54 protein-coding genes and 6 pseudogenes (2 of these 60 cut by a window edge) are annotated in these 115343 nt (G+C 69.8%); 20 read left to right on the plus strand and 40 right to left on the minus strand.

The window, feature by feature from the left end; translation table 11 throughout:
* A protein-coding gene (locus AC5IG3_RS00270; protein WP_491896821.1) for a cyanophycin metabolism-associated ABC transporter crosses the window boundary here: on the minus strand, positions 1 to 1282 show its 5' portion. Its footprint begins 1019 nt before the window's first position; only the first 1282 of its 2301 coding nucleotides appear in the window; the start codon lies at positions 1280 to 1282; the stop codon falls past the left edge of the window.
* 218 nt (positions 1283 to 1500) lie between these two features.
* On the opposite strand from AC5IG3_RS00270, the gene AC5IG3_RS00275 reads away from it, so the two are divergent.
* Positions 1501 to 3684, plus strand: a complete 2184-nt coding sequence (locus tag AC5IG3_RS00275; protein ID WP_491896822.1) for a cyanophycin synthetase — start codon at positions 1501 to 1503, stop codon at positions 3682 to 3684.
* Positions 3685 to 3736: 52 nt separating this feature from the next.
* The gene (gene cphA / locus AC5IG3_RS00280; RefSeq protein ID WP_491896823.1) at positions 3737 to 6340 is read left to right on the plus strand and encodes a cyanophycin synthetase; all 2604 of its coding nucleotides are present in this window, start codon (positions 3737 to 3739) and stop codon (positions 6338 to 6340) included.
* Positions 6341 to 6371: 31 nt separating this feature from the next.
* Here cphA and AC5IG3_RS00285 read toward each other — a convergent pair whose 3' ends face one another.
* The 21 genes from AC5IG3_RS00285 to AC5IG3_RS00385 form a co-directional block, all read right to left on the minus strand.
* Positions 6372 to 8249 carry an efflux RND transporter periplasmic adaptor subunit gene (locus AC5IG3_RS00285; protein ID WP_491896824.1) on the minus strand — a complete coding sequence of 626 codons (1878 nt, stop codon included), beginning with the start codon at positions 8247 to 8249 and terminating at the stop codon, positions 6372 to 6374.
* Between the two features lie 14 nt (positions 8250 to 8263).
* Positions 8264 to 9160 (minus strand): efflux RND transporter periplasmic adaptor subunit, encoded by an 897-nt coding sequence (locus tag AC5IG3_RS00290; protein ID WP_491896825.1) that lies wholly within the window; start codon positions 9158 to 9160, stop codon positions 8264 to 8266.
* Between the two features lie 43 nt (positions 9161 to 9203).
* On the minus strand, positions 9204 to 11204 hold the full coding sequence (locus AC5IG3_RS00295; protein WP_491896826.1) for a preprotein translocase subunit SecA: 2001 nt from the start codon (positions 11202 to 11204) through the stop codon (positions 9204 to 9206).
* The gene (locus AC5IG3_RS00300) at positions 11201 to 13348 is read right to left on the minus strand and encodes a site-2 protease family protein (RefSeq protein WP_491896827.1); all 2148 of its coding nucleotides are present in this window, start codon (positions 13346 to 13348) and stop codon (positions 11201 to 11203) included. Before AC5IG3_RS00300 ends, AC5IG3_RS00295 begins: the two co-directional genes overlap by 4 nt.
* Positions 13345 to 14958 (minus strand): TolC family protein, encoded by a 1614-nt coding sequence (locus tag AC5IG3_RS00305; protein WP_491896828.1) that lies wholly within the window; start codon positions 14956 to 14958, stop codon positions 13345 to 13347. The genes AC5IG3_RS00300 and AC5IG3_RS00305 overlap by 4 nt, the downstream gene beginning before the upstream one ends.
* The gene (locus AC5IG3_RS00310; protein ID WP_491896829.1) at positions 14948 to 16312 is read right to left on the minus strand and encodes an Lcl C-terminal domain-containing protein; all 1365 of its coding nucleotides are present in this window, start codon (positions 16310 to 16312) and stop codon (positions 14948 to 14950) included. The genes AC5IG3_RS00305 and AC5IG3_RS00310 overlap by 11 nt, the downstream gene beginning before the upstream one ends.
* A 19-nt stretch (positions 16313 to 16331) precedes the next feature.
* Positions 16332 to 57461, minus strand: a complete 41130-nt coding sequence (locus AC5IG3_RS00315; protein ID WP_491896830.1) for an LEPR-XLL domain-containing protein — start codon at positions 57459 to 57461, stop codon at positions 16332 to 16334.
* Between the two features lie 163 nt (positions 57462 to 57624).
* Positions 57625 to 58344, minus strand: coding sequence for a SapC family protein (locus tag AC5IG3_RS00320; RefSeq protein ID WP_491896831.1), 720 nt, complete (start codon positions 58342 to 58344; stop codon positions 57625 to 57627).
* Between the two features lie 400 nt (positions 58345 to 58744).
* On the minus strand, positions 58745 to 59914 hold the full coding sequence (locus AC5IG3_RS00325; protein WP_491896832.1) for an MFS transporter: 1170 nt from the start codon (positions 59912 to 59914) through the stop codon (positions 58745 to 58747).
* Positions 59911 to 62364: a glycoside hydrolase family 3 C-terminal domain-containing protein gene (locus AC5IG3_RS00330; protein ID WP_491896833.1), complete on the minus strand. Its 2454-nt coding sequence runs from the start codon at positions 62362 to 62364 to the stop codon at positions 59911 to 59913. Before AC5IG3_RS00330 ends, AC5IG3_RS00325 begins: the two co-directional genes overlap by 4 nt.
* Before the next feature lie 35 nt (positions 62365 to 62399).
* On the minus strand, positions 62400 to 63590 hold the full coding sequence (locus tag AC5IG3_RS00335; protein WP_491896834.1) for a Gfo/Idh/MocA family protein: 1191 nt from the start codon (positions 63588 to 63590) through the stop codon (positions 62400 to 62402).
* Entirely contained in the window at positions 63587 to 64657 is a 1071-nt protein-coding gene (locus AC5IG3_RS00340; protein WP_491896835.1) for a sugar phosphate isomerase/epimerase family protein, read from the minus strand. Before AC5IG3_RS00340 ends, AC5IG3_RS00335 begins: the two co-directional genes overlap by 4 nt.
* A gap of 4 nt (positions 64658 to 64661) precedes the next feature.
* Positions 64662 to 65432 carry a sugar phosphate isomerase/epimerase family protein gene (locus AC5IG3_RS00345; RefSeq protein ID WP_491896836.1) on the minus strand — a complete coding sequence of 257 codons (771 nt, stop codon included), beginning with the start codon at positions 65430 to 65432 and terminating at the stop codon, positions 64662 to 64664.
* 23 nt (positions 65433 to 65455) lie between these two features.
* Complete coding sequence (locus AC5IG3_RS00350; protein WP_491896837.1) at positions 65456 to 66532, minus strand: Gfo/Idh/MocA family protein; 1077 nt, start codon at positions 66530 to 66532, stop codon at positions 65456 to 65458.
* A gap of 58 nt (positions 66533 to 66590) precedes the next feature.
* The gene (locus AC5IG3_RS00355; RefSeq protein ID WP_491896838.1) at positions 66591 to 67625 is read right to left on the minus strand and encodes a LacI family DNA-binding transcriptional regulator; all 1035 of its coding nucleotides are present in this window, start codon (positions 67623 to 67625) and stop codon (positions 66591 to 66593) included.
* 105 nt (positions 67626 to 67730) lie between these two features.
* Complete coding sequence (locus tag AC5IG3_RS00360) at positions 67731 to 68849, minus strand: ABC transporter ATP-binding protein (RefSeq protein WP_491896839.1); 1119 nt, start codon at positions 68847 to 68849, stop codon at positions 67731 to 67733.
* A 40-nt stretch (positions 68850 to 68889) separates the two neighbouring features.
* Positions 68890 to 69798 carry a carbohydrate ABC transporter permease gene (locus AC5IG3_RS00365; RefSeq protein WP_491896840.1) on the minus strand — a complete coding sequence of 303 codons (909 nt, stop codon included), beginning with the start codon at positions 69796 to 69798 and terminating at the stop codon, positions 68890 to 68892.
* 14 nt (positions 69799 to 69812) lie between these two features.
* A complete protein-coding gene (locus tag AC5IG3_RS00370) occupies positions 69813 to 70712 on the minus strand; it encodes a carbohydrate ABC transporter permease (protein ID WP_491896841.1) in 900 nt (299 codons plus the stop codon).
* 141 nt (positions 70713 to 70853) lie between these two features.
* On the minus strand, positions 70854 to 72095 hold the full coding sequence (locus AC5IG3_RS00375) for an ABC transporter substrate-binding protein (RefSeq protein ID WP_491896842.1): 1242 nt from the start codon (positions 72093 to 72095) through the stop codon (positions 70854 to 70856).
* A 93-nt stretch (positions 72096 to 72188) separates the two neighbouring features.
* A complete protein-coding gene (locus AC5IG3_RS00380; RefSeq protein ID WP_491896843.1) occupies positions 72189 to 73580 on the minus strand; it encodes a GH1 family beta-glucosidase in 1392 nt (463 codons plus the stop codon).
* Positions 73581 to 73707: 127 nt separating this feature from the next.
* Complete coding sequence (locus AC5IG3_RS00385; protein WP_491896844.1) at positions 73708 to 74478, minus strand: IclR family transcriptional regulator; 771 nt, start codon at positions 74476 to 74478, stop codon at positions 73708 to 73710.
* A gap of 122 nt (positions 74479 to 74600) precedes the next feature.
* Here AC5IG3_RS00385 and AC5IG3_RS00390 point away from each other — a divergent pair.
* From AC5IG3_RS00390 to AC5IG3_RS00435, 10 genes and pseudogenes are all read left to right on the plus strand, one after another.
* A pseudogene (locus AC5IG3_RS00390) lies at positions 74601 to 75572 on the plus strand (MBL fold metallo-hydrolase).
* 28 nt (positions 75573 to 75600) lie between these two features.
* Positions 75601 to 76089: an FAD-dependent oxidoreductase gene (locus AC5IG3_RS00395; protein WP_491896845.1), complete on the plus strand. Its 489-nt coding sequence runs from the start codon at positions 75601 to 75603 to the stop codon at positions 76087 to 76089.
* 102 nt (positions 76090 to 76191) lie between these two features.
* The gene (locus AC5IG3_RS00400; protein ID WP_491905014.1) at positions 76192 to 77001 is read left to right on the plus strand and encodes an FAD-dependent monooxygenase; all 810 of its coding nucleotides are present in this window, start codon (positions 76192 to 76194) and stop codon (positions 76999 to 77001) included.
* A gap of 318 nt (positions 77002 to 77319) precedes the next feature.
* A pseudogene (locus AC5IG3_RS00405) lies at positions 77320 to 77391 on the plus strand (DUF2783 domain-containing protein); the annotation flags it as partial.
* Between the two features lie 139 nt (positions 77392 to 77530).
* Positions 77531 to 77698 (plus strand): annotated as a pseudogene (locus tag AC5IG3_RS00410) (homogentisate 1,2-dioxygenase); the annotation flags it as partial.
* Positions 77616 to 78209: pseudogene (locus AC5IG3_RS00415) on the plus strand (homogentisate 1,2-dioxygenase); the annotation flags it as partial. The pseudogenes AC5IG3_RS00410 and AC5IG3_RS00415, both read left to right, overlap by 83 nt.
* A pseudogene (locus AC5IG3_RS00420) lies at positions 78151 to 78831 on the plus strand (homogentisate 1,2-dioxygenase domain-containing protein); the annotation flags it as partial. The pseudogenes AC5IG3_RS00415 and AC5IG3_RS00420, both read left to right, overlap by 59 nt.
* A 2-nt stretch (positions 78832 to 78833) precedes the next feature.
* On the plus strand, positions 78834 to 80180 hold the full coding sequence (fahA, locus tag AC5IG3_RS00425; RefSeq protein ID WP_491896846.1) for a fumarylacetoacetase: 1347 nt from the start codon (positions 78834 to 78836) through the stop codon (positions 80178 to 80180).
* A gap of 114 nt (positions 80181 to 80294) precedes the next feature.
* Positions 80295 to 81278 (plus strand): annotated as a pseudogene (locus AC5IG3_RS00430) (TauD/TfdA dioxygenase family protein); the annotation flags it as partial.
* 53 nt (positions 81279 to 81331) lie between these two features.
* Positions 81332 to 82480 carry an MFS transporter gene (locus tag AC5IG3_RS00435; RefSeq protein ID WP_491896847.1) on the plus strand — a complete coding sequence of 383 codons (1149 nt, stop codon included), beginning with the start codon at positions 81332 to 81334 and terminating at the stop codon, positions 82478 to 82480.
* Between the two features lie 87 nt (positions 82481 to 82567).
* On the opposite strand, the gene AC5IG3_RS00440 is transcribed toward AC5IG3_RS00435, so the two are convergent.
* The 12 genes from AC5IG3_RS00440 to pqqA form a co-directional block, all read right to left on the minus strand.
* Positions 82568 to 83644, minus strand: a complete 1077-nt coding sequence (locus AC5IG3_RS00440; RefSeq protein WP_491896848.1) for an ABC transporter substrate-binding protein — start codon at positions 83642 to 83644, stop codon at positions 82568 to 82570.
* Positions 83645 to 83701: 57 nt separating this feature from the next.
* The gene (locus AC5IG3_RS00445; protein WP_491896849.1) at positions 83702 to 85093 is read right to left on the minus strand and encodes a porin; all 1392 of its coding nucleotides are present in this window, start codon (positions 85091 to 85093) and stop codon (positions 83702 to 83704) included.
* A gap of 46 nt (positions 85094 to 85139) precedes the next feature.
* Entirely contained in the window at positions 85140 to 86069 is a 930-nt protein-coding gene (locus AC5IG3_RS00450; RefSeq protein ID WP_491896850.1) for a TauD/TfdA dioxygenase family protein, read from the minus strand.
* A 33-nt stretch (positions 86070 to 86102) separates the two neighbouring features.
* Positions 86103 to 87455, minus strand: coding sequence for an LLM class flavin-dependent oxidoreductase (locus tag AC5IG3_RS00455; RefSeq protein ID WP_491896851.1), 1353 nt, complete (start codon positions 87453 to 87455; stop codon positions 86103 to 86105).
* A gap of 22 nt (positions 87456 to 87477) precedes the next feature.
* Positions 87478 to 88311, minus strand: coding sequence for an ABC transporter ATP-binding protein (locus tag AC5IG3_RS00460; RefSeq protein WP_491896852.1), 834 nt, complete (start codon positions 88309 to 88311; stop codon positions 87478 to 87480).
* A gap of 19 nt (positions 88312 to 88330) precedes the next feature.
* Complete coding sequence (locus AC5IG3_RS00465; protein ID WP_491896853.1) at positions 88331 to 89116, minus strand: ABC transporter permease; 786 nt, start codon at positions 89114 to 89116, stop codon at positions 88331 to 88333.
* Positions 89116 to 89913, minus strand: a complete 798-nt coding sequence (locus tag AC5IG3_RS00470) for an ABC transporter permease (protein ID WP_491905015.1) — start codon at positions 89911 to 89913, stop codon at positions 89116 to 89118. The genes AC5IG3_RS00465 and AC5IG3_RS00470 overlap by 1 nt, the downstream gene beginning before the upstream one ends.
* A 211-nt stretch (positions 89914 to 90124) precedes the next feature.
* On the minus strand, positions 90125 to 91282 hold the full coding sequence (gene pqqE, locus AC5IG3_RS00475) for a pyrroloquinoline quinone biosynthesis protein PqqE (RefSeq protein ID WP_491896854.1): 1158 nt from the start codon (positions 91280 to 91282) through the stop codon (positions 90125 to 90127).
* 11 nt (positions 91283 to 91293) lie between these two features.
* Complete coding sequence (gene pqqD, locus AC5IG3_RS00480) at positions 91294 to 91569, minus strand: pyrroloquinoline quinone biosynthesis peptide chaperone PqqD (RefSeq protein ID WP_491896855.1); 276 nt, start codon at positions 91567 to 91569, stop codon at positions 91294 to 91296.
* Complete coding sequence (gene pqqC / locus AC5IG3_RS00485) at positions 91566 to 92342, minus strand: pyrroloquinoline-quinone synthase PqqC (protein WP_491896856.1); 777 nt, start codon at positions 92340 to 92342, stop codon at positions 91566 to 91568. Before pqqC ends, pqqD begins: the two co-directional genes overlap by 4 nt.
* Positions 92343 to 92365: 23 nt before the next feature.
* Positions 92366 to 93280 carry a pyrroloquinoline quinone biosynthesis protein PqqB gene (pqqB, locus tag AC5IG3_RS00490; protein ID WP_491896857.1) on the minus strand — a complete coding sequence of 305 codons (915 nt, stop codon included), beginning with the start codon at positions 93278 to 93280 and terminating at the stop codon, positions 92366 to 92368.
* An 84-nt stretch (positions 93281 to 93364) separates the two neighbouring features.
* Positions 93365 to 93439, minus strand: a complete 75-nt coding sequence (pqqA, locus tag AC5IG3_RS00495; protein ID WP_491905016.1) for a pyrroloquinoline quinone precursor peptide PqqA — start codon at positions 93437 to 93439, stop codon at positions 93365 to 93367.
* A gap of 182 nt (positions 93440 to 93621) precedes the next feature.
* On the opposite strand from pqqA, the gene AC5IG3_RS00500 reads away from it, so the two are divergent.
* Together AC5IG3_RS00500 and AC5IG3_RS00505 are read left to right on the plus strand one after the other, a co-directional pair.
* Complete coding sequence (locus tag AC5IG3_RS00500; RefSeq protein ID WP_491896858.1) at positions 93622 to 95064, plus strand: ATP-binding protein; 1443 nt, start codon at positions 93622 to 93624, stop codon at positions 95062 to 95064.
* Positions 95061 to 95696, plus strand: a complete 636-nt coding sequence (locus tag AC5IG3_RS00505; protein WP_491896859.1) for a response regulator — start codon at positions 95061 to 95063, stop codon at positions 95694 to 95696. The genes AC5IG3_RS00500 and AC5IG3_RS00505 overlap by 4 nt, the downstream gene beginning before the upstream one ends.
* A 22-nt stretch (positions 95697 to 95718) precedes the next feature.
* Here AC5IG3_RS00505 and AC5IG3_RS00510 read toward each other — a convergent pair whose 3' ends face one another.
* Positions 95719 to 95901 carry a hypothetical protein gene (locus tag AC5IG3_RS00510; protein WP_491896860.1) on the minus strand — a complete coding sequence of 61 codons (183 nt, stop codon included), beginning with the start codon at positions 95899 to 95901 and terminating at the stop codon, positions 95719 to 95721.
* 87 nt (positions 95902 to 95988) lie between these two features.
* Between AC5IG3_RS00510 and AC5IG3_RS00515 the strand changes: the two genes are divergently transcribed.
* On the plus strand, positions 95989 to 97140 hold the full coding sequence (locus tag AC5IG3_RS00515; RefSeq protein ID WP_491896861.1) for a hypothetical protein: 1152 nt from the start codon (positions 95989 to 95991) through the stop codon (positions 97138 to 97140).
* Between the two features lie 90 nt (positions 97141 to 97230).
* Here AC5IG3_RS00515 and AC5IG3_RS00520 read toward each other — a convergent pair whose 3' ends face one another.
* Positions 97231 to 98916 (minus strand): MFS transporter, encoded by a 1686-nt coding sequence (locus AC5IG3_RS00520; RefSeq protein WP_491896862.1) that lies wholly within the window; start codon positions 98914 to 98916, stop codon positions 97231 to 97233.
* 191 nt (positions 98917 to 99107) lie between these two features.
* Positions 99108 to 99326 carry a DUF1289 domain-containing protein gene (locus AC5IG3_RS00525; RefSeq protein ID WP_491896863.1) on the minus strand — a complete coding sequence of 73 codons (219 nt, stop codon included), beginning with the start codon at positions 99324 to 99326 and terminating at the stop codon, positions 99108 to 99110.
* Positions 99327 to 99444: 118 nt separating this feature from the next.
* Between AC5IG3_RS00525 and AC5IG3_RS00530 the strand changes: the two genes are divergently transcribed.
* On the plus strand, positions 99445 to 99963 hold the full coding sequence (locus AC5IG3_RS00530) for a PIN domain-containing protein (protein WP_491896864.1): 519 nt from the start codon (positions 99445 to 99447) through the stop codon (positions 99961 to 99963).
* A gap of 1 nt (position 99964) precedes the next feature.
* On the opposite strand, the gene AC5IG3_RS00535 is transcribed toward AC5IG3_RS00530, so the two are convergent.
* On the minus strand, positions 99965 to 100966 hold the full coding sequence (locus tag AC5IG3_RS00535) for an AEC family transporter (RefSeq protein WP_491896865.1): 1002 nt from the start codon (positions 100964 to 100966) through the stop codon (positions 99965 to 99967).
* Positions 100967 to 100988: 22 nt separating this feature from the next.
* A complete protein-coding gene (locus AC5IG3_RS00540) occupies positions 100989 to 103625 on the minus strand; it encodes a DNA topoisomerase III (protein WP_491896866.1) in 2637 nt (878 codons plus the stop codon).
* A 139-nt stretch (positions 103626 to 103764) separates the two neighbouring features.
* Between AC5IG3_RS00540 and AC5IG3_RS00545 the strand changes: the two genes are divergently transcribed.
* From AC5IG3_RS00545 to AC5IG3_RS00560, 4 genes are all read left to right on the plus strand, one after another.
* Entirely contained in the window at positions 103765 to 104241 is a 477-nt protein-coding gene (locus AC5IG3_RS00545) for an SET domain-containing protein (protein WP_491896867.1), read from the plus strand.
* On the plus strand, positions 104238 to 105053 hold the full coding sequence (locus tag AC5IG3_RS00550) for a biotin--[acetyl-CoA-carboxylase] ligase (protein WP_491896868.1): 816 nt from the start codon (positions 104238 to 104240) through the stop codon (positions 105051 to 105053). The genes AC5IG3_RS00545 and AC5IG3_RS00550 overlap by 4 nt, the downstream gene beginning before the upstream one ends.
* On the plus strand, positions 105047 to 105715 hold the full coding sequence (locus AC5IG3_RS00555) for a hypothetical protein (RefSeq protein ID WP_491896869.1): 669 nt from the start codon (positions 105047 to 105049) through the stop codon (positions 105713 to 105715). Before AC5IG3_RS00550 ends, AC5IG3_RS00555 begins: the two co-directional genes overlap by 7 nt.
* 73 nt (positions 105716 to 105788) lie before the next feature.
* The gene (locus AC5IG3_RS00560; RefSeq protein ID WP_491896870.1) at positions 105789 to 106796 is read left to right on the plus strand and encodes a DNA/RNA non-specific endonuclease; all 1008 of its coding nucleotides are present in this window, start codon (positions 105789 to 105791) and stop codon (positions 106794 to 106796) included.
* A gap of 119 nt (positions 106797 to 106915) precedes the next feature.
* Here the strand turns inward: AC5IG3_RS00560 and AC5IG3_RS00565 are convergent, their stop codons facing one another.
* A protein-coding gene (locus AC5IG3_RS00565; protein WP_491896871.1) for a VCBS domain-containing protein crosses the window boundary here: on the minus strand, positions 106916 to 115343 show its 3' portion. 4886 nt of this gene lie beyond the right edge of the window; the window shows 8428 of its 13314 coding nt (coding positions 4887-13314); the start codon falls outside the window, past its right edge; it ends in the stop codon at positions 106916 to 106918.

Here is a 115343-nt window from a genome sequence, read left to right on the forward strand (position 1 = left end):
CCAGCAGGCCGATTTCGGTCAGCATCGACACCGTGGGCGAGAACACGCTCCAGGTCTTGTTGAGCTTGTCGTTGACCACCAGGTTGTGGCGGTTGGCGTCGCGGAAGCGTGTGGCCTCGCGGCCTTCCTGGGCGAAGGCCTTGACCACGCGGATGCCGGGAATGGTGTCGGCCAGCACGTTGGTGACCTCGCCCCAGACGCGGTCGATCTTCTCGAAGCCGGTGCGCAGCCGGTCGCGCACCAGGTGGATCATCCAGCCGATGAAGGGCAGCGGCACCAGCGTCACCAGCGCCAGCCAGGGGTTGATGCTGAAGAGGATGACGGCCGTCATCACGATCATCAGCACGTCGGTGGCGAAGTCGAGCGCGTGCAGCGACAGGAAGACGCAGATGCGGTCGGTCTCGCTGCCGATGCGCGACATCAGGTCACCGGTGCGCTTGCCGCCGAAGTAGTCGAGCGACAGGCCCAGCAGGTGGTCGAAGGTGGCGGTGCGCAGGTCGGCGCCGATGCGCTCGGACACCAGCGCCAGCAGGTAGGTGCGCGCCCAGCCCAGCGCCCAGGCCACCAGCGCCGCCCCCAGCAGGCCGCTCAGGTAGAGCACCACCTTCATCGGGTCGATGTGCTGGCCGTTCTGGAACGGGATCAGCACCTCGTCCATCAGCGGCATGGTCAGGTAGGGCGGCACCAGCGTGGCGGCGGTCGAGCCCAGCATCAGCAGGAAGCCCAGCAGCAGCTGGCCCTGATACGGCCGCGCAAAGCGCCACAGCCGCAGCAGCACCCAGGTCGACGGCGGCGTGGCCAGTTCGCGCTCGCAGACCGGGCAGGTGTCGCTGTCGTCGGGCAGCGGGGCCTGGCAGGTCGGGCACAGCGCGGTGTCTTCCGGCGTGGCGACGGCGGTGCCGGTGGCGCGGGCGTGGGCCTGGCGCTCGAACTGCTCGACCAGCCGCAGCGCCTGCACCTGGGCCGGCAGCGTGAAATGCCAGGACTCGATCCGCCGCGCTTCGTCATGCAGCGCCAGCGTGCCGACGCCGGCGTGGTCGGCCGGACGCAGCGTCAGGCCCGCGCGCAGCGGCCACGATTGCCAGGGCGCCCCGGCGTGCGGCTGCGCCAGCAGGCGGCGATCGGTCAGCACCAGCGTGCCGGCGACAAAGCGCAGCGAAGCGTCCAAGTCAACCTGAAGCGTGGCCAGGACGTTCTCGTCACTTGTCACAGGCGCTTGCGAGGCGATCCCACCGGGATCGGCAAGGCGCCTGGGAGCGTGACCTGAATGGGAATGGTGCATGTTGAAGTCTTGGGGCCAGCGGCGCATGAGCGATGCCGGCCAGGGGCAGAAAGACCGATTTTCGCCGAAGCCGGCGCCCCTGGGGGGTGTGTTTGCGGTCCTGTTGATCTGGCGGCTCAGTCAGCCGTCAAGTGCAAAGCGCACAATCGCGCCCCGGTTGAGGGCCTCTGATGGCTGTTCCAAACCCCGCCCGTCCGATTCCTACCGTATCGCCCCGCATGAACAAGAAAGACGACATCCAGCTCCTGCGCATCAACTACCTGCGCGGCCCCAACGTCTGGACCTACCGCCCCGCGCTGGAGGTCTGGCTCGATCTGGGTGAGCTCGAAGCCCATCCCTCGCACCTGCTGCCCGGCTTCAACCAGCGCCTGCTGGCGTGGTTGCCGGCGCTGGTCGAGCACCACTGCGGTGTGGGCGAGCGCGGCGGCTTCCTCGACCGCCTGGAAACCGGCACCTGGGCCGGCCACGTGCTGGAGCATGTGGTGATCGAGCTGCTCAACCTCGCCGGCATGCCCACGGGTTTCGGCCAGACGCGCAGCACCAGCCAGCCCGGCGTCTACCGCATGGTGTTCCGGGCGCGTGACGAGCAGGTTGCCCGCACCGCGCTGCACGCCGGCCACGCGCTGCTGATGGCGGCCATCAACCACCAGCCGGAAGACGCGCCCTTCGACGTCAAGGCCGCCGTGGCCCAGGTGCGTGACAGCATCGACGAGTCCTACCTCGGCCCCAGCACCGCCTGCATCGTGGCGGCGGCCACCGACCGGCGCATTCCGCACATCCGCCTCAATGATGGCAACTTGGTGCAGCTGGGCCACGGCTCGGCGCAGCGCCGCATCTGGACGGCCGAGACCGACCTGACCAGCGCCATTGCCGAGGGCATCGCCCGCGACAAGGACCTGACCAAGAGCCTGCTCAAGGCCGTCGGCGTGCCGGTGCCCGAAGGCGCCGTGGTGCACAGCCCGGCCGAGGCCTGGGAAGCGGCCGAGGACATCGGCCTGCCGGTGGTGGTCAAGCCCAGCGACGGCAACCATGGCCGCGGCGTGACGCTCGACCTGCGCCAGCAGGCCGACATCGAAGCCGCCTACAAGCTGGCCGAGCAGCACGGCAGCGAGGTGCTGGTCGAGCCCTACATCCGCGGCAACGAGCACCGCATGCTGGTGGTCGCCGGCCAGGTGGTCGCCGCCGCCCGTGGCGAAAGCGCCTGGGTCATGGGCGACGGCCACCTGAACGTGGTCGAGCTGATCAACGCCCAGATCAACAGCGACCCGCGCCGTGGCACGACCGAGGACTTCCCGCTCAACGTCATCAAGATCGATGACGACGAGGCCGTGCAGCTCGAACTGCAGCGCCAGGGCCTGACCGGTGCTTCGGTGCCCGACGCCGGCCGCAAGGTGCTGATCCAGCACAACGGCAACGTCTCGATCGACTGCACCGACCTGGTCCACCCCGAGGTCGCGCACGCCGTGGCGCTGGCCGCGCGCGTGGTCGGACTCGACATCGCCGGCATCGACCTGGTGGCCGAAGACATCTCGCGCCCGCTGCACGAGCAGGGCGGGGCCATCGTCGAGGTCAACGCCGGCCCCGGCCTGCTGATGCACCTGAAACCTGCCGAAGGCACGCCGCGCCCGGTCGGCCAGGCCATCGTCAACCACCTGTTTGCCGAAGACGCCAGCGGCCGTATCCCGATCGTCGGCATTGCCGGCGCGCAGGACAACGCCCGCATCGCCCGCCTGGTGGCGTGGCTGGTGCACCTGAGCGGCCGCCACATGGGCCTGGCCTGCAGCGACGGCCTGTTCCTGGGCAGTCGCCAGGTCGACAAGCGCGACAGCGCCCACTGGGAAGCCGGCCACCGCCTGCTGATCAACCGCGAGGTCGAGGTGGTGGTGCTGCAGAACGGCGCCGGCAGCATCCTCAACGACGGCCTGGCCTACGACCGCTGCCAGGTCGGCGTCATCACCGACCTGGGCGGCGCCGAGCACCTGGCCGCGCACGACATCCACAGCGACGATCAGCTGCTGCGCGTGCTGCGCACCCAGATCGACGTGGTGCTGTCCGATGGCGTGGGCGTGCTCAACGCCGCCGACCCGCGCATCGCCGACCTGGCCCCCCTGTGCGACGGCGAGGTGATCCTCTACGCCGCCGAGGCCGACAACGCTGCCGTGGCCGAACACCGCGCCACCGGGGGCCGGGCCGTGCTGATGCGCGAGGGCCGCGTGCTGCTCGCCACCGGCGCGTCCGAAGCCCTCTGCGCCGAGATCGGTGGCGGCCGGCGCCGCGCGCGCGGTGCTGCGGCGCTGCCGCCGGCCTCGCTGCTGGCAGCAGTGGCCGCCGCCTGGGCGCTGGGCATTGCCCCGGAGCTGATCGCGGCGGGCGTCGAGACCTTCGAGCCCGAGCTGGCCTGATTTCCCGTCGGAACCTCCGACCCTACTGAATACGCTGGAAGAAGCACCGCCGATGGACGTTTCTCGCATCCGGGCCCTGCGCGGGCCCAACCTCTGGAGCCGGCACACGGCGATCGAAGCCATCGTCGCCTGCACGGGCGCCGAATGCCGCATTCGCGAACTCGCCGGATTTGAAACCCGGCTGCGCGCGCTGTTTCCGGGCATTGGCGCGTTGCCAGCGTCGGCGGCCAAGGAGCCGCTGACGCTGGCGCATGTGCTCGAAGCCGTGACGCTGGCGCTGCAGACCCGCGCCGGCTGTCCGGTGACCTTCAGCCGCACGCAGGAGACGGTCGAGCGCGGCACCTTCCAGGTCGTGGTCGAGTACAGCGAAGAGCAGGTCGGCAAGCTGGCCGTCAGGCACGCGCAGGCGCTGATCCAGGCCGCGCTGGACGCCACCGCGTTCGACCTGGGCGCCGCGCTGGCCGAGCTGGGCGCGTTGAACGAAGACGTGCGCCTGGGGCCGAGCACCGGCTCCATCGTCGAGGCCGCCGCCGCGCGCGGCATTCCGCACCGCCGCCTGACCGAAGGCAGCCTGGTGCAGTTCGGCTGGGGTTCGCGCCAGCGCCGCATCTGGGCTGCCGAGGTCGACAGCACCAGCGCCGTGTCCGAATCCATCGCCCAGGACAAGGACCTGAGCAAGCGCCTGCTGCACGCCGCCGGCGTGCCCGTGCCCATCGGCCGCCCGGTCAAGGACCTGGACGACGCCTGGGCCGTGGCCCTGGAGATCGGCCTGCCGGTGGTCTGCAAGCCGCAGGACGGCAACCAGGGCAAGGGCGTCACGGTCAACGTGCTGACGCGCGAGCAGCTCGACGCCGCCTACAGGAGCGCCGCCGAGATCGGCGAGGTCATGGTCGAGAAATTCCTGCCCGGCAGCGACTACCGCCTGCTGGTGGTCGGCAAGACGCTGGTCGCCGCCGCCCGGCGCGACCCGCCCTTCGTCACCGGTGACGGCCGCCAGACCGTGCGCGCGCTGGTCGACCAGGTCAACGCCGACCCGCGCCGGGGCGAAGGCCACGCCACCTCGTTGACCAAGATCCGCTTCGACGAGATCGCCATCGCCCGGCTGGAAGCGCAGGGTCTGCAGCCTGAGTCGGTGCCGGCCAAGGGCCAGCGCGTCATCCTGCGCAACAACGCCAACCTGTCCACCGGCGGCACCGCCACCGACGTGACCGACGACGTGCACCCTGAAGTTGCCGCCCGTGCGGTGGCCGCGGCGCAGATGGTCGGGCTGGAGATCTGCGGCGTCGACGTGATCTGCGAGAGCGTGCAGCGCCCGCTCGAAGAGCAGAACGGCGGCATCGTCGAAGTCAACGCCGCGCCGGGCCTGCGCATGCACCTGTCGCCGTCGTTCGGCAAGGGCCGCAACGTCGGCGAGGCCATGATCAACCACCTCTTCGGCACGCCGGCCCAGGGCCGTGAAGGCCGCGACGGCCGCATTCCGGTGGTGGCCGTCACCGGCACCAACGGCAAGACCACCACCGCCCGGCTGGTGGCGCACCTGATCGCCACCAGCGGCCTGCGCGTGGGCATGACCAACACCGACGGCGTCTACGTCAACGGCCGCCAGACCGACAGCGGCGACTGCGCCGGCCCGCGCAGCGCCCGCAACGTGCTGATGCACCCGGACGTCGATGCGGCGGTGTTCGAGACCGCGCGCGGCGGCGTGCTGCGCGAAGGCCTCGGCTTCGACCGCTGCCAGGTCGCGGTCGTCACCAACCTCGGCGCGGGCGACCACCTCGGCCTGAACTACATCACCACGGTCGAAGACCTGGCGGTGCTCAAGCGCGTGATCGTGCAGAACGTCGCCCCCACCGGCTACGCCGTGCTCAACGCCAACGACCCGATCACCGCCGCCATGGCCGGCAACTGCCCGGGCCAGGTGATCTTCTTCGCCGCCGATCGCCATCACCCGGTCATGGCGACCCAGCGCGCCCAGGGCAAGCGCTGCGTCTACGTCGACGGCGACCAGCTCGTGGCCTCGCAAGGCGCCTGGCGCGAAAGCATTGCGCTGCGCGACGTGCCCATCACGCGCGGCGGGCTGATCGGCTTCCAGGTCGAGAATGTCATGGCCGCCGTGGCCGCCGCCTGGGGCGTGGGCCTGGACTGGGACGCGGTGCGACGCGGCCTGGCGAGCTTCGCCAACGACGCCGACAACGCGCCCGGCCGCTTCAACGTGCTCGACTACCGTGGTGCCACCGTGATCGCCGACTACGGCCACAACCCCGACGCCATGCGCGCGCTGGTCTCGGCGGTCGAAGCCATGCCGCTGGAGCCGGGTCGGCGCCGCTCGGTCGTCATCAGCGGCGCGGGCGACCGGCGCGACGAGGACATCCGCGAGCAGACCGCCATCCTCGGCAACGCCTTCGATGACGTGCTGCTCTACCAGGACGCCTGCCAGCGCGGCCGTGAAGACGGCGAAGTGCTGCGCCTGCTGCGCGAAGGCCTGGACGGCGCGCAGCGCACCCGCCGCGTCGACGAGATCCACGGCGAGTTCCTCGCCATCGACACCGCGCTGGAGCGCCTGCAGCCCGGCGACCTGTGCCTGGTGCTGGTCGATCAGGTCGAGGAAGCGCTGGCCCACCTGGCCCAGCGCTGCGGAGCGGCCAGCGGCGGCTGACCGACCCTGCGGGCCGTGACGGCCCGCGCGCTCACCACCACAGCGCCAGCCGCACGCGGTCGACCAGGTGGTGGGTCCAGATCCACAGGATGCGGCGCTCGCCGACCTCGATCTGCGCCAGCCCGGTCATGCCGGGACGCCACCAGGACTCGGCCGCGACGTCGAGCCGGGCCTTGAGCAGGAACTGGCCGCCCTGGCTGCCTTTGACGCGCGCGATCGGCACCAGGCGATCGACCGCGAAGCCGATCGGCCGGTCAGGCTGGCTGAGCAGGCGCAGCTGGCCGGTGGCGTTGGCGGGCAGGTCGTGCACGTCGCGCTCGGACACCTGGATCACGGCGTACAGGCCCTCGATGCGCGCCAGGCGGAACAGCTTGTCGCCCTGGCGCACCGGCACGCCGGCCAGCTCCTTGCGCTCGCCCTCGACCACCACGCCGGTGAACGGTGCGTTGACCTGCGCCTGGCCGAGCTGGAACAGCACCCGCTCCATGCGGGCCCGCGACTGCTGCATGCGCGCCACCGCGATCTGCATCTCGGCGATCTGGCCCAGCGCGCGGGCGCGGTCGGCCTCGGCCTCGTAGCGGCGCATTTCGGACTGCAGGTCGGCCGCCTGCAGCGTCAGCTCCCGCGTGTCGAGCCGGGCCAGCACGGCGCCGCTCTGCACCGTGTCGCCCAGGCTCACATGCACCTGGCTCATGTAGCCATCGAAGGGCGCGCTGATGAGCTGCACCGCGTCGGTCGCCAGCTCGCCGCTGGCGTCGATGCGGTAGGGCCAGGTGCCGAAACTCACGCCGATCAGCGCCAGCAGCGCGGCGGCGGCCAGCAGCTTGCGGCCCGGGCGCTTGGGGCTGAGCCAGTCGGCCGCACGGCGGCGCGTGCCGGCCCAGGCCCGTTCGCCCCACCAGCCCGAACGCTCGCGCAGGTTGGTGAACCAGGGCTGCAGCAGGTGCAACGCCACCGACACCTGCTGTAGCCGGGCGGGGTCGAAGCCGCCGTCGCGGCGCGCCAGCAGCAGCGTCAGTGGCAGCGGCCCGGGCGTCTCGCCCGGCGCCAGCAGCGTGGCCAGGTGGCCATAGCCCAGCATGCGCGCCAGCCGGTCGTGCGCCAGCATCACCGACCCGGCACCGGCGGGCGCGGGGTGGACCAGGTCGACCTGCTGGTCGTTGGCCTCCTCGATGGCCGCTTCCAGCAGCTGCACGTTCTCGGCCTTGCGCTCGAAGCGGTCGATGTGGCTGATCGCCAGCACCCGGGCGTAACCGTCCTCGCTGCTGGCCAGCACGACCTGGTCGCAGCCCAGGCTGGCGGCCAGCAGGTTGACCAGCGCGAGGCTGGCGGCGCCGAACTCGCCCTCGCCCATCACCCGGGCGACCAGGTCGAGCAGCTCGGCCAGGTCCTTGCCGCCCGGGGCGGTTGCGGCGCCCCCTGACGCTGCCGTGGCGCTGGCCGGCAGGTCGGCGATCAGTTGCACGCGCAGCAGCAGCTCGCCGATGGCCGAGCGCTCGCGGGCGCTGATCTCCAGCAGCGCCAGCGTGGTGCCGGCCGGATCGACCAGGCGCACCGCCGCGTTCAGCCAGCCCGCCGCGCCCGGCGCGTAGGCGTGGCCCTGGGCCAGCGCGCGCGGCGCCAGTTCCTGCAGCCGCGTGGCGACGTCCTCGGGCGCGGTCGTGTCGGCGGCACTGCTGGCCAGCAGCTGCCAGCCCGGGCCGTCCACCCTGCGCACGACCTGTGCCGAGCGCGCCCGGCACAGCGGCAGCAGGCACAGGCACAGGCGCTGCCAGTAGGCCGCGTCCTGCGCCATGCCACGCAACTCGCGCAGCGCCGTGATCAGCTGGGCTGCGTCGATCGGCGGGCTGGCGGCCGGTGCTGCTGCGGCTACGGCAGCCACCGCGGCCGTCGGACGCTCGTCGCTCACTCCGCCCGTGCCACTCACGACGATGCCCCCTCGATGCGCAGGCGCGCCTTCACGCCCGGGCGCACGCGCCGCTCGGCATTGGCGATCTGCACCCGGACCTCGACCAGCGAGCTGGCCGGGTCGAGCACCGGCGAGACAAAGCTGACTCGCCCGCTCAGTTCGCCCGGCAAGGCCGCATCGTCGACCTTGACGCCGACGCGCACGCCGGTGCTGAGCCGTCTGGCCGCTGCCTGGCTGACGTTGACGCGCAGCTCGCAGCTGCTGTCGTCGACCAGGCGCACGATGGCCTCGCCCGGTGCCGCCCATTCGCCCGCGCGCAGCTTGACCAGCGTGACCACGCCGGCCATCGGCGCCACCAGCGCCCGCATGTCCTGCTCGCGCTGGGCGAAACCGAGTTCGGCCTGCTCGCGCTTCTTGGCCTCGCGCAGCTGCTCCAGCCGTCCGCTCACCGTGACCAGTTCCAGGCGCAGCTTGAGCACCTCCTCGCGGCTGACGGTGCCGGCCTGCTGGAACAGGACGTCGGCGTTCTTCACCAGGTCTTCGATGATGCGGTGGCGCTCCTCAGTGCTCTGCAGCTCGGCCCGGTCCTGCCAGACGATGCGGCGACGCTCCACCTCGGCGGCCTGCAGCCGGGCGTCCTGCAGCAGCAGGGTCTGGCCGGCATTGACGCGCTGACCCACCTGCACCTGCACCTGCTCGACCACGCCCGGCACGTGCACGCTGAGCATCGCGTCGCGTACCGGGTAGATGATGCCGACGAAGTCCTGCGCCTGGGCCCGGCTCGGCGGTGAGGCCAGCACGGCGCCGGCCAGCAGCAGGCCGGCCAGCAGGCATCGTGACCCGGTGGCAAGCCCATGAGTGGCGCAGGCGGGTGTGCCGCGCAGGGTGCGCGGCAGCCAAGTCGTGTTCATCGTCATCGTCATCGTTCTGTTTGTTGTTTCGCTGCGGAAAGTCTCAGCTGCTCGCATCCGCGAACGAGAGCTGTTTCTTGAGTTCGCCCTCGCGCTGCTGCAGGTAGCGGCGCTGCTGGAAAGCGCGCCGGTGGGCCCGGCCCTGGGCCCAGCGTATCAGCGCCGGCATCAGCAGGCCGCGCAGCGTGGCGGTCCCGCCCAGCATCGCCATCAGCGGTCGCAACCAGCCCGGCAGGTGGCGCTGCAGCAGGTCGTCGTCGAGCGCGACATAGGCCTGGGCATGGCCGGGCTGGCCTTGCCGGCCGGCGCGGCCGAACAGCTGCCAGTCGACCCGCGCCGATTCGTGCGGCTCCAGCATCAGCACGTGCAGGCCGCCCATGTCGGCGACGCTGGCCTCGATGTGGATGTCGGTGCCGCGCCCGGCCATGTTGGTGGCCACCGTGATGTGGCCGGGCTGGCCGGCCTGGGCCACCACCTCGGCCTCCTGGGCCGACTGCTTGGCATTGAGCACCACGCAGGCCAGGCCGCGCGCGATGAGGCGCTGCTGCAGCGCCTCGCTGTCCGAGAGCCGGCGCGTGCCCACCAGCACCGGCACCTGGCGGCGGTGCAGACGCTCGACCTCGTCGACCAGCGCGTCCCACTTGGCCGTGGCGACGGCATGGTGGCGGTGCGGCGGCACGACCAGGCGGCTGGGCAGGCGGGTCGGCACGACCACGGTCAGCAGGCCGTAGGTCCACCACAGCTCGGCGCGGATGTCCTGCAGCGTGCCGCTGGCGCCGCCGACGTGGTGGTAGTGGCGGAAGAACTCCTGGAAGCTCATGCGCGCCATCGTCTTGGACGGGTCGGTGAGGGCCAGGCCCTGGCGGGCCTCGATGGCCTGGTGCAGGCCGTAGCTCCACGAGCGCCCGGCCATGACGCGGCCGGTGTTCTCGTCGAGGATCTCGACCTTGCCGTCCTGGATCACGTAGTGGCGGTCGAGCAGGAACAGGTCGCGCGCCGACAGCGCCTGGCGGATCAGGTCGTCGCGCCGCTCGGGGGCATGCCAGACCGCCGGCAGGCGCTGCACCATGGCCTCGATGCGGGCCTTGCCGGCGTCGGTGAGGCGGATGTCGCGGAAGGCCAGGTTGATCTCGTAGTCCTGGTCCGGCACCAGCTCGTCGGCGACGTCGCGCGCGGCCAGCACCGCCTGCACCAGCAGCGGGTTGGGCTGCGGCGCCGAGATGATCAGCGGCGTGTTGGCCTCGTCGACCAGCACGCTGTCGGCCTCGTCGACGATGGCCGCGTACAGGCCGCGCGAACGCACCGCGCCGGGTGCGGCGCGCAGCGCGTGGATGCGCCGGCGCGTCGGGTCGATCGCGCCGGCCAGCGCGATGTGGTCGCACAGGTGGTCGGCCAGCAACTGCTTGCTGGTGGCGTAGACCAGGTCGGCGCGGTAAGCCGCCTGCAGCGCCGGCGTGGGCATGCCGTGCACGACCGTGGTGGCGTGGACGCCGCAGCGCTGGTAGAGCGGCGCCATCAGCTGCACGTCGCGCTGGGCCAGGTAGTCGTTCGAGGTCACCACATGGCAGGGGCGGCCGCGCCAGCCGTGCAGCACGCCGGCCAGCGCCACCGCCAGGGTCTTGCCCTCGCCGGCGGCCATCTGCACCACCAGGCCCTGGTACATCGCCAGCGCGGCCAGCATCTGCACGCGGTAGGGGGTCTTGCCCAGGGTGCGCTGGGACGCCACGGCGATGCCGGCCATCGCTTCGACGCGGTCGCGGCGCGCCAGCGCAGCATCCGCCGCAGGCAGGCGCAGGCGCCGGCGCAGGTCGGCCAGGCGGGTGTCGAACGCCGCCTCGTCCAGCGCCTGCCAGGTCGCGGCCAGCGCTTCGGCGGCTGCGGCGTCGTGCTCCAGGCGGCGCCGGTCGGCGCCCAGGTGGAAGACGGCCCAGCGTCGCCAGTCCGACCAGCGCTCGCCGGTGGGGCGCAGCGGGTTGCGCGGGGCGCACCACTGCACGCCGGGCGGGCTGGCGGGCACGGGGCTCAATGGGTTCAGCGGGTTCACAGCGCGTAGCGCTTCTGCAGCAGTTGCTGCAGGGCGCGTTGGCCCTGTTCGAGCAGGGTGCGCGGCGGCAGCGGCACGCGCAGCCAGCCGGTCATGCCGTGCAGCGCGGTCAGGCGGCCGGCCTCGGCGTCGAACACCGCCTGCAGCTCGTAGAAGGAGTCGACGGTGTGCACGCCCTCGGGGTCGTCCGGGCGCACCGCGACGCTGCCGCCGGCGGTCCAGCCCAGCGCCGACGACGGCAGGCGCTCGCGCTGGTAGGGCAGCAGCACGATCTGGCGCGGCCGCACCACCTCGGCCATCTGGCCGGGCAGGCGCAGCTCGGCGCCGGCCAGCGTGCGGTCGAACAACTCGCGCGCCTGCTCCTGTGACACCACCGCCGAAAAGCGCAGCAGCGTCGGGTTGCTGACGTCGCCCAGCACGGCACCACGCGGCAACCAGTTGTGCAGTCGCTCGTGCAGGGTCTCGGCGGTCCAGGTGCCGGCGTGGCGGGCGCGCACCACCAGCTCGGCCTGGCGCGCCTGCAGGTGCACGAGCTTGTCGCGCGCCACCGTGACGCGCGCCTGCAGCGGCTCGACGTCGACCGGCGAGCGCTCGATCGCCTGGTTGCGCTGCACCTCGGCCTCGGCCAGCGCGGCCTGGGCCATCTGCAGCTCCCAGTCGAGCTCGGGGTTGCTCATGCGCACCAGCACCTGACCGGCCTCGACGTGCGCGCCGTGCGCGACCTCGATGGCATCGAGCCGGCCAGGCGCGGCGGTCGAGACCTGGGTGTAGGCCTGCGCCTCGACCATGCCCGGCGCGCGCAGCGCATCCGGCCAGGGCCAGGCCGCCAGCACGGCCAGCGGCAGGCCCAGCAGCAGCGCCGACACGGCCAGCGCGCGCTGGCGGTTGCGCAGCAAGGCCGGGCTGCGCAGGTGGCGCCACCATTTCACCAGCGGCATCAGCCCGCCCATCACCAGCACCGTGGCGCCGAACACCACGGCGACGGCCAGCCAGCGGTCGGCCAGCACCATCAGGATCGAGCCGAAGATCAGCAGCCGGTACATCAGGCTGAAGGCGCCGTAGCCGGTCAGCCACCACCATTCGCGTCGATCGCGCGCGGGCGACTCGCGCCCCGGCGTGCCGAGCAGGTAGTGGTCGGCCAGCCAGCGCCACTGCTGGCCCGAGCGCTGGTAGAGGTTGGGGATGTCGAGCACGTCCGACAGCACGTAGTAGGCGTCGAAGCGCAGCAGCGGGTTGCCGTTGAAGATCAGGCTGGAGACCGAGCCGATCACCATCACGTTGAAGGCCAGGCTGTTGACCAGGCCGGGGCCGGTCTGGGCCCAGACGATCGCGCCGACGGCCGCCAGCACCAGCTCGACGATGATGCCGGCCGAACCCACCAGCGCACGCGCCCAGCGGTCGCGGAAGGCCCAGCTGCCGGTTGCGTCGACATAGGGCAGCGGCATCAGCATCAGCAGCATCAGGCCGAAGGTGTGCACCTCGCCACCGAAGCGTTTCACGACATGGGCGTGGCCCAGCTCGTGCAGCGCCTTCATCAGCGCCATGCAGGCGTAGAGCCAGCCCAGGTTCTCGATCACGAACAGGCCTTCGGTCTGGCTCCACAGGCGCTCCGAATGGGTCCAGGCGCTGGCGCCGCCGAACAGCGCGATCAGCGCCAGCAGCAGGCCCACCGGCCAGCTCACCAGCGCGTGCGACAGGCCGCGCTGGGCGTCGAGCCAGCGGTTCGGGTCCCACAGCGGGAGGCGGATCGACAGGAAGCCGATCAGCTTGCCCTGCAGCTCGCGCCGGGCCTGCTCGCGGCGGCGCTCGAAGATCGTCAGGCTGTCCGACGGCGTGTCGTGGAACAGCAGGTTGGACTGGTGCAGCTGGCCGAGCAACTGCATCACCTCTTCCTGGCCGGGCGCCTGGCTGGGCATGTCGGCCAGGCAGCTCTGCCAGACCGCCTCCACCGTGCGCTCAGGTGCCAGCCGCGCCACGAAGGCATAGGCCTGCGGCGTGACCTTGAAGAAGCGCTGCGTGTAGGTGTCGCGCAGCACATACCAGTCCTGGCCGCGAAAGCGCTGCTTGTGCACGGCCACGGTGGGCAGCAGGCCGACGCGCGCTTCGGCGACGCGGTGCCAGGATTCACTGAAGGTACGGCTCATGCCCCGATCTTGACCCCATAGTGATCAAACAGATCGCCGGAAATGGCCTGCAGCGCGATCCAGGCCAGGCGCTCGCGCACTTCGGCATCGAGTTGGCGCAGCTGCGCGTCGTCGAGCCGGTCCTGCACCTCCATCAGCTGGCGCAGCCGGCTGCGACCGAGCTGGTACTGCTCGCGCTCGGCCCGCAGCAGGGCCTGGCGGCTGGCCACTTCCAGGCGCACCTGGCGCACCTCGCGGCGCACGGCGGCCAGCTGGCTGGCGCGCACCGCCCATTCGTTGCGTGCCACGCGGGCCTCGTTGTCGGCCTGCAGGCGCGCGGCATCGGCGCGGGCGGTCTGGGCGTCGCGTCGGGCGCGGGCGGCGTCGTTGCCGATCGGACGCTCCAGCACGATGCCGATCGACCAGCCCGGATGGTTGTTGCGGATCGAGACGTCGTAGGCCTTGTTCGGGCGGCTGGTCAGGCTGTTGAGGTTGTAGCCCAGCTCCAGGCTGAGGTCGGCCTGCTCCTGGTTGCGCGCCAGGCCCAGCCGCACGCCCTCCTGTTCCTGACGCAACCGGGCGATCCGGTAACCGGGCCAGCGCTCGATCAGTTGCAGCGGCAGCACCTGGGCCTCGTCGGCCTCGTACTCGGCCGGAAAGTCTTCGACATGGGCGCGGAACTCGGGCGGCGTCACGCCCCCTTCGCCAAACGCATCAAGGCTGAGCAGGTTGCGCACGCGCGCCTGCACCTCGACCACCTGCTGCTCGGCCCGGGCGGCTTCGGTGCGCCGACCGCCGATCAGGCTCTCGGCCTCGAACAGTTCCACGCGCGGCGCGAAACCGGCCGCCACGCGTCGCGCCACCTCGTCGCGCAAGGCCTCGGCGGCACGGACGGCCTCGTTGCGCTGCGCCTGGGTGCGGTAGGCGCGCTGCAGCTGCCAGTGGGTGCCGGCGGCCTCGCCGACCAGGTCGAGCGCCTGCTTGAGCAAGCGCTGCTGCTCGATCTGGCGTTCCTTGTCGGCCACGCGCAGGTCGGCCTCGACGGCGTCGCGGCCGTAGCCGCGCCACAGCGGTTGCTTGAAGTTGAGCGTGACGGTGCCGCGGTGCTCCCGCTCGTCGGTGCTGGCCAGCAGATTGCTCTGGCGCCGGCGCATGTCATGCGACAGCTCGACCGTGGCCCCGCTGGGCAGCTTGCCGCGCACACCGGCGCCGAGGCTGGCCAGGTATTCGATCGCGTCGGCCTGGTTGATGTTGGTCAGGCTGGTGGTGCGTTCCTCGTAGGTGCGCGGCCGGTTCAGGCCTTCGCGGCGCAGGCGCCCGTAGGCGATGGGGTCGTAGAGCGCCGCCTCGGCCTCGACCAGCGAGCCGGCGGCCTGCAGCTGCAACTGCGCCGACTTCAGCGTGGCGTTGCGCAGCAGCGTCAGCTGCACCAGCTCGGCCGCCTCCAGCGTGATCACGCCGCCAGCGAGCAGCGCATCGGCGGCGATGGCCGTGTCCGCCGCTTCAGGCAAAGGCTCATCCGTCGCCTGGCTGCGACCCGGCAACAGGCCCAGGGTGCAAGCCAGGGCCAGGCTCATGGCCGTCAGCGCCGGCCGGTGCGCCCGGTGGGCGCGGTTCGCGTCATTGGCCATTGAATGCACGATTTCTCACGTAGAGGGCCCGCGCCTGGCCGGTCCTGAGCAGCGGGCTGACATCGCCGAAAGCGAGGTCGATGCCCCAGACCAGCGTGGCACCGTCGCCCTGCGGCGAGGCCGTCCAGAAGGTCTGGGCAAAGTCGGCCGGCTGGTTGACCAGGGCCGGCAGGGCCGGGTCGACTGCCGGGTTGGCGAGGCCGCGCCGCACCAGGCTGTCGAGCTCGTTCCGGTTGGGCAGGCGCCAGTCGTCGAAGCCTCCCGCACGCTGACTGTTGTAGGCGGCCAGATCGGCCGTCACCGCCGACCCGCCGAGCAGTGGCAGGGCCTTGGGCAACAGCCAGTACAGGCTGCGGGCGTCGTCGAGCAGCACGCTGTGGCTGGCGGTCGACAGCGCCGTCTGCGTCTGCAGACGGTTGCTGGCCGGGTCGGCCAGCAGGGGCGCACCCGCAACCCAGCGCAGCTGCGCCGCACCACCCACGTACTTGCTGGCAAAGCCCTGCTCGCCAAAGTGCACCGCCCACGGGCTGTTCAAGCCGTCGCGATAGGTCTCGGACGAGATGTAGGGCTGGGCAGGCGTGGCCGGGAAGAAGCTCGCGTCGACGTTGGCCGTGACCGCGCTCGCCGGCAGGCCGCCGTGCACGATCGACAGCAGCTCATGCACCGTCGGCAGGCGCCAGCCGGTCTGGCCGCACGTGCCGTCAGCCGGTGCGGCGGGCAGCGACGGCGGGGCCACGTAGGTCTGGCTCGCCTTCAGCCAGACCAGGCCGGTGAGGTTGTCGCGGGTGCAGGTCCAGGCCTCGCCGGACGCCGCCGGCGTGGCCGTGGCGCAGCTGGCGCCCGGCGTGCTCAGCACCGCGCCCGAGGTGCACAGCGCGCTGAAGTCGAAGCCCAGCGCGCCTGCACCGGTCTTGGTCAGGCGCGCCGCCTCGGCGTCGCGACCGGCCGGGCCGTCGTCGCTGCCGGTGTCGTTGAGGACCTCGGCATAGCACTCGATCCTGGTCTGGTTGCCGCTCAAGTCGAACACGCCGCTGGTGCCGGCCGCCACCACGCAGCGCTGGCCCAGCGGGTGGCGCGTGATGCTCACGGCGTAGCTGGCGCCGGGCTCGAAGCCGTTGCCCAGCACGATGCTCTTGAGCACGGCAAAGCCCGTGTCCTGCGTCACGTCCAGCGTCACGCCGCCCGCCGCCAGGCCCAGCGTCGCACCGGCCTTGAGGCCCTCGACCGTGCCGCTCAGCGTGGCCTTGGGCGTCGGGCTGCCGCCGCTGCAGGCCCCCAGCAGCGCCAGCGTGACGCCCAGCAGGCCGGCCAGACCGGCGCGGCGCGGATGGTCAGGGGCAGAACTTCGCTTCATGATCATCATCATCGTTGTCTCACAGTGTCAGGGACTCGACCCAGTAATCGAATGCGCCGGAGCCGACCATCGCCACACCCGACGAGGTGGGCTGGCGGTCGAGCTCGCCGAGCAGATAGGCGTGGCTCCAGTCGGGCAGCGCATCATCGCCCGAGTCGGCCGCATCCAGCACGATGTCGGCTGAGGCCAGGCGCGCCACCTTGGCGCTGACGCTCCAGTCCTGGGCACTGCGCCAGCTGGACGCGGCTGCGGTGGCACCGGATTCGCCCAGGCGCAGCGTCTGCGACAGCGGCGCGATCGGCTCGATCGGCAGCAGGTAGGTGGTTGCGCGCAGCGTGTTGCTGGTGGGCGCAGCCACGGTCTGTGCCACCGAGGTCGGCGTCGACAGGTCGACCTGGCCGCTCGCCACGCTCTGCGTCACGGCGTTGACCAGCTGCAGGTAGACCGAACCCGCGCTCATCACCACGTAGTTGACGTCGCCGCTGGCCTGGGTCTGGCGCGCCACCATGCCGCTGGGCGCCAGCACGTTGACCGTGGCGGATTGCACCCGCACGGCGTTGCCTTGGCCGAGCAGCGGGCCCATGCCCTGCAGGTCGACGCGGTCGGCGACGACGTTCGCCGTGCCGTTGGCCGACGTGAGCGCCGAGATGGTCGAGCCGACCGCCTCGGAGCGCAGCGTCACCGTCTGGCCGGTGGCGGCGATGTGGTCGACCACCAGGCCGTCGCGCGCCATCAGCGCCACGTCGCCCAGCGCCGTCAGGCTGCTGCCTGCCTGCATCGTGAGCGTGCGGCCCCACAGCGTCACGGCGTCGTCGAAGGTGGCGTTGCCCACCACCTGCAGCGCACCGCTCAGATCGGCATGGCCGATCTCGATGCGGGCATAACCGTCACCCAACGCCGCCAGGGTCTGGCTGCCGATCAGCAGGCCGTCCTGCGCCTGCGCCGCGCTGCCGACGTAGATCGTGCGGGCCGGATCGTTGGCCAGCAGCGTCAGCGTGGCCGTCGGATCGGCTGGCTGCAGGCTGTTGGCGCCGCCTTCCAGGTTCAGCGCGTCGGCGCTGAACACCACGTTGCCGCTCAGGCTGGCCGTGCCGCTGAAGCGGATGCCTTCAGGGGCCGTCGCGGTCAATCTCGCGTCGCTCAGCACCACCTGCGCCGCGCCGGTGACGAGCAGCGAAGCCGCTTGCACATCGCCCCGCAGCACGACGGTGGAACCCGCCGCTGCGCGCACCTCGACCGGGCTGTCGAAGCGCACCGGGTCGACGCTGCCGTCGATGGTGATGTTGCCGGTCTGCGTGTCGCCACCGATCACGACCAGCGCGTAGCCCGGATCGAGCCGGCCCAGGTCGGTGGTGTTGAAGAACCACTGGCCGGCTGCGGGACCGCTGGGCAGGGTCGAGCCGATGGTCATGGCCTGGTCGGCGCTGACCGGCTTGATGGTCAGCGTGCCGGCCGTCGCCGGGCTGTTGCTGGTGACCTGGCCGTTGCCGCCCCAGATCACGCTCTGGCGCGTCGACAGGTCGACGTTGCCCTGCTCGGTGACGATGGCGGCGTTGACCGTCGCCGCGCCACCCAGGCTGAGCAGGCGCACGTTGCCGGCGCCCTCGGTGGCCACGGCCACGCCGTCGGTCTGGCCGGTGCCGTCGTTGAGCGTGATGCGGCCACTGGCCTGCAGCACGATGTCGCCACCGGCTTGCGCCACCAGGTCGGACTGGGCCGCGTCGGTCACGGCCGTCGTGGCCCCTGCAGCATCCACCCGCGCCACGCTGACGGCCACCGTATCGATGGTCACGTCATCGGCTTCGTGGATGTAGATGCCCGTCGAGCCCACACCTGCACTGTGTGCCGACAGCGTGCCCGCCGCCAGCATGAGCGGATTCAGCACCGCGCCGATCGCCCCGCTGGCCTGCAGGCGCAGTTGGGTCGCGCTCAGGTTGGTGAGGCTGCCCGTCGCACGGCTGATCGCACCGGCATCGGCGCGCACGCTCAGTGCGTCGGCGCTCAGCGCGCCCAGCACGATGTCGCCACCGGCATGGGCCCGCAGACTGCCTCCCACGGCCCGGGCTGTCGCGCTGCCCGCCATGGACAGGCGGGCAGCCGCGTCAAGGTCGATGCTGGCGCCACCGTTGCTCAGGTCGGTGCCTGCCGCCAGGCCGAGGTGGCGGCCCGCCAGCAGGCTGATCGCACCGCTGGTGCTGACCACGTCGGCGTTCAAGGCGATGTCGCCGTCGGCGGCCAGGGTCTGCAGCAGCACGGTGCCCGTGCCGTTCGCGCTGATGGCGCCGCCGTCGTTGAGCGTCAAGGCGCCGGTGCTGCTGCGGATCACGATCGCGCCGTTGGCGCTGGTGACCACGTCGTCGATGGCCAGGCCATCGGCTTCGAGCACGAAGACGCCACCGCTGCCCGCGCGGGCGCCGAGCGTCGCGACCTGGGTGTCGATCGCGTTCGCCGCCGTGCCCACGCCGGTGCCTGCGCTCAGGCGCAGACCGCTGGCGGCCACGTCGATGAGGCTGTCGCCGCCGTCGAGGATCGAGCCGGCCGTGGCCGTCAGGCTGGCGTTGGCGCTGGTGGCGATGCCGCCCAGCACGATGTCCTGGGCCGCCTGCACGCGCACGTCGCCGCTGGCGCTGACCGCCAGACTGGTGTCGCTCATCGATACCGAGCCGGTGCCGGCCAGCAGGTCGAGCGTGCCGGTGCCGCCGGTGCGCACATCGGCACCGGCGGTCAGGCCGAGGTGGCGGCCCGCCAGCAGGCTGATCGCACCGCTGGTGCTGACCACGTCGGCGTTCAAGGTGATGTCGCCGTCGGCGGCCAGGGTCTGCAGCAGCACGGTGCCCGTGCCGTTCGCGCTGATGGCGCCGCCGTCGTTGAGCGTCAAGGCGCCGGTGCTGCTGCGGATCACGATCGCGCCGTTGGCGCTGGTGACCACGTCGTCGATGGCCAGGCCATCGGCTTCGAGCACGAAGACGCCACCGCTGCCCGCGCGGGCGCCGAGCGTCGCGACCTGGGTGTCGATCGCGTTCGCCGCCGTGCCCACGCCGGTGCCTGCGCTCAGGCGCAGACCGCTGGCGGCCACGTCGATGAGGCTGTCGCCGCCGTCGAGGATCGAGCCGGCCGTGGCCGTCAGGCTGGCGTTGGCGCTGGTGGCGATGCCGCCCAGCACGATGTCCTGGGCCGCCTGCACGCGCACGTCGCCGCGGGTGGCGGCGGCCTGGCTGGTGTCGCTCATCGACACCGAGCCGGTGCCGGCCAGCAGGTCGAGCGTGCCGGTGCCGCCGGTGCGCACATCGGCACCGGCGGTCAGGCCGATGTGGCGGCCCGCCAGCAGGCTGATCGCACCGCTGGTGCTGACCACGTCGGCGTTCAAGGTGATGTCGCCGTCGGCGGCCAGGGTCTGCAGCAGCACGGTGCTGCTGTCTGCCAGGCTGATGCCACTGCTGCCCGCCGTGCCGGCGTTGACGGTGATGCCACCGCTGCGTGCCTGCAGCACGGCCGCGCCGTTGCCGGCAACGAGCAGGTCTTCCTGCGCTGCGTCGGTGGTCTGTGCCGTCGAGGTGCCGGCATGGATGGCCACGCGCTGGACCGAGATCGCTGCCAACCGGTCGATGGTGACGTCGCTGGCGTCGCTGATGAAGACGCCGCCAGCGCCGGACGTGGCGCTGAGCAGCGCGGTTTCGGTTTCGAGTGCATTGCCGGCCTGGCCTGCACCGTGGCTGGTCGCCACGGCGTTCAGGCGCAGCGCGCGGGCGTAGACGTCGGTGACCGTGCTGTCGCCGGCGTTGTCGAGCACGCTGCCGCCGCTGCTGATGAGGCTGACCGCACCCCAGGTCGAGGCCTGGCCGGTCAGCAGGCCGCTGCTGCGGTCGGTGCTGCTGCGCGCGTCGAGCACGCCCACCGTGATGTCGCCGGTCGCGGCGGCGCGGATGTTGCCGCCCGCGCTCTGCACCACGGCGCCGTCGGCCATGCTGATCACGCTGCCGGCGGCCAGGTCGACGCTGGCGGTGGCGGCCGGGCCGTCGGCCCGCACGTCGCCATCTGCCAGCAGGTTCAGGGCGCCGGTCGCCAGCAGGCTGATGGCCCCGTCACGGCTGCCGAGTGCCGCACCCAGCGTCAGGCTGCTGGCGGTGCCGCCCGCGCTGAGCAGCAGGTTGCCGGCCGTGTTGACCGTGCCGCTGCCTGCCAGCGTGCGGATGGCGCCGTCGATCGTGCCCAGGCTCAGGTGGCTGGCCGAAGCCAGGCCTGCCAGGGCCGCATCGATGCTCAGCGTGCTGACCGAGCCGTCACGGCCGACCTGCACGACGTTGATCGCCTCCAGGCCGCCGATGTCGATCGCGTCGGTTTCGCTCAGGAAGAGGCCCCCGGTGCCCGTGCCGGCCACGTCGGCTGCCAGGCGGCTGACGCGGGTTTCCAGCGCATTGGCACCGCTGCCGGCGCCGTTGCCAGTCGCCGTGCCCGTGGTGACGATGCGCAGCTGGTCGGCCGTCACGTTGACCGTGTCGCTGCCGCCCGAGCCGGCGTCGCTGACCGTCGAGGCGGCCAGGCTGACGTTGCCCGTGGTGGCCAGCGCGCCGAGTTGCAGCGCGGCACCGGCGCTGTAGCGGATGTTGCCGCCGTCGGTGCTGGCGCTTGCGCCGTGGGCCATGGTGATGGCCGCACCGGCCGTCACGTCGATGCTGGCCGCGCCCGTGGTGCTGATGCTGCCGGCACTGGCCTGGCTGAGGGCCGCGCTGGCGTGCAGGCTGATCGCGCTGCCGCCGGTGCTGATCAGGCCGGCATTCAGTGCCAAGTTGCCGGTCTGTGCGTTCAGGCGCACCGCGCCCGCGCCGACCAGCACGCCCGAGGTGTTGGCCGTGCCGGCGTTGACCGTGAGGTCGCCGGTTGCGACGTCGAGCACCAGGGCGCCGACGCCGGTCACGACCAGGTCCTGCTGCGTCACGGTTGCCGTGCCGCTGGGCGTCAACGGCACGCTGGCATCGGCAGAGACGCGGTGGACCGCGATGGTCAGGGTGTTGACCGCCACGCCGTTGCTTTCGCTCAGGAAGACGCCGCCGTCGCCTGCACGCGCGCTGAGCGTGTCGACCGAGACTTCCAGGTGGTTGGCGCCCGTGCCGATGGCCGTGCCCGCTTTCAGGATCAGGCCCGCCGCGCTGATGTCGACCTCGGCGTCTTCGGCCAGCAGGCCGTCGCGGTCGATGAGGTGGCCGGCGCTGCCGTCGGTCGACACCGTGTTGGCCACCAGACTCACGCTGCCGGAGCCGGCGCTGAGGGTCTCCACCGTGATGTTGCCGGTCGTCGCCGCCAGGCTGATGTGGCCGTTGGCACTGGTGACGGCTGTGGCATCGGCCATGACGATGTGGCGCGTGGCCACGAGGTCGATGCTCTTGCCCGCCTCCAGCGCGCTGACGCTGGCGTCGAGCAGCAGGTCGCGCCCGGCGTTCAGGCTGGTGTGGCCGCCGCCGAGCGTGTTGGTGAGGCTGGCGCCCAGCGTCAGGTCGGACGTGGCGCCGCCGGCTTGCAGCAGCACGTTGCCGCTGGCCGTGATCGCGCCGCCGGCCAGGGTGCTCAGGCCGCCGGCCGTGGTCGTGAGGATCAGGTTCGCGCCGCTGACGACATTGCTCTGCGCTGCATCGCTGGTGGCGGTGAGCGTGACGCCATCCGAGCCGACCTGGGTGACGTTGATCGCGTTGAGCGTGCCGATCTGCAGGGCGTCGGCCTCGCGGATGAAGAGGCCGCCCGAGCCGGTGCCGGCGATGCTGGCCGCCAGCGTGGTGACGGCGGTCTCGATCGCGTTCGCGCCTGTGCCCGCGCCGTCGCCCGAGGCGGTGCCGGTGGTGGTGATGCGCAGCTCGTCGGCCGTGACGTTGACCGAGTCGGTGCCGCCGGTGCCTGCATCGGTGAGGCGGCCGGCGCTCAGGCTGACGTCGCCTGTGGTGCTCACGGCACCCAGCTGCAGGGTGGTGCCCGCCACGATGCGGATGTTGGCGTCCGCGCTGATGGCCGTGCCATCGTCCATCGTGAAGCTGCTGCCCGCACGCAGGTCGATCGTGCCGCTGCCGGTGGTCGTGATCGCGGCCTTCTGGGTGTAGCTGCTGCCGGCGATCAGGCTGAGCGCGCCGCTGCCGGCGTCGATCAGGTTGTTCTGCGTGATCGCGCCGCTCGTGGCCTGGATCAACACGGCGCCCGCGCCAGCGGCGCTGACGTTGTCGCTGAGCACCAGATCGCCCGTGGTGCTTTGCAGCACCAGCGCGCCGCCGGCGGTGGTCGCCAGATCGGACTGTGCCGCGTGGGTGGTGAGCGTGGCCAGCGCCGCGCTGTCGACGCGGCTGACCTGCACGGTCAGGGTGTCGACGGTCAGGCCATCGGCCTCGCTGAGGAACAGCCCGCCGGCGCCGGCCCGCGCGCTCAGCGTGGTGACGGCGGTCTCCAGGGCGTTGCTGCCGCTGCCGATGGCGTTGCCCGCCTGCAGGATCATGCCGGCGGCGCTGATGTCGGCCGGGGCGGCGCCGTCGGCGTCGCTGTCCTGGTCGATCACGCTGCCGCTGGCGTTGGCGATCACGCTGCCGGAGCCGGCGCTGAGGGTCTCGACCGTGATGTTGCCGGTCGTCGTCGCCAGGCTGATGTGGCCGTTGGCACTGGTGACGGCCGTGGCATCGGCCATGACGATGTGGCGCGTGGCCACGAGGTCGATGCTCTTGCCCGCCTCCAGCGCGCTGACGCTGGCGTCGAGCAGCAGGTCGCGCCCGGCGTTCAGGCTGGTGTGGCCGCCGCCGAGCGTGTTGGTGAGGCTGGCGCCCAGCGTCAGGTCGGACGTGGCGCCACCGGCTTGCAGCAGCACGTTGCCGCTGGCCGTGATCGCGCCGCCGGCCAGGGTGCTCAGGCCGCCGACCGTGGTCGTGAGGATCAGGTTCGCGCCGCTGACGACATTGCTCTGCGCTGCATCGCTGGTGGCGGTGAGCGTGACGCCATCCGAGCCGACCTGGGTGACGTTGATCGCGTTGAGCGTGCCGATCTGCAGGGCGTCGGCCTCGCGGATGAAGAGGCCGCCCGAGCCGGTGCCGGCGATGCTGGCCGCCAGCGTGGTGACGGCGGTCTCGATCGCGTTCGCGCCTGTGCCCGCGCCGTCGCCCGAGGCGGTGCCGGTGGTGGTGATGCGCAGCTCGTCGGCCGTGACGTTGACCGAGTCGGTGCCGCTGACGAAGGCATCGGTGAGGCGGCCGGCGCTCAGGCTGACGTCGCCGGTGGTGCTCACGGCGCCCAGCTGCAGGGTGGTGCCCGCCACGATGCGGATGTTGGCGTCCGCGCTGATGGCCGTGCCATCGTCCATCGTGATGTTGCTGCCCGCACGCAGGTCGACCGTGCCGCTGCCGGTGGTCGTGATCGCGGCCTTCTGGGTGTAGCTGCTGCCGGCGATCAGGCTGAGCGCGCCGCTGCCGGCGTCGATCAGGTTGTTCTGCGTGATCGCGCCGCTCGTGGCCTGGATCCGTACCGCGCCAGCGGCGCTGACGTTGTCGCTGAGCACCAGATCGCCCGTGGTGCTTTGCAGCACCAGCGCGCCGCCGGCGGTGGTCGCCAGATCGGACTGTGCCGCGTGGGTGGTGAGCGTGGCCAGCGCCGCGCTGTCGACGCGGCTGACCTGCACGGTCAGGGTGTCGACGCTCAGGCCATCGGCCTCGCTGAGGAACAGCCCGCCGGCGCCGGCCCGCGCGCTCAGCGTGGTGACGGCGGTCTCCAGGGCGTTGCTGCCGCTGCCGATGGCGTTGCCCGCCTGCAGGATGAGGCCTGCGGCGCTGATGTCGGCCGGGGCGGCGCCGTCGGCGTCGCTGTCCTGGTCGATCACGCTGCCGCTGGCGTTGGCGATCACGCTGCCGGAGCCGGCGCTGAGGGTCTCGACCGTGATGTTGCCGGTCGTCGTCGCCAGGCTGATGTGGCCGTTGGCACTGGTGACGGCCGTGGCATCGGCCATGACGATGTGGCGCGTGGCCACGAGGTCGATGCTCTTGCCCGCCTCCAGCGCGCTGACGCTGGCGTCGAGCAGCAGGTCGCGCCCGGCGTTCAGGCTGGTGTGGCCGCCGCCGAGCGTGTTGGTGAGGCTGGCGCCCAGCGTCAGGTCGGACGTGGCGCCACCGGCTTGCAGCAGCACGTTGCCGCTGGCCGTGATCGCCCCGCCGGCCAGCGAGCGGATGCTGCCGACCGTGGTCGTGAGGATCAGGTTCGCGCCGCTGACGACATTGCTCTGCGCTGCATCGCTGGTGGCGGTGAGCGTGACGCCATCCGAGCCGACCTGGGTGACGTTGATCGCGTTGAGCGTGCCGATCTGCAGGGCGTCGGCCTCGCGGATGAAGAGGCCGCCCGAGCCGGTGCCGGCGATGCTGGCCGCCAGCGTGGTGACGGCGGTCTCGATCGCGTTTGCGCCCGTGCCCGCGCCGTCGCCCGAGGCGGTGCCGGTGGTGGTGATGCGCAGCTCGTCGGCCGTGACGTTGACCGAGTCGGTGCCGCTGACGAAGGCATCGGTGATGGAGCTCGCACTCAGGCTCACGTCCGCCGTGGTGCTCAGGGCGCCCAGTTGCAGCGTGCCCGTCGACACGATGCGGATGTTGCCGCCGTCGCTGCTGCGCACGGTGGCGCCATGGCTCATCGTGATCGAGCCGGCGCGCAGGTCGAGGGTGGCGCCGCTGAGCAGGTCGGCCGTGGCCGCCAGGCTCAGGTCGCCGCTGGCCAGCGCGCTGAGCGCGCCGGTGCCGGCATCGACGTCGGCATTGACGATCAGGGCGCCGTTGAGCGCCTGCAGCAGCACGGCGCCCGCGCCCGGTGCGCCGAGGGCCGCGTCGACCGTCAGGTTGCCGGCCACGGCCGTGCCGTTGCGCAGCACGATGGCGGCGTCGCTGGCCGCCGTCAGGCCGGTGAGTGCGGCGGCGTCGGTCACGGCCGCGCTGCTGCCGTCGGCCGCGACACGCTGCACGCTGGTGGCGGCCACGCTGGTCACGCTCAGGGCGTCGCGTTCGCTGAAGAAGAGGCCGCCGCTGGCCGTGCTTCGGGCGGCCAGTTGGGCCAGGTCGAGTTCGAGCGCATTGGCGCCGCTGCCGACGCCGCTGGCGGCGTCCAGGCGGGCGGACTGGCCGCGCAGGTTGACGAGTTGGCTGGCTGCATCGGCATCGGCGTCGAGGATGGCGCCGCCGGCGGTCAGGCTGGCCGTGCCGGCGTTGCCGACATCGACCAGGCCGAGCACCAGATTGCCGCTGGCCGCCACGCGCACCGCGCCGCTGTTGGCGGCCAGGCTGGCGCTCGTGCCCATGGTGACGGCCCCTGCGCTGGCCTGCACATCGATCGACTTGCCGGCCGCCAGCGTGCTGATGGACACGCCTTCGGCTGCCGTGCCGATGTCGACGCCGCCGCTCGCCCGCAGCGAGATATGGCCGCTGGTCGAGCCGATGTCGGCGTTGACGGCGATGCTGCCGGACAAGGTCTGCAGCAGGATGTTGCCGCTGTTGCCGGTGCCGCTGGCCGTGCTGCTGATGCCGCCGATGACCGAGAGGTCACCGCTGGTGAGCACCAGCGAGACCACGCCCGCGTCGGCGGTGACGCCGGCCAGGCTCAGGCCCAGCGGCAGGCTGTCCGCAATGGTCAGGCTGGTGGCTTCGACGATGTAGACCCCACCGCTGCTGGTGTCGGTGGCGACCAGGCTGGCGACCTGGGTGCGCAGCGGCGTGGCAGCGCTGCCGATGCCGCTGGCCGCGAACAGCAGTGCGGCGGCGGCGTCGCCGTCGAGGTTGAGGCCGTTGCCGGTGAGGTTGTCGCTGATGGCGCCGCCGGTGCTGGTGGCCGAGACGCTGCTCGTCACCGCCACATGGCTGAGCGCGATAGGGCCGCCGGCCTGCAGGCTGGCGCGTCCGCTGGTGCCCACCGAGGTGATGGACGTGCCGTCGACCATGGTGATGGCGCCGCCCGCCGCCAGGCTGACCAGACCGCCGGTGCTGCCCAGGCTGCCCGAGGTGATGTCGCCGCCCTGGCTGATGGCGCCGGTGCCGGCGCTCAGGCTGATGTCGCTGCCCGTGGCCGTGGCCTGCAGATGGACGCCGGCGGCGGTGGTGAGGGCGTCGGCCGCGCTCAGCGTCAGCGCGCCACGGCTGGTGACGGCCTGGTTGATCAGCAGGTCTTCACCGCTGCCCTGGACCGCCAGCAGCAGCGTGCCGCTGGCGGCGTTGCTGACGCCCGCCGTGGCCGTGCCGTTGAGCGTGAGCGCTGCGGCGTTGCTGACGTTGCCGCCCAGCACGGTGACGCTGCCGCCGCGTGCGGTCAGTTCGATCTTGCCGCTGGCGGCGGCCGAGGTCTGCTGCAGGCGTGCCACGGCGACGTCGCCGCTGATCTGGGTGGCGTCGAAGCGGCCGATCGGTGCCTGCGAGCGCACGCCGTTGACGCCCAGCACGATGTCGCCGCTGCCGGCGTTGGCCACCGACAGCAGCGGGGTCTCGATCGAGGCCAGGTTGACGCCGGCCTGGGCCTGCACCACCAGTTCCAGGCTGCGCAGTGCCTCTCCCAGCTTCTGGTCGTTGGCGACATCGCCTTGCGAGACGCTGCCCTGCGCCGAGACCAGCGTGATCGAGTCGGCTTCGATCTCGTTGAAGATCTGGATGTTGTTGACCGCGTCGAGCTTGAGCGTGTCGGCCGCGCCCATGCGCAGCACGGTGCCGGCGGCGCTGTAGTCGCTGACCGTGATGCTGCCGCCGTAGATGGCGGTGCTGTCGCGGAAGGTCAGCGCTTCGGCGGCGCCGTTGGCGCCGATCGTCACCAGGCTGGCGGCGGCGGCCACGTCGGCATGGCCGCCGGTGGCGTGTCCGATGGTGATGCTGCTGAAGCCTTCGCGCAGCGTCAGCAGTTCGGTGGTGTCGAGGTTGAGCACGTCGGTCGTGCCGATGCCCGAGGGCGAAGCCACCGCGATGGCCTGGGTCCGGGTGGTCGGGCGCAACGTGACCGAGCCGGTGCCCTGCACCGACTCCTCGGCCATCGCCAAGGTGATCTCGTTGGCTTCGAGCAGCAGGTTGCCGCCGCCTTCGAGCGTGACCGAACTGCCGATGGCGAAGTTGATCTGGCTGGCGCCGGTGATCGACAGGCTGCCGCCGCCCAGCAGGCGCACGCCCTTGGTGAAGGTGACGGTGCCGGTGGCGTTGATGAGGATGCTGCCGTCGATGACGACTTCCTCGTCGAAGGTCACGTCACGCGCGGTCGTGATGGTCAGGCCATCCAGGTAGTCTGCCCCGGCCTCGCCGCTGTCGGCGCCCATGAAGCGCGCGATGAACTCGATGTTGCCGCTGGCCGCCAGGTTCAGCGTGTCGGTGGTGGCCGGGCCGTCGCCGACGACGAAGAAGTTGTGGCCCGACTGGCCGAAAACGATGTCGCTGTTGGCTGCGGTGGTGGCGGCAATGCTGTAGCTGCCCCGCACGCGGGCCGAGTCGTTGATGATGGCCGAGCCGCTGGTGACCGTGGTCGTGCCCGTCAGCGTGGTGGTCTCGCCGGAGCCGAAGATCATCAGCGACGGCAGCATCAGGTCGGCACCGATCAGGATCGAGCCGCCGCTGCCGTCCGAGTACAGCGTCGTCGGGGCGTTGAGCACCAGGGCCTGGCCGGGATCGCTGCTGGTCAGGTAGATCGGGTTGGCGCTGCCGCTGGCACCGATCACCAGCCCGCCCAGGCCGGCACCGATGTTGCCGAGGTCGGCGCGGTCGAGGTTGAGCGTCTGCGTGGCCAGCACGCCGGCATTGACCGCCAGCGTCTGGTCGGCATTGGTGACCAGGTCGCCCAGGACGATGGCGCGGGTCGGGTTGTTGGGCTTGATCGTCAGCGTCGCGTCGGCGCTGCGGATCGGCGCGTCGATGTCGACGTCGTCGGCCGCGACGGTGATGTCCTCGCCGGCCGCGTCGACCGCGCCCTGGATGGTCTGCGTGCCCGACAGGCTGTTGACCTGGGTGGCGCCGCCGCGCGAGCCCGAGGCGTCGGGCGCCGCGCTGCCCACGCCCACCGCGTCGGTGGTGATGACGGCCACGTCGGCGCGCGAGGTGCTCGACGCCACCAGCGTGGCGGCGTCGGCATAGATCGCCAGCGGGCTGTAGGTGAAGCCGGCCACGTTCTGGCCGATGCCACCGCTGGCCAGCAGGCTGAGCTGGCCCTCGGTGGTCTGCACATAGGCGCCGCCGGCGGCGCGCAGCACGTCGCCGTTGACCAGGCCGTGCAGCAGGCTGTCGGCGCTGCTGAGGTAGCTCGCCGTGACCTCGCCGGTGGCCACGTCGACGCTGAAGCGGCCGTTCAGCAGCGCCCAGTTCAGGTCGGGGTCGAAGCTGCCGTCGGCCTGGCGCAGCCACTGCGCGTCGGTCGACGCGGTGAGGATGTCGCCCTGGGTGGCGCGCAGCAGGATGTCGCCGCTGCCTGCCACATGAATGCCGGCGGCCAGCGTCAGGTCGCCGTTTTCGGCGACCACGCTGACACTGCCACCGCTGGTGGCAATGCCTGCACCGTCGAGGGTGACGGCGCCGGCGCCGGCGTAGAGCTCGACGTTGCCGCCGGCTGAGCTGGTGATGCCCAGCGCCAGCACGTCGATGTCGCCGCCCTGGGTGCGGATCTGCACGTCGCCGGCTGCCTGCTGCTGCACCTGGTCGAGCGCGAGTGCATCGACTTCGATGACAGAGATGTCCCCGCTGCCTGTGTTCAGGAGATCCATGGTGTTGACCTGGGTTTCGATCGGTTGAAGCAGCGCGCCGATGCCGCCGCTGGAGAGAACCAGCAGCCGGGCGTTGGCGGCTGAAATGACGGTGTGGCTGGCATCGGCGGCGGCGAACAGGCCGCCCGCTTCGATGCGCAGATCGCCGCCGTGGGTGGTGCGCAGATGGCCGAGCGTGACCGTGCCGGCCGCGCTCAGGTCGAGCGCGCCGCTGCCGGCGTCGACCACGGTCTCGCCGCTCATGCGCAGCGCACCGGTGCCGGCATCCAGGTGGATGGCGCCGCTGGTGGTGGTGAGGTCGCCGATGTCGGCCAGCACCAGGCCGTTGGCCGCGTCGAGCGTGATCGCGCCCGCTGCGGCGCGGATGGCCTGGTTGAGCGTGATGCCGCCGGCGCTGCTGCGCAGCGTGACTGCGTTGGCGCCGGCGGCGGTGATCGCGCCGTCCAGCACCAGCGCGCCGCCGGTTTGCACCGACACCGCGCCCTGGCCGCTGCTGACGATGCGCTGCACCGTCAGGCCGCTGGCGTCGACCACGTCGATGTCGCCGCCGGCCTGGACGTCGAGGGTGTCGACGTCGATGCTGCGGCCCGCGCCGCCGAGCGTCACGCCCTGCGCCGCCTCGATGACCAGCGCATTTGCGTCGGCCAGGCCCTGCACCACCACGCGGCCGGTGCGCGAGACCAGCCGCACCGTGCCGGCGCTGCCGATGATCTGGCCGATGACGATGTCGCCGTCGGCCTCGATGTCGATATCGCCGCCGTCGAGCGTGATCGTGCTGATCGCCAGGTCGGGGCTGCCCGCATCGAGCTGCAGCAGCGTGAAGTTGCTCTTGCTGGCCGCGCCGGCCGGCGTGCTCAGCTGCACCGACAGGTTGCTGACTGCGGTGGTCAGCGTGAGCTGGTCGCCCGCGCGGACGTCCAGGCTGCCGGCGGTGACCGTGCCGCCCAGCGTCAGGCCCTGGCCGGCGGCCAGGCTGATGCTGCCGCTGGCACCGACGTCGAGCGGCGAGACCACGACCAGCGCGTTGTCGGCCGCCAGCGTCAGGGTTTCGCCGGCATGGGTCGGCAGGTTGACGACCGTGAGGCTGCCGCCGACCGACTTCAGGCCGTAGCTGCCGGGCGCCCGGTCGGGCACCACCAGCACATAGTTGCCCGTGACCTGCAGCAGCGAGACATTGCTGTCGCGCGCCGAGGCCGACACGCTGAAACCGAGGTTGGCCTGGACCGCCGTCAGCGTCAGGGTCTGCAGCGTGGCGTCGAAGGCCGCGCTGACCACCCCACCGGCATCGAGCTTGAACTTCAGCGCCGCCAGCACCGCAGTCCAGTCGGCCGTGACGCTGGCGCCGTTGACCATCTCGCCCACGGCCACCGTGGTGGCGCTGCCGTTGACGCTGATCGTGTAGCCGACGCCGGCACGCGGCGAGCCCGAGAAGGCGACGCTGCTGACCTGGGCCTGCAGCTGGCCGGCGGCGACTTGCGGCGTCGCACCGGCCTCGGTGACCGCACCGGTCACCGCCTGCACGCCTGCGAACACCACCTGCGCGTCGCTGACGACGAAGCTGGCGTTGAGCGTGAGTGCGCTGATCGTCAGGCTGCGCGCCGTGGCGTCCATGCTGACGGCCAGGCGCGTGCCGACGAAGGGCACGCCGGCCGCTGTGGCCGCAGCCTGGTCGGCCGTGTAGGCGGCGTCTTCGCCGGCGGTGATCAGGCTCTGCAACTGACCCAGCACCGCAGCCCAGCTGTTCTCCACCACGCCGGCCTGGCCGATGGTGGCGGTGTAACTGCGGCCGTTGACCGCCACCGTGAAGCGGTGGCCTGCGGTCAGGGTGTAGCCCGCAGCCGCGCCTTCGGCGGCGAAGACCACGGTGTTGCTCTGGAAGGCGTCCTGGCCGGCTTGCACCACGGCAAGTGCCGGATCGCGGGTCAGCAGGCTGCGGTCGCTGACGCTGGCCGACTGCACGGCAAACGGCGTGTTGGCGGCCGTCGCCGTCAGCGTGAGCTGGCGGGCGGTGGCGTCGACGTTGGTGCTGACGGTGCCGTCGGCGGCGATGCGCTCGCCCAGCTGGCCGAGCACGCCGGCCCAGCTGGCGGCCACGGTCGAGACGGCAGCGGTCGCGGTGATGCCACGCTCGGCCAGTGCCGTCACCAGGCCGTCGAGCACCTGGGTGGGCGTGCTGCCGGCGGTGGCGAGGTGACTCACCTGCACGTCGCCGACGCTGAGCAGGAACTGGCGGGTCTCGCCCGCCGGCACGTCGGCCATGCCGCTCAGGTCGAGCGTGCGCGGCAGCGTGCTGCCGGCGGGCGTGAGGCGCAGGCCGGCCAGCCAGGCCAGGGTGCCGGCATCGCTGACGGGCACGCCCGCGTCGTCGGTCATGCTCAGGCTGATGGCGGTATCGCGTTCGGCCGCGCCGAAGGTCAGCGCGGCATTGACGCCCACCTGGGCGCCGTAGGCCTTGCCATCGAGGATGACCGTGTAGCTCAGGCCGGCGACCGGTGCGGCCCCGGCAAAGACGAAGTCGCTCACCTGGGCCACGCCGGGTGCGGCGACCACGCTCGGCACGCTGCCGTTGTCGCTCACGGCGTTGGCCGCCGCGAGGGCGGCGCCCTGCACGCTGAAGGGCGTGTTGGTGGCGTTGGCGACCAGGGTCAGGCGGCGGGCGTCGACCTCGGCGCTGTGTGTCACCAGCACGTCGGCCGGGTTGCTGCTGGCGATGCTGACGACGGCGTTGTCGGCGCCCCGGGTGATCCACAGCACGTCACCGATCACTTCGATGCCGTAGGTGGGCGCACCGGCCGTGGTGAGCGCGGCGAGCGCCGCCGCGACCGCGCGGGCGCGGTCGGCGGGTGAGCTGTCGGCATCGGCCGCAGCCAGGGTGGCGCTGACGGTGTCGTTGCCCACCGTCAGCGTGTAGGTGACGGCGCTGCTGCCGCCCGTCACGGCCCCGCTGAAGTCGATCGGGCGGGCGTGCCAGACGCTGACGGCTTCACCGCGCTCGATCTGCGCCTGCAGCGCTGCCGAGACCGCCGTCCAGGTGGCCGCCACCGTGTCGGTGGTGGCCGTGGCGGCGTAGGTCGCATCGGCATCGATCAGGCTGGCCAGGCTGTTGGCCACGCTGGCCAGGGTGTCCGTTCCGGTGGCGGTGAGCGTGTAGGCGGTGCCGCCGATGTTGATGCGGTACTGCAGGTCGGCCCGTACCGGCAGGCCGGTCAGGCTGACGCGCTGGCCGGCGTCGCTGGTGGCGCCGACCTGGGCCAGGCCGGCTTCGGTCACCGGCTGCAGCGTCTGCACCGTGACGCTGATGGCGTCGGTGAGCGGATCGACGCCCCCGACGGCGGCGTCGCTGAGCGTGATCACGTTGCCGGCCAGGCTGGCGTCCAGCGCGGGCGTGGCGTTCAGCGCGGCCGTGATCTGCGCGGCCAGGCTGCCGCTGGCGTAGTCGACGCTCACGCTGACCGTGCCGACGCTGACGACGTAGCGTGCGCCGGCCTGGGCCGTCAGGCCGGCCACGTCGAGGGTGCGCGCGGGTGGCGTTTGCTCGCCGCTGACGGCGCTGGCGCTGGCACTGCCCAGCGCCGTGGTGGCCGCCCATTCCTGGACGTCCACCGTGATGGCGGCGCTGCCGGCGCCGGTGATCCAGAGCGTGGCGTTGTCGCCTGGCGCCGCTGCGTACGCGTGGCCGTTGACGACCACGCTGACCTGCTGGCCGGCGGCCAGCGTCGCGCCCGCGCCGAACTCGACCACGCTGCGCTGCGCCTGCGTGCTGCCGGCAGCGGTGGTGGGGGTGTTGCCGTCGTTGGCGACGGCATCGGGGCGCAGGCTGGTGATGGTCTCGCTGACCGTGGCCGCGTCGACGCTGAAGGCGGTGTTGAGCGCCTGTGCGGTCAGCACCAGTGCGAACTGGCCGGCGTCGACGCTGGCGGTGATGGCGTGGGCCGGCTCGTCCGTCAACGCCGTGGCCAGGCGCTGCAGCAGGTCGGGCAAGCTTTCGCCGGCGCCGGCCACCACCGAGCTGGTGATGCCGTTGACGGTCACGCTCCAGGTCTGGCCGGCGGCGATGATGTTGCCGAAGCGCAGCACGCTGGTCTGCGCGGCGTTGCTGCCGGCCGGCGTCAGCGCGCTCGTGCTCAGGCGGATGACACCACCGCCCGAGCTCTGGGCGGCGGCTTCGTTGAGCGTGCGGCCGTCGGTCGTGACGGTGAAGGCGTTGCTGGCGCCGGAGATGACGCGCACCTCGACCTCGGCGCTGCTGCCGGCATCGCTGGCCGATTGCAGCAGCTTGGCGGCCGGCACGGCGTTGCCGATCAGCGTGACGTCGTAGCCGTACAGGTCGGCCGAGCCCTGGTCGTAGGCCGTGCCGGTGACGTTGCCGGCGGCATCGCGCACCAGCGCCTGCCACTCGTCGATGTTGCCGGTCGCCTCGACCGTGATCGAGCCGTGCGCCTTGTTGGCACCGGCCAGCACGCCGGCCTCGATCAGGTCGACGTGCAGCGCGCCACCGATGCGCAACTCGATGTCGTCGCCGGCCTGGTCGGCCAGGTTGCGGATCTCGCGCACCCAGGTCTCGCCGCCGGTCTTGATGCGGATGGCGCCGTTGGCGGCCACCACCGAATTCACCGTCAGGCCGGTGGCCTCGTTGACGATGATGTCGCCCGCCACGGTCGACGCGACCGCCAGGCTGTTGACCAGCGTGTTCAGCAGCACGCCGTTGCGTGCGCTGATGTCGAGGTGATCGGCAATGAAGACCGAGGCCCCGTCGGCCGCCACCGAGGCCGCCATCACGTTGACGTCGCCACCCTGCGCCGCATTGGCGGCGACGATGCCGCCGAGCACGCTGAGCGTGCCGCCGACGCGCAGGTCGACGTTGGCGGCCGGGTCGTAGGCCTGCAGGCCGCCGATGAAGCCGCTCAGCGTCAGGTCGCTGCTGACGGCCAGCGCGATGTCGCGCAGCGCACGCAGCTGGAAGTTCTCGGCCGGCAGCGTCGCCAGCTGGATGTCGATGAAACCGGTCGGCTGCGACACCGTGGTGTAGACGCCGGTGTTGTTGAAGTCGACCGCCTTGGATGCGTTGCGCTCCCCCCGTGCGGTGACGATGAACTGCCCGATCGACGCATGGCCGTGGCCCGCGTTGACGCTGCCGCGCAGCAGCACGTCCTCGCCCGCGACGAGTTCCAGCCGGCTGCCGGCGGTGAGGCTGCCGTTCAGGCTGAGCGTGCCGCCGGTGGCCAGGATCAGCGTGTCCGCGCTCAGCGTGGCCGGCAGGGTTTCGCTCAAGGTGGAGGAGACCACCTGGCCGCTGGCATTGAGCTGGGCCGTGCCGAAGGCAAAGGCATTGCCGGCGCGGTATTCCATCCAGGTGGTGGCGTTGAAGAAGCGGTAGAGCTGCAGGTCCTGCGCCGCCGCGAAAGCGACGCCGCCGTTGTAGTCCAGCGTGTCGGCCGCGCCCGCCGGTTGGCTGACGATGACTGAGTCGGCCGTGCTGCTCAGGCGGAGCATGTCGCCGCGCACCAGGCCGGCTGCGCCGACGCGCAGCGTGGCGCTGGCGCTCAGGCTGACCGTGTTCGTGATCGCCCCGACCGTGGCCGACTTGGCCGTCAGCGCCTGGATGACCTCGAAGCCCAGCGAGGTTTCCAGCGCGCCGTCCCGGTCGGACAGCTCGATGTGGCCGGTGCTGGTCACCGCGTCGAGCGTGTTGACCGCCATCTCGATGCCGGTGATGCCGGTGGCGGCACGCAGCGTCAGGCGATCGGCGACCAGGTCGACGGCGGCGTCGTTGCCGGCCTCGACGATCTGGCCGGCGGTGGAGGTGATGACGATGTCGCCCGCCGAGCTCACCCGGGTGGCCGGCAGGTCGCCGGCGTCGAGGGTGTCGCCGTCGCCGTTGCGGTCGACGCGCGGTGCATCGGCCGCCGTCGCGAGGTAAAGACCCGCCGAGGCATGGCGTACCAGCACGTCGCCGGTGGCGGTGACGCTGAGCGTGTGGGCGTCGAGGTTGGAGGCCAGCACCAGGTCGACCAGGTCGACCTGGCCGTCGGCCGTGAGCGTGAAGTCGCCGCTGTCGATGCGGCTGTCGGTGACGGCCAGATGGCGCGTGCCCTGGGCGATGCGCACGTCGCCGCTGCCGCGGGTGGCGATGGCCAGCGTGGCCACGTTGCTGCTGAGCATGACGAGGGCGCTGCCGGCCGTCGCGTCCTGCACGGCCGCGTAGATGCGCAGTTCGTCGGCCGTGATGCCGGTGCCGGCCAGGCTGCTGAGCGCACCTTCGGCATGCAGCACAACGTCGCCGCGACCGCTGTTGAGCAGATGGCCCACGCTCAACGCCGCCGGGTTGCCCGGACCGCTGGCAAAGGTCTGCAGCACGATGTCGTTGCCGTCGCCCGCGCCCTGGGTGGTGGCAGCACGGACCGTGAGCGCGCCGTCGTTGTCGATCAGGATGGCGCCGTCGAAGGCGACGGCTTCGGTGACGACCAGGTCGGTCAGGTTGACCAGCTCGATCTGGCCTGCGCCCGACAGCGCGAGGCGGTCGACCGTGGCGACGCGGCTCTGCAGGCGGATGGCGGTCTCGGCCTGCACCGTCAGGTGGCTGGCGCTGACCAGACCCGAGATCAGCTGCAGCGGCGCGCCGCTGTCCGGATCGGTGGCGGCGAGGGTGCTCTGGGTGACGGCGCCGGAGGCGGCCGTCAACGACACCGCGCGGCCCGCCGCCGCAGCGGTCAGGGTGGAGGCGGACAAGAGGATGTCGCCACCGTACTGGCCGGCGGTCAGCGTCAGGTCGCCCGTCTGGGCGGTCAGCACGGCGTCGCGGTCGGCGCTGATGCTGCCGTCGCGCGCACTCGCCAGACCGGCCAGCACGCGGATGCTGCCGGCGTCGATGCGCCCGCTGAGCGTGACGTTGCGGCCCGACTCCAGCGCGACCGTGGCCAGCGTGGCGCCGCTGGCGGCGCCGATGCGTCCGCCCAGCACCAGCTCGGCGCCCGCTTGCAGGCGCACGCTCGCGGCGGCCTGGCCGGCAGCCTGGGTGGCGTTGAGCAGCGCCGAGTCGTCGCTGCTGATCGCGCTGCCCCCTTGCAGGTGGATGACGTTGGCGCTCAGCGTGGTGCCGAGCTGGCCGTTGACGGCCACGCCGTTGAACAGGCCGCTGGCGGCGCGCCCGGCCAGGTTGACGCCTTGCTGGGCGGTGATGGTGAGCGCGTCGGCGGCGGTCAGCCGGCCCGACAGCACGACCGACAGGCCGGCGTCGATGACGATGTTGGCGGCGGTGATGGAGTCGACCGTGCCGCTGCCGCGGCCCGCCTCGACGGTGGTGACCGCCTCGGTGACCAGGCGGCTCTGCTCGGCATAGACCGGCCGGTCTTCCCAGACCGTGACGGTCTGCAGGTTTTCGACCTTGACCTGCTGCACGCTGGTCTTGTAGACCGGGCGGTAGTCGTAGAGCGTCTGCGCCTGGGTCGACAGGCTGTACGACAGCTGCACGCGCTGGTCGTACATGTCCTGGGTCTTCGAGGTCCAGTCGTAGGCGTAGTTGTTGAAGTCCTCGTAGCGGTTGCCCCAGACCCGGTAGCTCGACACCACGTCGTTGCCGATGCTGTTGTCGCCCAGCCAGCCGTCGCTGGCGGTAAAGGTTTCGCTGCGGCCGCCGTAGTTGACGTGTTCGTAGACCGTGACCCGGGCGGTCTGGCCGTCGATGTAGAGCGCCGAGGCCTTGTCGTTGAAGCCACCCACGCTGCTGCCGGTCGGCCAGTCGAGGTTGAGGGCTGCGCCGCCGTAGTTGATGTGCTCGCGCAGCGCGGTGTAGTCGCCGTAATAGCTGGCGTAGCCGGGTGCGTAGCCGACGATGTTGTTGTACGAGGTCGACTGGCTGCCGTTCAGGTAGACCAGGCTCTGCACCTGGTTGTTGACGAAGCCGTCGACATAGTCGGACGGGCCGACCACGGTGTTGGTGGCGCGCACGCCCTGGCTGGCGCCGGCCACGCCCTCGAAGCCGATGGTGAAGTTGCCGTAGTACTCGGTGTCGGCGATGACCCAGTCGATGGAGCTGTAGACGCCGTTGAAGCGGATGACGCCGTTGCCCTCGCCCGAGCTGTTGTAGGCGTAGCCGCCCGCGCCTTCGGCCAGGCTGCCCGAGCCCCAGCCGCCGCTGACCGAGCTGCCCTGCGACAGCACGCTGAAGTCCTCGTTGCCGAACCACATCACGCCGCCGTCGCCGCTGTTGCCCAGGCTCATCACCGCCATGTAGGGGTTGAGCACCGGGGTCGAGAAGGTGATGCGGCCGCTGCGGTTGCCGCCGTTGAAGCTGATGTATTCGTTGGTCGCGCCCGAGGGCTGGCTGCTCATGTTGCCCCAGGTGTAGTCGCCCGAGCTCCAGCTCTTGCCACCCTGGTTCAGGCCGATGCCTTCGCCGGAGAAGCTCACCGTCACGCCGGCGGCCGAGCCGTTGACGCTGCTGTTGCCGCCGTTGACCTGGTTGTAGCTGGCGTTGTTCCAGTCGACCCAGTTGACGTTGCCGCTGGCCTGGCCGACGCTGGCGCCAGCCGAGGCGTCGACGCCGTTGCTGATGTTGCGCGTCACCTCGGTGCTGCCGCTGTAGTCCCACAGCGGGCGCTGGTTGAGCGTCAGGTTGACGGCGGCGCTGGTGCCCAGCACGCTGGACAGGCCGTTGCTGAGCTGGTAGATGCGTTCGCCACCGCCCCGGTAGCCGACCTTCCAGCTGGCGCCGGTGCCGTCGTAGTCGGTGGCGCCGTCGACGGTCGAGCTGGTGAAGGCCGAGCCCGACTGGGTGTAGGTGACGTTGGCGCTTTCCTGGTAACGGCCGACCAGCTCGCCGGCGAATGTGTTGACCCCGTCGACGTTCTTGGCCTGATCGAGCGTGACCCAGCTGCCGTTGTTCTGGCCGTCGGCGGTGGTGTCGCCACTGAGGTAGCGCGCCTCGCCGGCGCTGGCGACGCTGAGGATGGCCTCCTGCGCGCCCTCGGGCATGACGATGTACTTGTCGCGCCAGTTGGCCACGTCGACGTAGAAGACCTGCTGCGGGTTGGTCTTCCAGCTCGGGGCCAGGGCCACGCCATCGCTGCCCACGGTGCCTTCGGGCAGGGCGCTGGCCGTGCCGTTGATGGTCTGGTTGAGCTGCCAGCCGCTGTAGCTGAACTGGTAGATCGGCATGTAGCCGCTGCTGTTGAGCACGGCCCAGCGCTGCGCGTCCGACAGCTGCGCGAAGCTCTTGTAGGCGTTGGCGGCGGCGTTGATGCGGGTGTAGTCGCCGCTCGGGCGGTCGCTGGGCGCGACCGAGCGCACCGGCACCTGTTCGTTGCCGGCATCGCTCCAGTCGACCACCACCGCCCAGGCCGGTGCGCCGGACTGGCGGTAGCTGTCGTTGAGGTAGTCGACGCCTTCGATCAGCACCTCGCGGAACTTGCGGTCGTCAGCGGCGTTGGGGTTGTAGTAGCCCACCTGGGTGAGCTGCACGTTCATGGTCTCGTAGCGGCTGCCCACGGCGACCAGCTCGGTGCCGACCTGTTCGGTGATCTCGGTCGGCACATAGCTGATGACCGGCACTTCCACCGTGCCGGTGGCGACCTTGACCGTGTCGACCACCACCTGGACCGGCCGGTCGACGGTGACGTAGCTGGTCTTGCTGATGGCCTCGAAGCCGGTCACGGTGGCGTCGGCATCGAGCGTGACCGAGCCGCCGGCCAGCAGGCTGATGGTGCCGGCGGCGTCGAGCACGCCCTGCGCCACCACGCTGATGTTGCCGCCGCGCAGCTCGGCGCGCGACAGGGCGGTGTCCTCCATCTGCGCGCGGGTCCAGGACATGTCGACGCCCGCATGCACGGCGATGTTGCCGGCCGAGTGGACGTTGCCGCCGATGCTGATGGTGCTGCCGGCGCTGAACAGCGCCAGGCCGGTGCTGCCGGTGACGTCGATCAGGCCGTTGATCGTCATCGTCGGTGCGACCACGTGCAGCAGCTTGTCGGCCTTGGCGATGGCCGGGTCGAGTCCGGCGCCGACGGCGCGGCCCGACATCACCAGCGACTTGCGTGCCAGCAGGTACAGGGTCGAATCCGCCCCGGTGGCGTAGACATAGCTGCCCGAGAGCAGGTTGACGTTGTTGCCGCTGACGTCGAGCGCATCGCGCACGTTGACGTTGCGCAGCAGGTTGACGTTGCCCGACAGCGAGGCCAGCCGCATCGTGCCGGTCCTGGCCTGGCCGAGCGCGGCGTTGACCAGCTCGCGCTGGCCGACCACACCGGCGACGCTGATGCCGTCGACCGACTCGACGTCGATGTGCCCGCCCACGGCGGTGTCCAGCGTGCCGCCCGACAGGTAGTTGCCACTGGCGTCGAGCACGATCTGCTGCACCACCACGCCCAGGCCGCTGCTGTCGGTGCCGCCGCGCAGCGTCAGGCGGTCCTGCGCCGTGACCAGGCCGCCGATGTCGATCAGCGAGCGCGAACGCAGCGTGATGTCCGCGCCGGCATCCACCGCGCTGACCGCGCCGCGCAAGGTGACATCGCCGTCGGCCACCAGGCTGATCTGGCCCGGCTGGGCCACGCCGCTGAAGCGGCCGCCGCCGGTCGCGTCGACCGTGATGCTGCTGGCGGCGTTCATGGCCAGGCCGCTGCCGGACAGGCTGGTGCCCGCCTGCGCGTCGATCTCGCCGGTGGCGTAGAGCTGGCCGCCGAAGCCGCTGGCCAGGTTGCCGATCTGGATCTCGCGCGTCGCCCGCAGGCGCACGGACGCCCCCTGGCCCGTGACGGTCTCGGGCAGGCCGGCGTCGAAGCCCATCGCCTCGACGGCCGGGTCGTAGCTGAAGGGATGGTCCTTGCCGGCCAGCAGCGCACCCTGCAGCAGCAGGTCCGAGCCCTGCAGCACGATGCTGCTGGCGTGGCCGGCGCTGTACAGGCGGGCGTTGTCCGACAGCGTCACCTGGCCGCGCGCCAGCAGTTCGACGGCGCTGTCGGCCTCCAGGATGACCGCGCCGGCCTGGCCGGTGGCGGCCCCCAGCGTGATCGCGTCACCGGCGTTGAACTGCAGGTGCTGGCCTGGCGCCTGCGCGCTCAGCACCATATTCCAGACCGCGATGTCGCCGCCGGCGTTGACCTGCATCGAACCCATCAGGCCGATGGCGCCGTGCAGGCGCACGTCGTTGGTGGCATTCAGCGTCAGCTCATGGTCGTAGCTGGCCGCGGTCGCGCCATTGCTGCGCACCACGCCGGCGACGTCGATGTTGCGACCCGACAGCACGATGCTGGCGCCGGTCTCCAGCCAGCCCGAGGCGTCCTGCGCGCCCGACAGGATGGCCAGGTCGCCGCTCAGCGAGCCGATCTGCAGCAGGCCGAGGTCGGCGCCGTCCTTGCCGATGGTGTTGCCGATCAGCACGTCGTTCAGGCCCTGCAGCACGATGCGGCTGCCGGCCGTCAGGGTCTCGAAATGCGCGGTGCTGTAGGTGCGCAGGCTGACCTCGCCGGCCTGCTCGCGCGTGCCGGCGCTGATCAGGATGTTGCGCTGCGCGGTCAGGTTGCCCTTCAGCGCCAGCGTGCCGGTGCCGTTGATGATGATGTCGGCATTGGCGCCGCGGGCGATGAAGTCGCCCTCGATCGTCACCGCACCGGCCGGGTTCATCACCATCGAGCCGCTCAGCGTCTCGATCAGGCTGGTCGACAGGAAGTCGACCGCCAGGGCGCCGGTCACGCTGGTGCCGGCGTGCATGTTGATGCCGCTGTGGGCGCGGATGGCCCCGGCAATGGTGATCACGCCGGCCGGCGCATTCGCCTTGCCCAGGTTGACGACCGAGCCGCGCTGGCTGGCGTCGATCGCGTAGGACCGTGCCGACACGGTCGCACCGCCGCTCGGCGAGGTGCTCGCCAGCTGGCTGAAGCCCAGCCGTTCGGCGCCGCCCGCAGCGGCGGCGGCAATGCGCAGCTCGAAGTTGCTGGTCAGCAGCAGGCGGCCGTCGTCCAGCCGCACCGTGACCTTGCCGGCCAGCACCGAGGCGTCGATGGCGCGCTGCAGATCGGCCACCAGCGCGGCCAGGCCGGTGTTGCCACCGGTGCGCTGGGCGGCCACCGCGATGTCGGCGACCAGGTCGGTCGTGCCCTGCTCGACCGTCAGGCGCAGCGCCGCCGGCGCGCTGAGGTGGCCGTTGGCGAACTCGGCAAAGCCGTCGGCGACGATCTCCTGCGTCCAGGCCGGTGTCAGCACCGACAGGTCGCCCCCGGCCGACAGCGTGATGCTGGCGTCCTGCTGCCAGGTGCGCAGCTGCACATTGCCGCCGATCACCAGGCCTTCGTCGCCCCAGGGGTCGGCCGGCGTGGCGGCGTGGCTGCTGCGGCCGCCGCGCACCTCGATGGTCTTGCCGGCCAGCAGGTCGCGGCCGAGGCGGATCTGTTCGTCGGCGGTGATGCGGATGGCCGAATCACCGGCGAAGTTGCGCACCGTGCTGCCGAGGTAGAAGCCGGCCGCGTCGTAGTGGTCGACGACCTCGCCACCGGCGAGCAGCTGGCCCATCAGCCAGGCGTCCTGCGCCGCGTTGATGACGATCTGGCCGTCCGGCTGGGCGACTGCCGCCACCGCGGCGCCGGGCAGGCGCACGCCGATGTGGTCGGCATTGGCGCCGCCCGACAGCTCGATGCGCGCACTGGCGCGCACCCGCGCGCCGACCTCGACGACCGTGCCGTCCTGCGACACGGTGTTCATGCCCAGGTTGAGCTGGCCGGTGGCGGCCAGCCGCACGGTCGAGCGTTCGGCCGTCCAGGCGATGGACTCGCCGGTCAGGCGGCCGGCGCCGTTGAAGGTCTGCACCGCCTCGCCGCCCGACAGCACCATGCCGCCGAGCTGGACGTTGCCGATGGCGTTGACCTCGACCAGGCCGCCGCTGCCGTCACTGGTCCAGCCGGCGGCCGTCAGGCCGGCGACGGTGTCGAGGATGACGCCGCTGCCGGCGTCGTCGGCGCCCGGGGCGCGCGTGGTGATCAGGCGCACCGAGCGGGCTGCCGCCACCGCGTTGTTGACCAGGATCTGTTCGCCGGCCGTGATGGTGACGGTGGAATCCGGGCCGAGCCAGTCGACGCCGCTGCTGCCGCGCACGCCGCCGGCCAGCACCGCGCCGTGGATCTCGACGTCGTCGGCGCCGCTGATCGTGATGTGGCTGCCGGCCTGCGCCGACGCCAGCGTCGACGCCGCATGCACGTAGACGCTGGTGCCCGCCAGCGGCGCGCCGGCCGGCTGCGAGCCGCGGCCTTCGAGGGTGATGTCGCCATGCACCTCGGCCTCGCCCTGCCAGTAGACGCTGCGGTCGGAGCGGATGACGAGGTCGGAGCCGTCGCCCATCAGGTTGATGCGCCCGCCCACCACCAGCGCGTCGCCGGCCACGTCGACGACGAAGTCGGCGTCGGCCTGCAGCGAGGTGATGCTGCCGGTCAGCAGGAAGCCCGCGCCGCGCTGGCCCAGCAGCACGTGCGGGGCCTGCACCTGCAGCTGCTCGATGACGCCGTCGTTGTTGGCGTCGTAGGCGTAGACCAGGTAGCGCTGCGTGCCGTCGTCGACCAGCCAGCGCTTGCTCGGCGTGGCTGGGGCGTCGGGGTCGGCGTAGTTGACGGTGAAGCTGGTGACCAGCTGCTTGCCAGCCGGGGCGTCGGCCTTGACGTAGACGGTCGCGCTGTACTTGTCGAAGCCCGACTGTTCGAGCACGGCGGCTTGCTGCTCGGCGCTCAGCGCGTCGAAGGCGGTACCGGCCGCCGGCACGGCGACGCGGCTCCAGGTGGTCTCGGCGTTGCGGTAGTCCGTGCCTTCGACGAAGCTCAGGCGGTAGCGGTTGGCGGCGCTGGCGGCGGCGTTCTGGAACACCAGGCCGTTCCAGCGCTGGTAGCCCAGCTTGGCGAGCACATGGTCCTGCTGCTCCAGCGTCAGGTCGGTCCACAACGAGCCCGGCGCGGCCGGCGGCACGCTGGCCCACCAGTCCTGCGCCGTGGTGTCGTAGTCGGCGCCGGAGGCCATGCTGCCCTCGACGAAGCCGTCGATGATCTTCTTGCCGATCGCGGCGCTGTCGTTGACGTAGACCTCGCGGTTGACCGCGTCATAACCGAGGTTGCGCAGCACGACCTCGCGCTGCGCCAGCGTCAGCGCCTCGAAGCCGGTGCCGGCCGCCGGTGCGGCCGTGCCGCCCCAGTCGATCGTGGCCAGGTCATAGGCGCCGCCGCCTTCGGTGAATCCGCTGACCCAGCGCTGGTCGGCGCGGGCATCGGCCTTGAAGAAGTTCAGGCCATCGAAGCGCTCGTAGCCGAGCGCGCGCGCCACCACGTCCTTCTGCGCCTGCGTCAGGCTGGCGAAGCTGGCGTTGGCGGCCGGCGCACCGGCGCTGCCCCAGGCGATGTCGGCATTGGTGTAGTCGGTCACCAGCCCTTGCGTGAAGCTGCTGACGAGCTTCTTGCCCGGCAGCGCCGAGTAGTTGAAGTACTGGGTCGTCGTGCCGGCCGCCTCGGCGATGGCGATGCCGGCCAGCACGGCCTGCTGCTGCGCGGCCGTCAGGTCCTTGAAGGCCACATCAAGCGCCGGGCGCAGGCGCGCCGCGACCAGGCGCTGCTGGTCGAGGTTGAGTTCGTCGAAGGGGTTGTGCTCGACCTGCACGCGCGCGTCGGCGAGCGTCAGGCTGAAGGGCTGCGAGGGCTGATCGGTGCGCACGCGCACGATGGCGTCGACGCTGGTGGCGCTGACGCGCGCGCTGATCGTCGCATCGGCGTTGATCGCCTGGCTCAGACCCTGGGCCACCTTGGTGAGCGTTTCGGCTGCGGTGACGCCAATGTCGCCAGCGGTCACGGTGTAGCTCAGGCGAGTGCCGTCGAGGATCAGGCTCAGCACATCGCCGGCGGCAAAGCTGCCCGACAGCGTCAGCCGGTCGGTCTGCAGCGGCGCGAACGCGACCACGCGGTCGACGACGGCCTTCTGCTCGGCGCTCAGTTGGTCATACGGCAGGCCGGACAGCGGCTTGGCGACGCCGCCCCACTGGGCGTCGGAGATCGCGACGGCGTAGTTGAGGCTGGACGCATTGACCCAGTCCTGCGCGCTGACCGTGCGGTAGTCGAACGGCGTGCTGGCCCAGGCGTCGAGCGGGATCTGGTCGTAGTCGTAGGCATAGCCCAGCGCATTGGCCACCACCAGGCGCTGCGCGATGCTGAGCTGGGCAAAGCTGGCGCCCGCCGCAGGCGCGGCCACGCCGGCCGCGGCCCAGTCGATGGCGGCGTTGCTGTAGTCGGCCGACAGGCCTTGCTCGAAGCCGGCGCGCACCGCGCTGGCGGCATCGGCACCGGCCTTGAAGTAGACCGTGCCGTTGTAGGCGGTGTAGCCCAGCGAGGCCGCCACGGCCTGCTGCTGCGCGGCGCTGAGCGACGCGAAGGCGGTGCCCGCGGCCGGCCGGCCGGCTGCGCCCCAGGCCACGCCGTCGAGCGTGTAGCCGACCACCGGGCTGCTGGAGAGGCTGGTGAGGAAGCGGCCGGTGCCGGGGTTGAAGTAGCCGCCGGCATACACGGTGTAGCCGTTCTGCGCGGCGATGGCGTTGCGCGTCGCCTCGGGCAGGTCGGCGAAGGCGACGTAGTTGGCCACCGAGATGACCTGGGCCGACGCGGCGTCGAGCGCCAGGTTGCTGCTGGTGAACAGCGCCTGCAGGTTGGCCGGCAGGCGGCCGGCCTGCAGCGCGGCGATGGCGCTGGCGATGCCTGCGGCCTCGCTGATGACCACCGGGGCGCCTTTGGCCTCGTAGGTGTTGCCCGGCAGGGTGTTGAAGTAGTCGGCGAACGGATCCTGCACCTCGCCGGCATCGAGCGTCATGCGGCCGGCGGCGGTCAGCGAGCCGGCCAGCGTCAGCTCGCCGCCGCTGTGCAGCGCCAGCGTGGAGTTGGCGCCGGTGAGGTAGGCGCGGTTCTGCTCGTCGAAGCGCGCGCCCGAGACGATGGCGCTGCCCGACAGCACGTGGATGTAGCTGGCCGCGCTCAGGTCGATGCTGCCGCCCGCGTTGCGGGTGGCGACGGTGCCACCTTCAAGCAGCGTCAGGCCGGTGCCGGCGTTGACCACCACCTGGGCATTGGCGCCACCCTCGACGCCGCCGAAGATGCCGGTGGCGCTGTAGATCGAGTGCGAGGTGACCAGGCGCAGCAGGCTGTTGCCGGCCAGCGTCTGGACCGTGCTGCCCTTGTCGGCGGTGAAGCTGTTGATCTCGTCGCCATAGGTGACGAAGCCGCCCTGGCCGGTGCTGGCGCTGACGCGCACGTCGAGCAGCGTGTCGGCGATGGCCCAGCCCATGACGAGGATCTGCTCGTCGGCGTCGAGCAGCAGCTCGGCCGCGCGCAGGCCGGCGTCGGGGGCGCCGTTCGGCGCCTGGCTGTTCTGGCGCTCGATCTTGATCGTGCCGGCGTCCAGCGTCAGGCGCTGGCTCGACTGGGCGTCGCCGACCACCTCGATGCGGTCGGCCACCAGCGTGGCGACGTCGTCGAGGCGGGCCGAGAAGCTGTACTGGCCGACGACGGCGTCCTCGACGTCGCCGATGCGCATCACGCCGCCCGGCGCGCGGTGGCCGATGCTGATCTGCGTGAAGCCGTTGGCCAGCGCGGAGAGATCGCGCATGCCCAGGTCGAGGAAGCCGGTGGCACCGGCCAGCGAGCCGTCGACGCCATAGGTCGACTGGCCGGCGCTGCCGATGCGGTAGTTCTGCGCCACGGCCTGGCTGCGGAGGGTGAACGTCCCCGTGCCCGAGACGCGGTTGGCGCCGGAGGCGAAATCGACGTCGTCGGCGACGATGACGATGGCGCCGCCACCGCTGCCGGTGCTGAGCACGCCCGAGTCGAGCGACAGCAGCGCCTCGCGCGCCGCCAGGCCGATGTCGATGCGGCCGTTGGGTGTCGACAGGCCGCCGCTGGCGCGGCCGCTGTCGACGATGGCCAGGCTGTCGGCCTCGCGCACGACGATGTCGCCCAGGCCGGCGGCCGTGCCCAGGTTGACGACGGTCAGCTCGGCCAGCTGGGTGTCCAGCGTGCCGCGGATGCCGGCGGCCTGCACTTCGAACAGCGCCTGCGGCGCGACGATGCGCGCCGCCGTCACGTCGAGCACGCCGGCGGCGTCGAGCACCAGGTCGGTGCGGTTCCAGTTGACGCCGGCGCCGCTGCGCAGCACGGTGTTGGCGGCCAGGTCGCGCAGCTGCACGCGGTCGAGCGTGTCGTCGAAGTTGACCGTGCGGGTCTGGCCTGCACCGCTGATGACGACCAGCTGGTGGTCGTTCAACTGCAGCGGCGCGCTGGACGTGAAGGTGTCCAGCACCACCGTGTCCTGGCCGTCGCCGGCTTTCAGGTTGAGCACGCCGGCCAGGCTGGCGCGGATCAGGTCGTTGCCCTCGCCAGCGTCGATGGTGTCGACCGCGCCGCGGGCGTCGATGGTGTCGGCGCCGCCACCGCCGAAGACGGTGTTCTCGCCCGCGCCCATGTCGATCAGGTCGGCGGCCTCGCCGCCGATGAAGCGGTCGTTGCCGTCGCCCCCCAGGAACTGGATGCCGCTGATCAGGCCGCTGACGAACTCGTCCTTGCCGGCGCCGCCGCGGATGATGCTGCCGCCCTGGCCACCCAGCACCATGAAGCTGTCGTTGCCCAGCCCGCCGTCGAAGTCCAGCGCGGCCTTGACACCGCGACCGACGTAGACGAAATCGCTGCCGGCGCCGCCGTAGGCGACGATCTTCTTGACCGCCGAAGCGGCATAGGTGTCGGTCTCGCCCAGCGTGGCCACGGTGATCTGCGAACCGTCGCCGTTGGTGTCGATGTTGAACGACTCGTTGACGATGTCGTTGTAGCGCGCGTCGCCGTAGCGGCCGAGCGTGTCGCCCATGTGCAGGTAGAGCGTGCCGTCGGCGTCGAGGTGGCTGATGTCGGGCGGCGAGCCCAGGCTCCAGCGGTAGCTGCCCGAGACGGTGATGCCCATCACCGTGGCCTGGGCGGCCAGGTAGGCGCTGGCCGGGGTGATGTCGATCTCGCCACGGAAGCCGGCGAGGGTGAAGTCGATCGTGAACAGGCCGACGTCGATCTCGAAGTCCAGCGAGCCCCAGGCCGCGCCGGCAAAGCGCGGCTGGCTGCTGAACAGCACGCTCATGCCGGCGTTCAGGTGCAGCGGCCCCAGGTGGATGTCGAGCTCGGTCTTGCCGCGCACCTCGAAGGCACCGCCCGAGGTGATGAAGCCGCCGACGTCGATGCGCAGCGCACCGAAGAAGTCGAGGTGGCCGTTGAAGTCGAGCTTGAACTCGTTGTTGACCAGGCTGACGCGGCCGTCGAAGTCGACGTCGAAGGCCAGCACCTTGATCTGACCGACCAGGCCCAGGTCGAACAGCGTGTTGGCGGCGATGACGTCGCCCTGCAGCGTGGTGTAGTCCTGCGAGCTGGTGTTGATCTGCAGCCGTGCGTTGGCCGAGACGTTCAGCACCGACACGCCGAAGCCGAGCCGGGTGTCGACCAGCAGCGCGAAGAACGGCGTGTTGGTGGCGTCGACGCCGAACGCTGCCGCGCCCTTGACGCCGATCTCGCCGAAGGTGCCGAGGTCGAGCGTGACGTCCATCGCGGCCTGGATGCCGCTGCGCTCGATCAGCAGGTCGACCGCGCCGTTCATCGCCAGCGGGCCGATCTCGATGGTGGCCTTGCCCGACAGGCGCAGGCTCTGCGGATCGAGGCTGACCTGCGCGGCCTGGCCGGCGGCGGTGAAGAAGGTGCCGGTCTGGGCATCGCGCCCGCGCACCTGCTGGCTGACGCTGGTGGTGTTGATCTGCAGCAGGAACTGGCCGGCGACGCTGAAGACGCCGCCGCCGTCGATGATCGTCGAGCTGGGGTTGGCGCCGCCCACTTCGAGGCTGCCGTAGAGGCCGCTCTGGTTGCCGCTGGCCGCGCCGTCGACCACCAGGCCGAGCGTGCCGGTGACGCCCAGCGGTTCGAGCAGCGGCAGGTCGAGCTCGGCGGTGACGCCCAGCTCGACCGTGACGCGCGACTGCACGTTGGCGACGATGACGGCGAAGTCGCCGCGCAGGTCGAGCGCGCCCGAGAACAGGTCGAGGTTGCCGCGGCCGGTGAGGGCCGCGTAGGGCCCGGTCCAGCTGGCGTCCTTGCCCGGCGGGTAGGCGCCGATGGTGAAGGTCGAGAAGCCGGTCAGCGGCCGGAACGCGTCGGGCACGACGTAGGTGACATCGCGGCCGAAGGTGTTGAGCTGCAGCTGCAGCTCGGCGTTCAGCCGCGCCACCGGGCCCAGGTCGAGGTTGGCCGCCAGGTCCAGGCGCAGCGCGGCGCCGCCCTGGTTGAGGACGAGCAGGCCGGTGGCCTCGCGCCGCAGGTTCAGGCCGTCGGGGCCGATCTGCAGGTTGACGTCGGCAAAGGCGGTCAGGCCGTCGCTTTCGCTGACGCGGAAGTCGAGCGCGCCGTCCATCTTGACCAGGCCGAACAGGTCGACCTCCATCAGCCCGTAGAGGCGCAGGAACTGCTCGCTGTAGTCGAGCACCACCGGCGCCCGCGGGTTGCCGGTGTCGATGGCGTAGCCCGGCCGGGTCACGCCCTGGGCATCGTCGGGATGGGTCCAGCGGCTTTGGCTGAAGTCGATCGTCGTCAGCGCGACGGCGACCTGCAGGCTGGCGTCGTAGCTGACCGCGCCGCTGGCGGCATCGGTGACGAAGTCGCCGACGCCGATCGACACGCGTGAGCCGGTGTTGATCTCGATGGCGAGGTCGCGGGCCTGCGCGGTCGCGCCCGGCACGCCGACCAGGCCGACCGTGTCGACGGTGGCGCGACCGGCGATGTACACGCCCAGGTCGACGCCGCTCAGGCTGATGACCGATTCCTTGGCGATGACCAGGCCGAGGTCGAGGTTCTGCACCACCAGGCCGACGGCGGCGGTGTTGACGCTGTCGCGCGCGTCGATGCGGCCGTCGCCGTTGCTGTCCCAGAAATAGCCGTGGCCGTCGGCCGGCATGCCCAGGAAAGCGTTGGCATCGTTGATGCCCAGCGCCAGCGTGGTGACGGTGGTGGTCTGGCCGTTGCTGAGGGTGACGGTTTCCGAGCCGCGCTTGGTCAGCGCCATCGAGGCCGACATCTGCAGCGCGCCGCCGAGGTTGATCTCGGCGTAGCCGATCTGGGCCTGGACGATTTCCTCGCTGAAGTCGAGGAAGACCATGTTGCTGCCACCGGCCGGCAGCGCGAAGCCGGCCGCGTCGATGCGGCCGTTCTGGTTGCGGTCTTCGCTGCCGTCGAGCACGCCGTTGCCGTTGGTGTCTTCGGTGTAGTCGCGGAAGCTCGGGCTGAGGGCGTAGTTGATCGACGGCGGACCGAAGACCTGCAGCGCCGCGTTCACCACCGGCCCGGCCGTGGGCAGCACGAAGGTGTTGATGTTGACGTGCACGTCCTCGGCGCGCACTTCCATCAGTGCCGGGTCGACCCCGACCAGCGAGGCGCTGGCGATGTCGGCCCGGGCCGAGACGAACTTGGGTGCGTACTGGGCCAGGCCCGGAATCGCGGTGGCCAGCGTGGGCGTCATCAGCGCCAGGCCGAAGTCGACGTCGGTCAGCTCGACGCCCACCGCCGAGGCGTTGATCTGGTCGGGAATGCCATCGGGCGCACCCTGCGCGCCGCTCAGGTCGTCGCCGTAGCGGTAGGGGCCGCCCACGCCGGCGAAGCCGACCAGGTTGGCGCCGCCCAGCGTCAGCGCCGAGACCTGCAGGTCCAGCGTCGAGCCGATCGCCGTGCCGGTAGCCGTGCCAAGGTCCTGCAGCAGCGGGGCCAGCCCGCCGGTGTTGACAGTGACGTCGTAGACCTCGCCCTTGCGGAAGGCCAGCGAGCCGCGCAGGTGCAGGAAGTCGGCCACGGCGATCTCGGCCAGGCCGATGTCGAGGCCCATCAGCTCGGTGCCGCCGAAGTCGAGCACCACCGGCGCACCGCCGGTGGCGATCTGCAGGCCGCGGTCGGCACCGTTGACGATGCTCGAATAGACCGGCATGGCGCGCATCAGCCCGCCCAGGGCCTTGCCGCCGGTGTTGACGTCGACCGTGATGTCCTGGCCGAGTACCTTGAGCACGTCGCCGAAGCCGTAGGCTCCCAGCTCATCGGCCTGGGCGCTGAGCGAGAAGACCTTCTCGGCCTCGAAGAAATCAGGCAGATCGGCCTTGAAGCTGCCGATCGCCAGGTCCAGTCCCTGCATGCCGAAGCCGACCAGGCCGGACTGCGAGGCCAGCGAGCGGCCGAAATCGGGGTTGCCGGCGCCGACGAACAGGCTGACGTCGCTGGCGCCGAAGCTGACGCCCTTGAAGGTGACGTCCGACAGCGTCGAGTAGTCGTCCGACAGGCCGCCGATCAGCTTCATGGCGTCGATGACGCTGCTGGCGGTGCTGCCCAGCAGGCCCTGCACCAGGCCCAGTTCACGCGGCAGGCCGGTGGCCATGTCGGCGGTGAAGGTCTGGCCCAGGTTGAGCTTGAAGTCGCCTTCGAGGTGGATGAAGTCGCCCAGGTCGATGCGCAGGTCGGGCAGGCTGATGTTGCCGAAGATGCCGTCCAGGCCGATGTTGAGGTCGATGCCCTGGATGAACTTCAGGCCGTCGATCAGCCACTGCGGCGTGTTGAGCGTGAACTCCGGCAGCCAGCCGGTCAGGCTCTGCAGGCTGATGCTGGGCAGCAGGTTGCCGGGCAGGCTGAAGCTGGGCAGGCCGATGTCGAAGCTCGGCAGGCTGGGCAGCTCGGGGAAGTCGATGTCGGGGAAGGACAGTGCCAGCGTCGGCCAGGTGAGCGCCAGGCCGGTGAGCGCGCTCAGGTCGATGCGGAGGTTGCCCAGATCGAACGGCGGCAGCTCGAACAGCTTGAAGTCGGGGAAGGCCGGCAGCGTCGGCAGCGTCAGGCTGGGGAACTGCAGCTGCCACTGCGGCCACAGGTCGATCAGGTCGCGCAGGTCGCCCAGGCTCAGGCGCGGGATGTCGAAGGTCGGGAAGCTCGGCAGGTCCGGGAAGCTGATGTCGGGGAACTGCAGCTTGAGCGACGGCCAGCCGGCGTAGAGCTTGCCGATCGCCGGCAAGGTCAGCGTTGGCAGGTTGATGTCGAAGTCGGGCAGACCCAGGTAGAGCGACCAGTCGAAGTTGGGCAGGCTGGGCAGGCTGAAGCCCGGCAGGCTGAAATCGAACGGCAGCGGCGGCAGGTCGGGCAGGCTGGGGAAGCTGAAGTCGGGGAACTGCAGCTGCAGCGACGGCCACAGCGCGTAGAGCCGGCCGAGCGAGGGCAAGGTCAGCGACGGCAGGTTCAGGTCGAGGTCGGGCAGGCCCAGCTGCAGCGACCAGTCGAAATCGGGCAGGCTGGGCAGCGTGAAGCCCGGCAGCGCAAAGCGCAGCGAGGCCAGGCTGGGCAGGCCGAAGCTCAGGGTCGACAGGTCCGGCAGGCTGAAGGTGGGCAGGTTCAGGCCGAGGTCGCCCAGGTCGATGCCGGGCAGGTTGAGGCCGAAGTCGAAGACCTGGCTGATCTCGAACAGGTCGAACACGCCCAGCGTGGCGTCGACGCGCACGCCCAGCAGGTTGCTGTCGAAGTCGAGCACCATCTCGCGCCCGGCGCTGCCCACCGGGATGCGCCAGCCGCCGTCGGGCAGCTGGCTGTAGTCGACGTAGAAGCCCGGCAGCGGGTAGTCGCCGGCAAAGGCGCCGTTGAGCTGGACCTCGATGTCGCGGCCCTCCAGCGTCAGCCAGGGGTCGGTGCCGACCAGGCCGGCCAGCGCGGCGCGGGCGTCGAGGCTGAAGAAGTGCACGCCCGGCAGGCTCAGGCCCGAGGCCTGGTGCGGCGCCAGCAGGCTCATGGCGAAGTCCATGTCCTCGATGGCGAAGCCGATCGCGCCGGTGTTGACGCCGTCGGCGGCGTCGATCACGCCGTCGCCGTTGGCATCGGTCTTGTACGGCCCGTTCATGCCGACGAAGGCCTGCACGCCCAGGCCGCTGATGACCAGCGCGTCGGCCGGGGCGATCAGCTCCAGGCCGGGCAGCTTGAACGACACGTCGTCGAGCACGCGTTTCTGGAAGGCGAATCCGCCTTCGAGCGTGACCAGTCCGGCCAGCGTGGCCTTGGCATGGCCGACGTTGGCTTCGATCAGCTCGCCGGCAAAGTCCAGCACCATCGGGCTGCCGCCGGTGGCGATCTCATGGCCGTCGTTGCGGCCGCCATCGGTGAAGTCGGCGATGCTGCCGGCCTTGCTGCTGAGGTTGACGCCGATGTTGACGTCCTGCAGGTTCAGCTCCAGAAAGTTGCCTGCGCCAACCAGGCCGGCCTGCCCAGCATGGGCTTTGAAGGCGGTGAAGCTGGTGCCGGCGACGCCGCCCAGGCGGTTCAGCAGCGTGTTGTTGGCCTTGTACAGACCGAGGCCGAAGCTCAGGTCGTCGATCACCAGGCCGATCGCGTCGGGATTGCTGGCGTCGGCGGCGGTCAGCACGCCGTCGCCGTTGGTGTCGTTGCGGTAGGGGCCGCCGACGCCCACGAAGGCCTGCACATGCTCGGCGCCGATCTCGAAACCGCGCGTGGGCACGTTGTTGAGCGTCAGGCCCGAGGCGTTCTTGACCGTCAGCGGCGCGGTGGCGCCCTGCTGGAAGGCGAAGCTGCCCTGCAGGTGCACGAAGTCGCCGATGCGCAGCGTGGCCTGCTCGACGCTGGCGCGCACGGTGTCCGTGCGCATGTCCAGCAGCAGCGGCTCTGCGCCGGTGGGCAGCAGGTAGCCGTCGGTGGACGCGAAGCTGGTCAGCAGGTTCAGCGCCGCGCCGCTGGAGGCGCGGTTGAGCGCCACATCCAGGCCCCGCGCGGACAGCTCGAAGTCCTGCGGATCGAAGCCGTACACCGCCACGGTGTCGGCATGCGCCTTCAGCGCGCTGTAGCTGGTGGTGCCGGCCTTGACCTGCAGCAGGCCGAAGTCCACGCCCTCGGCGCCCAGGCCGTAGAGCGAGGCCGCCTGGTTGGCGAAGCTGCGGTCGGGGTCGATGCCGTTGTCGGCATAGCCGACGAAGACGTCGATGTCCGAGCCGCCGATCGAGAAAGCCTTGGCGCCGCGCACCGACTGGCCGGTGGCGGTGGTCAGCGTGCCGAGGCTGCTCTTCTGGAAGCCGATCGCGCCACGGGCGTAGACGAAGTCGGAGATCGCCAGCACGGCCTCTTCGGCAAACACACCCACGCGGGCGCCGGAGAAGTCGAGCGTGACCGGCGTGGCCCCGGTGGCGATCTGCAGCGCGCGGCTGCCGGCGAAATTGAGCTCGCGCCCGGCGGTACTCGATGCGTTGTAGGCCAGGTTCAGGCCCGAGACCGAGAGCTGCAGCGTGGCCGGGTCGAAGCCGTAGACCGCCATGTGGTCGGCGTGCGCGGCGAGCGAGGTGTAGCTGATGCCCGAGCGGTCCTTCAGGCTCAACAGGCCGAAGTCGAGGCCGTCGACGCCAAAGCCGTACAGGCCGTCGGCCTGCGCGGCCAGCGTGCGCGCCGGGTCGATGCCGTTGTCGGCGTAGCCGACGAAGGCGGTCACGCCCGAGCCGCCGATGGCAAAGCCCTGCGCGCCGACCACCGTGGTGGCGGCCGCGCCGGCCTTCAGCGTGTTGGCGTAGTTGGCCTGCTCGAAGCCGATGGCGCCGCTGAAGTAGAGGAACTGCGAGACCGACAGCGTGGCGGTCTCGGCGTACACGCCCAGGCGCTGGCGTGCGCCCAGGTCCATCACCACCTGGCCGCTGCTGCCCAGCGCCAGGCCGCCGCCAAACGAGGCGGCGTAGTCGATGGTCGTGCCGTTGGCGGCGGCCGAGTTGATCTCCAGCGTCAGGCCCTGGGCCGACAGCTCGAAGGTGGCTGGGTCGAAACCGTAGACGCGGGCGTCGGCCATGTCGGCCTTCAGCGCGCTCCACGACTGGCCGCCGGCCTTGGTCAGCAGCAGGCCGAAATCGACGCCTTCGACACCAAAGCCGTAGAGGTTGGCGGCCTGTTCCTGCAGTGTCTGGCTGCCGTCGAAGCCGCCTTCGGCATAGCCGACGAAGGCAGTCACGTCCTGGCCGGTGATGGCCAGCATCGAGGCGCCGCTGAGGCTGCTGCGGTTGCTGAGCTTGAGCGGGTTAGTGGGTGCCAGGCGCTCGAAGCCGATGCGGCCGGAAAAGCGCGCGAAGTCGGACACCTCGAGCGTCATGTCGCCTTCGGCGCGCACCATGTTGCCGCGGGCGCCGTCGAGCGTCAGCGTCTGGGTCAGGCCGGTGCCGGTGGCCACGTCCAGGTCCTGGGCGGCAAAGTCGACCACGCGGTCGCCGGCCTTGCTGGCCTGGTTGACTTCGACGGTGAGGTTGCGCACCGTCGGCGCGATCGCGTCGAGGCCGACGAAGCCGACGCTGCCGGCCTGCGCCTGCAGCGCCGTCCACTGGCGCGTCTCGTCGTCCTGCGACGTCATCATCGCCAGCGCAAAGCCGATGTTGTGCAGCGCCAGGCCGACCGCGTCGGCCGTGCCGCCGTTCACGCCGGCAAAGGCCTCGACCGCATCGGCCCCGACCGTGAGCACGTCGACATCGACTTCCTCGGCCGGCAGCAGGCCACGCTGCGCCAGCGTGACGGTGGTGCTGCTCTTCTCCAGCGCCAGGTTGCCGTCGATCTGCACGAAGCCGGCGACGTCCAGGTGCATCTGGCCGCTGACCTTCAGCAGTTGGCCCTGCTCACCGTCCATGTTCAGCGCCAGCGTGCTGTCGGTGCCGGTCAGCACGTTCAGCGCCGTCGCACCGGCGGCGTAGTCGACCACCGCATCGCTGGCCTTGGCCGAGCGGTTCAGGTTGAACTCGACGCCGCTGCCCGACAGCGCCACGCCGGGCATGCCCTCCAGGCTGGCGCTGCCGATCTCGGCCTGCACGCTGGTCCAGCGCCGCGTGCTGTCGGCGCGCGCGCTCATCAGCGCCAGGCCGAACTGCACGCCGGCCATCTGCAGGCCGGTGAATTCGCCGGCCGCGCCGACCACGCCGGCACGCGCCGTCAGGTTCTGGCCGCCCAGCGTCAGCAGGTCGACCAGCACGCCGCTGTTGGCCTCGTCGGTCAGCAGCGTGTTCAGGCTGTCGGCCGCCAGCTTGACGGTGGCACGGCTGTGCAGGAAGGCGAAGTCGCCGCTGACGCGGAAGAAGTCGCCGGCGATCAGCTCGGCGCCGCTCAGCGCCACTTCCTGGCGGCCGGCCTCCAGCGGACCGAAGGTGTGGGTCAGGCCGGCAACGTCGATGCGCCGGCCGGTGGCGCTGGCGCTGGTCGAATTCCAGCGCACGCTGGCCTGGTCGGCCGAGACCTGCAGCGCGTCGCCGAGCGCCAGGTCGACCGCGCCCGAGGCTTCGAGCAGCGTGCCGGCACTGCCGGCGCGCACGACCAGCGCGACCTGGGCGCCGGCCACGCCGGCGTGGAAATCGCCCGCCTGCAGCCAGGTGCTGGCCGAGCTGGCCAGCGCCATCAGGTCGCCATTGACGGCATCGCGCTGGAAGGCGAAGTCGCCCGCCAGGCCGAAGTTGTCGGCCAGCGTGGCCTGCAGGCCGGTGATGCGCACGGTGGGCGTGGCATTGGCGGCGAGCGCACCCATCGCGTGGCTGAAGCCACCGAAGCTGAGCGTGCGCGCCGCCAGCGCGGCACCGGTGCTGTTGACCTCGATCCGCACGTCGTCGGCGCTGACGTTGGCGAATCCGCCGCCATCGATCGCGACCGCGCCCGAGGCCTGCAGCGCGTAGCGGCCGCCGGTCGGCGCCACCACCAGGCCGAATGCACCTTGGTCCAGGCCGACGCTGACGTCGGCCGCTTCCAGGCGGGCGCTGATGCCGCTGCCGGCCATCAGCAGGCCGGTGTCGGAGTGGGCGATGCCGAGCGTGCCCGACAGGCTCAGCGCGCCGGGCACGTCCAGCGTCGCGCTGCCCGAGACCATGCTGCGCTCGCCCTCGTCATCGCTGTCGAAGGTGTAGGGGGTGGCGCCGACGCTGAACGACTGCGGCGTGGCCGACAGGTCGAGCAGGCTGTCGTTGGGCTGGCCAGCGACGCTGCCCAGGCCGAGGCCGAAATCGAAGCTCAGCGACTGCGCGGCGAGGGTGATGTCACCGGTGCCGGTCAAGGACAGGCCGCCGACCGAGCCCTCGCCCCAGACATAGCCGACGTCCGAGGTGCTGCTGTCGAGCCAGAGCAGGCCGACGTCGGCGTCGCTGACAAGCAGGCCGGGCCGGCTCAGGTCGGTGGCGTCGAAGCCGAGGTAGGCGCTGGCGTCTTCCAGGCCCAGCGTCCAGGCGTCGTAGGTGCCGCTGCCGATGCTGAGACCGCTGGTGCGGCCGACCGCGATCGTGCCCGACAGCGTCAGGCCGTCGCCCAGGTTGAGCGAGCCGCTCAGGCTGAAGCCGGCCGTCTGGCCGAAGTAGCTGGCGTTGAAGGCCTCGCCGATCAGGTCTTCGTCGGCCAGGCCGCCGGCGCCGGTGGCCTGCAGGGCCAGGGCCAGGAAGCTGGTGGTCGGGTCCAGTTCGTGCGCGACCAGCTGCAGCGAGTCGTCGTTCTGGCTGAGCGTGTAGTACAGGCCGTTGGCGGTGTCGACCAGGCCCGATGCGTCGTTGAAGGCGCCGCTGTAGCTGCCGAAGGTGAAGATGGTGAAGGTGTCGCCGTCGCTGGGCCTGAAGTCGCCGAACAGGCTGATCTGCAGCCGGCCGTCGAGCTGGGCCAGGCCCGTGACGTTGACCTGGTCGTAGCCACTGCCTGGCGCACGGCCGCCCAGCTCGATCTGGGTGACTGCATCCGCCGTCAACGTGAGCGCGCCGAGGTCCTGCCGACCCGGGGAATAGCCCGGCGCCAGCGTACCGGCAACGAGCACCGGCAGGTCGAGGTGGCCACTGCCGGCCAGCGTCGCGCCGGCGTCGACCACCAGGGCGCTCAGCGCGTCCAGGCCTCCGGCCTGCACCAGACCGGCGGTGTCGTAGCGGCCGTCGGCCAGCTGGCGGATCGTGTCGCCCAGCGGCGTGTCGACCACGCCAGACGTCAGGGCTCCGGCGGCACTGCCGCTGGCCAGCACGCCGGCGTTGCTGCCGGACAGGCCCAGCAGCAGCGGGGCGTCGCTGGCGGCGGCGGCGTCCAGCGTCAGGTTGTCCAGCACGCCGGCCATGAAATCGGCGTAGGCCGGGTCACCCAGGGCCAGGGCGGAGTCGAGAAAGGCGGCGCGCGTGTGCGCCAGCGTCGCGTCAAAGGCTGCGGCGTCGACCTGGAAGTTGCCCGGTGCCGGCCCGTCGGGGTTCACCGACGCGGGCGCGTCAGCCCCGGCCTGAGGGTCGGGCAGGCCCAGATCGACGACCAGCACATCGTCGGGGTTGACACCGGCCGCAGCGCCGACAGCGGCGAGCGGATCGGCCGACAGCAGGATGCGCTGCTCCAGTGCCTCGATCTGGAAGGTGCTGCGCACGAGCTGGCGCAGCAGGCGGGACATCGGTGCAGGAGTGGATTTGTTTTTTGAACGCAGCATGTTTTTCACTCCCGCAGCCTGCGAGCCTTGCTCGCGGACTCCCGACAAAAAAACGGGCCCGTCGGTACATACGGGCCCGTGCACAGGGCCGCCAGCAGAGCGGCCCCTTCAGAACATCATGGCCTCGTCAGGCCTCGACGCCGGCATGACCGGACTTCAGCGTCATCAGGCGCTCGATCTGCGCCAGCGACATCAGGTGGGCGTAGACGGCCGGCAGGTAGCGCTTTTCACGCATCTCGATGAAGCGCTCGTTGGAGAGGTTGTTGAGCCGCTCCTCGTTGACGACGTAGCAGCCGCTGATGTTCTTGGCCTGATCCGCCTGGCGTACCCGCATGTTCAGCGGCGTGAACAGGTTGTGCTCGGCGAAATAGCGGCAGAAAGCCTGCGTGAATACGTCCATCTGCTGCAGCTCGCCGAGGTAGCGTTTGACGTTCTCGATCGCTTCCGAGGGCTCGCCCTTGTCGTCGAACAGGGGTACGCCTTCGCTGTCACTGACCAGGGCACTGCCCTCGTCGATGCATACGGTGTACTGGCCGTCCTGGCCGGTGCTGGCCAGCGCGAAGGGGTAGCGGCGGATGATGGCCGGCACATACGAGGCCTGCCACTTGCCGTCCGAATCGACGAAGAGGTTCTCGCCTTCGTCGAGGCCGAGCAGCGAGACCGGACGGAACTCGTCCTTCTGCTGATCTTCCAGGAAGACGACCGGGTAGATGGCCGAGGCGCGTGCGAACTCATGCACCATCACCGAGGCGATATGGAACTTCGAGGCAAAACCGAACCCGTCGATCTGCTTGATGCGGGTGGCGGCGTGGCGCGCCTTGTTGACGGGAACCAGTTGCTGAAACATGTGTATCTCCTGGGGATCTGGACTGGACTTGAATCGTTCGCCCCTGCCCAGCGGGGACGGCCTTCCTGGCGGCCGCAGTCGTTGAACCACGGTGGGTGCCACTGATCTGCTTCAATATAAAACGCCTAACCAGACTGATCCTGGTCAATTTCAATTGGTGGGCGTTTTTATCAAAACGGGGTCATTGTGGTCACCGGGCCGCGTTGACATGGCTCAAGGGTGTAAGCGTAGACACTCTTGTTACGAAAAGTTCCATCCCATCCCGGAGAGCGTGGCAAAACTCTCAAAAAACGTCTCGTGTCATGTCCTCTGACTTGGCACTGCGTTCAGCCAGGCCGCTGCCGTCCAGCTGGCGCTTGTCCACGTCGCTCCCCCGGTGAGCGGGCCGACCGGCCCGGCGCTACGCGCCCTTCGGCCCGCGCAGCGCCCGCGTCGCCAGCAGGCTGATCGCCACCAGCGGCAGGCCGATGCCGAAGGCCCAGCGGATGCCGGCGTGCTCGGCCACGAAGCCCAGCAGCGGCGGCGCCAGCATGAAGCTCACGAAGGCGAACTGCGCCAGCGCCGCCACGTTGACCGCCGCCGGCCGGTCGGTGCGCTGCGCGGCGGCCGACATCGCCAGCGGGAACAGCACGCTGGTGCCCACGCCCATCAGCCCGAAGCCCAGCAGCGCCAGCGCCGGGTGCGGCGCCACGAACACCAGCGCCGTGCCCACCCCCAGCACCGTCAGCAGCGCGCGCGCCACCACCACCGGGCTGTGGCGCTCCACATGGCGGTCGGCCACGTAGCGCGTCATGGCCTGCGTGAACGCGCCCAGTGCCACCGCCATGCCGCCCACGAACGGCGTCGCGCCAAAGACGTCGCGCATGTAGATGGCCGACCAGTCGAAGCCCGCACCCTCCAGGATCAGCGCCGAGACCGACAGCGCCACCAGCCACATGATCGCGGCGGTGGGCTTGGCGACGTGCGGCGTCGGCTCCGAGCTGCCGCCGTCGCGGTGCGGCGCCGGCTCGAAGCGGCCCAGCAGCAGCACCGACAGCACCGCCGCCAGCGGCACCATCAGCGCCAGTTGCAGCTGCGGGCTCAGGCCGACGTGGGCCGCCAGCGCGCCCAGCAGCCCGGCGCTGAAGAAGCCGAAGCTCCAGAACGCGTGCGAGCGGTTCATGATGCGCCGGCCTTCCTGGTGCTCGACGCGGTCGGCCTCCAGGTTGACCGACACCTCCAGCGCGCCCATCAGGATGCCGCCCGGCACCAGCGTCAGGAACAGCGCCAGCGGCCCCTGCGCATGCGACGCGGCGGCGTAGACCACCGTCACCAGCACCGGCACGGCCAGCATCAGCCGCCGGTGGCCGATGCGCTCGACCAGCCGGCTCGCAAACGTCAACGAGATCAGCGTGCCCACCGCCATGCCGATCAGCCCCAGGCCGAGCTGGCCCTCGGTCACGTTCATGCTGCGCTGCAACTCTCCCAGGCGGGGAAAGAAGCCGCCGAAGCCGAAGGCGTACAGAAAGAAGCCGGCAAACACCCGGCGGTGCGCCGGCAGGTCGAGGCCGAAGCGGCGTGCCAGGCTCATAGCGCGCCGACCCAGTCCGCCGCCAGCGTCACCGCCGCGCGCAGCGGCAGGTCGGCCGACGAGGTGCCAACACGGATTTCAAACGCCCCGGCTTCCGCCACCCAGGCGGCCCGCGCTTCGTCAAAGGCGGCGAAGGCACGCATGCCCAGCGTCAGCGTCACCGTGGTCGACTCGCCCGGCTGCAGCGCCACCTTGGCGAAGGCCTTGAGCTCCTGCGGCGGACGCGCCAGCGTGCTGGCCGCGTCATGCACATAGAGCTGCACCACCTGGCTGCCGGCGCGGGGGCCGGTGTTGCGCACGGTGACGGTGGCCGTCAGCGACTCGCCGGGCTGCAGCGTGGCGCGGTCCAGCGTCAGGCCTTCCAGCGCGAAGCTCGTGTACGACAGGCCATGGCCGAAGGGAAACTGCACTGCGTGGCCCTGGGCCTCGTAATGGCGGTAGCCGATGAAGACGCCTTCCTTGTAGACCACGTGGCCGTCCACCGCCGGGTAGGCCAGCGGGTCGCCGAACGCGACGGTGTCTTCCAGGCGCAGCGGCCAGGTCTGCGGCAGGCGGCCGCCGGGTTCGGCCGCGCCGGTCAGCACGTCGGCGATCGAGTAGCCGCATTCCTGGCCCGGGTACCAGGCCTGCAGCACGGCGGGCACGGCGTCCAGCCAGGGCAGGGCCAGCGGCGAGCCGCTCTGCAGCACGACGACGGTGCGCGGGTTGACCGCAGCCACGCCCGCGACCAGCGCGTTCTGGTGGTGCGGCAGGTCGATGCCGGGGCGGTCCAGGCCCTCGTTGTCCCACTCGTTGTTCAGGCCGGCAAAGACGATGGCGAGGTCGGCGTTGCGGGCGGCTTCCACCGCCGCCTGCACATCGGACGCGTCCAGCACGCGGGCGGCGCCGACGCGCAGGCCGTAGAACGTCTTCTCGACGCGCGCGGTGCTGTAGTCGACCTCGACGCTGACGCGCTCGCCCGCCTTCAGGTGGCATGTGTGGACGAGTTCGTCGCAGCCGAAGGTGAAGTAGGTGTCGCCGCGCGCCCAGTTTGTCCAGGCGTCCAGCACCTCCACGCCGTTCAGGCGCAGGCGGGACAGGCCGGCAGAAATCAGCGAGAACTGGTGCAGGCCATCGGCCTCGGCCACGACCTCGAAGCGGGCCCGGGCCGAGAAGGCGCCCCAGGTCAGCCCCGGCGGCGTGCGGTCGTTCCACAGCGCCTCGGAGTTGGGCGAGACCTCGGTCAGCACGACGGGGCCGGACAGGTCCTCGCTGTCGTAGAAGTCCACCGCCATGGGCGCCGAGCGCACGGGGGTGTAGCGGAAGGTATCGGCGCCCGGCACGGTGATGAATTCGACGCCCGGATGCGCCTCGCGCAGCGCGTCGACCGGGGCGATGCGGTGGTGCGCGTTGACGTTGGCGCTGCCGCCGCCCATGGCCTGGGCCTCGGTCGCGGCGCGGCCGATCAGCGCCACCTTCAGGCCGGCGGTCAGGGCCAGCGGCAATGCTGCGGCGTCGTTCTTCAGCAGCACCGCGCCTTCGGCGCCCAGCTGGCGGATCAGCGCGCGGTGCTCGGGCAGGTCGTCGTCGCGTTCGTCGGCCAGCACCGGATCGTCGAAGCGGCCCAGGCGTTCGGCCAGGGCCAGCACGCGGCGGGCGCAGGCGCGCACGGCGTCGGCCGACACCTCGCCGGCCTGCACGGCGACCACCAGCTTGGCGCCGCGTTCGCGCGACGGGCCGGGCATTTCCAGGTCGCAGCCGGCGGTGACGCTGTCGAAGGTGTGGTTGGCGTACCAGTCGGTCATCACCAGGCCGTCAAAGCCCCATTCCTCGCGCAGCACCTGGGTGATCAGCCAGCCGTTGTCGGCGGCCCAGGGGCCGTTCAAGTGGTTGTAGCCGGTCATGACGCACATGGCGGCCGCTTCCTTGACGGCGCGCTCGAAGGGCAGCAGGTACAGCTCGCGCAGCGCCCGCTCGGGGATCTGCGAGTTGACCGTCATGCGCTGGTATTCGCTCTCGTTGCCGGCAAAGTGCTTGAGCGTGGCGGCCACGCCCTTGGCCTGCATGCCGCGTACGTAGGCGACGGCGATTTCGGACGACAGCCACGGATCCTCGGAGTAGCACTCGAAGTTGCGGCCGTTGTAGACCGTGCGCTGCAGGTTGATGGTGGGGCCCAGCAGCACCTGCGCGCCCTTGAGCCGGGTCTCGGTCGCCAGCGCGGCGCCCATGGCCTCGGCCAGCGCCGGGTTCCAGGTGCTGCCGACGGCGATGCCGACCGGGAAGCAGGCGGTCTTCGGGCCGTCCTTGAAGATCGCGCCGCGCGCGCCGTTGGGGCCGTCGGTGACCTTGAAGGCCGGGATGCCCAGGCGCGGGATCGGCACGGTGGTCCAGAAATCGGCGCCGGTCAGCAGGCTGACCTGTTCTTCCAGGGTCAGGGCGTCAACGAGTTGGTCGATGTTGGGCGTAGTCATGGCGGGCTTGATGAGTGTGAGTTGAATCGTGAGGGTCAGAGCGCCGGCAGCGTCGTCCACACGCCGTCCTGCGCGGCGCTGCGCAGCACGGTGTCGATGAAGGCCAGGCCCTGCACGCCGTCGGCGCTGCCGGGCACGCGGGGCGGGGTGTCGCGGTGCGCGGCGCGGTCGCGCAGGTCGGCGGCAAAGTCGAGGTAAAGCTGGGCGAAGGCTTCCAGATAGCCTTCCGGGTGGCCGGCCGGCGTGCGCGTCACCGCCGCCAGGCCGGCGGCGCTGTCGGGCCAGCCGGGGCCGCCACGGCGCAGCGTCAGCGCGCCCTGGCCGAGGCGGTGGAGCTGCAGCAGCTCGGGCTCGTCCTGGTCCCAGTGCAGCGCGGCGCGCTCGCCGTAGACGCGCAGGCGCAGGTGGTTGGCCTCGCCGGTGGCGACCTGGCTGGCCCACAGCAGACCGCGCGCACCGCTGGCGTAGCGCAGCTGCACCTGCACGTGGTCATCGATGCGGCGGCCGGGCACGAAGGTGTGCAGCTCGGCGCTGAGCTGTTGTGGCCGCTGGCCGGTGACGAAGTCGGCCAGTTGCGCCGCATGGCTGCCGATGTCGCCCAGGCAGCCGGCCGGGCCGGCCAGCGCGGGGTCGGTGCGCCAGGCGGCCTGTTTTTGCCCCGTCGCTTCCAGGTCGCCAGACAACCAGTCCTGCGCGTACTCGACCTGCACCACGCGCAGCGCGCCGATCTCGCCCGCCGCCACCATCGCCCGCGCAGCGCGGATGACGGGGTAGCCGCTGTAGTTGTGCGTCAGGCACAGCGGCACGCCGCGCGCTTGCGCCAGCGCGTGCAGCGCCCGGGCGTCGGCCAGCGAGGTGCTGATCGGCTTGTCACAGATGACGGCGATGCCGGCCTCGATGAAGGCCATCGCCACCGGCACGTGCAGGTGGTTGGGCGTGACGATGGCCACCGCGTCGATGCCATCGGCCCGCGCGGCCTCGGCCTGCGCCATGGCGCGAAAGTCGCTGTAGCAGCGCTCGGGCGCCAGGCCGAGGTCGGCACCGCTGGCACGGGCGCGCTCGGCGTCTGACGACAGCGCGCCGGCCACCAGCGTCCACACGCCGTCCAGCCGCGCCGCCATGCGGTGCACCGCGCCGATGAAAGCGCCCTGGCCGCCGCCGACCATGCCCAGCCGCAGCGGGCGGCCGGTGATGTCGGCACGTGGGGTCCATGTGGCCTGGCTCATGGCATGAGCCCCAGCATGCGGCGGTTGGCCGCGTCGTCGGTGGCGCTGGCCGCGAAGTCGTCAAAGGCCCGCTCCGCCACGCGGATCAGGTGATCGCGGATGAACGGCGCGCCTTCGGCCGCGCCCTGTTCGGGGTGCTTGATGCAGCATTCCCACTCCAGCACCGCCCAGCCGGTGTAGCCGTACTGCGTCAGCTTGCTGAAGATGGCGCTGAAGTCCACCTGCCCGTCTCCCAGCGAGCGGAAGCGCCCGGCGCGGTCCTTCCAGCCCTGGAAGCCACCGTAGACGCCTTGTTTGCCGGTCGGGTTGAACTCGGCGTCCTTGACGTGGAAGGCCTTGATGCGTGAGTGATAGCAGTCGATGTAGGCCAGGTAGTCGAGCTGCTGCAGCACGAAGTGGCTCGGGTCGTAGAGCAGGTTGGCGCGCGGGTGCTGGTGCACGCGGTCGAGGAACATCTCGAAGCTGGCGCCGTCGCACAGGTCCTCGCCGGGATGGACCTCGTAGCAGACGTCGACGCCGGCTTCGTCGAAGGCGTTCAGGATCGGCGTCCAGCGCTGGGCCAGTTCGTCGAACGCGGCCTCGATCAGCCCCGCCGGGCGCTGCGGCCACGGATAGAGATAAGGCCAGGCCAGCGCGCCGCTGAAGGTCGCGTGGGCGTTGAGGCCCAGCCGCTGCGAGGCGCGGGCGGCGAGCTTGAGCTGCTCGATCGCCCAGGCGGTGCGCTCGGCCGGCTTGCCGCGCAGCGCCTCGGGCGCGAAGGCGTCCATCGGCAGGTCGTAGGCCGGGTGGACCGCGACCAGCTGGCCTTGCAGGTGGGTCGACAGCTCGGTGATCTGCAGGCCGTGCTCGGCCAGCGTGCCGCGCACTTCGTCGCAGTAGGTGTCGCTCTCGGCGGCAAGTGCCAGGTTGAACAGGCGTGCGTCCCAGCTCGGGATCTGCACACCGGCGTAACCCAGCCCGGCCGCCCAGCCGGCCATGCCGGCCAGCGAATGGAACGGCGCGGCGTCGCCGGCGAACTGCGCCAGGAAGATGCCGGGGCCCTGGATCGGTGATGAGGTTGTGCCCATGGCGTCAGCCCCCGTGTCCGTGCAGCTGCTGCTGCATGAAATCGAAGCTGGTTTTCAGCATCGCGGCGTGGTCCTTCGGTTTGTCATGCTCCAGCACGAACAGGCCGATGCGCGGTCTCAGCTGCGCGAACAGCGCGGGCCACGGCACGATGCCCTGGCCGAGCGCGCACCAGCCGTCCTCGTCCACCGCCGTGCTGGGCGGGGCGATGTCCTTGGCGTGCACGCAGACCAGGCGGTCGGCATGGGCATCCACCACCGCGCTGGCGGCCACCCCGGCGCGGCTGACCCAGCCCAGGTCGGCTTCCCAGCCCAGTTGCGCGGGCGTGGCGCTGCTGAAGATCCAGTCCAGTGCGGTACGGCCGTCGTAGTGCAGAAATTCGAACTCGTGGTTGTGATACGCCAGCCGCAGGCCGGCCGCGTTCAGCTTGTCGCCAATGGCGGCCAGCCGGGCGCCGATGGCGCGCCAGCCGGCGGCGGTGGCGGCGCGCTCGCCCATCGGCAGCCAGGGCACGACGACGATGGGGCAGGCGGTGGCGCGGCAGATGGCGATGACGTGGTCCAGCTCGCCCTCGGCCATCGTCAGCGCAACGTGCATCGACGACACGCGCAGGCTGTGTGCGGCGACCTTGGCGGCGAATTCTTCCGGCGGCAGGCCGTGGCTGGCGACGGATTCGATCCACTCGAAGCCGGCGGCGCGGGCCAGCGCCAATTGGGTGTCGAGGTCGCCGGCTTCGCGCAGCGAGTAGATCTGGACGGAGATTTTGGGAGCGTTCATGTCGGGGATTCCTGGCGTGGGGTTCAGAACAGCTTGCGCGTCAGCGGCGTGGGGCGCTCACAACGGGTGGTCAGGGCGACGCTCTGGCCGGTGCGGCCGGCGTCCAGCGCGCGGTCCATGATTTCCAGCACGTGCAAGGCCATCTCGGCGCTGCAGCGGTGGGGGCGGTTTTCCTGCAGCGCGAGCGCCATGTCGACCAGGCCGATGCCGCGCGAGTTGGTGGTGTACGGCCGCCCGCCCGGGGCGCGCTGCCAGTCGCCGGTCTGGCGGTTGTGGCGGACGGTGCCGCCGAACTGGTTGGGGTCGGCGCCCAGCAGCGTGCCGTCGTCGCCGTAGAGTTCCATCGGCGTGTGGGTGTGGCGCCAGACGTCGAAGCTGCTGGTCAGCACGATGTGCGCGCCGCTCTCGAAGGCCAGTTGCGTGATGACGTGGGTGGGCACGGCCACCGGCAGCGTCTCGCCGGTGCGCGGGCCCAGCGGAATGGTGCGCAGCGCGTGCGTGGTGTGCGAGACCGAACTCAGCCGCGCCACCGGCCCCAGGTGGTTCACCAGGTGCGTCAGGTAATAGACGCCCACGTCGTGCAGCGGCCCGCCGCCAGGCTGGTAGAAGAAGGCCGGGTTGGGGTGCCAGTGGTCCGGGCCGTGGTTCATGAACTGCGCCGTGCCGTGGCGGATCGGGCCGGCCACATTGGCATCGATCAACGCGCGCAGCGCCTGGCCGGCCGCGCCCAGAAAGGTGTCGGGCGCGCAGCCCACGCGCAGGCCGCGGGCGCGGGCGCGCTCGACCAGGTCCTGGCCCTGCTCGAAGCTGGCCGCCAGCGGCTTTTCGGTGAAGAAGTGCTTGCCGGCGTCCAGCACGCGCACGCCGACGTCGTAGTGCGCCTGCGGCGGCGTGAGGTTGAGGATGATCTGCGCGTCGCTGGCCAGCAGCGCGTCGATGCTCAGCGCGTTCAGGCCGAACTCGGCCGCGCGGGCCTGGGCCAGCGCCGGCTGGGCGTCGGCCACGCCGACGATGCGCACGCGCTTGCAGCGCTGCAGGGTCTTGAGGTAGGCCGGGAAGATGTTGCCGCAGCCGATGATGCCGATGGGGGTGCTCGCCATGAAGTTCTCCAGAGGGGGACCGGTTCCGGTTCAGTCCAGGCGGGCGGGCTCGCCGCGCTCAGGCCCGGACAGGCTGGTCCAGGCGCTGTACCGATTCGCGCTGGACCAGGGTGGGGGTGAAGGTGCGCTCGACGCTCAAGTCCAGGTCGTAGCAGCGGTTGAGCAGGTCGCGCGTGGCCTGCTTGGCCATGTCCTGCAGCGGAATGCGTACGCTGCTCAGGGGCGGCCAGGTGTAGGGCGCGATCTCGCAATCGTCGTAGCCCATCACCGACACGTCCTGCGGCACGCGCAGGCCGGCGCGGCTGAAGGCGCTGATGGCGGCCATGGCCATCAGGTCGTTGGCGGCAAACAGCGCGGTGAAGCCCAGCGCGGGACGGCGCGCGATCAGCGTGGCGCTGCAGCGCAGACCGCCCTCGAAGGTGAAGTCGCCGTCTGTCACGGCCTGCGGGTCAATCTCGATGCCGGCCTCGTCCAGCACCGCGCGGAAGCCGCGCAGCCGGGCCTCGTTGTCGAGCGCGTCGTGCGGGCCGCTGATCAGCGCGATGCGGCGGTGGCCTTGCGCCAGCAGCAACTCGGCCGCCAGCCGGCCGCCCTGTTCGTGGTCGCAGCAGAAGCACACCGCCTCCAGCCCCGGCACCAGGCGGTTGAGCACCGCGATGTGGGGCTGCCCGGCGTGGAGCTGGCGCAGGTCGTCGTCGGTCAGCTCGTGGGTCATCAGGATCAGGCCGTCGCATTCGCGCTGGCGCAGGAAGTCGATGCCGTCGAGCGCCTTCTGGCGCGGGTTGCTGTCGCCGCAGCCGTTGGCCGCGACCATGTGGCGCCCGACCGCGCGCAGCTGCTGGTCGACCGTCTCCAGCGCGGTGGCGTAGAACAGGCCGCCGCCGTAGGACGGCACGTAGATGCCCAGCATGTCCAGGCTCTGGCGCGACAGCGCGCGCGCAATGCTGGACGGGCGGAACTCCAGCTCGGCAATCGCCTGCTGCACCTTGGCGGCGGTCTCGGCCGACACCGGGCCGCGCCCCGAGATCACCCGCGAGGCGGTGCCCACGCCCACCCCCGCCAATCGGGCGACATCCTTGATCGTGCTGGCCATATGCGATTCGTTCTGCTGAAAAAAGCGCGGAGTGTTGGGCAGGACAGCGGGCGGGGTGGGCGAAGGGGCTTTAGGCCGCAGGCAGGGGGCGGGGCGCGCGGCCGCTCAGAGCCGCTGCTCGCTGGCGGCGTCGAACAGCGAGATGCGCGTGGTGTCCACCAGCAGGTCGAGCGTGCTGCCGAGGGCCGGCTCGACCTCGGCGGCCACCTGCACCGCCATGCGCTGGCCGCCGCAGTCGATCCACAGGATGCTGAGCGCCCCCAGCGGCTCGGTCAGCACCACGGTGGCGGTGCCGGCGCGGCGTGCGGCGGGCTGCTGGCCTTCACCGGTCTGGTCGGCCTGGCCGGCCGGCAGCACGAACAGGTGCTCGGGCCGCACGCCCAGCACGACGGCCTGGCCGGCGGTGGCGGCCAGCGCGAACGGGTAGTCGCTGACGTCGAACTGCAGCGCAGCGCTGTTGAAGTGCACCCGCCCGTCCTGCACCGCCAGCGTGCCCTTGACGAAGTTCATGCCGGGCGAGCCCAGGAAGCCGGCGACGAACAGGTTGGCCGGGCGGCGGTAGATGGTGTCGGGCGAGCCGATCTGCTGGATCACGCCGGCCTTCATCACCGCGATGCGGTCGGCCAGCGTCATGGCCTCGACCTGGTCGTGGGTGACGTAGATCATGGTGGCGCCGAGGCGGTGGTGCAGCTGCTTCAGCTCGCGGCGCAGCTCGGCGCGCAGCTTGGCGTCGAGGTTTGACAGCGGCTCGTCGAACAGGTAGACGCGGGCGTCGCGCACCACCGCGCGGCCGATGGCCACGCGCTGGCGCTGGCCGCCCGAGAGCTGCGCCGGCCGGCGCTTGAGCAGCGGGGTGAGCTGCAGCATGTCGGCGGCCTTGGCCACGCGCTGGTCGATCTCGGCCGCCGGCACGCCGGCCACGCGCAGGCCGAAGGACATGTTGCGCTCGACGTTCATGGTCGGGTAGAGCGCGTAGCTCTGGAAGACCATGCCGATCTCGCGGTCCTTGGGGTCGGCCCAGGTGACGTCACGCTCGCCGATGCGGATGGCGCCGTGGCCGACGTCGTTGAAGCCGGCAATGGTGTGCAGCAGCGTGGACTTGCCGCAGCCCGAGGGGCCGAGCAGCACGAGGAATTCGCCGTCGGCGATCTCCAGGTTCATGCCCTTGAGAATGGTGTTGCCGCCGAGGACGATGTCGAGGTTGTCGATGTGGACGCTGGCCATGGTGTGTGTCTGTGTGAGGTGGGTGTCAGGTCAAGTCAGATCAGCCTTTGACCGCGCCGGCTGCAATGCCGCGCACGAACCAGCGTCCGGAGAAGAAGTACACCGCCAGCGGCACCAGCGAGGTCAGGATGGTGGCGGCCATGTCGATGTTGTAGCGGCGCTCGCCGAAGGTGGTGCTCACCAGGTTGTTGAGCTGCACCGTCATCGGGTAGTTGTCCTTGCCCGCGAAGATCAGGCCGAACAGGTAGTCGTTCCAGATGCCGGTGACCTGCAGGATGGTCGCCACGATCAGCATCGGCGTGGCCATGGGCAGCATCAGCTGGAAGAAGATGCGCCAGAAGCCGCCGCCGTCGATGCGCGCGGCCTTGAACAGCTCGCCCGGCACGGCGATGTAGTAGTTGCGGAACAGCAGCGTCAGCACCGGCATGCCGAAGATGCAGTGCACCAGCAGGATCGCCCAGTAGGTGTTGTAGAAGCCGCCCATGCGGAACCACGCCACCAGCGGAAAGATCATGACCTGGAAGGGCACGAAGGCACCCAGCATCAGCACGCCGAACAGGATGTCGCCCCAGCGGCTGCGCCAGAAGCTCAAGGCGTAGCCGTTCAGCGCGGCCAGAAAGACCGACAGCACCGTCGCCGGCACCACCAGCCGCACCGAGTTCCAGAAGCCGCCCTGGATGCCTTCGCACGTCAGCGCGATGCAGGCGCTCGACCAGGCTTCGGACCAGTTGCTGAACTGCGGGCTGGCGGGCCAGGCGAAGAGCAGGGCCTGGCGCACCTCGGGTGCCGTCTTCAGCGAGGTCACCACCATCACGTACAGCGGCAGCAGGAAGAAGGCCGACGCGCTCAACAGGAAGGCATACACCCCCAGCCGGGCGGGCGTGAACAGCGGGCGGCGCGGACGCGCGGCGGGGCGGGCGGAAGTGTTCAGGGTGGAGCTTGTGGTCATGATGGGCACTCCCTTCAGTGGCCGGCGTTCAGGCGGGCCTGAACCTTGGATCGCCAGTACAGCAGCGGTGTCAGCACGGTGAACACCGTGATCAGCATCACCACCGACGCGGCCGAGGCCAGGCCGATGTTGTTGCGGCCGAACAGGTGGTCGATGATGAATTTGGCCGGCACTTCCGACGCGTCACCCGGGCCGCCGCTGGTCATGACCGCGACGACGTCGAAGGTGCGCACCAGCGCCACGGCCAGCAGCATGAAGGCGGTGGCGTAGGCGGGCCCAAGCTGCGGCAGCACCACGCTCAGGTAGTAGCGCGGCTTGGAGACACCGTCCAGCCGGGCGGCCTTCCATTGCTCGTCGTCCACGCCGCGCAGTGCCGCCAGCAGGATCGCCATGGTCGTGCCGCTGCCCTGCCAGACCATCGCCAGGCCGACGGCGTAGAGCACCATGTCCTGCCGTACCGTCCAGTCGAAGGTGAACGAGGTCCAGCCCAGCTGCTGGATGGCGTTCTGCAGGCCCATGCTGGGGTTGAACAGCCACTGCCAGATCAGGCCGGTGACGACGAAGCTCATCGCGTAGGGATAGAGAAAGATGGTGCGGAACCAGCTCTCGCCCTTGACCTGCTGGTCGATGAAGACCGCCATCAGCGTGCCCAGGATCAGCACGCCGCCCACATAGACCACCGCCAGCACGCCCATGTGCTGCAGCGAGACGATCCAGCGGTCGGTGTCGAACAGACGCTCGAACTGCGCCAGCCCGGCCCAGTCGTTGCGCGGCAGCATCTTGGAGGTCGACAGCGAGATCCGGATGCTCCACAGCACCGACCCCACATAGGCCAGCAGGGCCGTGATGGCCAGCGGCAGCAGGGCGGCGTGCAAGGCCAGGTTCAGGCGTCTGGGAGGGCGGCTTCGGGCCATGGCGGACATCTCGGTTCATGCGGCAGCGTGACCCGGACCGCTTTCGCGGCCCGGTCGGCGGAGGCAGGCAAGGGAAGGAACAGGCCCGGGGCAGAGCCGCAGCGTCGGCGCGGCGCCCCGGGCAGGGAGGCCTTCAGCGCATCAGCGCTTGAGGGCCGTGGTCATCGCCTTGATGGCGTCGTCGACCGACTGGGTGGAGTTCCAGAACTTGCTGACCGCGTCCTCGAAGGCGCCGTTGGCGTCCGGGCTCAGCAGTTCGTTGTTGCTCTCCAGCAGGCGGTTTTCCTTGATCGCCTGCACGCCTTGCTGGGCGCAGATGTCGACCGCGCTCAGGTCGACGTCGGTGCGGATCGGGATCGAGCCCTTCTTGTTGTTGAACGCCACCTGGCCGGCCGGCGAGATCATCATCTCGGCCAGCTTCTTCTGCGCGGCAGCCGTGTCAGGCTTGTTCGACTTGGGGAAGACGATCACGTCGCCGCCGATGGCGTAGGCCATCTTCGGGCCGCCGGCCATGAAGCAGCCGAACTCCTTGCCCGCCGTCTTGTTGGCGTTGACGAACTCGCCCTTGGCCCAGTCGCCCATGAACTGGAAGCCGGCCTTGCCGTCGATCACCATCGCGGTGGCCAGGTTCCAGTCGCGGCCCGGCGAGCCGGCGTCCACATAGCCCTTGAGCTTCCTGAAGCTCTCCACCGTCTTGCGGAACTGCGGGCCGCTGGTGTCCTTGTCCTTGAAGGTCTTCAGGTACAGGTCACGGCCGCCGACGGCCAGCAGGATCGAGCGGAAGGTGATGCCTTCCTGCCAGCCCTGGCCACCCAGCGCCAGCGCGGTGACGCCGCTGGCCTTGACCTTGTCGAGCGCGGCAAACAGCTCGTCGAGCGTCTGCGGGTCCTTGGTCACGCCGGCCTTGGCCAGCACGGCCTTGTTGGACCAGACCCAGTTCTCGTTGTGCAGGTTGACCGGCACGGCGTAGTAGTGGCCGTCGATCTTGATCGACTTCTTGATCTTCTCGGGCAGCAGCTTGTCCCAGTTGCCCTTGGCCGCGACGTCATCGAGGTTGTTGAGCAGGCCTTCCTTGATGATCTCTTCGTACTGCTTGCCGTAGTTGAACTGCGCGGCCGTCGGGGGATCGCCACCGATGGTGCGGTTGATCGTCACGGTGCGCGCCTGGGCGCCGCCGCCGCCGGCGATCGGGGTGTCGGCCCAGGTGCCACCTTGCTTGGTGTACATGGTGGCGAATTCCTTGATCGCGGCGGCTTCGCCCCCCGAGGTCCACCAGTGGATCACTTCCGCCTTCTGGGCGTGGGCAGCCGGGGCGAGCGCGCCGGCAACGATCAGGGCCGCAGCGGCGATGCCGTGGCGGCGGGACAGGGGGGCGATCTTCATGAGTTGTCTCCTCAGGGGCATGCCGATGGATCGGCGGTTAAGAACCTCATTGCAGCGGGTTCAATTCGATGTTCGGTGTTCGAGGCGTTCGGTTCAGCGGCGCGAATGCAGGTACTCGCGCAACAGGTTGGCGCTGAGCTTGGGCGTGCGGACTTGCGTTGCGTAGTCGACATGCACCAGCCCGAAGCGGCGCTCATACCCGAACGCCCATTCGTAGTTGTCCATCAGCGACCAGACAAAGTAGCCGCGCACATCCACACCGGCCTGCATGGCACGGCTCACCGCCGCAAAGTGGCGGTTGAGGTAACTGATGCGGTGATGGTCGGTCACGGCGCCGTCGACGACGTGGTCGTCATTCGCCATGCCGTTTTCGGTGATGTAGATCGGCGGCAGCTTGGGGTAGTCGCGCTTGAAGCGGCGCAGCAGGTGCTCCAGGCCTTCCGGATACACCTCCCAGCCCATCTGCGTGCGCTCCACGCCGGGCAGGTCCACCGGCGTGAAACCGTGTCCGCCGTCGCTCTGCGCGGTCAGGCGGGAATAGAAGTTGATGCCCAGGAAATCCAGCGGCGCCGCGATGGCTTCCATGTCGCCCGGGCGCACCTGCGGCTCGCTGCCGGGCCAGAGGCGGTTCATGGCCTCGGCGTGACGGCCTTTGAGCAGCGGGTCGAGCACCCAGCCGGTCTGGAAGACGTCGGCCAACTCAGCCGCCGCCCGGTCGGCCGCGCTGTCGCTGGCCGGCTGGGTGGCGCCCACGTTGGCGACGATGCCCACCAGCGCGCCCGGGTCGTTGCGGCGGATCACCTCCACCGCCTTGCCATGCGCCAGCAGCAGGTGATGCATGGCTTGCGCCGCGTGGCGCGGCTCGGCCAGGCCGGGGGCGTGGTGGCCGTTGCCGTAGCCGAGGAAGGCCGAGCACCACGGCTCGTTCAGCGTCGCCCACGACGTGACGTGGCCCTGCAGCGCACGCGTCACCAGATCGGTGTATTCGGCAAAGCGGTAGACCGTGTCGCGGTGGAGCCAGCCGCCCTGGTCTTCCAGATGCTGCGGCAGATCCCAGTGGTAGAGCGTGACGAAACGCTGCAAACCCTTGTCCGCCAGCTTGTCGAGCAGGCGGCGGTAGAAATCCAGGCCCTTCTGGTTGGCCTGACCGTTTTCGTCCATCACGCGCGGCCAGGCAATCGACAGCCGATACCCATCGACGCCCAGGTTGGCGATCAGGTCGACATCGTCGGCCCAGCGGTGGTAGTGATCACAGGCCACGTCGCCGGTATCGCCGTTGAGCACCTTGCCGGGCGTGCGCGAGAAGGTGTCCCAGATGCTCGCCAGCCGGCCATCGGCCTGTGCCGCGCCTTCGATCTGATACGACGCGGTCGCCACGCCAAACAGGAAATCCTTGCGCCGCATGGGCGAGCCCATCGGCGGCGCCAGCGTGGCAATCTCATCGGCAGAAAACGTGAGCGGCGATGATAGGGGCAGCAGGGGCATGGCGGGATCAGAGGGAGAGTGGAACCGTTTCCACAGCGAGATGAATTGAATCACCGGCCTGCTGTTCCGGCGATCCGTGTTTTCCCGCAAAACGGGTCAGTTCGGTGTCAGGTGGGTGCCGCCGTGCTCAGGCGCGCTGACCCAGCCGGCGCGACACCGTCTGCGCGGCGGCCCGCAGCGCGGTCACGGCGGCGCTGTCGGGCGGGCCGGCCAGCGCCGCGCTCGGGCCGATGGCGACCAGGCCCAGCACCATCGCGCCAAAGCCGTCGAACACCGGCGCGGCCAGCGCGCTGATGCCGGGCATCGAGCCGTCGACCGCCCAGCTGTAGCCCTGCTGGCGGATCTGCGCCAGCAGGGCGGCCCAGCCGGCGCCGGGCTTGCGGCCGGTCTCGGCCTTCAGCACGGCGTCGATCTCGTCGCGCGGCCGGTGTGCGGCAAACAGCAGGCCCGAGGCCGTGCCGTCCAGCGACACCACCGTGCCGTGGCGCATGTTGACGTGCACGGCGCTGGGGCCTTCCTCCAGCCGCACGATGGTCGGGCCGCGGTTGCCCCAGACCGCAATCGCCACCGTGTGGCCGACCTGGCGCGCCAGCGCGGGCAACTCGGCGCTGGCCAGCCGCACCGGGTCGAACTGCTGCAGGCTGATCAGCCCGAGCTGCAGCGCCAGCGGCCCCAGGCCGTAGTGGCCGCTCACGTCGTCCTGCACCACCAGCCCGAGCTTGCCGTAGCTGACCAGGTAGGGATGCGCCTTGGCGGGCGCCATGCCAGCCTCGCGTGCCAGGTCTTTCAGCGCCATCGGCCGGCCGGTGTGCGCCAGCGCCAGCAGCAGCTGGCCGCCGACCTCCACGCTCTGGATGCCGCGCGAGGGGCGTGGGGTGGACTCGGTATCGAGCGGCATGTCGGAAGAAGAAATCGCTGTCAAAGTGAACCTAGGGTTTTTACCAAATTGAATGAGTTAGACATTAACAAATGAACTCCCTAAGATCAAACCGTGTTCTGAATAGCTGAATGGGTTTGATCATGACTAAAGTTGAAACGAAGACCTTTGCCTCCGCTGCCGACCTCGAAGAGAAGAAGGTCAGCTTCGACCGCCTGTCCGAACACGCCTACGCCTACACGGCCGAAGGCGACCCGAACACCGGCATCATCATCGGCGACGACGCGGTCATGGTGATCGACACCCAGGCCACGCCGGTGATGGCGCAGGACGTGATCCGCCGCATCCGCGAGGTCACCGACAAGCCCATCAAGTACGTGCTGCTGAGCCACTACCACGCGGTGCGCGTGCTGGGCGCCAGCGCCTACGCAGCCCGATCACATCATCGCCAGCCAGGACACGCGCGACCTGATCGTTGAGCGCGGCGAGTTCAGGACAAGGCCAGCGAGATCGGCCGCTTCCCGCGCCTGTTCCAGAACGTCGAGAGTCGGTGCCGCCGGGCCTGACCTGGCCGACGATGACCTTCACCGGCAAGATGACGCTGTGGCTGGGCAAGCTCGAAGTGCAGCTGCTGCAACTCGGCCGCGGCCACACCAAGGGCGACACCGTGGCCTGGCTGCCGCAGGAAAAAATCCTGTTCAGCGGCGATCTGGTCGAGTTCGACGCCACGCCCTACGCCGGCGACGCCTACTTCACCGACTGGCCGCAGACGCTGGACAACCTCGCCGCGCTCCAGCCCGAGAAGCTGGTGCCCGGCCGGGGCGCCGCGCTGCAGACGCCCGAAGCAGTGGCCGCCGGCCTGGCCGGCACGCGCGCCTTCATCAGCGACCTGTACGCCAGCGTCAAGGCCGGTGCCGCCGCCGGCCAAGGACCTGCGCCGCGTCTACGAAGAAACCTTCGCCGCGCTGCAGCCCCAATATGGCCACTGGGTGATCTTCAACCACTGCATGCCCTTCGACGTGACGCGTGCATACGACGAGGCCAGCGGTCACACCGACCCGCGCATCTGGACCGCCGAGCGCGACATCGAGATGTGGAAAGCCCTCGAAGGCTGACGCCCCCCGCACTGAAGGCGGACGCACCATGACCCCGAACTTCAACGGCGTTGGCGCCGAGATTCAGGCGATCGAGTTCGCCTATGGGCGCTCGCCGGATCAAGACCAGGCTCAGCCGGTGCGCCACCCGGTCGTGATCGTCGGCGCCGGCCCGGTAGGATTGAGCCTGGCGATTGACCTGGCCCAGCGCGGCCAGAAGGTGGTGTTGCTGGACAACGACCACCGGCTGTCGAGCGGCTCGCGCGCGATCTGCTTTGCCAAGCGCACGCTGGAAATCTGGGACCGCCTCGGCGTCGGCCAGCGCATGCTCGGCAAGGGCGTGTCATGGAACGTCGGCAAGGTTTTCTTCGGCATGAGCAGCAGGTCTACCAGTTCGACCTGCTGCCCGAGGCCGGTCATCAATACCCGGCCTTCATCAACCTGCAGCAGTATTACGCCGAGGCCAGCCTGGTGGAGCGCGCGCTGCAGTTGCGGGCAACATCGAGCTGCGCTGGCTCAACAAGGTCGATCGGCCTGACGCAGGACGCCGACGGCGCCACGCTCACCGTCGGCACACCCGACGGCCCGTATCACGCTGCGCGCCGATTACGTCACCGCCTGCGACGGCTCGCGCTCGCCGCTGCGCGCGCTGCTGGGGCAGGAAAGCAAGGGCCGCGTCTTCCGGGATCGTTTCCTGATCGCTGATGTGCGATGGCGGCCGACTTTCCGGCCAGAGCGCTGGTTCTGGTTCGACCCGCCGTTCCACCCCGGCCAGAGCGTGCTGCTGCATCGCCAGGCCGATGGCGTCTGGCGCATCGACTTCCAGCTCGGCTGGGACGCCGACCCCGAGTTCGAGAAGCAGCCCGAGCGCATCATCCCGCGCGTGCAATGCGCTGCTCGCCGCTGCCGCCGCCAGCCGGGGCGAGGCGGATGCGCGTTCTGCCATCGTTCGAGCTGGAGTGGGCCAGCGTCTACACCTTCGCCTGCCAGCGCATGGAGCGCTTCCGCACATGGCCGGGTCATCTTCGCGGGCGACTCGGCGCACGGCGTGTCGCCCTTCGGTGCGCGCGGCGCCAACTCCGGCGTGCAGGACGCCGACAACCTGGGCTGGAAGCTCGACGCCGTGCTGCGCGGTCAGGCCGGTGACGCTCTGCTGGCCAGCTACAGCAGCGAGCGCGAATACGCCGCCGACGAGAACATCCTCAACTCCACCGCGCCACCGACTTCATCACGCCCAAGAGCGCGAGGTCAGCAAGGCTCTTCCGCGATGCGGTGCTCGACCTGGCGCCCGCGACCATGCCGTTCGCCCGCCGCTCGTCAACAGCGGCCGGCTGTCGGTGCCGGCCACGCTGCATGGCTCGCCGCTCAACACGCCGGATGGGGACGACTTCGCCGGCCTGATGCGCCGGGCGCCGTGTGTGCGATGCGCGCATCCGGTCAATGGCCGTGAGGGCTGGCTGCTGTCAGAGCTGGCTCACAGCCAGAGCTTCACTTTGCTGGTGCTTTGATGTCGATGAAAAGATGCTGGCAGTTTGCGTCCGATCAGGTGCTGACGGTGCGAACCTTGAGCCTCAAGTCGGCCGGCGTTGACGTGCATGCCCGATGCGCAAGGCCTGGCCGCAACACGCTACGACGCGCGGCCCGGCACCGTCTACCTGATGCGCCCCGACCAGCATGTGGCCGCACGCTGGCGTGCCGGCTGACCACCGCAGATCGCCCAGGCGCTGCGCCGCGCGCTGGCCTTGCAATGAACCTGGAGTGACTGCCCATGCTCAATACCCGAACCCACCTTGAAGCGCCCGACGACTTCTATGAGGCGCTGATCGACGCCCACCGCGACCTGGACGAGGCGCCAGCCACGCCCTCAACGCCGGCTGGTGCTGCTGCTGGCCAACCACATCGGCGCGACGGCGGTGCTGAAAGCAGGCGCTGGACGCCGCCCGCGCCAGTGCAACGGTCTGACTTTTCGGATTCACATGATGAATGCATCGCTCACCTACCAGATCCGGCTTCGGCAACCAGTTCGCCACCGAGGCCGTGCCCGGCGCCTGCCGGTCGGCCGCAACAGCCCGCAGCGCGTGCCGCACGGGCTGTACGCCGAACTGTTGTCGGGCAGCGCCTTCACCGCGCCACGCGCCGACAACCAGCGCAGCTGGCTCTACCGTCGCCAGCCCTCGGTCGTGGTCGGCGGCTACCGCACCGCTACGCGCAGCCGCTATGGAAGACCGGTGCGGCGGAGGGTCGAAGGCTGCGCCGCCCGACCCGCTGCGCTGGCATCCGGTGGCGATTCCGGTCGATGAACCGCTCGACTTCATCGAGCGGCCTGCGCACCGTGGCCGTCAACGGCGATGTGGCGGCGCAGAGCGGCATGGCCGCGCACCTGGTACCTGGTCAACCAGAGCGATGGGTCGGCGCGCCTTCGTCAACGCCGATGGCGAGATGCTGCTGGTGCCGCAGCAGGGCACGCTGCGCCTCACCACCGAACTGGGCCGGCTGGAGGCCGCGCCTGGCGAGATCGCGCTGCTGCCGCGCGGCCTGGCTCTTCAAGGTCGAGGTCGACGGCCCGTCGCGCGGCTATGTCTGCGAGAACTACGGCGCCGCCTTCCGCCTGCCAGAGCTGGGCCCGATCGGCTCCAACGGCCTGGCCAGCGCGCGTGATTTCCTGGCGCCGGTGGCGGCCTTTGAGACACAAGAAGGCGCTTACGAGATCGTCAAGAAATACGGCGGCCAGCTCTGGCGCGCACGGCAGGCGCACAGCCCCTTCAACGTCGTGGCGTGGCACGGCAACCTGACGCCGTTCAAGTACGACACGCGGCACTTCATGACGATCGGATCGATCAGCGTCGACCATCCCGACCCGAGCATCTTCACCGTGCTGACCTCGCCGAGCGACACGCCGGGCTGGGCGAACTGCGACTTCGTGATCTTCCCGCCGCGCTGGCTGGTGGCCGAGGACACCTTCCGCCCGCCCTGGTACCACCGCAACGTGATGAGCGAGTTCATGGGCCTGGTCTACGGCCAGTACGACGCCAAACCGGGCGGCTTCAAGCCCGGCGGCATGAGCCTGCACAACAGCATGGTGCCGCACGGCCCGGACACCGAGGCCTTCACCAGGGCCAGTGGCGCAGCGCTTGAGCCTCACAAGCTCGACCAGACGCTGGCCTTCATGTTCGAGAGCCGCTGGTGCCTGCGCCCGACGGCGTTCGCGCTGCAGGGCGGCGCGCTGGACGCTGACTACGCCAGTTGCTGGGCTGGCCTGCAAGACCAATTCGAGGGATGAACATGACGACCGCTAAAGCTGAACTCAAGGTCCAACTCAACGCCACGCACGACCCAACCCTCAAGAGCTGGGTCGCCAGCGCCAACGACGGGCAGACCGATTTCCCCATCCAGAACCTGCCCTATGGGCGCTTGCGTCGCGCGGGCAGTCAAGAAGCCTGGCGCATGGGCGTGGCCATTGGCGATCAGGTGCTCGACCTGGCTGCAGCGCTGCAAGCAGCGCCATGGACGCCTGAGCAGCAGCGCTGGATGGCGCCGCTGGCCGCCGGTGACCTGAACGCCTTCATGACGCTGGGCCACGCCGCTTGGCGTGGCACACGGGCTGCGCTGTCCTCCGCGTTGGCGCAAGGCAGCACCCGACAAGCGGCGCTGCAGCCGTGCCTGATCGCGCAAGACCAGATCGAGCTGGGCCTGCCGTGCCACATTGGCGACTACACCGATTTCTACACCGGCATTCACCACGCCACCACGGTCGGCAAGCTGTTCCGCCCCGACAACCCGCTGCTGCCCAACTACAAGTGGGTGCCGATCGGCTACCACGGCCGGGCGTCGTCGATCGTCGTCAGCGGTACGCCGGTGCGCCGGCCCAATGGCCAGACCAAGGCGCCGGATGCCGAGGTGCCGGGCTTCGGTCCGAGCCAGCGTCTGGATTACGAGCTGGAGTTGGGCGCCATCGTCGGCTGCGCCAATGCCTTGGGCGAGCCGGTCGGCATCGAGCAGGCCGAAGGCGCGCTGTTTGGTCTGGTGCTGTTCAACGACTGGTCGGCGCGTGACCTGCAGGCCTGGGAATACCAGCCGCTGGGGCCCTTTCTGGCCAAGAACTTCGCCAGCACCGTGTCGCCCTGGGTGGTGACGATGGAGGCGCTGGCGCCGTACCGCTGCGCCTTCGAGCGTGCCGCTGGTGAGCCGCAGCCCTTGCCCTATCTGGACAGTGCGGCCAACCGCGCGCAGGGCCAGATCGACATTGCGCTCGAAGTGCTGCTGCAGACCCCGGCGATGCGCGAGCAGGCCATTGAGCCGGTGCGCCTGAGCCAGTCCAATCTGCGTGATGCCTACTGGACGCTGGCTCAGCTGCTGACCCACCACACCGTGGGCGGCTGCAACCTGCAGCCGGGCGATCTACTCGGCACCGGCACGCTCTCGGGCGCAGAGGCCAGCCAGGGCGGCTCGCTGCTGGAATTGAGCCAGGGTGGCAAGCAGCCATTGACACTGCCCAGTGGCGAGCAGCGCCGTTTCCTGCAGGACGGCGATGAGGTCACGCTGCGCGCGAGCTGCACTCGGGCCGGTACGGTGCGCATCGGCTTTGGTGCCTGCATGGGACGCATCACGGCGGCGCCTCAAGTCGGCTGACTGGCGTTGGAGGGCGGTTCGCATAAGCAGCCAACCAATGCTTCCTTCCCTTGGCGGGCGGGCGATCCTAAGGTGACGGTTCACCCTGTTTCCTCACCTTCCAAGGACTGTTCCATGAGCGCCGTGCTTCCGATTCCTGCTTCCGCTGCCGCCGATGCCCACGCCCCACTCGACCTGATCCGCCAGGCCGGCCATATCGGCGCCGAAGTCCGTGGCGTCCGCCTTTCGGGCGATCTGGCGGGCGGCACCGCTGCCGCCCTTCGCGCCGCGCTGCGACGCCACAAAGTGCTGTTCTTCCGGGGTCAGCAGCATCTGGACGACACCCAGCATCAGGCCGTGGCCCGGCTGTGGGGCGAACTGGTGGATCACCCCACCGTGCCATCCAAGGACGGCACGCGCATCCTGGAGTTGGACTCGCAGCACGGCGGACGGGCCAATTCCTGGCACACCGACGTGACCTTCGAGCCGGACTACCCCAAGGTCTCGGTGCTGCGCGCGGTGGTCATTCCGGCCTACGGCGGCGATACCGTCTGGGCCAATACGGCTGCGGCCTATGAAGCGCTGCCGCCTGCGCTGAAGGCGCTGGCCGACCAGCTCTGGGCCGTGCACGGCAACGACTACGACTACGCTGCCGCGCGACCGCAGGCTGCCGCCGACGACGCGGGGCTGAAGAACTACCGCGAGGTCTTCACCTCCCGCCTGATCGAGACCGAGCACCCGCTGGTGCGCATCCACCCCGAGACCGGCGAGCGCACGCTGGTGGCCGGCCACTTCCTCAAGCGCTTTTCCGGCCACAGCACGCACGATTCGGCGCGGCTGCTGGAGATCTTCCAGGCCCACATCACCCGGCTGGAAAACACCGTGCGCTGGCGCTGGGCCGAGGGCGACGTGGCGATCTGGGATAACCGCGCCACCCAGCACTACGCCATCAACGACTACGGCGACCAGCACCGCGTGGTGCGCCGCGTGACGGTGGCCGGTGACGTGCCGCTGGCCGTCAACGGCCTGCACAGCCGGGTGCTGAAGTCCGAACCGCGCCGCGTGCCCGCGTCAGTCCGCCCGCCACGCGTTGGGGCCGCGCCCGCGCGGACCTGCGCGGCCGGCTGGCCCCCCACCGTTTCCTGCTGTGGTTTGCGCTGCTGTCGGCCTTCATGGGCACCAGCGTCGGCCTGGCCAAGGTCACCACCACCCTGTACGCGCTGCACCTGGGCGCGCAGGGCTGGATGCTGGCGGCGGTGGCCGCTGCGCAGATGGTCGGCATCCTGCTGCTGAGCCTGCCGATGAGCGGCTGGGTGGAACGCTTCGGCCCGCGGCGCCTGTTCACCATCGGCAGCGTGGCGGCGGCAGGCCTCTATCTGCTGCTGCCGCAGGTGCCACAACTGCCGTTCCTGCTGGCGGGCACGGCGCTGGTCAGCTGCTGCATGCCCTTCCGCTTCGTGTCGCTCAACACGGTGTTCATGGGCGAGCTGGAGCGCATCGGCGAGGCCCGCGCCGGCTGGTTCCGCGGCACGCACATGGTCGGCATGTTCCTGGTCGGGCCGATGCTGGCCGCCGGCGTGGTGCATGCGGTGGGCCATGCCGGCAGCTATGCGCTGATCGCGGCCCTGTTCGCCGTCACCGTGGCCGTGGCGCCGCAGGTGCTGGGCGGTACGCACGGTGGGGTCGCCACGGCGGGCACCACGGTGCCGCGCCCGCCGTGGCGCACGCTGCTGCGCGACCCGGCGGTACGGCAGGTGGCGCTGCAGGAGGCGGCCATCCAGTCGCTGCACATGTTCTACGCCTTCTACATCGTCGTGCTGGCGGTGCAGCAACTGGGGCTGCCGGTGGCAGGCGCCGGAGCACTGGTGGCGGTGCAGGGTTCGGCGCTGGTGGCGGCGTTGTTCCTGGGCGGCAACCTGGCCCGACGCCTGGGCCCGCGTGCGGTGCCTGTGGCCGTGGCCGTGACGGTGCTGGCGCTGGCCTGCCTGGGCGGCGCACGTGGCACGACACGCGGCGTGGCGCTGCTGTGGCTGGGCGGTGCGGTGCTGGGGTTGGGCCTGGGGCTGTTGCAGATCCAGACGCTGACGCAGCTCGCCCGCCTGGGCGCGCGGCTGGGCCGCAGCCGCATGGCCGTGCTGAATGCGCTGGTCGGTCCGCTGGGTGGATTGGTCGGCGGGCTGCTGGGCGGCACGCTGGGCGAACGCTGGGGCCTGCAGACCGTCTTCCTGCTGTTCGTGCCGGTGTTTCTGGGCGTGGGCTGGCGGGCCATGCGGCCCGATGCCGATCCTCGCGTGCAGGCCATGTCGTCGGATCCACGCTGATATTCCTGTGCATCACAAGAAGGCCATCCCTGATGGATGGCCTTCTTCATGGTGACTGGTGCCGGCTGAGGAGCTTCAAGCGGCTGTTCAGGGCTGCTTCTTCAACTCGCCGCGCGCATCGAACTCGGGCCAGTGTGATTCCAGCTTGAGCTGCTTGAGTGCCTGCTGCAGGTGTTGGCCATCCAGCCAGGCATTGACGTCCACGTCGCCGCGCACCAGCTTGAACTTGCGCGCCAGGTCGACCGAGCTGCGGTAGTGGGTGCGGAAGAAGTCGTCGAGCAGCGGCGACAGACGCACCTTCAGCGGTGTGCCCTCGTAGTCCTGCTTGTAGGCCTTGTAGGGCACGCCGGACTTGCTCCACTGCTGCAGCACCTGCTCGCGGTTGGCGTCGTCGGAGGCCCAGGCCGCTTCCTTGACCAGGGTGTTGACCACGCGCTGCACCACCTCGGGGTACTGCTTGTCGAAGTCCTCGTTGACCAGGAAATGGGTCTGGCGCGACAGCGTCGGCGCCTGGCCCAGGGTGCTGTAGACGATCTTGGCCACGCCCCGATCGACCAGCGGGAAGACGTCGAAGCCGAACCACGCACCTTCCACGTCCTTGGTCGAGATGGCTGCGGTGGTGGTGGCCGCGTCCATGTTGATGGACTTGAAGTCCTTTTCGCTCAGGCCGCGCTGCTCCAGGATCCGGGCGCTCAGCAACTGGCCGTTGGTGCCCTTGAACAGCGCGACGCGTTTGCCCTTCAGGTCCTCGATGCCCGTGGCGGGCGAGTCGGCGGGGACCGCCAGGTAGGTGGTGCCGCGCGTGCCATCGGCCAGCAGGATCTTGGTCTTCAGGCCGCCGGCGCGGCCGATGATGGCGGGCAGGTCGCCCTGCCAGGCGAAGTCGAGCAGCTTGTTGGCCAGCGCCTCGTTCACGGCCGGGCCGGCGCCCTTGAAGAAGTTCCATTCGACCTTGATGCCATCGGCCTTGAACTCCGATTCGAGCAGGCCCTTGACGTGCACCAGCGCGGTCGTGCTGCCGCCGAACACCGGCTTGCCGCCGACGCCGACAGTGGCCACGCCGATGCGGATGACCTTGGGTACCTCGGCTGCCGCCGCGCTCGGGCTGAAGGTGGCCGTTGTAGCGAGCGCCAGCGCGCTCAGCAGGAATTGACGTTTTTTCATGGGGATTCCGATTTGAAGAAGGGTGAGGTGGGTCGTTGCAAGCGGATCTGATGCCGGTCAGAAGCCGAACTGCACTTGCGCCAGCAGTTCGTCATAGGCCTTGGCGCTGCGCGAGGGGTCGCTGATGCGGTTCAGGTTGAGCTGCAGCTTGGTGGTCTGGGCGAAGAACACGTTCAGGCCCAGCGTGCCGACCTTGACGCGGTCGCCGGCCAGGTTGACGTTGGGATCGAAGCGGTCGAAGCGCACGAAGGGCTGATAGGACTGCGGCCACCAGTCGTCGAAGCGGCCCTGGGCGCGGTAGCCCTTGATGAACTGCTCGCCCAGGTTGTAGAACAGCGTCAGCGTGTCGGACCGGCTCTTGACGCTGGCGTAGACCGGCGCTGCGGCGGTGCCGCTGGCCGTGCCATCGGTGCCGCGCACGTGCTCGTAGGTCACGCCCAGCGGCTCGTGGTTGTAGGTGAAGTCCAGGCCGACGCGGCGCTTGGCGCCCTGCTCGACCAGCGTTGTCGCCGTGCCGGTGCCCACGCTGCGGTTGGCCTTGCCGAAGTAGCCCGAGGCGCCCAGCGTCAGCTGGCGCAGCCAGGAGTTGTAGTCCGCCGGCAGCGTGTAGGCCAGCCGGCCGATCCAGTCCTTGGGCGAGTTGTTGTCGGCGGTGTTGGGGCCGTTGCCGTTGACCAGGCCCAGCGCGTAGGCCAGCTCGGGCTGGCGGTAGTTGTAGCCGTAGTCGATCACCGGATTCAGCTCGCCGCGCGCAATCACGCCGATCTGCCGCTGCGCCAGGCCCAGCGCGCCGGCAAAGCGGGCGTTGTTGATGACGGGCTTCAAGTCCTCGGTGGCCGGCACCTCCAGGCCAAAGGGCAGCAGCTGCTGGCCGAAGGTGAGGTTGAGCTGGTTGTCGGCCGGGTCGATGGTGGGCAGCACCGCGTAGGTCAGGTGGGCGTCGAGCAGGTTGACGAACTGCGTGCCGTTGCCCAGCGGCGAGGCACCCAGGCGCAGCGTGTAGCTCAGGTTGCGACCCTGCTCATAGTCCTTGAACAGGCTGCCGGTGAAGCCGACCACGGCCACCGGCACATCAAAACTGAGCTTGCGCCTATCGACCCCGCCGCTGGCGCTGGTGGTGGCCAGGCTGGAGACGCCCGCGCGTGTCTGGATGGTGCCGCTGATCTGCAGGCCGCGGCTGCTCAGCGCCGTGGCGGTCTCGCGGTCGCGCTGGACCTGGTACTTGAAGTTTTCCAGGTCGGCGCTGACGCCCAGCAAGTCCTGCCTGGTGACGGGTTCGGCGCCGGTATCCGCATGGGCCGGGGCTCCCTGCGCTTTCTGCAATTGCTGCACCGTCTTCTGCAGCGCGCGGATTTCCTTCTCGAGGTCTTCGGCGCTGGGTGCCGCCGCCGTGGCGCCGGACAGCAGGACAAGGCTCAGCGCGACGACGCCGGGTTGTGGTCTGGACATGGGAACGGCTTTCTGGGTGTGGGGAAACAGGGTGTCTGGCCGGGCCTCAGAACGGCCGGCTGCCGCCCAGGCTGATGCGCTTGAGCACGCGGCGCTCAGACGGGTCGAACGCATTGCGGGCGTGCAGCGTCGCCTGGTTGTCCCAGTAGACGATGTCGCCCACCTGCCAGCGGTGGGTGTAGGCAAAGCGCGGCTGCAGCAGGTGGGCGCGCAGGCGCTCGACCAGCGCGGCGCCGTGGGCCGCATCAACGCCGATCACCTCGACCTCGGTCGACTCGTCCAGGTAGAGGACCTTCTGGCCGCTGTCGGGGTGCGTGCGTACCAGCGGATGCGCCTCGAACGGCGTCAGCGGCGTGATGTCGGGCGTGCGGTAGCGCGGCCACTGGCCCGAGGGCAGTGGGTGCAGGCGGCGCAGGAAGGGGTTGTAGGTGATGAGCTGCAGGTCGGCGATCTCGGCCTTCGTTGCGTCGTCCAGCGCCTCGTAGGCCGCAGCCAGGTTGATCCAGGTGGTGTCGCCGCCCACGCGCGGCACTTCCAGCGCGTAGAGCAGCGAGCCGGCCGAGGGCACCGGTGTCCAGTGGTGATCGGCGTGGGCGCTCAGCTCGTGGTGGCCGAGCACGCCATCGTCGACGTTGCTGACCTTGACGATGGCCGGCGTGTTGCCGCCGTAGGGGTCCGACGCCAGCACTGGCACGTCGGCCGGCGGCTGGAACACGCTGCCGAAGGCGGTGGCCAGGCGCAGGTATTGGGCGTCGTCCAGTTGCTGCTGCTGGAAGATCAGGATGTGGTGGTCGCGCAGCGCCTGCTTGAGCGCCAGTACCTCGGCGGCGCGCAGCGGCTGGCGGGCGTCGAAGCCGCTGACGCGGGCGCCCAGGGCAGCATCCTGCGGCGTGATCTTGAATGCGTTGGCGCGGGGTGCAGCCGGCGTGTCGTGGGTGGGGATTGGGGTGGAGGGTTGTTCCAGAACGGCGGACATGGTGGGCTTTCGTGATGGGTGCTCGGGGTGGTTTCAGGCGGCGGCCTGGGCACGGTGGACATAGCGGTTGACCGGGCGCTCCAGCCCCAGGTTCTCGCGCAGCGTCGTGCCCTCGTAGGCGGTGCGGAACAGGCCGCGCTTCTGCAGCTCGGGCACGACCCCATCGACGAACTCGTCGAGCGATTCCGGCAGCACCGGCGGCATGACGTTGAAGCCGTCGGCGGCGCCGTTCTCGAACCACTCCTGCATGCGGTCGGCAATGGTCTGCGGCGTGCCGACCACCACCCAGTGCCCGCGCGCGCCGGCCAGGTACTGGTAGAGCTGGCGCAGGGTGTACTTCTCGCGCCGGGCCAGCTCGATCACCACATGGGCGCGGCTGTTCACGCCCTTGGGCGGCTCGGGGTAGTAGGGCGGCGGGGCGTCCAGGTCCCAGGTCTTGAGCTCGGCTTCGGGCCAGACCTGCGCCAGTGTGTTGATGCCGACGGAGGGGTGGATCAGCGCCTGCAACTCTGCCCACTTGGCCTGCGCTTCTTCTTCCGTGCGGCCGATGACGGGGCTGATGCCGGGCAGCACCAGCAGCTGCTCGGGCCGGCGGCCGTACTTGGCCATGCGGCCCTTGACGTCGCGGTAGAAGGCCTGCGCCTCGGCCAGGCTGGTCCAGGCGGTGAAGATGGCCTCGGCCGTGGCGGCGGCCAGTTCCTTGCCGTCCTCGGAGCTGCCGGCCTGCACGATCACCGGGTGACCCTGCGGCGAGCGCTCCACGTTCAGCGGCCCCTTCACCTGAAAGTGCTTGCCAACGTGGTTGAGCGTGTGCAGCTTGGCCGGGTCGAAGTAGACGCCGCTGGCCTTGTCGCGCAGGAAGGCGTCGTCTTCGAAGCTGTCCCACAGGCCCTTGACGACGTCGACGAATTCGTGCGCCCGCTCGTAGCGCACCTTCGGGTCGGGGTGGGCGGCCAGGCCGAAGTTGCCGTGCACCGTGTCGGCGCCGGTTGTGACCACGTTCCAGGCGGCGCGGCCCTTGCTGATGAGGTCCAGGCTGGCGAACTTGCGCGCCAGCAGGTAGGGGTCTTCGTAGGTGGTGCTGGCGGTGGCGACGAAGCCGATGTGCTGGGTCACCGCGGCGAGCGCCGCCCACAGCGTGACCGGCTCGAAGTGCGAGATGCGGCCCTGGCGGCTGAAGGACTCGTCATCCCCCTTGTGCCAGATGCCCGGGCTGTCGGCGACGAAGACCTGGTCGAACAGGCCGCGCTCGGCGGTCTGCGCCACGGCGATGTAGTGGTCGATGTTGACGCCCGAATCGGCCTGCGCGCCGGGATGGCGCCAGGCGGCGACGTGGTGGCCGGTGGCCATGATGAAGGCGCCGAGGCGCAGTTGACGTTGGGTCATGAAGGGCTCCAGTGGGTCCGGTTCAGAAGGCGAAACGCAGGCCCGGGGGCAGGCCGTAGTCGGAGAGTTGGGTGGGTTCTGGGCGCGGCGAGGGGATCGGTCCTTCGCCCGAGAACTCGGCCAGCACGTCGTTCTTGATGCGGTTGAAGGCGCTGCTGTTGCGCACGCGCGGGTGCGGCAGATCGACCGGCACGATGCGGCGGATGCGCCCGGGGCGCGGCTCCATCACCACCACCTGGTCGCCCAGGTAGACGGCCTCTTCCACGTCGTGCGTCACCAGGATCATGGTGATGCCCTCGGCCTGCCAGATGCGGTGCAGCTCCTGCTGCAGGTGGGCGCGGGTCAGGGCGTCCAGCGCGCCGAAGGGCTCATCCAGCAGCAGCACCTCGGGCCGGTTGACCAGCGCGCGGGCAATGGCCACGCGCTGGCTCATGCCGCCAGAGAGCTGATGCGGGTAGGCATTTTCGAAGCCCTGCAGGCCGACCAGCGCGATGTGCTCGCTCACCGACTGAGCCTTCTCGGCCTCGGGCAGCTCGGCGTTGAGCAGGCCGAGTGCGATGTTCTGCGTCACCGTCAGCCACGGAAACAGGCGGTGTTCCTGGAAGACGATGCCGCGATTCAGGCTGGTGCCGACGATGCGCTGGCCGTCCAGCAGCACCTCGCCCTGGTAGTCACTCTCCAGCCCGACGATGAGCCGCAGCAGCGTCGACTTGCCGCAGCCCGAGCTGCCGACGATGCTGACGAACTCGCCCGGGTTGACGGTGAGCGTGATGTCTTCGAGCACCGGCAGGGTCGCGCCCTTGACGGTGAACTGCTTGCTGAGCTTGCCGATGTGCAAGGTGCCTGCGTGGGCCATGAGAATGTCCTTGAAGGGTTTAGAAGTTGGCGACCGATGTGCTGCGCCAGGCCAGCGCACGCGCCTCGACCCGCGTCGCCAGCCCGTTCAGGGCGTAGCCGACGGCGCCGATGACGATCACGCCAAACAGCACCAGGTCCATCCAGAAGTGCTCGCGGCCGTCGATCAGCAGATTGGCAATGCCTTCGCCCGAGACCAGCAGGTACTCCGCGCCCAGCGTGGCCAGCCAGGCGTAGATCAGCCCGAGGTGAATGCCGGCAAAGATCGACGGCGCGGCCGAGGGCAGGATCACCTTCTGCCAGCGCTGCCGGCGGTTGAACTTCAGCACCCGGGCGACTTCCAGCAGGTCGGCCGGAACGCTGCGTACACCTTCATAGGTGTTGAGCACCACCGGAAAGAAGGCCGCCAGCGACAGGAACGCCACCTTGGCCGACTCGCCCAGGCCGAACCAGACCGACAGCAGCGGAATCCACGCAAACAGCGAGATCTGCTTGAGGGTGTGAAAGCTCGGGCCGACCAGCCGTTCGAACCAGCGCGAGCCGCCCAGCAAGGCGCCAAACAGCAGGCCGGCGCTGCTGCCGATCACGAAGCCGATCAGGTCGCGCTGCAGGCTGGCACCGAGCGCCGCAAAGACCTTGCCGCTCTGGATCTGCGCTACGCCGGTGGCCCAGACTTTCTCGGGCGAGACCAGCAGCGGCGAGGTCGACCAGCCCAGCCGCGTGGCCAGCCACCACAGCGCGACCAGGGCGACCGGCAAGACCCAGCCGCGCAGGGTCTTGGGGATGAAGGCGTGGCGGCGGCTCATCACACCGCCTCCTTGCGCCAGCCGAGCAGGCGTTGCTCGATCAAGGCCAGCAGCTTGTCCAGCGTGTAGCCGATGGCGCCCACCGCGATGACGGCGGCCAGCACCACGTCGAGCTGAAAGAGCTGGCGGCCGTAGACGATCATGAAGCCCAGCCCCTCGCTGGAGGCCAGCAGCTCCACCACCACCAGCGCCAGCCAGGCGTGGGTCAGGCCGTAGCGCACGCCGTTCCAGATCGGCGCCAGCGCGGCAGGAAACACCACCTTGCCGAGCAGCTGCCAGCGACTGAATTCCAGCACCCGCGCCACCTCGACGAAGCGCGTCGGCACGCCCTGGATGCCCTTGTAGGTGTTGAGCGCAATCGGCACCAGCGCCGCCTTGGCGATCAGGATGATCTTCAGCGCCTCATCGATGCCGACCAGCAGCATCAGCAGCGGCAGCCAGCCGAGCACCGGCACCTGTGCAAAGGCCTTGAACAGCGGGTAGATGTAGTCCTTGACCGTGGGCGACAGGCCCATCGCCACGCCCAGCAGCAGCCCGCCGGCCAGTCCGACGCCAAAGCCCGCCAGCACCCGCCACAGGCTGATCTGGACGTGGGCGAGCAGCTCGCCGCTCAGCACCACCTCCTGCAGGGTGGCCCACACTGCGGCTGGTGAAGGCAGCACTTGCGGCGCGACCCATTGCAGCTGCGCCGCCACGGCCCACAGGGCGAGCACGGCCAGCGGAACCGGCCAGGCGAGCAGCACATCGATCAAGGCTTTTGGCAGGCTCAAAAAATGAGCCTTCACCGGCCTGACCATCGATTCGGTGTCTGCCGGCCGGTTCGTCGACGCCAGGGCGTTGACGGTCGGTACCGGAGGGGAGAGGTTCATCGTCATCACTCCTGCAAGGGGTTCGAAGGATGTCGAAAGGTTTCGACAGGCTGCGAATCTTGCGGGTGATGTGTCGCTGCGTGAACGCAGCATTTCAAGTTTGGATATGCAGCCCTACGGCTGCCGACAGCCGCGACGATCAGCTGCGTGCTGGCCTGGTCTCCGCCAGCTCGGGAACACCGCTCAAGCGTCGCGAGTTCTTCGGGTCCCGAAACACCAGCGGACGCTCGGTGACAGCCGGGCCTGCGGGCCGGGCTTCAGCCTGCGCCACGGCCTCTGCCACCAGATGATGGTGCGGGCTCTTGGGGCAGACCGGATCAGCGGCCGTCACGTCCTGCGCCAGCAGAAAGGCCTGGCAGCGGCAGCCGCCCAAGTCTTTCTCCTTGTCCGGGCAGGAGACGCACGGCTCCTTCATCCAGCCGGTGCCGCGGTAGCGGTTGAAGCCTTCGCTCTCGTACCAGATCTCGCGCACTGACATGTCCTGCACCTTGGGGAATTCCAGGCCGGGCAGCATCTTGGCGGTGTGGCAGGGCAGCGCGCGGCCGTCGGGGGTGATGGTCAGGAAGACGTTGCCCCAGCCGTTCATGCACTTCTTGGGCCTGCCCTCGTGGTAGTCGGGCGCGACGAAGAAGAGCTTCATCTTCCCGTCGAGCTTCTTGCGCCAGGCGTCGGTGATGGCCTCGGCGCGCTGCAACTGCTCGCGCGTGGGCAGCAGGTGATCGCGGTTGAGGTGGGCCCAGCTGTAGTACTGGGTGTTGGCCAGCTCCAGGTACTCGGCGCCCAGTTCGTGGGCCATCTCGATGATGCGTTCGATGTGGTCGATGTTGAGGCGGTGGATCACCACGTTCATCACCATCGGCCAGCCGTTGGATTTGATCAGGTGCGCGACGTTCTGCTTCAGCCCGAAGGTCTTGGTGTGGCTCAGGAAGTCGTTGAGCTCCTTGGTCGAATCCTGGAAGCTCAGCTGGATGTGGTCCAGCCCGGCGGCCTTGAGCGACGCGGCGCGCTCCGCCGTCAGGCCGACGCCGCTGGTCAGCAGGTTGGTGTAGTAGCCCAGGCGGTGAGCCTCTGAGATGAGTTCTTCCAGGTCATCGCGCACCAGCGGCTCGCCGCCGGAGAAGCCGCACTGCACGGCGCCCAGTTCGCGGGCCTCACGCAGGGTCTTGAGCCACTGCGCGGTGCTCATCTCTTCGCTGTCGCGGGCGAATTCGACCGGGTTGTAGCAAAACACGCAGTGCAGCGGGCACTTGTAGGTGACCTCGGCCAAGAGCCATAGCGGCGGACCAGGACGGTTCACGGCCGGCGCGCTCACCACGTCACCCACTGCTGTTGCCGCGCCATGGTCAGGAAGCCGACCACGTCGCCGCGCAGGCCCTGGGCGTTGAAAGCGGCTTCGAGCGAGGTGACGACGTCGACCAGCGGCGTCTTGCCGTCGCAGCGCGTCAGGATCTCGCCGCTGGAGCGGTTGAGCTTGACCATGCCCTCGGGGTAGAGCAGCACATGGCAGTCCTGTGCGGGCTCCCACTGCAGGCGAAAGCCGGGGGCGACGCGCGGCTGGTCGGTGTCGAGGAGGGCGTGGCTCATGGATTGATCCCGTACTTGGTGGCCATCGCGTCGTTCATGGACCAGAGGATGTCGAGCTTGAACTTCAGGATCTCCAGCGCGCGCACCTGCTGCTCGCGGGTCTTGAAGTAGCCCAGCGTCACGGCCAGACCCTGCTCGACGTCACGCCGCGCCTGGCTGACGCGGTTGCGGAAGTACATCAGCCCGTGGGTCTCGATCCACGGGTAGTGCTCGGGCCAGGTGGCCAGGCGCTGCTTGTGGATCTCGGGCGCGAACAGCTCGGTCAGCGACGAGCAGACCGATTCCTGCCACGGCGCGTGCCGGGCGAAGTTGACGTAGGCGTCGACCGCAAAGCGCACGGCCGGGATGACGTGGCGCAGGTCGGTGATCTCCTCGCGCGTCAGGCCCACGGCCTCGCCCAGGCGCAGCCAGGCCTCGATGCCGCCAGCGTCGCTGACCTTGCCATCGGGGCCGGAAAACTCGAAGCCGTCGTGGTCCAGGATGCGCTGGATCCACTCGCGCCGCACTGCGCGGTCGGGGCAGTTGGACAGCACTGCCGCGTCCTTCACTGGAATGGCGATCTGGTAGTAGTAGCGGTTGGCCACCCAGCCGCGGATCTGCTCGGGCGTGGCCTTGCCGGTGTTCAACATCACGTTGAACGGGTGGTAGATGTGATAGGCCTTGCCCTGCTCGCGCAGCTGGGCTTCGAAGTCGACGGCGTTCCACGCCGCGGCATTCGGATCGCGTGACGCCGCGTCAAAGCGCGGCGGCGGGGCGTTGAAGGGGATGCTCATGGGGGGATGTCTCCAGCGGCCGCTCAGAACTCGATTTCCAGCCCATCGAAGCTCACCTCGATGCCCGCGTCTTCGACCGCGCGGCGCTCGGGCGATTGCTCGTCGAGGATGGGGTTGGTGTTGTTGATGTGGATCAGCAGCTTGCGCGTGGCCGCGGGCAGGCGGCTCAGCACCTCGATCATGCCGCCCGCGCCGCTCTGCGGCAGGTGGCCGATGCTGCGGCCGGTCTTCTTGCTGAAACCCAGGCGGATCATCTCGTCGTCGGTCCAGAAGGTGCCGTCGACCAGTACCGCGTCGGCCGCGCACATCGCGTCCCACACCGGCGGGGTGATTTCGCCCAGGCCGGGCGCGTAGAACACGCGGCGGCCGCTGGCGCGGTGGGTGAAGGTCAGGCCGACGTTGTCGCCGGGCACCGGGTGCTCGCGGTGCGGCGAGTAGGGGGCGGGCTTGCTCTCCAGCGGCAGGGCGGTGATGTCGAGGTCGGCCACGCCGGGGATGGTGAAGACGGTGCCATCGGTGGGCAGCTCGTGCCACGCCACGCCGCAGTAGTGGCTCAGCACGCGCAGGATGGGGTTGCCGATGCTGAGGTCGTCGTGCGCGGGCTGCGTCGTCCACAGCGGCAGCGGCTGGCCACGTTCGCGCAGCATGTAGAGGCCGGTGCTGTGGTCAACCTGGCCGTCGCACAGCAGCACGGCGGCAATGCCGGTGTCGCGCACCGCGCGGGCCGGTTGCAGCGCGGGGCTGCGCTGCAGCTGCGTCAGGATGTCGGGCGAGGCGTTGACCAGCAGCCAGTCGTGCGGGCCGCCCACGGCGATCGACGACTGGGTGCGGGCGCGATGGTGGGGGGAGCCGGCGCGCACGGCGGCGCATTGGGTGCAGTTGCAGTTCCACTGCGGGTAGCCGCCACCGGCGGCGGAACCCAGGACGAGCAGTTTCATGGGCCGGCTTTTGTCATCAGGTCAGAAAGCAGAACGGCCCGACGCCAGCAGTGCTGGGGCCGGGCCGCAGGGGTTCAGCGCGGCTCAGCGAGCGGCGATGTACATCGTGATTTCAAAGCCGAAGCGGAAGTCGCAAGCTGCGGGGGTTTCCCAGGTCATGTCAGGTCTCCTTGTAGAGGGGCATCGGGGTTTCGGTGCAGATGCAGTGTCGGCGCGGCGCGGGCGGTTGTCCTCGCCAGGACCTTGAATCGGACCTCATGAAAATCTTGATTCGGCCTGCGGGTTGTTCCCGGGGTGGGGCTGCGTCGGCCGGTGTTGACGTGGGGCGGACAATCATGGCCATGTCTGCGTCTTCGATTTCAGCCCTGCACGGCGGCCCCGGCCTGCGATTCCGCATCCAGCTGGCGCTGGTGCTGTTGATGAGCCTGTTCGTGGTGGCGCTGGCGCTGCAGCAGGTTGACGGCACGCGGCGCAGCGTCAATGAAGAGATCGTGGCCGGCAACCGTGTCGCCGGCCAGCTGCTGGAGCGGGTGAGCTGGATCTACCGCAGCGCCGGGCCAGGCGCACTGCTGGGGTTTCTGGGCCAGCTCGGCCGTGTGCGCGCCAACGAGATCACGCTGGTCGACGACAACGGGCATGAGCTCTACCGCTCGCCCCCCTCGCCCTACAAGCAGGGCCGGGTGGCGCCCGGGTGGTTTGCCGAGCTGGTGACGCCCCCTGCGCAGCGCAAGGTGATTCACCTGCCCGGCGGCGTGCTGACGGTGGAGGCGGATGCGTCACGCGCCATCCTGGACGGCTGGGACGACCTGCTGCGCCTGGGCGGGCTGGCCGTCGTGGCGCTGGTGCTGCTCAACGGGCTGCTGTTCTGGTTTGTCGGGCGCACGCTGCGGCCGTTCACGACCATCGTGCGCGGGCTGGCCCGGCTCGAAGGCGGCGATTACGCCGCGCGTCTGCCTGCGTTGCGGGGGCGCGAGGCCGCGTCGATCGGGCTGGCGGTCAACCGCATGGCGGCTGCGGTGGAAGACCAGCTGCAGGCGCGCCTGCAGGCCTACGAGGCCGAACGCTCGCTGGCCGAGAGCCGCGAGCTGGCGCGCCAGATTGAGCTGCACACCGAGCGGGAGCGGCGCGAGATGGCGCGCGAGCTGCACGATGAGCTTGGCCAGTCGGTCACCGCCATCCGCAGCCTGGCGCAGAGCCTGGCGCACCGCATGGCACCGGATGCAGCGCAGGCCGACGCGGCCGGCCACCAGATTGCCGGCCTGATTTCGAGCGAGGCCGCGCGCCTGTACGACGCCATGCACAGCCTGGTGCCGCGCCTGACGCCGCTGGCGCTCGACAGCCTGGGCCTGGGTGACGCGTTGATCGATCTGGTCGACGCTGCCCAGCAGCGCGCCGCGCAACCCCACATCACGCTGCAGCTGGGCGTGCTGCCCGCCGCGCTGAGCCAGGAGCGTGCGCTGGCCGCCTACCGCGTGGTGCAGGAGGCGCTCAACAACGCGCTGCGCCATGCCGGCGCGCGCGAAATCGTCATCGAGGTGGACTCCGCGACAGCCGGCATCCTGGCCATTCGCGTGCGCGATGACGGCCACGGCCTGCCCGCCGACTGGCAGCGCCCCGGCCACTACGGCCTGCGCGGCCTGCGCGAGCGCGTGCGCGGCCTGGGCGGCGAGCTGACGGTGCTCAACCGCGGCCACGCGACCGATGCCGAACACGGTGCGCTGGTGGCCGCGACCTTGCCTCTTGAACCTTTGATTCCACCTTCTGCAGCGGAGAACGCCGAATGATCCGGATCATGCTGGTCGACGACCACACCATCGTGCGCGTGGGTTTCCGCATGCTGCTGCAGGCGGCTGCGGCCGACATCGAGGTGGTGGCCGAGGCCGACAACGGCGACGACGCGCTGGCGCAACTCGACACCGTGCAGCCCGACGTGCTGGTGCTGGACCTGTCGATGCCCGGCATGAACGGGCTGGAGGTGCTGCGGCGCCTGCGCGCCCGCGACAGCCGGCTGCGCGTGCTGGTGCTGTCGGCGCATGAGGACAGCGCCCACCCGCGCCGCGTGCTGGCGGCCGGCGCGCTGGGCTATCTGTCGAAGCGGGGTGCGCCCGAGGCGCTGGTCGATGCGGTGCGGCGCGTGGCCGCCGGGCAGCGCTACATCGATCCGGCCATTGCGCAGAAGCTGGCGCTGGCGCAACTGGGCGACGAGCCCAGTCCGATGGAAGCGCTCTCGGAGCGCGAGTTCGCGGTGTTCGTGCAGCTCGCCAAGGGGGCGTCGGTGCAGGACATTGCCGCGCAGCTCAAGCTCTCAGGCAGCACCGTCGGCACCCACCTCTACAACGTCAAGCAGAAGCTGGGCGCCAGCAACCAGGCCGAGCTGACCTTGCTGGCGCTGCGCTGGGGCGTGATCGAGGCCTGAGGCAAGCTCAGGCCGCCTGATCTCAGGAACCCGAAGCGGCCGAGGCCGGTACAGCGGGGGGGGGGGCGTCGCTGGCAGCGGCCGGTGCCGGCTCGTGCGTCTCGATGCCGTGCTTCTCGCCGCTCATGTCGATTTCACCGCCCTGCATCAGAACGTACATCACCAGAGCGCCAAAGACGATGAAACCGAGCGCGATCTTCCACATGACTGAATCCTTAATTTGTCTAACGCTGAAAGTCGGAATGATGCCTCAACACCCCTTACGGGTCGCTTGCTCAGGCGACAACACGCTATGAAGATTTCGCCGCTGGAGCGCCAGCTGCTGCCCTTCCTGGCCGTGCAGGCCAGCCTGTCGACGCTGGTGGGCTTCGGGGCCGTGCTGGTCTACGCCGAGGGCGGCATGGCGGCCACCGTGGCGTACACGCTGGTGATGCTGACGGTCGCCATGGCCGGCACGGTGCTGGCCTATGCCCTGGGCCGGGCCTGGCGGCTCGACAGCCGGCGGCTGGCGCGGGCGGCTTTCCTGCTGCCTGCGCTGCTGCTGTGGTGGGCCGAAGGCCGACCTGTGGTGCTGGCGCTGGCCGTGGGCGGGTTTCTGGGCCTGAGTTGGGGGGCGCGGCACTGGATCGAGCTGAGCCTGCTCGACGACCTGCAGCGCGACGGCTACGCCACGCACGTCACCGTGCTGGGCGTCGGCGTCAGCCTGCTGACCACGCTGGCGGCCAGCTTGTGGCTGACGTGGGCGGAGGCCCTGCCTGGCGCGGCGCATGGTCTGTACGGCCTGTACGCCGTGGTGGCCGGGCTGGGCGCGCTGTGGGCGGTCGGGCGGCTGCCGGCGACGCCGATGCTGCAGCTGCTGGCGCCGTTGCAGATCCTGCGCCAGCGCGAGTACACGGCCTGTCTGCCGCTGTACTTTCTGGAGTCCGGCCTGCTCGGCGTCGGCATGGTGCTGGGCGCGGGCGGCGCGGTCGAGGCGCTCGGCAGCGCCAGCCACTACGGCTGGGTCGCGACGCTGGCGACGGTGGCCGGCGCCGTCGCGCTCTACACCCTGCGTCATCGCCGGCATGCGCAGAACCGTGACCGATCGATGGCGCTGGCCTGTGTCGGCATCACGCTGGCGTATGGCCTGCTGGGTGCCAGCGCCTGGTGGCCGGCGCTCTATGTGCTGCATCTGCTGCTGCACGCCGGCACCAGCCCGTTCTGGCTGGCCAGCGAGCAGGTGCTCAACCAGCGCACGCTCGACATCCACGGCCCGCTGGCCGACCGCATCGTGGTGCGCGAGGCCACGCTGTGGTTCTTCCGCGTCTCGGCCCTGGGCGCCTTCTGGTTCGCCGCGCGGCATGCGGCGCCGGCCCTCATCCTGGCCGTGGGTGCGGCGTTGATGGCCCTGGCCGCGTTTCTGGAATACGCCGTCGGTCGGGCGTGGCTGCGGCAGAGGGACTGAAACGAACAAAGCGCTCCGAAGAGCGCTTTGTCGTTACGGGGTCGGCAGGGCTTTGGCGTGAGCCGGGGCGCCTGCCTCATCCTTGCAGGCTCAGTCGCCGGCGTAGATGTCCACGTCCTTGGTTTCCTTGACGAACAGCAGGCCGATGACCAGGGTCATTGCAGCGATGATGATCGGGTACCACAGGCCGTAGTACATGTTGCCGTTCTGGGCCACCATCGCGAACGAGATGGTGGGCAGCAGGCCGCCGAACCAGCCGTTACCGATGTGATACGGCAGCGACATCGAGGTGTAGCGGATGCGGGTCGGGAACATCTCCACCAGCATGGCGGCGATCGGGCCGTAGACCATCGTCACGTAGATCACGAGGATCGACAGGATGATGACGATCTTGACCTTGTCGACCTTGGCCGGGTCCGCCTTGTCCGGGTAGCCGGCAGCCTTCAGCGCATCCTTGATTTCCTTCTTGAATGCGGCGATGGCCTTGACGCTGGCTTCGTCGAACTTGCTGTTGACGACCACGCCGACCGGAGCGGTGATGACCTTCTCACCGATGGTGACGATGGCCGGACCGGCGGCGGTGGCGACGGCGTTCTCGTAGCTCACCGAGTTCTGCGCCAGGAAGCGCTTGGAGATGTCGCAGCTCTTGAAGAAGTCGATCTCACGTGCCACCGGGTTGCCCTGGAACGAGCAGTCGCCGGCCGCAGCGGTCACCACGATCTTGTTGTTCTTCTGTGCGGCAGCCAGATCCGGGTTGGCGGCGTCCGTCAGGGCAGAGAACAGCGGGAAGTAGGTGAAGATCGCCAGCAGCAGGCCGGCCATGATGATGGGCTTGCGGCCGATCTTGTCCGACAGCGTGCCGAAGATCACGAAGAACGGCGTGCCGATCAGCAGCGAGGCGGCGACCAGGATGTTGGCCGTCGACGCGTCCACCTTCAGCACGTTGGCCAGGAAGAACAGCGCGTAGAACTGACCCGTGTACCAGACCACGGCTTGACCGGCGACCAGGCCGAACAGCGCCAGGATCACGATCTTCAGGTTCTTCCACTGGCCGAAGGACTCGGACAGCGGCGCCTTGGAGGTCTTGCCCTCTTCCTTCATCTTCTTGAAGGCAGGCGACTCGTTCATCGACAGGCGGATCCACACGCTGATCGCGAGCAGCAGCACCGACACGATGAACGGCACACGCCAGCCCCAGTCGGCAAACGCCGCTTCGCCGATGGCGGTGCGGGTGCCCAGGATGACCAGCAGCGACAGGAACAGACCCAGCGTTGCCGTGGTCTGGATCCAGGCGGTGTAGGCGCCACGGCGACCGTGAGGTGCGTGCTCGGCCACGTAGGTGGCAGCACCGCCATACTCGCCGCCGAGGGCCAGGCCCTGCAGCATGCGCAGCACGATCAGGATGATCGGAGCGGCCACGCCGATCGAGGCGTAGTTGGGCAGGATACCGACCACGAAGGTCGACAGGCCCATGATCAGGATGGTGACCAGGAAGGTGTACTTGCGGCCGATCATGTCGCCGAGGCGACCGAACACCAGCGCGCCGAACGGACGCACGATGAAGCCGGCCGCAAAGGCCAGCAGTGCGAAGATGAACGCGGCAGACGGATCAAGGCCGGCAAAGAACTGCTTGGCGATGATGGCTGCGAGCGAGCCGTACAGGTAGAAGTCGTACCACTCGAACACCGTGCCCAGCGAGGAGGCGAAGATCACCTTCTTTTCCTCTGCGGTCATCGGTGCATTCGAGGCCTTGGCGTTGGCTGGAATGCTGGACATGGGGTCTCCTCACAAATTGAGCTGCACGGCGGTTGCAGTGCGTGAGGCGGACTGTCAGTGGAGGGACTGACCAAGTCCTGACGCGATTCCAACGGCAGCTGACAAACTCAGGTCTAACCCTCGACTTATATTTCTTGATGCGAAATTCACGCCCTTCGCCGCGTCGTGCTCAGGGATAGTCCTAGGCTGTGTTATTGCGCGGCGCCGTCAGTTTCGGCCGCAGCCTGGCGCGCAGGCAGAGCTTGCCAGACCGCTTGTTTCTGCGCGTCGGGCAGGCGCGACCAGGTCGTGATCTCGTCCAGGCTGCGCCAGCAGCCTGTGCACCAGCGCCGTTCGGCGTCGAGCTTGCAGAGGTTGCGACATGGGCTGGGCACCGTCGAGACAGCAGGGGAGATTGTGGTTTTTTTCATATTCGGCGTGTCGCTGCGGGCAGGTTCCTGAGGATGTTCGCACGGCCCGGGGCCTGCTGGCTGTGCCGCGACTGGTGGCGCCGAAGGTGCGCTTTGATAATCCCAGGCAGAGCCCCGCATGATTGCCGAACCCCCCATTCCCTCTGCCCTTGAAGCCCTTGTGGCCTCCCGGCGCCCGCCGCGCGTGGTGATCGACACCGCCAGCGTGATGTCGGCGCTGATGTTCGGTGGCGAGTCGCTCACGCGCCTGCGCCGTGCCTGGCGTCACGGCTACTGCCGCCCGCTCGTGTGCAAGGCCACGGTCGTGACGCTGATGCAGACGCTCGGCCAGCCCCGCCTGGGCCTGAGCGCGGCCGAGCAGCAGCAGATGCTCGGGGACTACCTGCCCTACGCGCTGAAGGTGCGCGTGCCGGCGGCGGACAGCTCGGCCGACGACACGCCGTCCGGCCTCGCACTGGTGCAGCTGGCGATGGCCGGGCGCGCGCATGTGCTGGTCAGCGGTGATGCGGAGTTGCTGGCGCTCGACGGTCGGCTGTCCTGCGCGGTGATGGCGCTCGACCCCTTCCTGCGGCTGCTGCAGCGGCTGGAGATCGAGCCGCTGCCCAAGGCGCGCACGCTCCGCGCGATCCCGATCTGAGTCAGATCTTCGGCAGCAGCCAGCTCAGCCACAGCGGCGCCGTCAGCGCAAAGCACAGCGTCGACAGCACGATCACTGCGCTGGCCTCGCCTTCGAGCGTGCGGTAACGCTGCGCGAACAGCAGCGCATTGCCGCCGGTGGGCAGCGCAGCGGCCATCACCAGCACCGCCAGCGGCAGGCCGTTCAGCCCGAACACCAGCACCCCGACCGCACCGACCCAGGCCGGCAGCACCAGCAGCTTGAGCGCCACCAGTCCCAGCAACTGCAGCGGCCGGTGGCCCAGCCCGTGCTGCGCCAGCGAGGCGCCGATCAGCACCAGGCACAGCGGCACGCCGGCCTGGCCCAGCGTCTTCAGCACGTTGTCGGCCACTGGATGCAGCGGCCAGCCCGTCAGGTGCCAGGCCATGCCGGCCAGCACCGGCAGCACGACCGGGTGAATCAGCGTCTGGCGGGCGATGTTGAGCAGCAGCCGGCCCAGCGCCATGCCGCCGCCCTGGCGTGCCGCCGCGCGGGCGATGTCGACCTCGGCCAGCACCGTGAGCAGGCTCAGCAGCACCAGCGCATGCAGGCTGACGATCGCCACGTGCAACTGCAGCCCCGCCTGGCCGAACAGCGCCGCCGCAAACGGCAGGCCCACCTGCACCGAGTTGCCGAAGCTCAGCGACACCGCCCGCACCGCCGGATCGGCCGGATGCGCGATCGGGCCGGTGAGGTTGGCGTGCCGCGTGCTCACGGCCACCCGCCAGCGGCTCCAGCCCCAGGTCGACAGCGCCCACAGCACCAGCGGGCCGAAAAAGGCCAGCAGCATCGGCCCCGGCAGCTGGCGGACGTCCAGCGACGCCGTGGTGCGAAACAGCAGCGCCGGCACGAACAGGTAGAACGCCGCCGACGACAAACCGTGCTGTGCCTCGGCACCGCCCAGCACCTGCCCGCGCGCCGCGCCCCAGCCCAGCGCGATCATGGCAAACAGCGCCAGCAGCTTGTAGGCCAGATCCCAGGTCATGTGGTCTTGTGCGGGGCCAGGTTCAGGACGCCGCCTTGGCGGTCTTGCCTGCCGCCTTCTTGGCGGGCGGGCGCGCGGCGCGGGGCTCGAACTCGAAGATCACCTTGCCTTCCTTCTTGTCGTAGGCCAGGAATGCCTTGAACTTGCGCTTGGTCTTGTTGGAGACGAAGCCGTCGAGCAGGTCGGTCTTGCCGCTGGCCAGCAGCTTCTGCACCTGATCGCGCGTGACGGGCTGCTGCAGGATCACCGCGCCGGTCTTGAAGTCGCAGGTCACGGTGGCGCCCACCGCGTGCTCGCAGACGTAGTTGGTGCCGTGGCCGTAGACGTGGCTGCTGCACTTGGGGCAGGCCCCCAGGCTTTCCTGGCCGCTGAAGTCGACCGGCTCGCCGGATTCGTCGTCCTTCTTGGCGTCCTCGCCGAAGTCGAATTCGAGCTTCCAGTTCTTCAGCTCCTCGTCGCGCACCAGCTTCAGCTCGGCGGTGAAGGGCCAGCCGGCCTTGGAGCGGAAACCTTCGAGCGGGCCGATCTGGTGGTCGCGCAGGAAGGCCTCCACCTCGTGCAGCTCCAGGCTGCGGCCGGCGGGAATCTTGGTCATGGAGAAACCGCAGCCGCTGGGCTCGCCTTCGACGGGTGGCTTGGCGCCCGGCACACCGACACACGCGAAGCGGCGATAGTTTTCCTTCACCACGCCGCCGCAGTTGGGGCAGGGCGCGGCCAGCGTGGCGTAGTCGCCGGGGATGGTGTCGCGGTCGTATTCCTTGGCCTTCTTGACGATGCGCTGCGCCATGTCGGCAATGCCGGCCATGAACTCGCTGCGGCTCAGCAGGCCCTTCTCCATCTGGCTCAACTGGTATTCCCACTGGCCGGTGAGTTCGGGCTTGGTCAGGTCCTCGATCGCCAAGCCGCGCAGCAGCGTCATGAGCTGCTTGGCCTTGGCGGTGGCGATCAGGTCGCGGCCTTCGCGCAGCATGTATTTCTCCAGGATCAGGCCTTCGATCACCTGGGCGCGCGTGGCGGGCGTGCCGAGGCCTTTTTCCTGCATCGCGGCCTTGAGTTCCTCGTCGTCGATCAGCTTGCCGGCGCCTTCCATCGCGCTCAGCAGCGTGGCCTCGTTGTAGTGGGCGGGCGGACGGGTCTTGAGCGGGGCGACGCGCATGTCCTCGTTGCGCACCTTCTCGCCCGGCTGCACCGGTACCAGGTTGGCGTCGTCGTCCTGCGCCTCCTTGCCGTAGACCGCCAGCCAGCCGGGGTTGACCAGCACCTTGCCGTTGGTCTGGAAGCTCACGGTCGCGCTGACGCCGCGCGCCTGCGCCGCCGCGCTGGCCGGCACCTCGGTGATGCGGGTGGTGACCATGAACTCGGCCGACGGGTAGAACACCGCGATGAAGCGCTTGACCACCATGTCATACAGCTTGGCCTCGATCTCGCTCAGGCTGCGCGGCGCCTGCAGCGTCGGGATGATGGCGAAGTGGTCGCTGATCTTGCTGTTGTCGAAGATGCGCTTGCTCGGCTTCACATAACCGTCGTTGAGCGCCTTGCGCGCGTGCATCGCCAGTTCGCGCAGCGGGCCGGGCAGGTCCTCGCTGGCGATCATCTCCAGCGTTTCGCGGGCCACCGGCACGTAGTCCTCGGGCAGCGCGCGGGCGTCGGTTCGCGGGTAGGTCAGCACCTTGTGCTTCTCGTACAGCGCCTGCGCGATCGACAGCGTGGTCTTGGCCGAGAAGCCGAAGCGCGAGTTGGCCTCGCGCTGCAGCGTCGTCAGGTCGTAGAGCAGCGGGCTGGCCTGCGTGCTGGGCTTGGCTTCTTCGCGCACGGTGCCGGTCTGGCCGCGCACGGCGTTGGCAATCGCTTCGGCGGCATCGGCGTCCCAGATGCGGTCGGCGCGGCGGTCGGCGTCGTCATCCTTCTTGAACTTCGGGTCGAACCACTTGCCTTCGTAGAGGCCGGCGGCGGCCTGGAAATCGGCGCGCACCTCCCAATAAGGCCGCGACACGTGCTTGCGGATCTTCTCCTCACGCTCGGCCACGATCGACAGCGTGGGGGTCTGCACCCGGCCGACGGTGGTCAGGAAGAAGCCGCCGTCGCGCGAGTTGAATGCCGTCATGGCGCGCGTGCCGTTGATGCCGACCAGCCAGTCGGCCTCGCTGCGGCTGCGCGCGGCTTCGGCCAGGCCGCGCATGTCGGCGTCGCTGCGCAGCTTGTCGAAGCCGTCGCGGATGGCCTGCGGTGTCATGCTCTGCAGCCACAGGCGCTGCACCGGCTTGCTGCCGGTCTTGCTGCCGAGTGCGTACTGCTCGATCAGCCGGAAGATCAGCTCGCCCTCGCGGCCCGCGTCGCAGGCGTTGATCAGGCTGGTGACGTCCTTGCGCTTGATCAGCTTGACCAGCGCGCTCAGGCGGCCCTTGCTCTTGTCGATCGGCTCCAGGTCGAAGTGCGGCGGCACCACCGGCAGGTTGGCGAAGCTCCATTTGCCGCGCTTGACGTCGAACTCTTCCGGCGCGCGGATCTCGACCAGGTGGCCCACCGCCGACGAGACGACGTAGTGGTCGTTCTCGAAGTGCTCGGCGAATTTCTCGAACTTGCCCGAGCTCGGCGTCAGCGCCCGCACGATGTCCTGTGCGACCGACGGCTTTTCTGCAATGACCAGTGACTTGCTCATATTTCCCCAACCCCGTGAAAGACGCACCCGCCGGAACAACCCCGCGCGATGCGCTCCCTACAATCTGCGCTAAACGCGTACGCACACACACGTGCACGCACACCCACACCTTAAATCTAACCAAATCTGCCGCGCCTCCATGGAATCAGCCGAAGTCACACCGCGCAAGGACCGCCGGCGCATCCAGGTGCGGCGCTCGGGCGTGCACGGCAAGGGCGTCTTCGCGCTGGTTGCCATCCCCCAAGGCGCCACGCTGATCGAATACACCGGCGAGGTCGTCGACTGGGCCGAGGCCGTGCGTCGCCACCCGCGCGACCCGAGCCAGCCCAACCACACCTTCTTTTTCCACCTGGACGATGGCCGCGCCATCGACGGCGCCGTGGGCGGCAACGCCTCGCGCTGGATCAACCACGCCTGCGCGCCCAACTGCGAGGCCGAAGACGACCACGGCCGCATCTTCATCAGGGCGCTGCGCGACATCGCCGCAGGCGAGGAACTGTTCTTCGACTACCGCCTGGTGGTCGACGACCGTTACACGGCCAAGCTCAAGCGCGAATACGCCTGCTGGTGCGGCGCCGCCACCTGCCGCGGCACCATGCTCGGCCCCAAGCGATGAACCTCGGCGCCTGGGATCCCGAGACGTTGTGGCTGGCGCTGGAGCCGCTCGCCCCCGGCCTGAGCGTCGAGGTGCTGCCGGAGGTCGGCTCCACCAACACCGCCTTGCTGGAGCGCGCCCGCGCTGGCGACACCCAGCCTGCGCTGCTGGCGGCCGAGCGCCAGAGCGCCGGGCGCGGCCGCCTGGGGCGCACCTGGCTGGCGCAACCGGGGCAGTCGCTGACCTTCTCGCTCGGCCTGCTGCTGGTGCCCGCCACGCCGGCGGATTGGGGCGGCCTGTCGCTGGCGGTCGGGCTGGCGCTGGCCGAGGCGCTCGACCCGTCCGGCGCACACGTCGGCCTCAAGTGGCCCAACGACCTCTGGTTGCGTGGCGACGACCGCAAGCTGGCGGGCATCCTGATCGAGACACTGATGCCGCCCGTGGGGGCGCCCGAAGGTGCGCGCTGGGTCGTGACCGGCGTGGGCATCAACGTGCTGCCGCCTGTGGCGGATGGGCAAGGCGACTTCCGCACCGGCTATGCCTGCGTGCATGAATGGCAGCCCGAGGCCACCGCGCCCGCCGTGCTGCACCAGGTCGCCCCGGCGCTGCTGCGCGCCGTGCAGGTTTATGCGCGCGACGGCCTGGCGCCGCTGCGCGAGCGTTACGCTGCGCGCGACGTGCTGGCCGGCCGCCAGGTGCAGGCCACCGGGCCGACCGGCGCGCTGCAAGGCGAGGTCGACGGCGTGGATGCCGACGGCGCGCTGCGCCTGTGCGACGCCGCCGGCCGCGTCCACGCCATCCACAGCGGCGAAGTGAGCGTGCGGCCATGCTGAGGGGCCTGGTCGCGGCGCTGCTGCTGTGCAATCTGCTGCTGTTGGGCTGGACGCAGGGCTGGCTGGGCGCGGTGCTGGGCTATTCGCCGCACGCCGACCAGGAGCCGCAGCGCCTGGAACGGCAGATGGCGCCCGAGGCCATCCGCGTGCTGTCGCCCGCCGCGCTGAGCCGCATCACGCCCGCGCCGGTCTGCCTGGAAGCCGGTCCGTTCACCGCACAGGAACTCGCCCGCGCCGAGTCCGCCGTGCGCACCGCGCTGCCCGAAGGCGGCTGGGTGCTGCTCAGCCGCGAAAAACCCGGCAGCTGGATGGTCTACATGGGCCCGTACAACAACAACCGCGACCTGATGCAGCGGCGTGCCGATGACCTGCGCAAGCGGCAGGTGGCGTTCGAAGAGGTGCGCAACCTGCCCGACTACGAGCCGGGCTTCTCCTTCGGCCGCTACAACAACCTCAACGATGCACAGAACCAGCGCGAGCGGCTGCAGGCCCAGCGCGTGCGCAACGCCCGTGTGGTGCGCCTGGTCGCCCCCAGCGTCAACCACACCCTGCGCGTGACCCGCGCCAGCGCCGAACAGCAGGCCATCCTGGCCCAACTCAAGGGCAGCCCGGCGTTGGCTGGGCATATGTTCACGGGATGCGGACGGGATTCGGGCAATTGACGGACGCAGGGCGCCGGCACGTGTCCGGTTTTGCTTAAATCGCAACCCCCCGAGACCCTGAGAAGAAAACAGCGTGCAATTGATTCGATGGACGGCCCGCCTGGCCCTGCAGGTCGCGATGGTCACGGCGCTGGCGTCCTGCGGTGGCGGTGACGCCCCCGGCATCGCGCCCCCGCCCGACAACGCTGACAGCAGCCCCGGCATTCCTGAGATCGTCAGCGACGGCAGCGGCATCGACAGCGTGGTGATCGATGTGGCCCCAGCCACGCCAGACGTCCCCGCGATCGATCCGGCGCCGGTGCCGACACCCGAGCCGGCACTGACGCCAACACCCGAACCAGCACCGACGCCCACGCCCACGCCGGCCCCCGCGCCCATCACCAGCGACGACAGCGCCAGCAACGCCGCCCTCACCACGCTGGACTACGGCGGCTTCAAGCTGCTCTACGACTGCAGCCAGCACACCGCCGTGCGCTACGACTACGTGCTGGGCGTGGACAACGGCTCGGCCGCGCGCCCGAGCAGTTTCAAGCTCGACCCCGCCCTGCCCGCCGGCTGCAGCCAGCAGACCAGCACCGGCAGTTACGCCGCCGTCCAGAAGGGCTGGGACCGGGGCCACCTGGTCACGTCCAACCACATGGACTACGACGCGAACTACATCCTGCGCGCCAACTACATGACCAACATCGTGCCCCAGGCGGCCAGCTTCAACCAGGGCATCTGGCTGGAAGCCGAGAACGTGGCCGAGTGCTGGCGCGACCTGGCGCCAGTCCGCGTCTACGGCGGCATGGTCTACAGCGACACCGGCAACGACTACTTCCTGAGCAGCCACGGCATCGCCACGCCCGACTGGTTCTGGAAGGTGATCGTGACCACCGATGCCAGCGGCAACCTGCAGGCCATCGCCTGGTACATCCCCAACCAGACCGGCCTGGGCCCGCTCGACAGCTACCTGGTCAGCATCACCGAGCTGGAGTCCCGCGTGGGCGCGACGAGGGTTGGCATCGACGTGCCCGCCGCCGTCAAGGCCGGCAAGCCCGCCACCACCTGGCCGCGTCCTGCCAACTGCAACCTGAGCTGAGCCGGTCCGGTCGTCGCGCAGGCCCCCGGACGCCCATAAAAAAACGCCCGGCCTTGTGAGCCGGGCGTTCTGCCTTGAAGAGAAAAAGCTCCGGGTCGAACCCCGGAGCCTGCGCGTGATCAGGAGATCACGATGTAGTTCGACGGCGCCGTGTCCGCATCCGTGGTCACGCCTTCCGCCTTCACGCCGATCAGGTCGACCAGCACGTCCTGGGTATTGGTGCCACCGTTCGTGCCCTGGGTGTAGAGCCAGGTGTGATCCTGGCCGCTGATGGTGCCCGTGAAGGCCACCGTCGTGCCCGCATCGCCCAGGTCGTTGTTCTGCAGGTATTGCACTGCAGCGGCCAGATCGGCCTGGCTGGCGACGTGCGCATTGCCGTTGAACACGATGACGCCGTCGTGGATCGAGTGGTGGGCTACCGCGCTGCCGCCGAGCTTCAGGCTCGAATCCGCGCCGTTGACCGCTGCGGCGTCAGCCGCCACCAGGGCCGCGCCTGCGTTGTCGATCACATCACCGCCGGCGCTGGTGGCGCCCAGGGTGAAGTCGGTGATGACGTCGTAGCCCGTGAAGTTCGGGTTGGCGCCCGCATTCAGCGTCAGGACCGAGTCACCGACCGCGAACACGAAGGTGTCGCTGCCCGTGCCGCCCATCAGCATGTCGGCGCCCTTGCCGCCGGTCAGGTAGTCGTGGCCGGCACCGCCCGACAGCTGGTTGCTGCCCGTGTTGCCCACCAGCACGTTGGCCAGATCGTTGCCCGTGCCGCTGAGCGCCGAGGCGCCCGTCAGCGTCAGGTTCTCGACGTTGGCGCCCAGCGTGAAGCTGGCCGACGCCGAGACCGAATCCGTGCCTTCCTCGGCCAGCTCCGTCACCACATCGCTCGTGTCGTCCACGGTGTAGCTGTCGTTGCCCGTGCCACCTTCCATCACGTCCGCACCGCCGTTGCCGTCGAGCTTGTCGTTTCCGGCGCCACCCATCAGGAAGTCGCTGACGTTGCCGTCGCCGCCCATCAGCGTGTTGTTGCCGCTGTTGCCGGTGAGGGTGTTGGACAGGGCGTTGCCCTTGGCGTTGAGGTGGGCCGCACCGGTCAGTGTCAGGTTCTCGACGTTGTCGTACAGCGCATCGACGTTGCTCGACGACAGCACCTGGTCGATGCCTCCGCCAGCCGCTTCGATGACCTTGTCCTTCGCCGTTCCCGACGCATCGTCCACCACATAGGTGTCGTTGCCGGCGCCGCCGGTCAACACGTCCAGACCCGTGCCGCCATCCAGCCAGTCGTTGCCCGCGCCACCCGTCAAGGTGTCGTTGCCACTGAAGCCGAACAGCGCGGCCGGGCCATTGCCCTGCGCCGTCTGGGTCTCGGCCGTATCCTGTCCCACCGCCACATGCCAACCCGTGTCCGTGGTGACCAGGCCATCGGTCACCTCGAGTTGGCCGGCATAGTCGGTCACGACCTGCTCGACCGGCACCACCACCTTGGCCTTGCCGTTGTCGAGTTGGCCCAGCTCGCGGCCGTTCACCATCAAGGACAGCACGGCGCCGTTGTCGGCGTCCGTGGCCGTCACGCTGATGCCGTCCAGGCTCACGCTCGGGCCACTGCTGATCACCGGTGCGTCGTTGGTACCCGTGATCGTGAGGCTCACCTCCTGATCCACGAACGCGCCTTGCTTGTCCTGCACGCGCACCACGTACAGCACCGACACCTCGCTGCCTTCCGGCAGGAAGTCCGGCGACGCCAGCTTGTAGCTCCACGCGCCCGTCGCCGGGTCGATGGAGAACGCGTCCTGCAGCAGCGTCGCTTGTGCCGGCGTCAGTTCCACGTTCGACGGCGTCACCTCCGTGGTGAGCACCGACGCCGTCACGACATCGCTCGTGTCCACATCGCTGAAGACGATGCGGCCGCTGGCCGACAAGGCCTCGTTGCCCTCGGTCAAGGTCGCTGCCGTGACTTGGGCGATGTTGGCGACGTCGAGGGTCGGCGTGTCGTTGGTGCCGGTGAGGGTCACGCTGACCGTGCGCTCCACCGAGCCGCCCTGGCCGTCCAGCACGTTGAACGTGAAGCTCTCGACCTGGGTCTCGTCCACAGCCAGGTGCTCGGTCTTGCTGGCGTCAACGCTGTAGTTCCAGGTCACCACGCCACCCAGGCCCGTGCCCGTGGTGTCGGTCGTGATCGACGCCGTCAGGCTGCCCAGTGCATCTGCCGAGGGCTTCACTGCGCTCACGGTGTGTGCGTCGGTCAGGTCCACGTCGGTGAACGCGATCGTGCCGGTGTCGGTCAGGCTGCCTTCAGGCGTGACCAGTTCGGTCACTGCGCCCGTCACCTCCGTGACTTCCACCACGGGTGTGTCGTTGGTGCCGGTCAGGGTCACGCTGACCGTGCGCGGCACTGAGCCGCCCTGGCCGTCTTCCACATTGAACGTGAAGGTCTCGACCTGGGTCTGGCCTGCGGCCAGGAACTCGGTCTTGCTGGCGTCGACGCTGTAGTTCCAGGTCACCACGCCACCCGTGCCGCTGCCGGTGCTGTCGGTGCTGACCGAGGCTGTCAGGCTGCCCAGCGCGCCCGTCGAGGCGGTCACGGCGCCAACGCTGTGCACGTCGATCAGGTCCACATCCGTGAACGTGATGGTGCCGCTGTTGGTCAGGTTGCCGGTGGCTGTCACCAACTCGGTCACAGCGCCCGTCACGTCCCCGACGGCCACGATTGGCGCGTCATTGGTTCCGGTGAGGGTCACCTTGACATCCTGGCTCACCGTGCCGCCCTTGCCGTCGCTGACCGTGATGGTGAAGGTCTCGGTCGCCGTCTGGTCCTTGGCCAGGTACTGCACGCGGGCGTTGTCGACCTTGTAGTTGAAGCTGAATTCGCCCGTGCCGCCGTTGCCGTCCGGCGTGCTGGCCTTCGCGGTCAGCGTACCGCCCAGGGTGTTGTCTGCTGCGGCGGCGATGGTGGCGCTGTGCACGTCGGTCAGGTCGACGTCGGTGAAGTGCACCGCCACGGTGGTGTCGAGCGTCGAGCCGCCCATCTGGCGGTAGACCGTGCCGTTGTCGTTGTAGACCACCAGCGCGAAGTCGCTGTTGGACGAGCCCGCCACCGCGATGCGGCCCGTCGCAGGGTCGATCGCGATGCTGAAGCCCAGGTCGGAGCTGTTGCCGCCCAGATCGGTCGTGACCTTGCCGTTGGTGCCAAAGCTGTTGTCCAGCGTGCCATCGGCCTTGTAGCGCACCACGGCGAAGTCAACGCCGGTGCTGCCGTTGTAGGCGTAGCCGCCCACCAGCACCCGGCCCTGGGTGTCGGTGGTGACGCTGAAGCCAACGTCACTCGAACCGGCGACGTTGGTCGTGACCTTGCCGCCGTTGCCGAAGCTGTTGTCCAGCGTGCCATCGGCCTTGTAGCGCACCACGGCGAAGTCATTGCCGGTGCTGCCGTTGACGGCATAGCCGCCCACCAGCACCCGGCCCTGGGTGTCGGTGGTGACGCTGAAGCCAACGTCACTCGAACCGGCGACGTTGGTCGTGACCTTGCCGCCGTTGCCGAAGCTGTTGTCCAGCGTGCCATCGGCGGTGTAGCGCACCACGGCGAAGTCAGCGCCGGTGCTGCCGTTGTTGGCATGGCCGCTCACCAGCACCCGGCCCTGGGTGTCGGTGGTGACGCTGTAGCCAAAGTCACTCGAACCGGCGACGTTGGTCGTGACCTTGCCGCCGTTGCCGAAGCTGTTGTCCAGCGTGCCATCGGCCTTGTAGCGCACCACGGCGAAGTCATAGCCGGTGCTGCCGTTGACGGCATAGCCGCCCACCAGCACCCGACCCTGGGCATCGGTGGTGACGCTGTAGCCAACGTCACTCGAACCGGCGAAGTCGGTCGTGACCTTGCCGCCGTTGCCAAAGCTGTTGTCCAGCGTGCCATCGGCGGTGTAGCACACCACGGCGAAGTCAGCGCCGGTGCTGCCGTTGTTGGCATAGCCGCCCACCAGCACCCGACCCTGGGCATCGGTGGTGACGCTGTAGCCAATGTCAGTCGAACCGGCGAAGTCGGTCGTGATCTTGCCGCCATTGCCGAAGCTGTTGTCCAGCGTGCCATCGGCCTTGTAGCGCACCACGGCGAAGTCATAGCCGGTGCTGCCGTTGACGGTATAGCCGCCCACCAGCACCCGCCCCTGGGTGTCAAACACCACGCTGCGTGCTTCGTCGTATCCACCGGCAATGTCGGTGCGCACGATGGCGTTGACGCCTGCCACCGTGGTGACGTTCGCATCCTCCATCAGGCTCGCCACATTGGCCGCGTCGTTCATCTGGATCACCGGCGCGTCATTGGTGCCGGTGATCGTCACGCTGACCGTGCGCGGCACTGAGCCGCCCTGGCCGTCTTCCACATTGAACGTGAAGGTCTCGACCTGGGTCTGGCCTGCGGCCAGGAACTCGGTCTTGCTGGCGTCGACGCTGTAGTTCCAGGTCACCACGCCACCCGTGCCGCTGCCGGTGCTGTCGGTGCTGACCGAGGCTGTCAGGCTGCCCAGCGCGCCCGTCGAGGCGGTCACGGCGCCAACGCTGTGCACGTCGATCAGGTCCACATCCGTGAACGTGATGGTGCCGCTGTTGGTCAGGTTGCCGGTGGCTGTCACCAACTCGGTCACAGCGCCCGTCACGTCCCCGACGGCCACGATTGGCGCGTCATTGGTGCCGGTGAGGGTCACCTTGACATCCTGGCTCACCGTGCCGCCCTTGCCGTCGCTGACCGTGATGGTGAAGGTCTCGGTCGCGGTTTCACCTGCGGCCAGGTGCTGCACACGGGCGTTGTCGACCTTGTAGTTGAAGCTGAATTCGCCCGTGCCGCCGTCGCCGTCCGGCGTGCTGGCCTTGGGGGTCAGCGTACCGCCCAGGGTGTTGCCTGCTGCTGTGGCGATGGTGGCGCTGTGCACGTCGGTCAGGTCGACATCGGTGAAGTGCACGGCCACGGTGGTGTTGAGCGTCGAGCTGGCCGCCTGGCTGTAGACCGTGCCGTTGTCGTTGTAGACCACCAGGCCGAAGTTTCTGCCCCCCACGACATTGGGGCCACTTTGTCCAACCAACGCGATGCGGCCCGTTGCGGGGTCGATCACGAGGCTGCGGCCCATGTCGAAGCTGCCGTCACCCAGATTGGTCGTCACCTTGCCGGTGCCATTGCCGAAGCTGGTGTCCAGCGTGCCATCGGCCTTGTAGCGCACCACAGCGAAGTCATAGTTGACATCGCCACCGCCGTTGCGGGCGTAGCCGCCCACCAGCACCCGACCGTCGGGGTAGGTGGCAATGCTGTAGCCGTCGTTCTGGAGGTTATTGAAATCGGTGGTGACCTTGCCGGTACCACCACCAAAGGTGGTGTCCACCTTGCCATCGGTCGTGTAGCGCGCCACGGCGAAGTCGGGGAAACCGCCGGGTGCGGTCACGGAGCCGGCCACCAGCACCCGGCCAGCGGCGTCGATGGTGATGCTGCGGCCAACATCCTGGGTCCCGCCAAAGTCGGTCGTGACCTTGCCTGTGCCCGCCGTGCCAAATTGGGTGTCCAGCTTGCCATCGGTCGTGTAACGCACCACGGCAAAGTCGTTGTTGCTGCCGTTGTTGGTGTAACCACCGACCAATACCCCGCCCTTGCCATCGACGGTGATGCTGTAGCCGCCATCTGATTTCGCAGCGAAATCGGTCGTCACCTTGCCGGTACCCGCCGCGCCAAAGGTGGCGTCCAACGCGCCGTTGGCCGTGTAGCGCACTACAGCGAAGTTGTCCCCGCCGCCACCGGTGTTGGTATAGCCGCCCAACAGCACGTGACCCGCAGCGTCAACGGTGATGCTGTAGCCGAAGCCATGCCCTCCCGTGAAAGGGGTCGTGACCTTGCCGGTGCCCCCCTCACCGAAGGTGGCATCCAGCTTGCCGTCAGCCGTGTAACGCGCCACAGCAAAAAGGTTATTGCCCGCAGCGTCAGCCGCGTAGCCTCCCACCAGTACCCGGCCAGCGGCGTCGGTGGTGATGCTGTAGCCCTGGTCCGTTTTTCCAAAGAAATCGGTCGTGATCTTGCCGGTCCCCGCCTCGCCAAAGGTGGTGTCCAACGTGCCATCCGCTTTGTACCGCGCCACGGCAAAGTCATCACCGGTGGTAGCGCTGTTGGAGTAGCCGCCCACCAGCATGCGGCCTTGGGCATCGAAGGTCACGCTTTGCGCAAAGTCGTCACGACCGGCAAAGTCGGTGCGTGTGATCAGTGCCGCGACGCTTTGCAGATGGGTCACGCCGACGTCTTCCGCCAAGCGCCCCACATTGGCCGCATCGTTCATCTGGATCACCGGCGCGTCATTGGTGCCGGTGATCGTCACGCTGACCGTGCGCGGCACTGAGCCGCCGTGGCCGTCTTCCACATTGAACGTGAAGGTCTCGACCTGGGTCTGGCCTGCGGCCAGGAACTCGGTCTTGCTGGCATCGACGCTGTAGTTCCAGGTCACCACGCCGCCCGTGCCGCTGCCGGTGGTATCGGTGCTGACCGAAGCGCTCAACGTGCCCAGCGCGCCCGTTGAGGCGGTCACCGCGCCAACGCTGTGCACGTCGATCAGGTCCACGTCGGTGAACGCGATGGTGCCGCTGTCGGTCAGGTTGCCATCGGCCTTCACCAGTTCGGTGATGGCGCCCGTCACGTCCCCGACGGCCACGATCGGCGCGTCATTGGTGCCGGTGATGGTCACCACCACGTTCTGCGTGACGGTGCCGCCATGCTGGTCGTCGACGGTCACCCCATAGGTTTCGCGCACGCTTTGGCCGGCGGCCAGCGACTGTGCCTGGGCTTCGTTGAGGGTGTAAGTCCAGCCCACCGTGCCGCTGGCAGCGTTCGCCGCTTCATTGACGGTGGCCAGCGAGAAGTTGCCCAGCGCGGTGGTGTTGGTCACGGCCGCCTGATGGCTGACCAGATGACTATCGCTCAGGTCCACGTCGCTGAAGCTGATGGTGCCGGTGGCCATGCGGGTGTCGTAGGCGCTGGCCGTGCTGGCCGAGTCCTCCACCACCGCGCCAACCTGGTAGGGCAGGCCGGCCTGATTCGAGCGCGTGTCCCAGACCAGAGCGCCGCCGGCGTTGTTGACCGACAGCGCCACCCCCGCTGGATTGCTGCTCGTTCCGGCGTTGGTGACCGAGATCTCGACCGTGTGCATGCCCGCCGACAGGTTGACCGTGGCGGTCTTGACCGAGGCGAACTGATCGTGCGCCATCACTTCGACGCCGTCCACCTTGATGACGGCAGAGTTGTCGGCCGACAGGTTGAAGGTGTAGCTGCCGGCGTTGGTCAGCGTCATTTCCCGGGCGATGTTGAAAGTGCCCGCACTGCCGTTGCTGCTATTGGGCTCCACCCACACGCCGTAGGTGTTCATCTGGCTGTTCCAGGCGTACGACAGCGAAGCGTCATAAAGCGCTGCCGTTGCCGCCACGGTCGGCGCGTCATTGGTGCCGGTGATCGTCACGCTGACCGTGCGCGGCACCGAGCCGCCCTGGCCGTCCAGCACGTTGAACGTGAAGCTCTCGACCTTGGTTTCGCCTGCGGCCAGGTACTCGGTCTTGCTGGCGTCAACGCTGTAGTTCCAGGTCACCACGCCACCCAGGCCCGTGCCGGTGGTGTCGGTGCTGACCAACGCCGTCAGGCTGCCCAACGCGCCCGTCGAGGCGGTCACGGCGCTGAGGCTGTGCACATCGCTCAGGTCCACATCGGTGAACGCAATCGTGCCGCTGTCGGTCAGGTTGCCCGCAGCCGTGGTCAGCTCGGTCACGCTGCCTGTCACGTCCGTGGTTTCCACCATCGGCGTGTCGTTCGTGCCGGTGATGGTCACCTTGACGTCCTGGCTCACCGTGCCACCCTTGCCGTCGCTGACGGTGATGGTGAAGGTCTCGGTCGCGGTTTCGCCGGCGGCCAGGTGCTGTACGCGGGCGTTGTCGATCTTGTAGTCGAAGGTGTACTCGCCAGTCACACCGTTGGTGCTGTCGGTGCTGGCCTTCGCGGTCAGCGTACCGCCCAGGGCGTTGTCTGTGCCGGCCTTGATCGCCGCTGTGTGCACGTCGGTCAGGTCGATGTCGGTGAAGTGCACCGCGACTGTGCTGGTCAGGCTCAGCGCTGTCGTCGCATCTTCAGTCACGCGGCCATCGGTGAAGCTGACCACCACCGGCGCGTCATTCGTGCCCGTGATGGTGATGCTCACCACCTGTGTCATCGGCATGCCCAGGCCGTCGTCCACCGTCACGGTATACGACTGGCTCACTTTCTCATCCGCAGCCAGGTAGTCCACCTGGCCTTCAGCGACTTCAAAGTTCCAGCTGACCGCCTGGTTGGCCTGGTCCAGCTTGATGCTGAAGGTGCCCAGATCGGTCTTGTTGGCCTCGTCGACCGTGAAGCTCACTTTGTGCGTGTCGCGCAGATCCACGTCCAGGAACGTGATCTTGCCGCTGTCGCTCAGCATGCTGCCTTCAGTCACGGCACCCTCAACGTCGGTCGTCGCTGAAACGAGGGCCGGCATGTCGTTGGTGCCCGTGATGATGATGCTCACCACCTGGTCG

Origin of the sequence: Leptothrix sp. (in: b-proteobacteria) (genome assembly GCF_965250675.1) — a bacterium.
Taxonomy (GTDB): Bacteria; Pseudomonadota; Gammaproteobacteria; order Burkholderiales; family Burkholderiaceae_C; genus Sphaerotilus.

What these genes read in the sequence shown, in the direction of transcription:
- AC5IG3_RS00370 (WP_491896841.1), bottom strand. Translation starts at nt 70,712, where the DNA reads ATGGCCCGAAGCCGCCCTCCCAGACGCCTGAACCTGGCCTTGCACGCC.
- cphA (WP_491896823.1), top strand. Translation starts at nt 3,737, where the DNA reads ATGGACGTTTCTCGCATCCGGGCCCTGCGCGGGCCCAACCTCTGGAGC.
- AC5IG3_RS00465 (WP_491896853.1), bottom strand. Translation starts at nt 89,116, where the DNA reads ATGAGCCGCCGCCACGCCTTCATCCCCAAGACCCTGCGCGGCTGGGTC.
- pqqC (WP_491896856.1), bottom strand. Translation starts at nt 92,342, where the DNA reads ATGAGCATCCCCTTCAACGCCCCGCCGCCGCGCTTTGACGCGGCGTCA.
- AC5IG3_RS00545 (WP_491896867.1), top strand. Translation starts at nt 103,765, where the DNA reads ATGGAATCAGCCGAAGTCACACCGCGCAAGGACCGCCGGCGCATCCAG.
- AC5IG3_RS00530 (WP_491896864.1), top strand. Translation starts at nt 99,445, where the DNA reads ATGATTGCCGAACCCCCCATTCCCTCTGCCCTTGAAGCCCTTGTGGCC.
- AC5IG3_RS00455 (WP_491896851.1), bottom strand. Translation starts at nt 87,455, where the DNA reads ATGACCCAACGTCAACTGCGCCTCGGCGCCTTCATCATGGCCACCGGC.
- AC5IG3_RS00440 (WP_491896848.1), bottom strand. Translation starts at nt 83,644, where the DNA reads ATGAAAAAACGTCAATTCCTGCTGAGCGCGCTGGCGCTCGCTACAACG.
- AC5IG3_RS00470 (WP_491905015.1), bottom strand. Translation starts at nt 89,913, where the DNA reads ATGGTCAGGCCGGTGAAGGCTCATTTTTTGAGCCTGCCAAAAGCCTTG.
- AC5IG3_RS00350 (WP_491896837.1), bottom strand. Translation starts at nt 66,532, where the DNA reads ATGGCGAGCACCCCCATCGGCATCATCGGCTGCGGCAACATCTTCCCG.
- AC5IG3_RS00540 (WP_491896866.1), bottom strand. Translation starts at nt 103,625, where the DNA reads ATGAGCAAGTCACTGGTCATTGCAGAAAAGCCGTCGGTCGCACAGGAC.
- AC5IG3_RS00335 (WP_491896834.1), bottom strand. Translation starts at nt 63,590, where the DNA reads ATGAGCCAGGCCACATGGACCCCACGTGCCGACATCACCGGCCGCCCG.
- AC5IG3_RS00380 (WP_491896843.1), bottom strand. Translation starts at nt 73,580, where the DNA reads ATGCCCCTGCTGCCCCTATCATCGCCGCTCACGTTTTCTGCCGATGAG.
- AC5IG3_RS00525 (WP_491896863.1), bottom strand. Translation starts at nt 99,326, where the DNA reads ATGAAAAAAACCACAATCTCCCCTGCTGTCTCGACGGTGCCCAGCCCA.
- pqqB (WP_491896857.1), bottom strand. Translation starts at nt 93,280, where the DNA reads ATGAAACTGCTCGTCCTGGGTTCCGCCGCCGGTGGCGGCTACCCGCAG.
- AC5IG3_RS00315 (WP_491896830.1), bottom strand. Translation starts at nt 57,461, where the DNA reads ATGTCCCGCCTGCTGCGCCAGCTCGTGCGCAGCACCTTCCAGATCGAG.
- AC5IG3_RS00355 (WP_491896838.1), bottom strand. Translation starts at nt 67,625, where the DNA reads ATGGCCAGCACGATCAAGGATGTCGCCCGATTGGCGGGGGTGGGCGTG.
- AC5IG3_RS00450 (WP_491896850.1), bottom strand. Translation starts at nt 86,069, where the DNA reads ATGTCCGCCGTTCTGGAACAACCCTCCACCCCAATCCCCACCCACGAC.
- AC5IG3_RS00520 (WP_491896862.1), bottom strand. Translation starts at nt 98,916, where the DNA reads ATGTCCAGCATTCCAGCCAACGCCAAGGCCTCGAATGCACCGATGACC.
- AC5IG3_RS00515 (WP_491896861.1), top strand. Translation starts at nt 95,989, where the DNA reads ATGAAGATTTCGCCGCTGGAGCGCCAGCTGCTGCCCTTCCTGGCCGTG.
- AC5IG3_RS00460 (WP_491896852.1), bottom strand. Translation starts at nt 88,311, where the DNA reads ATGGCCCACGCAGGCACCTTGCACATCGGCAAGCTCAGCAAGCAGTTC.
- AC5IG3_RS00375 (WP_491896842.1), bottom strand. Translation starts at nt 72,095, where the DNA reads ATGAAGATCGCCCCCCTGTCCCGCCGCCACGGCATCGCCGCTGCGGCC.
- AC5IG3_RS00445 (WP_491896849.1), bottom strand. Translation starts at nt 85,093, where the DNA reads ATGTCCAGACCACAACCCGGCGTCGTCGCGCTGAGCCTTGTCCTGCTG.
- fahA (WP_491896846.1), top strand. Translation starts at nt 78,834, where the DNA reads ATGACGACCGCTAAAGCTGAACTCAAGGTCCAACTCAACGCCACGCAC.
- AC5IG3_RS00305 (WP_491896828.1), bottom strand. Translation starts at nt 14,958, where the DNA reads ATGGCCAATGACGCGAACCGCGCCCACCGGGCGCACCGGCCGGCGCTG.
- AC5IG3_RS00365 (WP_491896840.1), bottom strand. Translation starts at nt 69,798, where the DNA reads ATGACCACAAGCTCCACCCTGAACACTTCCGCCCGCCCCGCCGCGCGT.
- AC5IG3_RS00345 (WP_491896836.1), bottom strand. Translation starts at nt 65,432, where the DNA reads ATGAACGCTCCCAAAATCTCCGTCCAGATCTACTCGCTGCGCGAAGCC.
- AC5IG3_RS00290 (WP_491896825.1), bottom strand. Translation starts at nt 9,160, where the DNA reads ATGAACACGACTTGGCTGCCGCGCACCCTGCGCGGCACACCCGCCTGC.
- pqqD (WP_491896855.1), bottom strand. Translation starts at nt 91,569, where the DNA reads ATGAGCCACGCCCTCCTCGACACCGACCAGCCGCGCGTCGCCCCCGGC.
- AC5IG3_RS00300 (WP_491896827.1), bottom strand. Translation starts at nt 13,348, where the DNA reads ATGAGCCGTACCTTCAGTGAATCCTGGCACCGCGTCGCCGAAGCGCGC.
- AC5IG3_RS00510 (WP_491896860.1), bottom strand. Translation starts at nt 95,901, where the DNA reads ATGTGGAAGATCGCGCTCGGTTTCATCGTCTTTGGCGCTCTGGTGATG.
- AC5IG3_RS00320 (WP_491896831.1), bottom strand. Translation starts at nt 58,344, where the DNA reads ATGTTTCAGCAACTGGTTCCCGTCAACAAGGCGCGCCACGCCGCCACC.
- AC5IG3_RS00550 (WP_491896868.1), top strand. Translation starts at nt 104,238, where the DNA reads ATGAACCTCGGCGCCTGGGATCCCGAGACGTTGTGGCTGGCGCTGGAG.
- AC5IG3_RS00435 (WP_491896847.1), top strand. Translation starts at nt 81,332, where the DNA reads ATGGGCACCAGCGTCGGCCTGGCCAAGGTCACCACCACCCTGTACGCG.
- AC5IG3_RS00325 (WP_491896832.1), bottom strand. Translation starts at nt 59,914, where the DNA reads ATGAGCCTGGCACGCCGCTTCGGCCTCGACCTGCCGGCGCACCGCCGG.
- AC5IG3_RS00500 (WP_491896858.1), top strand. Translation starts at nt 93,622, where the DNA reads ATGTCTGCGTCTTCGATTTCAGCCCTGCACGGCGGCCCCGGCCTGCGA.
- AC5IG3_RS00555 (WP_491896869.1), top strand. Translation starts at nt 105,047, where the DNA reads ATGCTGAGGGGCCTGGTCGCGGCGCTGCTGCTGTGCAATCTGCTGCTG.
- AC5IG3_RS00360 (WP_491896839.1), bottom strand. Translation starts at nt 68,849, where the DNA reads ATGGCCAGCGTCCACATCGACAACCTCGACATCGTCCTCGGCGGCAAC.
- AC5IG3_RS00275 (WP_491896822.1), top strand. Translation starts at nt 1,501, where the DNA reads ATGAACAAGAAAGACGACATCCAGCTCCTGCGCATCAACTACCTGCGC.
- AC5IG3_RS00330 (WP_491896833.1), bottom strand. Translation starts at nt 62,364, where the DNA reads ATGACTACGCCCAACATCGACCAACTCGTTGACGCCCTGACCCTGGAA.
- AC5IG3_RS00310 (WP_491896829.1), bottom strand. Translation starts at nt 16,312, where the DNA reads ATGAAGCGAAGTTCTGCCCCTGACCATCCGCGCCGCGCCGGTCTGGCC.
- AC5IG3_RS00505 (WP_491896859.1), top strand. Translation starts at nt 95,061, where the DNA reads ATGATCCGGATCATGCTGGTCGACGACCACACCATCGTGCGCGTGGGT.
- AC5IG3_RS00535 (WP_491896865.1), bottom strand. Translation starts at nt 100,966, where the DNA reads ATGACCTGGGATCTGGCCTACAAGCTGCTGGCGCTGTTTGCCATGATC.
- AC5IG3_RS00395 (WP_491896845.1), top strand. Translation starts at nt 75,601, where the DNA reads ATGACCCCGAACTTCAACGGCGTTGGCGCCGAGATTCAGGCGATCGAG.
- AC5IG3_RS00385 (WP_491896844.1), bottom strand. Translation starts at nt 74,478, where the DNA reads ATGCCGCTCGATACCGAGTCCACCCCACGCCCCTCGCGCGGCATCCAG.
- AC5IG3_RS00340 (WP_491896835.1), bottom strand. Translation starts at nt 64,657, where the DNA reads ATGGGCACAACCTCATCACCGATCCAGGGCCCCGGCATCTTCCTGGCG.